Raw genomic sequence first — 88,786 nt, 5'->3', positions numbered from 1 at the left:
GGAGTTCTTGTCCCTGGGGGACAGGGCCGCGCACGCGGTGCAGGCATACGTTCTCATCGACAGAGGTAGTGCGTGCTTGGTTCTCGCTCCGCACTACGCACAGTCCATCGTGGTGTGCGCCGGGTGCACGAGACGGACGTCCCGCCCGCGCTTGCGGCCCATCTCGCACAGGGCACGCTTCGTCGCGGCGATGGACCCTGCACCAGGGCCCGCACGTCCTCGCCATCCCCGGCACCGGCAACCCGGACCACCTCGCGGAGAACGTCGCGGCGGGCGCGCTGCGCCTCACGGCGGACGAACTGACGCGACTGGACGCCCTCCACTTCCGCGCGGGCTGACCCGCCCGGGCCGCCGCCCCTGGGTCCATTTCCTGGACGGCGGCCCCCAGCCGCAGCTCCGGGTCCTGGGTTTCCTGGACGACCGCCTCCAGCCGCAGCCCCGGTCTCCCAGACGGCGGTCCACAGCCGTAGCCCCGGTCCCCGGTCTCCCGTACGGCGGCCCCCAGCCGTAGCCCCGGGCCCCTGTCTCTCGGGCGGCGGCCCCCGTACGAGCGGCCCTCCCATAATGGGTGCGGGGGCACAGCGGTACGAAGGCTCGACTGACTACTATCGTGTAGACGGTTGCCCGGGCCGCACACGAAGACGGGGTGAGGGACGTTCCATGACCGAGGTGAAGGACGAGCGCCGGCCGGCCGGTGAGCTCGAGGCGAGCGTCATGGCCGCACTGTGGGCCGCCGGCGCCCCGCAGACGCCCGGCCAGGTCCAGCTGCGCCTCGGCGCCGACCTGGCCCGTACGACGGTGACCACGATCCTCACCCGGCTGTACGACAAGGGCGTCGTCGAGCGGCACCGTCAGGGCCGCGGCTACGCCTACCTCCCGGTTCGGGACGTCCAGGACGCGCACGGCCTCACCGCCCGCCGGATGCACAGCGAACTGGACCGGGACAGCGACCGTGAGACGGTTCTCGCCCGCTTCGTCGCCCAGCTCAGCCCCGACGACGAACGGATCCTGCGGGACCTGCTCGAATCCGACGAACGATGACCGCACTCCTCCTGCTGCCCCTGCTGCTGCCGTTGGCCCTGCCGGCCCTGGCCCGCCGGGCCCTTGACCGGCTGGCCCCGGTCGCCGCGCTGTGGGCCGTCACCGCCTGTGCGGTCGTCCTCGCCGGCTGCTCGCTGGCCGCGCTCGGCTCGTTCGTGCTCATCGGGCTGCTCAAGGTCCCGCTCTTCGCCGCGCTCGGCGAGCTGATCCACCCGCTGCGCACCGCCTCGGACCTCGTCGTGCTGCCGGCCGCCGCGACCTCCGTGGGCGCGCTCGCCGTCTGCGGCTGGACCCTCGTGCGCTCGGTGCTGCACCAGACCCGTGCCTTCCGTGCGGCCCGTACGGAGGCCGGACGCGGTCCCTCGGCCGGCGACCTGTGCGTGGTGGACTCGCCCCGCCCGGACGCCTACGCGCTGCCCGGCCGCCCGCACCGCATCGTCGTCACCACCGCGATGCTGCGCAGCCTGGACGGTCCCGAGCGAGAGGCGCTGTTCGCGCACGAGCGGGCGCACAACGACGGTCACCACCACTACTTCCTCGCCGCCGCCGAGCTCGCCGCGCACTGCCATCCGGCGCTCCGCCCGGTCCGCGGGACCATACGCCTCGCCGCCGAGCGCGCCGCCGACGAGGCCGCCGCCGCCAGCGTCGGCGACCGGCGTCTGACCGCCCGCGCCATCGCCCGAGCGGCCCTCGCCGGACAGGCGGCCCGCTCCCAGCGCCCCGACTTCGCACCAGCCGCGACCACCGGCCCCGTCCCGCAGCGCGTCCAGGCACTGCTGGCCGCTCCGCTCGTGCCCCGGGCCGGCCGTGCGATCGCGGCGCTCCTCATCGCCTGCACGGCCGTCTCCTGCGCCGCCTCGGTCACCGGCCTGGCCGATGTCCACCACCGGGTGGAGGTCGCCCAGGGTGACGAGCGGCCCTGACCGAACCCCTCCGCTGACACCTGGACGAAGCCGCACGGCAACGCGCGTAGACCCGGACTGGCGCGCATGAGGTTTTACGTATAACCTCACGCGCTAACCACCACACCGGAAGGTTCCGATGCCACGCGTCGCCCTGGTCACCCTCGTCGTCGACGACTACGACGAGGCCATCCGCTTCTACACCGAGGCCCTCGGCTTCCGGCTCGCCGAGGACGCCCCGCGCCCCGACGGCTCCCGCTGGGTCGTCGTGGAGCCGGGCGGCCCCGGCCCTGGCACCGGACTGCTGCTGGCCCGCGCCAAGGACGAGGCCCAGCGGGCCCGCGTCGGCGACCAGACCGGCGGACGCGTCGGGTTCTTCCTGCACACCGACGACTTCGCCCGCGACCACGCCCGGATGACCGCGGCCGGCGTGACCTTCCTGGAGGAGCCGCGGCACGAGCCGTACGGCACCGTCGCCGTCTTCCAGGACCTGTACGGCAACCGCTGGGACCTGCTCCAGCCCGCCAATCACTGACAGCACCGCACCACCTGCCGAGGAAGCGAAACCCCATGACCGCGCGCATCGACACCGAGACCCTCCGCCGGCTGCCCAAGGCCGTGCTGCACGACCACCTCGACGGCGGACTGCGCCCCGCCACCGTCGTCGAACTCGCGGCGGAGATCGGTCACACCCTGCCCACCACCGACCCCGACGAGCTGGCCGCCTGGTACTTCGAGGCCGCCAACTCCGGCGACCTGGTCCGCTACATAGCCACCTTCGAGCACACCCTCGCCGTCATGCAGACCCGTGAGGGCCTGCTGCGCACCGCCGAGGAGTACGTGCTGGACCTCGCCGCCGACGGTGTCGTCTACGCCGAGGTGCGCTACGCCCCCGAGCTGAACACGCCGGGCGGGCTGACGATGCGCGAGGTCGTGGGGACCGTGCAGGAGGGGCTGGCCGCCGGTATGGCCAAGGCGGCCGCCGCCGGCACCCCCGTACGAGTCGGCACCCTGCTGTGCGGCATGCGGATGTTCGACCGGGTCCGCGAGGCCGCCGACCTGGCCGTGGCCTACCGCGACGCCGGTGTCGTCGGCTTCGACATCGCCGGCGCCGAGGACGGCTTCCCGCCCGCCGACCACCTGGAGGCCTTCGAGCACCTGCGCCGCGAGAGCGTGCCCTTCACCATCCACGCGGGCGAGGCGCACGGCCTGCCCAGCATCCACCAGGCCCTGCAGGTGTGCGGCGCCCAGCGCATCGGCCACGGCGTGCGCCTGACCGAGGACATCGTGGACGGCAAGCTCGGCCGGCTCGCCTCCTGGGTGCGCGACCGCCGGATCGCCCTGGAGATGTGCCCCACCTCCAACCTCCAGACCGGCTGCGCCACCTCGATCGCCGAGCACCCGATCACGGCCCTGAAGGACATCGGCTTCCGGGTCACCCTCAACACCGACAACCGTCTGGTGTCGGGGACGACGATGACCCGGGAGATGTCCCTGCTGGTCGAGGAGGCCGGCTGGACGGTCGAGGACCTGCGCACGGTCACGGTGAACGCCCTCAAGAGCGCCTTCCTCCCGTTCGACGAGCGGAAGGCGTTGATCGAGGACGTGGTCCTGCCGGGTTACGCGGCCGCGCTCTGAACGAGCCCCCTGAGGTAGGCGGCCTGTCCGATGTGCTGAAGGTCGTCGGACAGGACGCTCACCAGGCGGACGCCCAGGCTGACCGGGGGATCCCAGCGCTCGTCCACGATCCGTTCGAGGTCCTTGGCGGCGAGGCCGCGCAGGGCGCCGAGGGTCTGTTCGTGCACGGCGTCGTGGTACCCGGTGAGCAGGTCGGCGGACTCGACCCGCACCTTCGCGACCTTGGCCGGGCTGTGCCCGTACCCGGTGTCGTGGCGGGGCAGGTCGAGGCCGAAGCGCTTCTCCCAGCCCTGCGACAGCCACACCTGGTCGAGATCGAAGGCGTCGGCGATGTGGTCGTCCTGCACTCGGGTCAGATGCCAGACGAGCCAGGCGACGGAGTTGGCGTCGGGGGCCGGGCGGTGGTGCAGCGCGTCCGTTCCGAGGCCGTCGAGGGCGGCATGGACTTCTTCCTGGATGCGGCCGTAGCCGTCGATGAGGATGTCCTTTGCATGCATACCGTCCACCATCCCAAACAGCGCGCGCTCACGCGTCCGAAATCCTCCCGTGGAAACCGAGCGGCACCCGCCCGGGCAGGTGCACCCGTGCCACCGGTTCGCCGGTGAAGTCCTGGGCGGCCAGGATCACCAGGTCGGCGGCACCCTGGTCCGGGTCGTGGACGTACGCGACCTCGTCCGCCGGGCGGGCCGCCGCCAGGCCGGTGCCCAGGCCGGTGAGCGTGCCCGCCACCGCGAGTCCGGCCGTCCCGCGCAGCACGGTCCGCCGTGTGTGTTCCGCCATGACGTGTCCTCCTGACCGTCGTCGTCCTGGCCGACGGTCCCGAGTCTGCGGTGACGGGCGGCCGGAATCAGGAGGCCTGGGACCCCTCCTGGGGTGGTGCCAGGCCCCCCGTCTCACCGCCGGTCTCCAGGAGCGTGACGAGCGCCCGGGCGGCGGGACTGGTGGCACGGTCCGGCGGCAGCAGCGCCACGGTCTCGTACTCCGTCTCGCCCGTGCCCTTCAGCGGCAGCGCCGTGAGCGAGGGCCGCTTGTGCCGGAAGTGCCGGGGTACGACCGCGATCCCCAGGTTCTCGTCCACCAGGTCCAGCAGGGTGTGCACGTCGTTGACCTCCAGCGCGACCGTGCGCCGGACACCGGTCGCGGCGAACGCGGCGTCGGTGGTGCGGCGCGGGCCCCAGTCCGGGTGGAAGTCCACGAAGACCTCGCCGGCCAGGTCCTCCGGGGTCAGCACCGCGCCCGGCGAGGCCAGCCGGTGCCCGGGGTGGCACAGCACGGTCATCGGCTCGCTCGTCAGCGACACCGAACGCAGCTGGTCGCTGTCCGCCCGGGTGCGGTAGGCGAAGGCGAGGTCGAGCCGGCCGGCCGCCACCTCCTCGGCCAGCGCGCCCGAACCGGCCTGCCGCAGCCGGATCTCCACGTCCGGATGCCGGCCCCGGAACGCGGCCAGCAGCCGGGCCACATGCACCCCGGCGATGCACTGCTCGGTGCCCAGCGCCAGCGTGCCGCGCAGGACGCCCTGCACCGCCGCGACCGCCTCGTGCGCGGCACGGACCTGGGCCAGGATCCGGTCGGCCTCCACCAGCAGCGCCCGCCCCGCCTCGGTGAGCGTCACCCGCCTGGTGGTCCGCACGAACAGCGGCGCCCGCAGCTCCCGCTCCAGCGCCCGGATGGACGCCGACAACCCGGACTGGGACACCATCAGGCGATCGGCGGCCCGGGTGAAATGCTGGTCCTCGGCGACGGCGATGAAATGCTGGAGATGTCGCAGTTCCATGATTGAGAAGTCTAGCCGCTGAATTCCATCGGATTCTTCTGTTGGACCGCTGCCCACCGGGCGGGAAAGAGTGGAAGCGGTTCCAGGAGCCGCAGGCTCCCGGAACCGGGAACACCGTGTGCCAACCCCTCTGGAGTCGCGTTGTACACCGCACACCCCGACCGTTACGCCGATATGCCCTACCGGCGCACCGGACGCAGCGGACTGAAGCTCCCCGCGCTGTCCCTCGGCCTGTGGCACAACTTCGGCCCGGACCGTCCCGCCGAGAACCAGCGGGCCATTTTGCGCCGCGCCTTCGACCTGGGCGTCACGCACTTCGACCTCGCCAACAATTACGGCCCGCCGCCCGGCGCCGCCGAGTCTGCGCTCGGCGAGGCCTTGAAGGCCGACTTCGGGCCGTACCGCGACGAGCTGATCATCTCCACCAAGGCCGGCTACCTGATGTGGCCCGGCCCGTACGGCGAGTGGGGCTCGCGCAAGTACCTGCTGTCCTCGCTCGACCAGAGCCTGAAGCGCATGGGCCTGGACCACGTCGACATCTTCTACTCGCACCGCCCCGACCCGGAGACTCCGCTGGAGGAGACGATGGGCGCCCTGCACTCGGCCGTGCAGCAGGGCAAGGCGCTGTATGTCGGCGTCTCCAACTACTCGGCGGAGCAGACCCGGGAGGCCGCCCGCATCCTCGCCGACCTCGGCACCCCGCTGCTCATCCACCAGCCGCGCTACTCGATGCTCGACCGCCGGCCCGAGGACGAGGGCCTGCTGGACGCCTTGGACGAACTCCAGGCCGGTTCCATCGCCTACTCCCCGCTGGAGCAGGGCCTGCTCACCGGCCGCTACCTCGACGGCATCCCCGAGGACTCGCGGGCCGCGAGCGACAGCCCCTTCCTGAACTCGGACGCGGTAACCGAGGACCTCGTGGCCCGCCTGCGCTCCCTCGACGAGATCGCCAAGTCCCGCGGCCAGACCCTGGCCCAGCTGGCCCTGTCCTGGGTGCTGCGCGGCGGCCGGGTCACCTCGGCGCTGGTCGGCGCGAGCAGCCCGCAGCAGCTGGAGGACAGCGTCGGCACCATCCGCAACCTGGACTTCGACGCCGAGGAACTGGCGCGGATCGACGCGATCGTGCAGGGCTGAGCACCCCGGGCCGGTGGCCGCGGTCAGGAGGTGAGCCGTTCGCTCACCTCCCACAGCCGGGCCGCCACCTCCGGGTCGACGGCGTACGGCAGCACGCCGGGCTCTCCCGGTTCCGCCCTCCATACGGCCTCGCTCTCCGGGGCCACCAAGGGGCTGATGTCGCAGTTCTCGCAGTAGAGGCCGCCCAGCCCGTCGAGCCGCGGGCTGGTGGCGCACCACACGCTGGTCGCCGCTCCCTGCGCGACGGTCTTCAGCTGCCTGGCGGGGTCGCGCACCAGCCGGCCCTCCTCGTCGACGGCACCGGCCGCCCGGAGGGCCTCCTCGGGGAGGTGCTTGGCGAGACCGGTGTCCACGATCGTCCCCGGGTGCACGGAGAAGGCCCGCACCCCCTCCGCCCGGCCCCGCCGGTCCAGTTCCACGGCGAAGAGCGCGTTGGCGGTCTTCGACTGGCCGTAGGCGAGGAACGGCTCGTAGGGCCGGTGCTCGAAGTGCAGGTCGTCGAAGACCACGGGGGAGAAGCGGATGCCCCGCGAGGACACCGAGACCACGCGCGCCCCGCGGGCCGCCACCAGAGCGGGCCGGAGCCGGGTCACCAGCCGGAAGTGCCCCAGGTGGTTCGTGGCGAACTGCGCCTCGTAGCCGCGCGCGTCCCGCCGCAGCGGGGTCGCCATGATCCCGGCGCTGTTCACCAGGATGTGCAGCGGGCGCCCGGAGGCCAGGAACGTCTCCGCGAAGGCGTCGACCGAGGCCGGGTCGATCAGGTCCATGTCCTCGACCTCGACGCCCTCCACCTCCTTCAGCGCGGCGCGCGCCCGCTCCGGATCCCGGGCCGGTACGACGACCTCGGCGCCCGCCGCCCGCAGGACGCGGCTCGTCTCCAGGCCGATGCCCGAGTAGCCGCCGGTGACGATCGCGACCTTGCCGGTCAGGTCGACGCCCTCGATGACGTCCTCGGCGGTGGACGCCGGGCCGAAGCCGGAGCGCAGGGGCTGCTGTGCGGTGGTCATGTGGGTGTCTCCTCGGTGTGAGCCGTGAGACCACCGTAGATCCGTCGCTTCGAACGATGAATGCTTGAGAATGCGCACTATTTGCGTGATAGTTCGAGCATGTCCACGGATCCCCTCTCCGACGCCCTCGCCGTCGCGGACGCGCGCGGGGTGTTCTCCGGCGGCTTCACAGCCGACGGGCGCTGGGCGATCCGGCTGCGGGGGCGCGACAAGCTGAAGGTGAACGTCGTGGCGCGGGGCGGCTGTCTGCTCGTCGCCGAGGGCGGCGCCGACCCCGTCGCCCTGTCCGAGGGCGATGTCGTGGTCTCCGACGGGCGGCGATCGTACGTGCTGTGCAGCGAGCCCGGACTGGAGCCGGTCGAACCGGCTCAGGTCGCCGTGGATCCGCACACCAGCATGGCGGCGCTCGGCGGGGGAGAGGAGGTGGTGTGCGTCTCCGGGCACATCGACCTCAGCCGGGACAGCGGGGACCTGCTGCGCCGGGCCCTGCCCGAGCTGATCCACGTGCGCGCCACCGCGGCGGAGGCGCCGGTGCTGCGCTGGCTCACCGGACAGCTGATGCGGGAGATGGCCGACGGCCGGGCCGGTTCCTCCTTCTCCTCGGACCATCTCGCCCAGTTGATGTTCCTCCAAGTGCTGCGGGCGTGCCTGAGCGAGGCCGCGGGCCTGCCGGCCGGCTGGCTGCGGGCGCTGGCCGACGAGCGGCTGGCCCCCGCCCTGCGCCTGATGCACGCCGACCCGGCCCACCCCTGGCGGCTGGAGGAGCTGGCGCGCGCCGCCGCGATGTCCCGCACCACCTTCGCCGTGCGCTTCCGGGAGGCCGCGGGCGTGCCGCCGCTGACCTATCTGCAGAACTGGCGCATGAGCCTGGCCGCCCGTGCCCTCAGGCAGGACTCCGTGCCGGTGGCGGAACTGGCCCGCTCGGTCGGTTACAGCTCCGAGAGCGCCTTCAGCAACGCCTTCAAGCGCACCGTCGGCGTCGCACCCCGCCGCTACCGGGAGTCGGTCGTCAGCTGAGCCGTTCCGCCAGGCGTACGGTCACGGTGTCGCCCTCCCGCTTGCCGATCGCCTTCCGGATGTCGGCCTTCACGGGGAGCTTGTGCCGGCCGTCGCCCAGGGCCATGAACGAACTTCGAAACGGGATACCGTCGACCGTGCCGCGGACCTTGACCAGGCCGCGGGTGCCGAAGAACTCGGCCGAGCGCGGCCAGACCACATAGGTCCAGCCGCCGCTCTTCCGGCTCTTCTCCAGGACCGCGGTGAACTCCACGTCCACCGGATTGCTCGTCCGCATGATGTTTCTCCGTCCTGCTCCGCGCGCGGAGCTCTGCCGGGTCGTCGTTCACCGGGACAGACCGCCGCGCGCGGTGGAACTCATCGCGGCCAGGCGGTGTCAGGCACCGGCCGGCACCCGGTCCAGAAAGCCCAGCACCTGCCGGATCCGGCCCTCGTCGTCCAGCGTGACGACGTCGAACCCGGCCACCGGCGCCGAGCCGTCGGCCTGGTTCACCAGCTCCCAGCCGAAGCGCGCGGTGTCGTGGTGTCCGTCCACCGCACCGAGCGGGCGGAAGACGAAACCGGGGAACTGCTCGTGCGCCGCCGCGATCACGGCCATGACGGCCTCGTGACCGCGGACGTCGGCGAGCGGGTCGGTGTAGCCGCCGTCGGCGGTCCAGGCGGCGGCGACCGCCTTCTTCAGCGCCTCCGGCTCGGTGGCGTTCCAGGCCTCGAAGTAACGGGCGGCGGCGCTCGCGTAACGGTCGGTGTTCACGGACATGGTGATCAGCCTCCATCGAGGTCGTAACTGCTGATTAGTGCAGGTCAGAGCCGGATCCGGGGCTTCGCCGATCCGGTGTGACCACCATGCCGGAGCACCGAGGGGCGGGTCGATTACCTGCCTGGTAATGCCCCGGGTGCGAACGCGCCGGTGTGTTCCGGCCAGAACCGGCGGTGAATATGCCAAGAGACTGGCCGGAAAGTCGTGGTGACTGTGTTTCAGGAGTGGCGATACTCGAACATCAGGGGCACTTCACCGCACAGGAGCCGCACGGAGAGCGAGGCCGGGCCGGGCGAAACCAGTGAGGCGACGGGGGAGTGAGACGTGCACGACGAATTCCTGTGCCATGTCACGGCGTACGGCATGTGCGACGGCCGGCGCATCGGGGTACCGCTCGGCACCTATCGCGCGCCCACACTGGCCCTGGCCCTGTGGTGGCTGCGCGACCGTGCCTCCTGGATCGCCGAGCGCCTGGACCCGAGCCCGGAGGACCCCGCCTTCCCGGTGGGCGCGCTGGTGCCGGTCGCGGACCCGGTGCCCGACGTGCCCGCCCTGCTGCGCGCCTGGTGCGCCGACGACGTCCGGCAGGGGCTGGTGGCCGACGAGCTGGCCGGCGGACGGCTGGTGCGGATCGCCGCCAGCGACGACACCACCGAGTACGAACTGCTCGCCGAGTCCGTCGACGCGCTGCGCATGCAGCGCACCCTGCCGGCGCTCGTCGTGCCCGTGGCCTGACACGTGTCCGTCGCCGGTACCGCACCCCGATTCCAGGCGCACATGTGGACGAATCGGTAGAATTCTACCCATGGCGGAGCGGCCCATCGCCCCGACGGCGCCCGAACTCGTCCTGGAGACCGACACGGGCTCCACGGTCATGAGCCCGGACCACGACTACCACGTCGGACGCGACCCGTTGAGCGACATCGTCCTCGACGATGCCCGGGTCTCGTGGCACCACGCCGTGCTGCGCTGCGCTCACGACCGCTGGACCCTGACGGACCGGCACAGCACCAACGGCACCTACGCCGACGGCCGCCGGATCAGCGAGTGTGGCGTACGCCCCGGCAGCGTGATCCGCTTCGGCAATCCCACCGACGGTCCCCGCGCGGCCCTCGCCGCTGCCCCGCGGCCCGCCCCCGACCGTCCCTCCGCAGTGTCGCTTCCCCAGCTGACCGGCACCTTCCGCCGGCCCAGCAGTGTCCGCCCGCTGCCCGTGCGCTCGATCCGCATCGGCCGGGCCGCCGACAACGACCTGGTGGTGAACGACCTGGTCGTCTCCCGCCGCCACGCCGAACTGTGCGCCCACAGCGACGGCACGTACGAGATCGTCGACCTCGGCAGCCACAACCGCACCTACCTCAACGGCCGGCCCGTCACCCGTGCCCCCATGGGTCCCGGCGACATCGTCGGCATCGGCCACTCCGCGTTCTGCCTGGTCGGCGACGAACTCCAGGAGTACGTCGACACCGGCGAGATCTCCCTCGACGCCCAGGACCTCACCGTCGCCGTGGACGGCGGACGCAAGGTGCTCCTCGACCGCGTGTCCTTCCCGGTGGGCGAGAAGTGCCTGCTCGCGGTGGTCGGACCGAGCGGCGCCGGCAAATCGACGCTGCTGAACGCGCTGACCGGGCAGCGGCCCGCCGACCGCGGCACCGTCCTGTACGACGGCCGCGACCTCTACAGCGACTTCGCCGAACTGCGTCAGCGCATCGGACTGGTCCCGCAGGACGACATCCTGCACCCTCAGCTCACCGTGCGTGACGCCCTGATCTACGCCGCCGAACTGCGCTTCCCCGAGGACACCGCCGCGGCCGAGCGGCGGGCCCGGGTGGACGAGGTGATCCGGGAACTCGGCCTCGAACAGCGCGCCGACCAGCCCGTGCACAGCCTCTCCGGCGGCCAGCGCAAGCGGGTCAGCGTGGCCCTGGAGCTGCTCACCAAACCCTCGCTGCTCTTCCTGGACGAGCCGACCTCCGGCCTCGACCCCGGCATGGACCGGTCGGTGATGAACATGCTTCGCGGCCTCGCCGACGACGGCCGCACTGTCGTCGTGGTCACCCACAGCGTCCTCAGCCTCGGCGTCTGCGACCGCCTCCTGGTGCTCGCCCCCGGCGGCAAGGTGGCCTACTACGGGCCGCCGGGCGACGCCCTCGCCTTCTTCGGCTTCGAACAGTGGCCGGAGGCCTTCGAGGCCTTCGACCGTGACCCGGAGCGCGACTGGGCCCGGGAGTACCGTGAGTCGCCGTTCCACCGGCACTACGTCGCCGAGGCCACCACCCAGCCCCACCATCCGGGCCCGGCCCCCGTCTCCCCGGCACCGCCGCCCCGCCCACGCGGCTGGGGCGCCCAACTCGGCACCCTGGTCCGCCGTTACGCGGCCGTCCTCAGCTCCGACCGCACCTTCCTGCTCGTCATGATCGCCCTGCCGTTCGTCATGGGCGCCATGGCCCGCGCCCTGGCCGGCGGCCGGCTCGCCCGGGACACCGCGATGAACGCGCTGCTCATCCTGTGCGTCGGCGCCGTGCTCACCGGCGCCGCCAACGCGGTGCGCGAACTCGTCAAGGAACGCGTCGTCTACCAGCGCGAACGCGCCGTCGGCCTGCCCCGTTCGGCCTATCTGATGTCCAAGATCGTGGTGCTCGGCGCGATCAGCGTCGTCCAGGCCGTCGTCCTCACCCTGGTCGCCCTGCTCGGCGTAGACCTGAACACTCCCGGCGGCCGGGGCGTCCTGCTGCCGCCGCTCGTGGAGATCACCCTGGCCGCCGCCCTGCTCGCGTTCACCGCGATGATGCTCGGCCTGCTGGTCTCCGCGGTGGTGCGCAAAGAGGAGGTGACGATGCCGCTGCTGGTGCTGCTCGCCATCGTCCAGGTCGTCTTCTGCGGTGCCCTGCTCCCACTCAACGGTGTGCCGGGCCTGGAGCAGCTGTCCTGGCTCGTGCCCTCCCGCTGGGCGCTCGGCGCCATGGCCGGCACGGTCGGGCTGTCCCGGATCGTCCCGGGCAACCTGACCGCCGACCCTCTCTTCCGGCACTCGACGGGCGTCTGGCTGCTCGATATGGCCATGCTGGTGGTGCTCTCCGTCCTCTACGGGCTCATGGTCGCCCGGCTGCTGCGCCGGCACGAGCCCGCCGTGATGCGGAAGTAGGCGAGCGCGATGGCACACACGCGGAAGCAGGCGCCCCGATGAGCAGAGCGGCCAGTACCGGATTCCAGCCCACGCACGTCGTGCCGCGGCGCGGCATGCCCGCCTGGGAGTCCCCCGACCCGGCCCGGCCCACCGTGCCCCTCGACCCGCTGCTGCCGGTCGAGCTCGTGGAGCGGCGCGGCGACTGGGCGTACATCCGCTGTGCCAACGGATGGGGCGCCTGGGTCGACGGCCGCCGGCTCGTCGCCGTACCCGAGGACCCGCCCGCCGCCGACGGCCCGGCCGGTACCGCCGATCCGCGACCGCTCCTGACCCGTGCCGAACAGGCCCTGGCCGACTACCGGTCCGCGGTGGAGGAACTGGCCGCCGGCACCCTGGACGGCGAGGACTTCGAGGACCGTACCGGGGGCCTCAGGCTCGGTATCGTCGTCGACGGGGAGTCCATGTGGCTGTACGACCCGGAGGAGGGCCGCTGGGTGTACGGCGACGGACGGCGGCTGAGCACCTACGCCACCGACCGCGAGGTCACCGGCGAGGACGCCGCCGGGCACGCCCCGACCCGGCTCGTCGCGCCCGAGGGTGAGCGCTGATGGCGCGCGAGACCAGCCTGTTCTCCGGCCGGCCCTCGGAACTGATCGGCCGGCAGATCGCGAACTACCGCATCGAGAGCGAGATCGGGCGCGGTGGCATGGCCGTCGTCTACCGCGCCCGCGACCTGCGCCTGGACCGCACGATCGCCCTCAAGCTGCTCGCCCCCGAACTTGCCCGCAACGACACCTTCCGCAAGCGTTTCACCCATGAGTCCCAGGTGGCCGCGGCGATCGACCACCCGCACATCGTGCCGGTCTTCGAGGCCGGCGAGACCGACGGGGTGCTCTACATCGCCATGCGGCACGTCTCCGGCAGCGACCTGCGCCATGTCCTCGACCAGCGTGGACCGCTGCCGTTGGCCGATGCCGTGCGGATCGCCGCGCAGGTGGCGTCCGCCCTCGACGCCGCCCACGAGCACGGCCTGGTGCACCGGGATGTCAAACCGGGAAACATCCTGGTCGCCGAGGGCATCGACACCGACCACCCCGAGCACGTCTACCTCACCGACTTCGGGCTCACCAAGAAGTCGCTGTCCCTGACCGGCTTCACCAGCGTCGGCCAGTTCGTCGGCACCCTCGACTATGTGGCCCCCGAGCAGATCTCCGGCCGCCCGGTCGACGGCCGCTGCGACGTCTACGGCCTGGCCTGCGTCGTCTACGAGAGCCTCGCCGGCCGGCCCCCGTTCCTGCGCGACGACGACATGGCGCTGCTCTGGGCCCACCAGTACGACGAGCCGCCCCCGCCGAGCGAGGCCCGCACCGGCCTCGACCCCGCGGTGGATCCGGTCTTCGCCAAGGCCCTGGCCAAGAGCCCGGACGCCCGCTACGACACTTGCCTCGCCTTCGTCGCCGCCCTGCGCGCCACCATGGCGACCGGCGGGGGCCAGGCCGACGTCCGCCGGGCGCAGGAGCCCGACACGCGGACGGACCACACGGCGGCGGCCGAGCCTCCGAGTCCCCCGCACTGGGCGGACCCGGTGTACCGGGCGGACGAGACAGCGCGAAACCCCGCCTGAGACCACCCACCGTGCCGCCTCCGGCCGGAAGGAAGCCTTCGCTGATCCGGCCGTCGACCGGCCGGATCACCCGCCCGGACCGCCCACCTCGCCCCGCCGCCGCACCCGCCGGGCCAGCAGGCCGCCCAGGAACCCGGCGGCCAGTCCCCACAGCGCGCCCAGGCCCACCGCCTGCCACAGCTGGGGTCTGAGGAACAGTTCTCCGGACAGCCCGCCGCCCACGTCGCCGATGCCGAGCAGGGAGAGTCCGTAGTGCGCCGAGATGCGGCCCGTCAGGCAGATCATCAGGATCGTGAGCGCGAGCGCCACGGCCAGGTGAACGGCGTGCTGCCACAGGCGGATCCGGGCCGGTGAGCTCGCCGCCATCCGGAAGGCCACGGCCAGCAGCAGGATCGCGTCCACGGCCACCAGCCACCACCACCGGCCGTCGTAGTCGGTGAGCGAGCCGAGGTTCAGCGCGGAGACGTCCGGGGTGCGCAGGATCGCGTCCAGGACGTGCGGCACCGGCAGTCCGAACGGGCCGTCCACGCGGCCGTTCCAGGTCGCTCCCATGCCGATGGTGAGGGCCAGCCAGGCCAGATTCGGCAGACCGAGCAGGATCAGCGCGAAGGCCGCCGGGGCGTTCTCCCGGGTCGCCGCCGTGATCAGCGCGGCGACCAGGCCGATGACGACGTACGCGAGGAGCAGCACCACCATGGCGTGCGCCGCCGGGCGCACTGACTCCTGGAACCGCAGCAGCCGCCCCGGCAGCGGCGACCCGCGCGCGACCAGCAGCGCCAGCACCAGCACCCCGGCCAGCCACAGCAGGCCGAACAGCACCGTCAGCGGCACGTCCGTGCTGAAGCCGACCCGGGGGGCGGCGTCGAACAGGCCGGTCAGGTCGCTGAGGGTGCCGCTGCCCACGTCGACGGCGAAGGTCTGCCGGGCACCGAGGGCCAGGCCGATCAGCACGAGCAGCCACAGCACCGCGATCCGGGCGGCCCAGCCGGCCAGTTCTCCGGCCGAGGCGACCGCCCGGTGCCGCAACGGGCGCAGGAAGCCCGCGCCGATCGCCAGCGCGCCGGCCAGGGTCACCGACAGCGGGATCACGGTGACCCCGGCCCGGGTCTGCGCCAGCACGCCCGCGTTGCCGGAGAGTTCCACGCTGCCGCCGACCGCCGTCACCAGGGTCGCGGCCACCACCCGCGGGAACGCGCCGTCCGGCAGGTCACCCGCTCCGGCCGCCCACAGTCCCAGCGCCGCCACCAACACCATGACGGCCAGCCCGGTCAGCACCGTGACCACGGCCTGCGCCCAGCCGTGACGGGTGGTGGGCCGCTGGGAGACGGACGGAACGCTCACGGTTGACACGCTATGCAGCGGCCGGGCCCCCCGCCCGTCGGGTGGGCCGTTCGCGTCGGCTTGCGAGCCTCACCGTCCTGCGACACACAATGGGATCAACGTGCAGCCAAATGCACTCAACGGGACTTGACCGAGAAAAGCCGCGTATCGCACCGCGTATCGCGACGATCGCGACGGGAAGAAGTGCTCGTGAGCGCCGAACCTCCGTCCTCGGGCCGTCCGACCGGGCCGCCCTCCGGCCCGCTGTCGGGTTCCTCCCGGCCCCCGTCCGGGCCACCGCCCTCCCAACCGCCGGGTGGCGGCGCAGCCTGGGGACCTCACGGGCCGTGGTGGAAGTCCGTGCCGCGGGTGGCGGCCATCAGCGCCGCCGTCGTCGCCGCCGTAGTCCTCGCGGTGGTCTTCACCCGGCCGGGTGGCGGCTCCGCCAAGGGCGGCGAGGTCTTCCTGCAGTCCGCGAACAGCAGCGGCCAGGACCCGTTCACGGAATCCACCGCGAAGCAGAGTTCCGCCCCGCCCCCGCCCTCCGCCTCCGCCGTTCCCAGCGGCACGACCAGCGCGGTGCAGGGAGTCGACGGCGGAGCGCCCGGCCTGTACGGCGGCACCAGTCATACTCCCGCCTGCGACGTGGAGAAGCAGATCAGGTACCTCCAGGCCGACCAGGGCAAGGAGAAGGCCTTCGCCTCCGTGGCCGGCGTACAGCCCTCCGGTGTGCCCGTCTATCTGCGCTCGCTGACCCCGGTTCAGCTGCGCGTCGACACCCGGGTCACCAACCACGGCTACCGCAACGGGGCCGCCACCAGCTACCAGTCGGTCCTCCAGGCGGGTACCGCCGTGCTGGTGGACAACCACGGCGTCCCCCGCGTGCGCTGCGCCTGCGGCAACCCGCTGAACCCGCCGGTCGCCCAGAAGAGCACGCCGAAGCTGGTGGGCCCCCGCTGGCCGTCGTACCGGCCCTCGAACGTGGTCGTGGTGACGCCCGCGCCGACGGTCGTCAACGTCTTCGTGCTCTACGACAGCCACCACAAGGACTGGATCCACCGTCAGCGCGGTGACCAGTACGGCCGGCACGACGAGCACGCCACGCCGCCGAAGCTCCCGCACCCCTGGACCCCGTCCCGGCCTCCGTCCCCGACGTGCCCGCCCGGTTCGAAGCACTGCCCGTCCACACCGGGCAAGCCGAGCCCGTCGACGTCGTCCTCGTCGTCGTCCCCGTCAAATTCCTCCTCGTCCTCTTCGCCTTCCTCTTCCTCGTCCTCACCGTCGTCCTCGTCCCCGTCGTCGTCCGCTTCGTCCTCCGAGTCCTCACCGTCGGAATCGAAGTCGTCGGAATCGACGTCACCGTCCGAATCGAAGTCTTCGGAGTCGCAGACGTCGCAGTCGTCGGAGTCGAAGTCGACCGAGCCGTCCTCCGCCGAGCCGGCGTCGCCGTCCGCGGGCTCTCCATCGGCCCAGACCTCCAGCGAGAAGTCGTCTGAGCAGCACACGACCGGCTCCGCTCAGGTGTCCTCGGAGAGTTCCGCTCCGGGCCAGGCGACCCCGGGGACACCCGGCGAGTCGGGGGCGATCACGCCCACGCAGCAGGAGCCGCAGGGATCACCCTCGGAGTGAGCGGTCGCGGCGCCCGGCGGTGTGACCATCGCCACTGCGCGCGCCGGGCGAACGCCCAAGGGACTGCCGCGCCCGGTACGGGGTACGAGGACAGGTGCAGCAGGCGGCCGGCCGGGCCGGCTTTCCGAGAGAGACAGCATGACCAAGCACCTGGGCGAGGCAGTCATACCGACTGACTTCGACGTACCCGTGGAGCCACTGTGGCGCGCGGCCCACTACACCGGCGAACCCGGTTGCATCGCCGAGGCGCGCGCCTTCGCCTCCCGGTTTCTGGAGCAGCTGCGCACCGAGTGGTGCGCCGTCGCCGACCGCCGCGCCTACGGTGAGCTGCTCCTGGTGGTGACCGAACTCGTCACCAACGCCGACCGGCACAGCAACGGCCCGTACATCCTGGAACTGGAAGGCACCGACAGTGCCATCACGGTGTGCGTCTACGACAGCAGCACCGCCCTGCCCCGCAGATACCCCCGGGACCCCGAACGCGTCGGACGGCACGGTATGGAGATCGTGTACGCCCTGGCCTCGGAGGTCAGCGCGGAGCGCGTACCCGTGGGAAAGCGGGTACGCGTCCGCTTCGAACTGAACCGCTGAACCGGACCGGGGCGCCGTCTCAGACGCGGTCGAGTTCGCCGAGCATCCCCTCGCGCAGCCGGGTGATGATCCGCTTGATGAGCCGGGACACGTGCATCTGGGAGCAGCCGAGCCGTTCCCCGATCTGCGCCTGGGTGGCCTCCTCGACGAACCGCAGATGGATGATCTGCCGGTCCCGCTCGCTCAGCTCCGCCATCAGCGGGGCGAGCGCCTGGAAGTCCTCGACGAGCCGCAGCCCCTCCTCCTCCACGCCGATGAAGTCGGCGAGCACCGCCTCGCCGTCCTCCGGCCCGTCGCCGGTGAGCGCGGCGTCCAGGGACGCGGAGTTGTACCCGTTGGAGGCGAGCTGGGCCTCGACCACCTCGTGCTCGGAGATGTTCATCAGGGTCGCCAGCTCGGCCACCGTCGGGTCCCGGTCCAGCCGGCTGGACAGCTCCTCGCGCGCCTTGGCCAGCTCCACCCGCAGCTCCTGGAGCCGGCGCGGCACGTGGACCGCCCATGTGGTGTCCCGGAAGAACCGCTTGATCTCACCGACGATGTACGGGAGCGCGAAGGAGGTGAACTCCACCTCGCGGGCCAGCTCGAACCGGTCGATGGCCTTGATCAGGCCGATCATGCCGGTCTGGACGATGTCCTCCATGTCGTCGCCGCGGCCCCGGAACCGTCCGGCAGCGAACCGCACCAGCGACATGTTCATCTCAATGAGGGTGTTGCGCGCGTACTGGTACTCGTGCGTGCCCTCCTCCAGCTCGGTCAGCCGGCGGAAGAACTGCCGGGACAGCTCCCGTGCGTCACGGGGTGCGACGGACGCAGGGTCCGCGATGCCAGGCACTGATACCGCTACCTCGCCCGTCCTGCCCTGCGCGGTGCTCTCGGAGACCTCTGCTTCCGACCGGATCCCGGCGGTGTTCATTACCTCTCCCACGAAAGTCACGGTTCTGCGTCTGCCTCGACGGCCTCTATGTGTCTATTCGATGCAGTTTGTCTGCTTTACCCATAACCCGGTGCTTCATACCTAGCGGCGGTGGTGCTCACGGGGCGGGTACCCCCCGTCACGCCGCGCATGCACACGCGGATGCCGATCCGGGAATCGGCCGGCGCCCGTCCGGAAGGCCCGTTTTCCCTCAGGGCGCAATGCCGGGCCCTTGTCCCACGGCTTCCGGCTCCTAGGCTGACGGGGGTGAGCAACCAGGTGAGCGACGAAGCCCGAGTGATCCCCCTGCGACCGGCGCCGGCCCGCCCCGCGAAGCCCGGGGTCGAGCCCGCGGTGGACAAGGAGCCGCTGTGGCGCGATCTGGTCGGCGAGGTGCTGCGCCGTGAGCGGCGGGCACAGGAGCGCACCCTCAAGGACGTGGCCGACGAGGCGAGAATCTCGCTGCCCTACCTGTCCGAGATCGAGCGCGGCCGCAAAGAAGCCTCCTCGGAGGTCCTCGCGGCCGCGGCACACGCCCTCGGCCTGGGCCTCGGCGACCTGCTCTCACTGGCACACGGCGAGCTGACCGGGCGCACAGGCGCGCCGCGCCGGCCGGCCGCCGCGCCGCCCCGTCCCTACAACGGCCTCTGCCTGGCTTCCTGACCCGGCGGCCGGGTCACTTCTCGCGGAGCTGCCGGAAGAACACCCGGACGTCGTCGAGCAGCAGGTCCGGCTCCTCCAGGGCCGCGAAGTGGCCGCCCCGGTCGAACTCCGTCCAGCGCACGAGGTTCTCGGTCCGCTCCGCCTTGTGCCGCAACGGCATCTGGGGGTCGGCCGGGAACACGGCCAGCGCGGTCGGCGCCGTCGACGGCTCGGCCGGTTGCCACGCCCGGTCGCCGGTGGTGTGGGCCCGCTCGTAGTAGATACGGGCGGACGAACCGGCCGTACCGGTCAGCCAGTACAGCATCACGTTGGTCAGCAGCCGGTCCCTGTCCACCGCCTCCTCCGGCAGCTCCTCGCAGTCCGTCCACTCCCGGAACTTCTCGACGATCCAGGCGAGTTGACCGACGGGCGAGTCCGTCAGGGCGTAGCCGAGGGTGTGTGGACGGGTGGACTGCAGGCCCGCGTACCCGGCGCCGTCACGGATCCACGCGTCCCACCGGCGCCAGGACCGCAGGGTCCGCTCCCGCTCCTCGGGACCGAGGGCGGCCAGCTCCTCCTCGGTCGGCGCGGTGGCCGCCTGTGCGCCCGGCAGCAGATTGAGGTGGACGCCGATCACCCGCTCCGGATGCACGCGCCCCAGCTCGCGCGAGATCCCCGCGCCCCAGTCGCCGCCCTGCAGCCCGAACCGCTCGTAGCCGAGCCGCCGCATCAGTTCCGCCCAGGCGTCGGCCACCCGGCGTGCCTCCCAGCCCCGCTCGGTGGTGGGCCCGGACAGCCCGAAGCCGGGAATGCTCGGCACGACGACATGGAAGGCGTCCGCCGCGTCGCCGCCGTGTGCCACCGGGTCGGTGAGGGGACCGACCACATCCAGGAACTCCACGATGGAGCCCGGCCAGCCATGGGTGATCACCAGCGGCGTCGCCGTCGGCTCCGGGGAGCGGATGTGGGCGAAGTGGACCTGGGCTCCGTCGATGGTGGTGGTGAACTGCGGCCACCGGTTCAGCTCGGCCTCGGCGGCCCGCCAGTCGTACTCGTGCCGCCAGTACCGCACCAGCTCCCGCAGATACCCGGCCGGGACGCCGTACTCCCAGCCGGCCCCCGGCAGCTCGGCCGGCCAGCGGGTGCGGGCGAGCCGGTCGTACAGGTCGTCGAGGTCGCTCTGCGGTACCGACAGCCGGAAGGGCTCGATGGGTTCGGCAGGTGTGGAGGTCATGATCGGGATGCTAGGCGGGGGCGCCGTTCACCCGCCCGGATTATTCGCCGGCGCGACCGATGAGTTTCGCCGCGAGGGCCGGTCGACACTGGTGACCGCGTTCCCCCGCCAAGGAGGTACTCATGACCACCGACGGATTCTTCACCTGTCTCTGGTTCGACGGCCAGGCCGAGGAGGCCGCCGAGTTCTACGTGTCGGTCTTCAAGAACTCCAGCCTCGGCCGGGTCAGCCGCTACACCGACTCCGCTCCCGGTGAGACCGGCTCCGTGCTGACCGTCGAGTTCACGGCCAACGGCCAGAAGTTCGTCGCGCTCAACGGCGGCCCCCAGTTCAAGTTCAACGAAGCCATCTCCTTCCAGATCCTGTGCGCCGACCAGGCCGAGATCGACCACTACTGGGCCAAGCTCACCGAGAACGGCGGCGAGGGCGGCCCCTGCGGCTGGCTCAAGGACAGGTTCGGCGTCTCCTGGCAGGTCGTCTACGACCGGATGCCCGAGATCCTCCACGACCCCGACCCGGAGAAGGTCGACCGCACCATGAAGGCCATGATGGGCATGGGCAAACTGGACGTCGCCGCGCTGGACAAGGCGTACGCGGGGGAGTAGCGGCGGACTCCCGGGAGTCCGCGACCGTCACCCGGCCTCGGCGAGGACCTCGGTGATCACATGCCGGGAGTTCTCCACCAGGGCCGGGTTGGTGTCCCAGTAGTACGGCAGCTGGATCAGGGAGATCGACAGCGCCCAGCCCCGCCCCCGCGCCCACTCCGCGTCGTCGGCGCCGACGGCCTTGCGGAAGGTGTCCCGGACGGAGACGGGCAGCAGGTTCCAGGCCACGATCAGATCCACGGCCGGGTCACCCACCCCCGCACAGCCGAAGTCGAGGACCGCGCTCAGCCGGCCTTCGTCGACCAGCACGTTCCCGGGGGAGAGGTCCCCGTGGGCCCACACCGGCGGCCCCGCGTGCCCGGGGGCCCGCAGGGACTCCTCCCACAGAGTCGTGACCGCGCCGGAGTCGACCCGTGCGCCCAGCTCGGCGACGGCCGCCCGGGTGGGCTCGTCCCGGTCGCGCAGCGGGCCGCCCCGGTAACCGGGCGGTCCGTCCTGCGGGTCGATCCGGCGCAGCGCGCGCACGAACGCCGCCAGGTCCTCGGCGAGCCGTTCCGGCTCCCGCGCGGCGCCGGCCACCGGATTGCGTCCCCGAAGCCAGCGGTACACGGACCAGGGCCACGGATAGCCCTCGTCCGGCTCGCCGATGCCCACCGGCTCGGGCACGGCGACCGGCAGCAGCGGCCCGAGCCGGGGCAGCCAGCGCTGCTCCAGCTGCAGGTCCGGTACGGCGCCGGGCCGCCGGGGCAGCCGTACCAGCAGGTCGGTGCCCAGCCGGAACATGGCGTTCTCGGTCCCGGAGGACGGCAGCCGGCGTACCGGCAGCGCGGCCCACCGCGGGAACCGGCGGGCGATCAGGCGCTCGACCAGCGGGGCGTCGAGGTCGGCCTCGTCCGCGTGCATCCTCGGCGGAGTCTGGCTGTCGTGGGGGCTCATGGCGGCCCATCCCAGCGCCTCGGCGCCCTCGCTGTCGACGGAATTTCCTCCGGGGCCCGGACTCAGACCCGGTCGGCAGCGATCAGCAGGTACTGGAAGCTGCCGTTGCGGTAGGCGTCCAGGAAGGTGTCCTCGATGCCCGTGACCAGATGGTCGGCCTTGCTGCGCAGGTCCCAGTAGGGGACCGTCGCCTCGGTCAGGTCCTCGACGTGCACCGGCACCAGGCGGTTGCGGGCCATCGCCTTGAAGTACTCCGAGCGCGGGTGGATGTCGCAGATGTAGTGGGCGTTGATGAGTGACACCTCGCGCGAGGCCTGCCCGTAGGTGTCGTTGTAGCAGCCGGTGATCACCACATAGCGTCCGCCGCGGCGCAGCAGCCGGGCGTGCTCGGCGAACAGCAGGTCCAGCTCGACGTACATGGTGGACTCGTTGTTCCACGAGGCCGCGTAATCGCCGGTCTCGAAGCCGGTGTCGAGCATGTTGCGGTGGTGGTAGCGCACCTTGTCGTCGATGCCCCGGGCGCGGGCCTGCTCGTTCGCGAACTCGGCCTGCTTGGCGGAGATGGTGACCCCGTCGGCGTGGCAGCCGTACCGCAGATGCGCCACGACACTGCCGCCGCCCCGGCCACAGCCGGCGTCGAAGACCCGGTCGGCGGGGGCCAGCGGGCCGAGGTGCGCGGCGAGCAGCTCGGCCTGGGCGTGTTCCAGGCGGTGCAGTTCGGCGGTGACGCGTTCCCGGCGCCGGTGCGGGTCGGGCTCGTCGAGCACCGACCGGTCGGCCTCTCCGATGCCGTAGTGATGGTGGTACAGGTCGTCGATCTTGCCGAGTTCGAGGTTGACCGGGTTCTCCTCGGCGTTCCAGTAGTCCGCGACCCGGTTCTGGTAGACGGACTGGGTCGGGATCGCAACGGGCGTGGTCCGGGCGACGGGGGCGGTGGTCAAAGGTGGCTCCTCGCGCATGTGGCGGTGTTCGTCGTGCATGTGACGGTGTTTCGGGAGAGGGCGGTCACCAGTAGTCGGGCAGGTGGTAGCGGTGGCTGTTGGTGGCGTGCCACTCGTGGTTGCCGGACACCCAGGCGGCGAGCCCCCGGGCGTAGCGCTCCACCAGGGGCGAGGTGGCCGACAGCAGGGCCGATTCCTCCTCGAAGGCCGCCATGATCCGGTTGTGGATCTCGACGGACTTCAGATAGGCGGCCTTCAGCCCGCGCCGCTCGTTGGCGGCGACGACCTGCGGCAGGTTGAGATGGTCGGGGTCGCCGGCCAGTTCCTTGGTGAAGGAGTACAGGTCGTTGACGATCGTGGTGGCGTTGCAGGCGAGGGCCGTGATCCGCTGGATCTCGGGACGGGCGTAGATCTGCTCGGGCAGCTCGTAGCCGTCCACGGCGTCGACGATCGACAGACAGGGGCGGAAGTTGTTGAACTGCCGCATCACCAGGTACTCCCAGATCCGCGGCTTGTACCGCGTCTCCGCCCAGGCGGCCTCCGCGAGGTAGCCCAGGTGCAGCCGGGCGATGTCGTGCACGAACCGGTCGGTCTGGCTGGGCGTGGCGAAGCCGGCGAAGTCCTCCAGGGCGAAGTGGTACGACCGCAGCGGACCGTCGGCCCGCATGCCCTGGCGCCACTCCTCCTCCACCTCCGGGACGCCGTGGTAAGGATCGAGCGCCGACTGGGCCATGATCAGCCGGCCGCCGAGGCCACGACGTGCCCCGCCCCGGCCCTCGTCCTCCTCGCAGTAGCAGGAGTCGACGATGTTCTCGGCGAGCAGCAGTTTCCCGGCGGCCGTGAGGCGGTCCAGGTCCAGCGCGCCCGGATGCTGCAGGACGACGGCCCGGCCGAACTGGAAGCCGGAGAAGTCCCCCTTCCAGGCCTTCGGGAACAGATCCAGGCCACGCGCCCAGGTCTCCAGCCGGCGGTCCACCTCGGCGGCCTTGACCGGGTCGGCGGGCACGGCCGGCTGGTGGTGCAGTCCGGGAATGGCCCCGGTGCGGCGGGGTCTGCGCAGGCTCGCGGCGATGTCGGGCGGCCCCGGCAGGGTGTGGGAGGGGGCGGGCGAGCTCGTGGTCTGCTCGGACGTCATTCGGGGAACCGGCCGATCTGGACGTTCTCCAGGATCCCGGCCGCGTCCGGCACGAGGATCGCCATCGAGTAGTAGGCGGTCACGAGGTAGCTGATGATCGCGGCCGAGTCGATGCCCATGAACCGGACGTTCAGCCCCGGCTGGAACTCCTCCGGGATGCCGGTCTGGTAGAGGCCGATCACGCCCTGGTCGGCCTCGCCGGTGCGCAGCGCGATGATGCTCGTGGTGTGGTCGTCGCTGATCGGGATCTTGCCGCACGGGAAGATCGGCACCCCGCGCCAGGCCGGCACCTCGTGGCCGTCGACGCTCGCGGTGCCGGGCACCAGGCCGCGCCGGTTGCACTGCCGGAAGAACGCCGCGATCGCCTTGGGATGGGCGAGGAACACCTTGGTCTTGCGGCGCATCGACAGCAGCTCGTCCATGTCGTCCGGCACCGGCGGGCCGGCGAAGGTGCTGATCCGCTGGCCGTAGTCGACGTTGTGCAGCAGCCCGAACTCCCGGTTGTTGACCAGCTCCCACTCCTGGCGCTCGCGGATCTCCTCGACCGTGAGCCGGAGCTGCTGCTGGGTCTGGTCCATCGGGTGGTTGTAGAGGTCGGCGACCCGGGTGTGCACCCGCACCACGGTCTGGGTGAGGGACAACTCGTATTCGCGCGGGGCGAGTTCGTAGTCCACGAAGCCACCGGGCAGCGTGGGTTCGCCGACATGACCGGCCTGCACCGGCACCTCGGCCTCGCCCTTGCGGTTCATCGGCCGCTGCTGCCGCTCGACATGGGCCCGCAGGTGCTCGGCGAGGGACGGGACGCGCTCGGTGAACTCCCGCACGACGGCCCAGGGCAGCGCGAGCACCACCCCCGCCGTCTCCGCCCGCACCGAGGCCAGCCACAGCGGGTCGGACTGCCCGACCGCCTCGTCGCCCATCTGGTCGCCGTCGGTGACGACCCCGGTGATCTCCTCGTCGCCGTACTTGCCTGCGGTGTAGCGCGTGAACCGGCCGTGGACGACCAGATAGGCCTCCGTCACGGGCTGGCCGGCCTCGAACAGCACCTGCCCGGCGCGCACCTCCCGGGGCTGGAAGCGGCCGGCGATCTCCCGCAGCACCTCGCCGTCGGGGTAGCCGCGCAGGATCGGCAGCTCGGTCAGCGTCTCCGGGACGACCCGGATGTCGTCGGCGCCGTTCTGCTCGAAGTGCACCCGGCCGCGGCCCGTGCGCAGCGTCAGACGGCGGTTGACCCGGTAGGTGCCGCCCCTGACATCCACCCACGGCAGGGACTTCAGCAGCCATCGCGAGGTGATGGCCTGCATCTGCGGTTCGGACTTGGTGGTGGTGGTCAGCTGGCGTGCCGCCCGGGTGCTCAGGCTGGTGAGCTGCCCGTCGGCCGCGGGGTCGGGGGCGGGTTCGTCGACGGCGGAACCGGTGGCGGTGTCCGGTGTGGTCACATTCCCTCCAGCGGAGCTGCGTGCGAACGGGGACGGCCGGATCGCCGGGTGGTGAGCGTGGTGATCCTGCACCCGGGCCAAGCCAAACAGTCCTCCTGAGGTGCCCGATACAGCGCGAAGGGGGCTGATCATGACACTCGAGGGCGTAAACCTGCCGATCGGGGCACGACCGGCAAACGGTGTGATCGCCCGCCGGTGCACTGCGCCCCCGGCCGGCGTCTGCGCGCGCCCGGGTGGTGCCCCCCGAGGCACTCGGGAGAGGCCGTCGACCAGGGCTCAGGACAGGTCGGCGTACAGGACGGCCGCCCCGTCGAACCGTCCGGCCTTGAGGTCGCCGAGCGCCTGTGGGGCGCGGGACAGCGGATAGGCGTGCGTGGTCGCGCGGACGCCGTGCCGCGCGGCCAGGGCGAGGAACTCCCGGCCGTCGGCACGGGTGTTGGCGGTGACGCTGCGCAGCTCCTTCTCGTAGAACAGCTCGGTCGCGTAGTGCAGCGGTGGCACGTCGGTCAGGTGGATGCCGGCGAGGGCCAGCACGCCGCCCCGGTCGAGGGCGCGCAGCGCCACCGGGACCAGCTCGCCTGCCGGGGCGAACAGGATCGCCGCTTCCAGCGGCTCCGGGGGCGCCTCGTGCAGGTCCCGCGCGGAGGCCGCGCCCAGCTCCAGGGCCAGCCTGCGGGCGGCGGGCTCCCGGGTGATCACATGCACCGTGGCACCCTCGGCGAGCGCCACCTGCGCGCACAGATGGGCGCTGCCCCCGAACCCGTACAGGCCGAGGCGGCCGCCCTTGGGCAGTCCGGTCCGGCGCAGCGCACGGAACCCGATGATCCCCGCGCACAGCAGCGGCGCCGCCGCCACATCGTCCAGGGCGCCGGGCAGCCGGTAGGCGAACGCGGCCGGCACGGTCGTGTACTCGGCGTATCCGCCGTCGGCGTCCCAGCCCGTGTACTCCGAGTACGGGCACAGGTTCTCGGCGCCCCGCGCGCAGTACGCGCACACCCCGTCGGTGCGCCGCAGCCAGGCCACGCCGACCCGGTCGCCCGCCGCGAAGTCCCGCACCGCGGCCCCGGCCCCCACGACCTCGCCGACCACCTCGTGGCCGGGGGTGACCCCGGCCCGGTGCACCGGCAGATCGCCCTCGGCGACATGCAGATCGGTCCGGCACACCCCGCAGGCCCGCACCCGCACCAGCAGCTCGTCCGCCCCCGGAACCGGCACGGGCCGCTCCACCAGCCGCAGGGGATGCCCCTCGACCGGCCCCGGCAGCACCACCGACCACGCCCGCATCGTGCCCGTCGTCATCGCACCGTCGCCTCCACTTCCCATTGTCCGTGCGGGTCCCCGGTTCGGCGCGCGGGCCGACGGTGGGATGGCTAGCGTGAGCTTCGGGACGTAAGCCTCGAAGGCGGGGGACCATCCGTACGGGATCCAAGACCAGGAGGGCCGCGAGCATGGCCGTGCAACCCGAGGGAACGCCCTGTTGGGCCGATGCGATGTTCAGCGACGTCGAGGGAGCCAAACGGTTCTACGGCGACGTCCTCGGCTGGACCTTCGGCGAGTCGTCGTCGGAGTACGGCAACTACACGCAGGCCTACGCGGAGGGCAAGGCGGTGGCGGCCGTGGTCCCGCCCATGCCGGGCCAGGAGGGCCAGTCGCAGTGGTGCCTGTACTTCGCCTCGCCGGACGCCGCCGCCACCGCGGAGAAGATCCGGGACAACGGCGGCGAGGTGCTGATGGAGCCGATGCAGGTCGGGGACTTCGGCACGATGTGCCTGGCCCGTGAGCCCAGCGGGGCCGTCTTCGGGGTCTGGCAGGCCGGCACCCACGAGGGCTTCGAGGCGACCGCGACCCCGGGCGCCTACTGCTGGGCCGAGGTCTTCACCCGTGAGCCCGAGAAGGCCGACACCTTCCTCTCCGCCGTCTTCCCGTACCGGATGAAGGACATCGTGGACGACGCGGTGGACTTCCGGATGTTCGACGTCGGCGAGGACACCGTCCTCGGCCGGATGCGGATGACCGACGACTTCCCGCCCGAGGTGCCCTCGTACATCAACGTCTACTTCACCGTCGACGACTGCGACGAGGCCGTCTCCCGGGCCACCAAGCTCGGCGGCATCCTCCGCTTCGGGCCGATGAGCAGCCCCTTCGGCCGGTTCGCGGCACTCAGCGACCCGCAGGGCGCGAACTTCTCCGTGATCGACATCGCGACCACGGAGGGTGAGATGCCCAAGGTCAAGGAGGCCTGACCGGCGCGTGACGCCGTCCGCCGCGGCCGTGGCATGATCGTGCGTATGCATGAACGTGTGGTGGCCGCGTGCGACGGGGCTTCGAAGGGAAACCCCGGACCGGCCGGATGGGCATGGGTGGTCTCGGACGGCGACGAGCGGACCCCCGTCCGCTGGGAGGCGGGCCCGCTCGGCCGGGCCACCAACAACGTCGCGGAACTCACCGCCCTGGAGCGGCTGCTCACGGCCGTCGAGCCGCACGTGCCGCTGGAGATCCGCATGGACTCCCAGTACGCGATGAAGGCCGTCACCACCTGGCTCCCCGGCTGGAAGCGCAACGGCTGGAAGACGGCCGCCGGCAAGCCCGTCGCCAACCAGGAGCTGGTCGTCCGCATCGACGCGCTCCTGGACGGCCGCACGGTCGAGTTCCGCTACGTCCCGGCCCACCAGGTCGACGGCGACCCGCTGAACGACTTCGCCGACCGTGCCGCCAGCCAGGCCGCCTCCGTCCAGGAGGCGGCCGGCAGCGCGCTCGGCTCCCCGGAGCCGCCGCCCTCGCCCGACACCCCGAAGGCGGCCGCCCGGAAGGCGCCCCGCCGCACCGGCGGCGGCGCGGCGTCCTCCCGCACCATCAAGGCGAAGTTCCCCGGCCGCTGCATGTGCGGCCGCGCCTACGCGGCCGGCGAGTCCATCGCCAAGAACGCGCAGGGCTGGGGCCATCCGGAGTGCCGTACCGCCGAGGCCTGAGCACAGCGCGGTCCGTTCAGCTGTCGAAGGTGTAGTACTTCGTGTGGTCCAGCAGGTCCGCCGGGCGCACGTCGTTCCACGGCTTCATCGTCTCGTTCAGATCGACGACGTCCGGCGTGCCGCCGGCCGGCACGTACCCGGCGTCCGGATGCCGTCGCTGCCACTGGGCCCACAGTTTGTCGACGTAGGCGTGGTGCAGCCAGAACACCGGGTCGTTCGGGGAGACCCCGGTGGCCATCTGCCCGCCGACCCAGACATGGACCCGGTTGTGCAGATTGACCCCGCGCCATCCCTCCAGGTGGTTGCGGAAGCCGTCCGAGGCGCTGTTGTACGGTGCCGTGTCGTACGTCGCCATCGACAGCACCGACTCCACCTCCGCGCGGGTCGGCAGCTCGCGCACAGCCGTGCCGAGCGAGCGGCGCAGGAAGGTACGGCCGTCGACGCGTATGTTCATCGGCCAGTTGCCGGCCGCCGCGGCGAACGGCCCGTCCATCACCCGGCCGTCCGTGCTGCGCCCGGTGCCGCCGAGGAAGTCCGGTGCCCACAGCGCGGCACGCACCGTGCGGTCGGTGCTCCAGTCCCAGTACGGCAGCGCGACCGAGGAGTCCACCGACTGCAGCGCCTGCTCGAAGTCGAGCAGGAATCTGCGGTGCCAGGGCAGGAACGACGGTGAGCGGTGGCCGGTCCGCTCGCCGGTGTCGGTGTCCGACATGATGAACGCGTTGTGCGTGCGGACGAACTCGTCGTAGCGCCCGTTGCGCTTGAGTTCGAGGACGGCGGACACGAACCGCTTCTTCTCGTCGGCGGTCAGGGCGGCCTGGTTCTTGCGTACGGTCATGGTGCGTGATGCTCCGGAAGGTCCTTGCGAGGCGGTCAGTTGGCGGGGAAGGGGAGCAGCGGGGCGCCCTGCAGCTCGTCCACCGCGGCCCGGGCGGCGGCGCGCGGGGTGGGCACCGGGTCGTAGTGGCTGACGACGCTGATCCAGCTGCCGTCGGCGTTGCGCATCACATGCAGCTGCACGCTGTCGATCAACACCTCGTAACCGCCGCCGTGTTCATGGTGGTGACCGCCGGAACCCGTCATGGGCCTGCCCTGTATCCGGCGGCCCCGGTAGACCTCGTCGAAGGTCTCCGGCATCGGCATGGGGTGGCCGTGGCCGGCGGCCGAGGCGGCGGGTGCCACGCGCGTGGTCACGGTGGCCGTCGCGGCGAGGGCCGCCGTCGCGGTGAGCGCGCGGCGCCGGGTGATGTCGGGCATACGGGTCCTCCTGGAAGGTGTGCCGGTGGTGACGACGTATGCCTATCGGGGGCCCCGGGGCGGGAAGAAATTGCCCGGAACCGGTTGGCTGCGATCCGGACAATTGGTCACATGTCGTACAGAGTTGAATCAAGATGATCTTGCCGCGGCCGGGGGGTGGCGCGCCCCGGAACGGGGAATTCCTTGCTCCCCCGGCCCCGTTTCCGGCGATCCTTCTCGTCCGCCGTCCGTCCGAGTGGCCCGGCTCACCACGCCAGACTGACGCGATAGGGCGGGGTGGCCGCCCTGCTACCCTGCGGTACCGTTCGAACACATCGGGTGACTGTCAGGGGCGCGCACGTGAAGGTCGTCTGTGTCGGAGGCGGGCCCGGGGGTCTGTACCTCGCCATCCTGCTCAAGCGGCAGGACCCGTCCCATGACATCACCGTCCACGAGCGCAACCCCGAGGGCTCGACCTACGGCTGGGGCGTGACGTACTGGCGCGGCCTCCTCGACAAGCTCCAGGAGCACGACCCCGCCACGGCCCGGGCGATCGAGGAGGCATCCGTCCGCTGGAGCGACGGCGTCGCCCGCGTACCCGACCTGAGGACCCGTCACCACGGTCACGAGGGCTTCGGCATCGGCCGCCCCCGGCTGCTCGGACTGCTCGCCGAACGGGCCCGCGCCCTCGGCGTCCGGCTGGAGTTCGAGAGCGAGATCACCGAACCGCCGGCCGGCGCGGACCTCGTCGTCGCGGCCGACGGGGTGCACAGCGCCCTGCGCACCCGCCACGCGGCGGCCTTCGGCACCCGGATCACCTCGGGCCGCAACCACTACATCTGGCTCGGCACCGCCAAGGTCTTCGACGCCTTCACCTTCGCCTCCACCGAGACCGAGCACGGCTGGATCCGGGCCTACGGCTACGCCTGGAGCGGCGTGACGGGCACCTGTGTCGTCGAGTGCTCCCCGGAGACCTTCACCGGGCTCGGCCTGGACCGGGCGAACGAGGCGGACGGCCTCGCCCTGCTGGAGAGACTCTTCGCGGACGTCCTCGACGGCCACCCGCTCACCGGCCGCCCCGGCGCCGGCCGGGGCAACTTCCGCACCCTCACCAACCGCACCTGGCACCACGGCAACCTGGTGCTGCTCGGCGACGCCGCCGACACCACCCACTACTCCATCGGTGCCGGCACCACCCTCGCCCTGGAGGACGCCATGTGCCTCGCCCGCGCCCTGCATGAGCACACCGGCCAGACCGACGCCCTCGCCGCATACGAGCGCCGGCGCATGACCGAGCTGCTGTCGGTGCGGAGCACGGCCCGCTACAGCGCCCGGTGGTACGAGAACCTTCCGCGCCACATCCACCTCCCCCGCACTGGATGTTCGCCCTGCTCGGCCAGCGCCACTCGCCCCTGCTGCCGTACGTCCCGCCACAGCTGTACTACGGCCTCGGCAAGGCGGCCGGCCGGCCGCAGGCGCTGCACACCCAGGGGGGGCACGCGCCCTGCACGCCCGGTCCTCGGCCCACCGCGGCTAGCTCCCGCCCGTCCCCGCGGCCGGCGCACCCCGGCTTTTCCACCCACCACCCGAGGAGTCCCGTCCATGGCCGTACCCGTCTCGTTCGACCAGACGTCGACCGGCTACAGCCTGCAACGCGCCTACTGGCTGGCGCGCGCGGCCGACCTGGCCTACAAGGACCGTGCCGTCATCGAGGACCAGGCCGCCACGTGGGGCTTCGACCAGGTACGCCACCACGAGACCCGCTTCACCCCGCCCTTCCCGCTGCAGGACACCCAGGCGTACACCCTCGCCAGCGAGCGGATGATCGTCACCGCGTTCCGTGGCACCGAACCCACCCGGATCAAGGACTGGCTCACCGACGCCACCACCCCGCCGAGGCCCGGACCCGGCGGCAACGGATACGTCCACCACGGATTCGCCGAGGCCCTGGAGTCGGTCTACCCGGCCGTCCACCACACCCTCGCCGAACTGCGCACCGACGGCCAGACCGTGTACTTCACCGGGCACAGCCTGGGCGGCGCCCTCGCGATGCTGGCCGGCGCCCGGATGTATCTGGAGGACCCGCACCTGGCCGCGGACGGTGTGTACACCTACGGTCAGCCGCGCACCTGCGACCGGCTGCTCGCCGAGGCGTTCCACAAGGGATTCGGCGGCCGCATGTACCGCTTCGTCAACAACAACGACATCGTTCCCCAACTGCCGCCCGAGCCCGCCTTTACCCATGTCCGCGCCCTGCGGTACATCAACTCCCACGGCCGGCTGCACGAGACCATGCCGATGCTGTCGGCGCTCACCGACCGAGCGGCCGGACTGACCGCCGACGCCTTCGCGCCCGCCTCCGACGGCCTCCGCGACCACTTCATGCACAACTATCTGACGGCGCTGGAGAAGAACCTCGACTGAGTGCCCCGCGTCGGCGCGGGGCGCATTGGTGAATGGTCATTCACTCGCTAGGGTGAATGACCATTCACCGAGCAGTCGTGTCGCCCCCAGGAGCGCCGGATGGACCAGCCCGCCCCGATATCCGAGCCGCCCGGCCCGGCCGTGGCGCCCTCGCTGCGGGACCGGCTCACCATCCCGGTGCTGGCGTCGGGCGGCATCCTCATGGCGGTCATGCAGACCGTCGTCGTGCCGCTGCTGCCGGACCTGCCCCGGCTCACCGGCGCGTCCGCCGCGACCGTCTCCTGGACGGTCACCGCGACCCTGCTCTCCGGCGCCGTCCTCACCCCGGTGCTCGGCCGGGCCGGCGACATGTACGGCAAGCGGCGGGTGCTCACCGGTGCGCTCGCCCTGATGACCATCGGGTCGGTGCTGTGCGCGCTGACCTCCGACATCGGTGTGCTCATCGCCGCCCGCGCACTCCAGGGCGCCGCCGCCTCCGTCGTACCGCTGTCGATCAGCATCCTGCGCGATGAACTCCCGCCGGAGCGGCGGGGCTCGGCGGTGGCGCTGATGAGCTCCACCGTCGGCGTCGGCGCCGCGCTCGGGCTGCCGCTCGCCGCGCTGGTCGTCCAGTACGCCGACTGGCACACCATGTTCTGGCTGACCAGCGCCCTGGGCGCGGTGGGCGTCGGGGCGACCTGGCGGGTGGTCAAGAAGTCGCCGGTGCGCGAGCCCGGCCGGTTCGACGTGCTCGGCGCACTGGGGCTCGCCGCCGGGCTGGTGTGCCTGCTGCTGGGCGTTTCGCAGGGCGGCTCCTGGGGCTGGGGGAGCGAGGGGGTCCTCGGGCTGTTCCTCGGTGCCGCCGTCGTCATGGCCTTGTGGTGGTGGCAGCAGCTGCGCGCCGAACGGCCGCTGGTCGACCTGCGGTTGGTCAGCAGGCCGCGGGTCGGCCTGTCGCATGTGGCCGCTCTGCTGACCGGGTTCGCCTTCTACGCCAACTCGCTGGTCACCGCCCAGCTGGTGCAGGCGCCGAAGGCCGGCGGCTACGGCCTCGGCCTGTCGATCGTCGCCACCGGTCTGTGCCTGCTGCCCGGCGGCGTGACCATGCTGCTGTTCTCACCGGTGTCGGCCCGTATCTCGGCTGCCCGCGGCCCGCGGATCACCCTCGCGCTGGGCGCCGCCGTCATCGCCTGCGGCTACGCGGTCCGCATCGCCGACAGCCGCGACCTGTGGATGATCATCACCGGGGCCACGGTGGTGGCGACCGGGACCACGCTGGCCTACTCGGCGCTGCCGACACTCATCCTGCGGGCCGTTCCGGCCGGGCAGACCGCCTCCGCCAACGGCGTCAACGTCCTCATGCGCACCATCGGGCAGGCCACCTCCAGCGCTGCCGTCGCCGCCGTCCTCGTGCACCACAGCAGCCCGGTCGGCGACGTCCCGACACCCACGCTGCACGGCTATCTGCTCGCCTTCGCCATGGCGGGCGTCGTCGCCCTCGCCGCCTGCGCCGCCGCCCTGTCCATTCCCGGCGACGGCACCCCGGACGGCACCCGGCGTGCCGGGGACACCACCCGCGGCGCCCGCGACCAGGCCATGGAGGGAGCATAGGAGGCGTGAGCACGCCACCCGCACCGAGCCTGTCCGCCCGCCGCGACGCCGAGGCCACCAAGGCGGCCATCCTCAGAGCGGCCCGCCACCTCCTCGCCCGGCACGCGCCCGCCGACATCACGCTCAAGGCGGTCGCCGAACGCGCCGGTGTGAGCCCGCCGTTGATCGTGAAGTACTTCGGCAACAAGGATGCCCTGTTCGCCCGTGTGATGTCCTTCGACACCGACGCGGACGCCCTGCTGGACGCGCCGCTGCCCGACCTCGGGCGGCACATGGCCCGGCACGTCCTCGCCAGCCAGCGCGAGCGCGGCGCCGACCCGCTGCTGCGCATCGCCTTCGCCCCACTGCACGGCGACCACGGCGACATTCTGCGCGCCAACTTCCGCGCCCAGGTCACCGAACGCCTCGCCGCCCGGCTCACCGGCCCCGACCCGGGCCTGCGCGCCGAGCTCGCCGTCGCCGCACTCGTCGGCCTCGGCGTGATGTACGGCATCGCACGCGGCCCGCACCTGCGCGAGAGCGACATCGGCTCCATCGCCGACCGCTACGGACCGCTCGTACAGGCCCAGTTGACCCCCGGAACCTGACTCACTCGCCGGCCGGCGGGCCGGCCGCGATCAGCACCGGTACGGCGGCCGGCGCGGCGGCGCCGCGCAGCACACCACGCCGGGTGAGCGGGCCCGAACCGGCGCCCGCGGAAGGGAAGCTGTCCATCGAACGATCGATCACGCGGTCACGCCAGGGGCCGCTCTACGCTTTTCCGCGTTCCGTCGGCCCATCTCACCCATGTGGGTGAAACACGCGCAGCTCGCCCGCCGGAGCGGCTCGTTCCGCGTGCCCCGGTGCCGGATGACACACTGGCGCCATGGACGAACGCGTAATCGGCAGGTCGGGTCAGTGGGCATCGGTGATCGGTCTCGGCACGTGGCAGCTGGGCGCCGACTGGGGCGACGTGGACGACAAGGAGGCCCTGTCCGTCCTCGAGGCCGCGGCCGAGGCGGGGGTCACCTTCTTCGACACGGCCGACGTGTACGGCGACGGACGCAGCGAGGAGACCATCGCCTCCTTCCTGCGCGGCCGGCCCGATCTACATGTCCTGGTGGCGACCAAGATGGGCCGCCGGGTCGAGCAGGTCCCCGAGAACTACGTCCTGGACAACTTCCGTGCCTGGAACGACCGCTCCCGCCGCAACCTCGGCGTCGACCGCATCGACCTGGTCCAGCTGCACTGCCCGCCGACGCCCGTCTACTCCTGCGACGCGGTGTTCGACGCCCTGGACACCCTGGTCGAGGAGGAGCGCGTCGCGGCGTACGGGGCGAGCGTGGAGACCTGCGCCGAGGCGCTGACCGCGATCGCCCGGCCGCACGTGGCGAGCGTACAGATCATCCTCAACCCGTTCCGCATGAAGCCCCTGTACGAGGTGCTCCCCGCCGCCCGCGAGGCCGGCGTCGGCATCATCGCGCGCGTGCCCCTCGCCTCCGGCCTGCTGTCCGGCAAGTACACCAGGGACACGGTGTTCGCGGCCAACGACCACCGCACCTACAACCGGCACGGCGAGGCCTTCGACCAGGGCGAGACCTTCTCCGGCGTCGACTACGAGGCCGGTGTCGAGGCCGCCGCAGAGTTCGCCGCGCTCGCCCCCGAGGGCTACACCCCGGCCCAGCTGGCGCTGCGCTGGATCGCCGAGCAGGACGGCGTGACCACGGTGATCCCGGGCGCCCGCAACCCCGACCAGGCCCGCGCGAACGCGGCCGCCGCCAAGCTGCCGCCGCTGCCCGGGGAGACGTTCACCGCGATCCGTGAGCTGTACGAGCGGCGGATCAAGGACCAGGTCGAGCACCGCTGGTAGTCACCCTGTCACCCGTCGTTTGAACGAACGGCTGGGCGGTTACACGCAAGCGCATGAAGGAGGAAGGACCGCGCAGGGGGCGGGACGAGACCGAGGAGGAGCGGGCCGACCGGATGTGGGTCGAGCTCATCCAGGAGGTCCGCGTCGCCCAGACGGGCGTGCAGATCCTGTTCGGCTTCCTGCTGACCGTCGTCTTCCAGCCGAAGTACGCCACGCTGCCCCACGCCGACCAGGTCATCTACATCGTGACCGTCGTCCTGGGCGCCTGCGCGACCGGCGCCCTCATCGGCCCGGTGTCCCTGCACCGGCTGGTGTCGGGCCGCCGGATCAAGCCGCAGACGGTGCGGATCGCGGCCCGGATGACGTTCGTGGGCCTGATCCTGCTCCTGGCGACGATGGCGTGCGCCCTGCTGCTGATCCTCCGGGTGGCCACGCAGGGCGGCTATGTGCCGTATCTGCTGGCGGCCGTCGTCGTCTGGTACCTGGTCTGCTGGTACGGCCTGCCCCTGTGGGCCCGGCACCGGCACACGACCGCGCCGCGCACCGACCACCTCGGGCCGGGGCACTCCCCTCCAGCGCCCGGAGCTGACGGTCGTGGACACGGCTGAGCAGCAGCACGGACACCACGGCCCCGATCAGCGCGCAGAACATGTCCCACTGGGTGTCCCACACATCTCCCTGCGTGGCGAGGAACGCGTCCGCGCCGTGGCCGCCGATCTCCGCGGCCAGCCACTCCAGCAGTTCGAAGCAGGCGCTGAACGCCAGGCAGGCGGACACGGTGAGCGGCGCGAGCCAGCGGCTGCCGCGCAGCGGCGAGATGCGGCTGAGCAGCTCGCGCACCAGCACCGCCGGGACGAAGCCCTGCATCAGGTGCCCGAAGCGGTCGTACGGATTGCGCCGCAGACCGAGGGTGTCGCGCACCCAGTCGCCCGCCGGGACCCCGGCGTAGGTGTAGTGCCCGCCGACCGCGAGCACCAGCGCGTGCGCGGTCAGCAGCCCGTACAGCAGCCCCGTCAGCGGGAAGCGCCGCCGCAGCAGCACCGCGAGGGGCAGGCCCACCAGCGCCCACACGGTCTCCAGGAACCAGGTCGCGCGGTCGTGTACGTCCCACGCCGACAGGGCGAGGCCGGCGGCCGCCACGCCCGCGAACACCGCGGGCGGCACCCGGCGCGGTACGGGATGCGGAGCGGGATGCGCTGCGGTCACGGCGGGGCTCCTTGCCTCATGGCGTCGTAGGAGCCCCATCGTGTCCGCGCCGCACTCCGCGGGCATGAGTAAGGCCACTCAGCCCGCGGCGAGGATCTCGGCCACCAGCGCGTCGACCGGGACGCGTTCCTGGCCCGGCGGCACGATCCGGTGGGTCTGCCGCAGGAACGCGGCGACCGCCGGCGCCCAGGCGAACACCACCGCGTGCTGCCGGCCGCCGTCCGGGCGGACGTCGCCGAGGAACTCCATGCGCAGCTCGTGCCACGCACCGGTCGCGGCCGGCCGCAGCCGTACGTCGCCGACGCCGACGGGCCGCGCCAGACCCTCGGAGAGCATCTCGCGGTCCAGCCGCCAGCAGGCCAGCACCCTGCCGTCGTGGCCGAAGACTGCGGTGACGGCGAACGGGTCGTCGGCGTCGTAACTGAGATGGGCCAGCACGGGACACCGGCCGGTGCCTTCCGAACGAAGCTGTACCACCAGGGTGTTGTGCACGAACGCAGTCACGAGAGGGCCTCCGGCGACGAACGGCTCAGGGCCCTCTAGTACCCCCGTGAGGCCCGTGATGCTCACCCGTGCGAGGGATTCCCGCCGGCTCCGCGCAGCGCGGCCAGGCAGCCGCCGACGGCCTGCTGGAGTTCCTCCAGGCGCCGGACCATGTCGTCCTCGTAGAAGTCCTGGGCGTCGTCGAAGGTCAGCTCCTCGAACGCTGTTGTAGAACTTCGTCCGCCGCTCCTGGACGCGCAAGCAGGGGTCGGCCTCGACCGCCTCGGCGACGAGCGACTTCATGGTGCCGTAGGCCTCGGTGGCCCACTCGCCGGTGTCCTCGCCGCCCTCCAGCTCGTCGATCAGCGACAGATGGCGCTCGGCCTCCTCGCGCAGCTCGGCCGGGGCCTCGACGGTCTGCCCCGCCGCGGTCCTGATCTGCCCGGACTCGGCGATCTGCCGGACGTAGCCGATCCGGTCGGCGGCCCGGCTCTCGGTCGCGACGGCCTTCTTCAGGTCGTCGGTCCGTACGACGTCACGCGCCAGCTCCGCCTGCAGCTCGGGGTCCTCGCGCAGCCGGTCCAGCAGGGCGGCTCGGGCCGTGCGGGCGGTGGAGGGGTCGGCGAGGATCGCGGCCCGCAGGGCGGTCGGGTTCTCGGCGACCTCCAGCGCCTTGGTGGGGCGGATGCCCTCGGCCTCGGCGGCCTCCGCGATCGCGGTGCCGCGCTCGGAGGTCGCGCTGGTGCGGGAGACGTAGTAGCTCAGCCACACGTCCGCGTCCGGCAGCTCGACCTCTTGGCCGGGCTGCAGGGCCTCGAAGTGCGGTACGAGCCCGTCGTCGGCGGCCCGGTCCCAGGCCCCTGTAGTAGCGCATGACCCGCTCCGGGGAGCAGCCGGCCAGCTGAGCGAACTCCTTCGCGGACACCTTCGGCGTCTCACCCGCCGCCTGTCCGCCCGGCCGCACACTGCGGGCCACCATCAGCGCGAAGGCCCAGCTCCCGGTGCGCGCGTAGCCGCCGAACTCACGGGCGTCACGCGCCACCAGGTCGGACAGCGGCTGCGGGGCCGGGGCGGACGTCTCGGACGGGTCGATGACCAGGGTCACGGATGACTCTCCTGCAAGAATGCTCAAGGGACCGCACCCGGGAGCGGGCGCAGACAGGAAAGCCCATATGGACCCATTGGCCGTGTTTGGGCGGACCCGTCACGGCACCGTCTCCGCGCCTCGGCCGAAGGCCTCCCGCAGCGCGGGCAGCAGGGTCTTCGTCGACCAGTCCAGGTACGCCGCCTGCGCGTCGCCGCCGATCTGCACGAGCGCGATCTCCCCGAACCCGGCCTCGGCGTACGGCCATACGGCCTCGACGAAGGCGTCGGGGTCGTCCCCGCACGGGATCGAGGCGGCGACGTCGTCCTCGTCCACGAACCGGGTCGCGGACTCGAAGGAGTCGGGGTGCGGGAGTTCGGCGTTCACCTTCCAGCCGAGCCCGAACCAGCGGAACTGGGAGTGGGCGCGCTTGACCGCGGTGTCCCGGTCGGGGTCGTAGCACACCGGCAGCTGGCCGACCCGGGGTTTGCCGCTGCCGCCGTGCCGGTCGAAGGCCTCCAGCAGCCCCGGCTCCGGTTCGGTCGCGATCAGCAGGTCCGCGAGGTGCCCGGCGAGCTCGCAGGACTGGTCGCCGGAGACGGCGATGCCGATCGGCGGGGGCTGGTCCGGCAGATCCCACAGCCGGGCCGAGTCCACGTCGTAGTGCGGCCCGTGGTGGGTGACATGGCCGCCCTCGAACAGCGCCCGGTGATCCCCACGGCCTCCTCCAGCATCTCGTGACGCACGTCCACCGGAGGCCAGCCGCCGCCCACCACATGCTCGTTCAGGTTCTCGCCGGCGCCCAGCCCGAGCCGGAACCTGCCCTGGGACAGCAGCTGCACGGTCGCCGCCTTCTGCGCCACGATCGCCGGGTGGTAGCGCAGGATGGGGCAGGTCACATAGGTCATCAGTGGAATCCGCGAGGTGGCCTGGGCGGCGGCGCCCAGCACGCTCCACGCGTACGAGGAGTGGCCCTGCGAGCGCAGCCACGGAAAGTAGTGGTCGGAGATCACCGAGAAGTCGAACCCGGTCTCCTCGGCCCGGACGACGTGGTCCACGAGGTCCCGGGGCCCTGCCTGCTCGGCCATCATCGTGTATCCGATTTGCACCATACGTGGCGAGTCCCCGGGGTGGCGGCTGGAAAACGAACCACCGGCGCCGGTCAGTCCTCGGGCATCCGGAACGTCTGCAGGAACGTCCTCAGCGCCAGCCGGTTCGCGGCGTCGTCCCAGGTCACGGCCGGAGTCGTGAAGCGCAAAGAGAAGGCGTCGCCGCCGCCGGTCAGGAAGCCGCGCCCGAAGGTGTGCACCCGCGCGTCCCCCGTGCCGGCCAGCCACTCCAGGTCGGCGGCCCGGTGCCCCTGGTACGTGGTGGCCCGGACGTCGCCGACGCGGTGGTAGCCGGCCAGCCGCCGCAGACCGGGTTCGACGTCGTCCCGCCAGACCGCCACGGGATCCGGACCGACGTGCTCGCTGTGCGTGACGGCGAGGGTGGGGGAGGTGCCGTCCCGGCCGAGTGTGACGCGGTAGGCGCCGGTGACGCGGGAGGTGGTCAGCCGCTTCCAGCCGTCCGGCAGGGCGACGGAGAAGCCCTCCGGGGCGGTGTAGCGGTGGTAGCCGGCCGGCAGGGCGGGCGAGGTGCTCGGTGCCGGAGGCGGCAGGGAGGTCGCGGTGCCTCCGGTGCGGCCGCCGGCCGGGGTGGCCGAGGTGGTGGGGCGGGCCGGTGCCTGCGCGGTGCCGACGCCCGGCAGCTGGTGGGTCGTGGCCAGGACGGCGGCGGCCACGGTGACCACGGCCAGCGCGGTACCGGCCGCGAGGATCCCTCTGCTCCGCTCCCGCCCGGCGAGGCGGACACCGGCGCGCACACCGGCGTACGCGCCGCGCAGCCGGGGCACGGGGGCCGGCTCCCGGTCGGCGTCGGCGTCCTCGTCGAGGGTCCGGATCAGGGCCTCCCGGACCACCGGCCGGGTCAGCCGCTCCCGCGAGTTCTTCCGCAGCAGCCCCTGCACGGCCTGGGTGAGCGGGCCCGTGCGCAGCGGGGTGCGCAGTGGCAGCCGGTCCACGGCCTTCAGGGTGGCGTCGGGCCGGCCGCGGTCGCGGAACGGCGGCCGGCCCTCCGCCATCGTGTACAGCAGCGCACCCAGCGCCCACAGGTCGGCGGCCGGTCCGATGCGCTCGTCGCGGGCCTGCTCGGGCGAGGCGTACGACGGTGCCGTGAGCCGCGGCACCAGGGTCGCGCCGACCAGCCCGAACCCGGTGACGACGACGGGGCTGCTGTCCCGTACGAAGACCTGGCCGGGGCTCAGCTCGCCGTGGGTGATGCCCTCGTCGTGCGCGGCCTGCAGCACGTCGAGCAGTTCCACACCGATCCGGGCCGCCCGCGCGACGTTGAACGCGCCCTCGCGGTCGAGGAGTTCACAGAGAGGCGTGCCGTCGATCCACTCGGTGACCGTCCACAGGGTGCCGGCCTCCACCACGGCGTCGACGACCGTGGCGACCTGGCCGGGGCACAGCAGCCGCATGGTCTCGGAGGTCCGGACCACGCGGGCCGTGATCCGGCGCGCGGCGTCGTCGGCGGAGGGTTCCGGCAGGGTGGTCTGGGCCACCAGCCGCGGCTGCTCCGCCGCCACGTCCTCGGCGTACCACCACAGGCGGTTCGTCTCGCGGGCGAAGACCTCCAGAAGCCGGTACCGCCCGGCGACCAACTCGTGTGCGGAGACGTGCGCCTTGGTCATGGTCATCCCTCGCTGAAACCCCTGTTGCGTGTCTCACAGAGGTACGCGGGGCGTGCGGGGGTGCGTTCAAAGAATCCGCGAGTCCGGTGCCGTTCCTGCCTTTCATTCAATTCGTCGAAAGGGCTTGCGAGTTTGGGATGGCCGCACCCGGGGGGCCTTCGACCTGCGGGTAACCGAGGGTAAATTCCCGGGTGCGGCCCCGTGTCACAGCAGCCCGAACCGCTCGGCCCAGCCGGTCAGTTCCGGTGGTGTCGTATTGCCGCCGCACACCACGAGTCCGATCCGGGCGCCGCCACCGACGCGGGCCACGACCTGCCGGGCCGCCGGCAGCAGACAGCCCGCGGCCGGCTCGGCCCACACCTTCGCGTGGTCGGCGAGTTCCAGCGAGCCCCGCACCGCGTCCCGGTCCGGCACCACCAGCACCTCCTCGACCAGCGCCGACACATGGTCGTACGTCAGCTGGGACACGGAGGGCGCGCTGAGCGTGGTGACCAGGGACGACAGGGGCACCGGCACCGGTCCGCCCGCCTTCAGCGCGCCGGACATGGCCTCGGCGCCCTCGGTCTCCACACCCCAGACGCGGACCCCGGGACGCTGGGCGGCGAGGGCCGCGGCGACCCCGGCGATCAGCCCACCGCCGCCGATGCTGACCACGACGTCCGTCAGGTCACCTGCCGCGTCCTCGGCCAGCTCCAGCCCGACCGTGCCCTGTCCGGCGATCACCACCGGGTCGTCGAACGGGTGGACCAGGGTCAGCCCCTCGTCCCTGAGCCGCGTCACCAGCGCGAAGGCGCTGTCCATGCCGTCGGTCAGCCGTACCTGCGCGCCCGCCCGCCTGGCGAGCGCGACGGAACGCTCGGGTGCGGTGCGGGGCATGACCACGGTCGCCTTCACATCGAGGGCCGCGGCCATCACCGCGAGGGCGATCCCGTGGTTGCCGCCACTGACCGCGACCACACCCGCCGCCCGATCGGCCGCGCTCAGCGACAGCAGCTTCGCCGTCGCCCCGCGTGCCTTGAACGAGCCGGTCCGCTGGAGCAGTTCGAGCTTGGCGGTGACCGGGACGCCGAGCAGCTCGGTCAGGCCAGGACTCGGCACGGTCGGCGTCCGCACGACATGTCCGGCGATCCGCTCCGCCGCGGCTTCGATCTCCCTGATGCCGATCAAGGTGCTTCACCCTTCCGGCGCGGGGGTGGGGGCCGCGCCGTTCGCACCCTGGCCCGCGCGGACTGCCTGGGTCAACACGGTGTCACCGCGCGGTCGTACGGGATCACAGCTCGCGGTTCACCAGGTGATCGACGAACCGGAGGAGCTGCCCGGCGGCATCGGCGCCCAGCGGTGCCTCGGCGAGCAGCGCCCGGGCGGCGGCCGTGCGCGCACGGGCCTCGGCCAGCGCCGCCGTACGGCCGCCTGCCGCCTCGATCAGCGCGGCGGCCTCCGCCGCCCGTCCCGGTGCGTCGAGCAGCTCGGGCAACCCACGCGCCGCCGGGCAACCGAGTGCGGCCAGCACCGGATACGTCTTCTTGCGCTCCCGCAGATCGCCGCCCACGGGTTTGCCCGTGACGGCCGGGTCGCCCCAGATGCCCAGCACGTCGTCGACCAGCTGGAAGGCGACGCCGAGATGCCGTCCGGCCCGGTCCAGTGCGCCGGCCGTGGCCTCGCCCGCCCCGCCGAGCACGGCGCCCAGCGCGGCGGCACAGCCCAGCAACGCGCCGGTCTTGCCCTCCGCCATCGACCGGTACTCCTCGGGTGTGACCCGCTCCGGGCCGGTCCAGGGGCGGGTGGCGAACAGCAGGTCGTCGGCCTGCCCGCGCACCAGGTCGACGAGGGCCCCCGACAGCAGCCGTACGGTGCCGGCGCCCTGCGGCGCGGCCGCGAGGGTCTCCACCGCCAGCGCGAACAGGGCGTCCCCGGCGAGCACCGCCGGGCCCGTGCCGTACGCCTTCCACACGGCGGGGCGGCGGCGCCGGGTCGCGTCGCCGTCCATGATGTCGTCGTGCAGCAGCGAGAAGGCGTGCACCAGCTCCACGGCGACCGCGGCCGGGATGCCGGCCCGCCCGTCGGCGCCCGCCGCCTCGGCGCCGAGCACCGCCAGTGCCTGCCGTACGCCCTTGCCGCCCGGCGCGGGGGCGGGTGCCCCGCCGACCTCGCACCAGCCGAAGGAGTACCCGGCCATCTCGGCCACCCACGGATGCAGCCGCCCGACCGCCTCCCGCAGCGCCGGCTGCACCAACTGCCCGCAGTGAGCGAGAAGTTCGGGAACGGAAGACGAAGCTTGTACGGTGGTCACCGGGCGACCTCCGCATCGAGGGCGAACTCCTCCTGGGCCCGGGCCACCATCTCCCGGGCGTGCTTCAGTCCACTGCGCTCCAACGTCCTTGCCAGACTGGCGAGTTCGGCCGCCGTCTCGGACCGGTCCCGGCCGAGCCGCGCCAGCGACTTGGCCAGGCCCAGCCGGGCCAGCGCCTCGCCGCGCGGCTCGCTCATCGCGCGGAACTCCTCCAGCGTCAGCTCGTACAGATCCCGCGCCTCGGCGTAACGCCCGGCCCGGTACAGGACGTTGCCGCGCATCTTGTGGTTGTAGGCGAGCGCGCTGGAGAGGTTCATCGCCCGGCAGGAGGCCTCCGCCCGGGACAGCAGCTCCAGTGCCCGCTCGGTGTTCTTGTCGCGCACCGAGAGGATGTCGGCGAGTCCGCGCAGCGCCCAGGCGTGCCCGCGCCGGTCCTCCGCCCGCTCGGCTATGTCGGCCGCCTCCTCGAACAGTGCGAACGCCCGGTCGTGGTCGCCGGTGTTGCGATGCATCTGCGCGATGCCCTCCAGTGCCCACACCGTGTGCCGGGCCTCGCCGCGCCGGCGCGCCTCGGCCAGCAGCTGCTCGTGCAGCCGGCCGACCGCCGCGTAGTCGCCCTGGATCCGGCCGGTCTCCGCCAGGCCGGCCAGCGAGTAGCCGCGGACGACGATGTCGCCGCCGCGCTCGCCGAGTTCGGCCGCGAACCCCAGCAGCCGCCAGGCAAGCGGGAAGGCTCCGCGCTGCCGGGCGAGGGTGCCGCCGCTCCACAGCGCCCACGCCATCGCGGCCGTGTCGCCGGCCGCGCGGGCGGCGCGGTAACTCGCCTTCCAGGCGCGGTCCGCGTCCGCCGTGTGGCCGAGCCGCCGGTGCGCCTCGGCGACGGCGATCCCACAGCGGGCCGCCTCGGCGGGGCGCCCGGACCGCTCGGCCTCGCGCAGCTTCTCGGTGCCCTCCGCCAGCACATCGATCAGCGAGGAGTTCACGGACAGGGTGGTCAGGGCGCCCTGGTACTCCGGGGCGAAAGCCTTGCCGTACATGCGTGCCTTTCTATACACGACGTGTATACATCGCGTGTATAGGGTCTCGGAAAGACGTCCCGGCCGAGGGGACCGGGGCGTGTCGGTCTGTTGCCGATCAAGACGCGGGTACGACGACGGGGGTTGCCCGTGCGATGTGGATCACCCTGTGAAGGTTCAGTGCTGCTGGGCCGTCTGCGGGGTCAGCTCGCTCGGGCGCACCACGACGAAGCCCTCGCCCTGGAGCATCAGCTGCACGGCTTCGCCGGAACCGCCGCGCAGCATCGAGCCGATGGACTGGGAGCGGTGCAGCGAGGTCTGCAGATGTGCGGTCCAGCCGACCACCGCGTCCGTGTCGACGTACACCGGGGACTGCGCGGAGACCGGTATGACCAGCGGGTTGCCCTCGCAGGCCAGACCGAGGCGGCCCTGGCCGCTGAACACGCTGTTGAACAGGCCGCCGCCGGCGATGCCCGACCCCTTCACCGTCTTGATGTCGTACGACAGCGAGGCCTCGAAACACAGCACGTTGCGGCCGTTGACCGTGAACTGGTCGCCGGGCTCGACCTCGACGATGAAACAGTTCTGCGCCTCGTGCGCGAACCAGGCCTCGCCCTGCCCGCGCACCGCCATGAGGGGCAGTCCCTCACCGGTGACCGCACGCTTCAGCATGCCGCCGACGCCCTGGCCCTTGCGCTCGAACTTGAGGTTCCCGCGGTAGGCGACCATCGCGCCCTGGCGGGCGTACATCTCGCCGTTCACCGCGTACTTGATGCACTTGGCGTTCTCGACGGACATGCCCGGCTCCACGGCCGGCTGCACCACGTGCGTACTGGAAAAGAGATCACCCTTCATGCGGGGCATGGTGTCCCGGAGGATGTCGTTCCGCCAAGATCACGCAAGGTACCCGCTCAGCCACCGAACAGCTGGGTCCAGTACGTGCCCGCCCGGCCGCCGCCCGCGAAGCCGACGCCCAGGTGGCCGAACTCCCGCTTGAGGATGTTGGCGCGGTGCCCCGGACTGTTCATCCAGCCGTTCACGACCTCGGCGGGGGACCGCTGACCGCAGGCGATGTTCTCGCCGATCGTGCGCATCCGGGACCCCGCTGCCGCGGCCCGGTCCCAGGGCCCGGAGCCGTCGGGCGAGGTGTGGTCGTAGAAGTCACGGGCCACCATGTCCGCGCAGTGCGCCTGGGCGGCGATCGTGAGCAGTGGCTCCTGTGCCAGTGGGGGCAGGCCGGCCCGGCCGCGCTCGGCGTTCGTGAGCGCGAGGACCTCGGCGGCCGTGCGCGACAGCGCGTCCGGGGTGAGCGGAGCGGCCCACAGTGCGGTCCAGTACCGGTGGCCGGCGTCGGCGTGGGCCAGGGCGGCATGCCGGAAGGCCGGGTCGAGCAGGGTGCGCCGGGAACGCGCCGATTCCAGGCAGTACTCCACGAACTCCGCCGGGCTGCGCGGCCCGGAGACCAGGTGTTCGCCGACCGTGACATACGCGTATCCGGTGGCGCTGATCCGCTGGTGCACCGAAACGCCGTCCCGGCCCTCCCCGCCGAGCCGCCCGGCGTCCGCCATGGCCCGGGCATGGGACCGCGCGGCGGAGACGAGCCGCGGATCGAGGACGACCGGGGGAGAACCGGCTTGCGCTCGGGCCGAGTTGATCAGGTGGAGGAAGTCGCCGGCGCCGGGAGACTCCACGGGTGGGCTGGACGGCGGGCGTGGGCCGGTCGTGGCGGGCCGGGCGGATGCTGAGGACGGCGCGGTCGAGGTGAGCCGGACGGCCGGTGCAGGCGGGCCGGTGGTGGGTCGGCTGGACGGCGAACGTGGACCGGTCGTGGTCGGCGGGACGGGAGGGGCGGCAGCGGTGGGCCGGGGGGTGTGGCCGGGGGAAGTCGAGCGGGGCGGGGCCGTTGCGGTGCGGCCTTGGGGAGAGTGGGGCTGCGTGTGCCCGTTGTCGTCCGTGACCCGCACCCCGAAGTCCCGGGCGAGCCCGGCCAGCCCGTCCGCGTACCCCTGCCCGATCGCCCGCAGCCTCCAGCCGGTGCCCGGTCTGAGATACAGCTCGGCGAGCAGCAGCACCCTCTCCGGGCCGGGCCGGGGCGGGGCGAACCGGGCCACCGTACGCCCGGAGCCGTCCGTGACCTCGAGCCGGGGAGCGGGCAGCCGCCCGAGCGGTGTCCCTGGCTCGGCCGCGCTCACCACGACGGTGACCCGGCAGGCACCTCCGCGCAGCCGGGCCGGTTCGACGACCAGGGTGTCACCGCGCAGCCGTACGCCCGCTGCCCGAGGCTGGTTGTAGAACACGAAGTCGGCGTCGGATCCGACCTTGCCGTCCGCCCCGGTGACCAGCGCGGAAACGTCGAAGGCACCGGCCACCCGAAGCACCACCGCACCACCGGGCAGCGGTGCATTACCGCCAGGCGCCAATTCGCTCGTCACACAAGGGACAACGCCCCACACCTCCAAGAAGGTTCCGGTTGTCGAGGTGCGTGACCTGCCCCCACGACCCCGCATCCGGCAACGAGGAACAAGCCGCTACCTCTTGGCCGCCTTTCCCCCCTTCCCGCAGAACGCCGAATCCAAGGCCCCGCCCAAGGCATGCGACACCTTCTCGTTGTTGGAGGTGTCGGCCATGGCCGTAAGACTTCGCGACCCGTCCTTCGACGCGAAGGCATACGTGTAGTACCCCTGCACCACCCCCGTGTGCCCGTACACCGAGACCCCGCACGACAGATCACGCCGCCGCAGCCCCAGCCCGTACGACGTCGTGGTGTCGACCCGCGTGAAGTGTTCCATCTCCTCCAGCCGTGCCGAGGACAGCAGCTTGCCGCCGAGCAGTGCGCTGAAGAACGTGTCGAGATCCCGTGCACTGGAGATGATCGCCCCCGCGCTCTGCGCCCACGACGCCGTCTGCTCGGTGGCGTCGACCAGCGGGTCGCCCGCCTTGTCCGGGGTGAGGTATCCGCGGGCGTACCGGCCCGGGATCCCCGTCTCGGGATGCACGTAGAACGTGTCCCGCAGCTTCAGCGGCTTGAAGATGCGGTCCTGGTACTCGGTCCGCACCGAGTGCCCGGTGAGCCTCTCGATGAGCATGCCGGCCACCACGAAATTGGTGTTGGAGTAGTCGTAGGCGGCGCCGGGCTCGTTGGTGCGGGGCTTCTTCAGGGAGAGGGCGACCAGCTGACGGTAGGTGAAGACCTTGTTCCGCACCGCCTCGAAGCCGGACACGCTGTCGGCGAACAGGTCGTCGGTGTAGTCGTACAGGCCACTGCGATGACTCAGCAGCTGGCGGACCGTGATGCGGTCGTCCGGCAGCAGCTTGGGCAGATAGCGGTTGACCGGCGCGTCGAGCGCCAGCCGCTGCTCGTCGGCGAGCTGGAGCAGGACGACGGCCGAGAAGGTCTTGGTGACGCTGCCGACCCGGAACCGGTCCTCGGCGCTGATGGCCCGTCGCGTGCTCAGGTCGGCGATTCCGCGTGTCGCCTCGTACGTCCGGCCGTGGTCGTCGATGCGGGCCAGGGCGCCCGGCGCGCCCCGGTCCACCGCGGACCGCAGTACCGCGGAGAGGCCCGCGGTGTCGGGTGCCGGCAGCGCCGCCCGGGGCACCACCGCCGCCCGGACGTCCGGATCTCCCGTCGTGGCCCGCGCCGGGACCGCGAGGAGCGACAGCGCGACCGCTCCGAGGACCGCGCCCCGCCCCACCGTTGCCGAGACCATCCGCCACCCGCTTTCAGTGTTCCGAATCGATACGAGATGTGATGCGACATCGGTCACATTCCGGCCTCGGAACCTAGGGGATGGAGTCCACGTCTCCACAGCCGACACACAGTTGGTCAGGCAGCGATCACTCTGTGGCGCCCATTCGTAAAGGATTGCCATAGAAGTTCGCGAAATCGATCATTCCGCCTTTACGTGGACATGACTGATCCGTAAGGGTTACGCCTTGGGGCCCGACCAGCCCCCGTGACGCCGAACCGCGTCATGCGTCAAGGCGGTTGGTGATCCCGGCCGCCTGCGAACGAAGGAACCCTGATCCTTGCGTAGACCGCACATACGCAGCGTTGCCGTCGCCATCGCGGTGACGACCGCTGCCACGGGCCTGGCCGGGACGGCTTTCGCGGGTCCCTCCACGGGGGTGGAGCGGTCCTCGGCGTCCGCCACCATGAACGCCACCGCGGTGGTCGAGGCGGCGCGCACCGCGGCCCTCGCCCACGCGTCGGCGACCGGCGTCTCCCAGGGCGACGAACTGCACGCGCAGGACGTGATGCTCGACCCCGAGGGCGCCCGGCACGTCCGGTTCGTCCGCACGCACGACGGCATGCCCGTGCTCGGCGGCGACCTCATCGTCCACCTCGACCACAAGCTGGCCTACGCCGGCGTGACCCGCGCCGCCGGCCACGCCGTCGAGCCGGCCACCACCAAGGCGAAGCTGACCGCCGACCAGGCCGTCGCCAAGGCCGCCCAGGCCGCCAAGGGCGACGCGGGCACCGCCCGGCTCGTCGTCGACGCGCGCGGCGGCTCCTCCGCCCTCGCCTACCAGGTGACCGTGACCGACCAGAACGGCACCAACACCGTCGTCATCGACGCCGTCACCGGCAAGGTGCGCAGCAACACGCCGGACAGCGACGAGTTCCTGTCGCCGAAGCTGCTGGACAGCCTGCGCCGGCATCACGAGACGATCGACCCGGCCACCGGCATCGGCTCCGCCTCCCCCGAGGCCGGCCTGCTCGGCTCCGGCGTCTCCGGTGCCGCGGCCAGCTACCCGTCGGCCGCCAAGGGCACCGGCAAGACCCTCTTCGTGGGCACCGTCGGCCTGACCACCACGCAGACCTCGCGCGGCCACTACCAGCTCAAGGACCCGAGCCGGTACGGCACCGAGACGCGGGACGCCAAGGGCTCGTACACGGAGAAGTTCAGCGCGGGCACGAAGTTCACCAACACGACCAACGTGTGGGGCAACGGCACGACGAGCAGCCGTGCCAGCGCCGCGGCCGACGCGCAGTACGGCGTCACCGAGACCCTGGACTTCTACAAGAGCACCTTCGGCCGCAAGGGCATAGCCAACAACAGCAAGGCCGCCCAGGCGATGGTCCACTGGGGCAAGAAGGTCGCCAACGCCTTCTGGGACCCGACCTGCAACTGCATGCTGTACGGCGACGGCGACGGCCAGATGTTCAAGAAGCCGCTCGTCGTCCTCGACGTCACCGGCCACGAGCTGACCCACGGCGTGGTGGACGCGACCGCGAAGCTGGAGCCGACCTACGTCGACTCCGACGGCAACCAGTACGGTGAGCCGGGCGCGCTGAACGAGTCGCTCGCGGACATCTTCGGCTCCAACGTCGAGTTCTTCACGAAGAACTCGAAGGACGTCGGGGACTACCTCATCGGCGAGAAGCTGGGTCTGTCGCAGAAGTTCCTGCGCCGTCTCGACCACCCGTCGCTCGACAAGCTCGAGGGCACGATCGACTACTGGTCGCCGGACACGTACTACACCGAGGTGCACGCCGGTTCCGGTGTCTCCTCGCACGCCTACTACCTCCTCGCGGAGGGCAGCGGCAAGAAGACGATCAACGGCGTGAACTACAATTCGCCGACGTACCGGAACGCCACGGTCAAGGGCATCGGCCGCACCAAGGCCACCGCGATCTTCTACCGTGCGCTCACCCGCTACATGGTCTCCACGACCGACTTCCACGACGCGCGCGTCGCGACGCTGAAGGCGGCGGGGGACCTGTACGGCGCGAACAGCACCGAGTACAAGACGGTGGACCAGGCGTGGGCCGCGGTCAACGTCACCGCCGCCAACACGCCGGCCGCCCGTCACTGACGGAACGGCCGTACCACCGGATGCCCCGCCTCGCGCGGGGCATCCGCATGCCCGGGACCCGCGCGAACCGCCCATGGCCGTTCGAAGGACCCACGGCGAGACCGGGCGCGGCACCCTTGGTGTGAGCGCTGTCCGGCAACTACCGTACGGGGGTGGCAGATGCGGTCCGGGACGCCGACTGCCCCGCGACCGTCGGCGCCCGGCGAGAGCGGCGGTATCCGCCGGTGTTCAGCCCCAGGAGCGGCCGACGGGAGGAGTGGATGTCCCCGGACGACGTCGGCGCGAACGCCCGGCGCCCGCTGGGCCGGGTCCGGCTGGACAACGCCGACGAGGCCTGCCGGCCCGTCGCCTCGCCGACCGGAGCCGGGAACCCGCGGCGGGCCCGTCGCCGACCCGTACCGGCGGGACCGGAGACCCACCGAGGTGCGCATCCGCAGCGGTGGCGGGACCATGGCCTCCGTGGGATACGCAGGCACGTCCCGGACGGTCCGCGTGCGGCCCCGCGGGTCCGGCACGCTCCGGGACCTCGCGTGATGCCCGGCCGGTTCGGACGCGTCCGCCGCGTCGCCGCCGTCCTGCTCACGGCCGTCGTCTGCCAGTCCGCGCCGGGCCGGGCGACCGCTCTGCCCGTGTCCGCCGAGCAGGCGTCCGGGGTCGTCACCTGGGCGGCGAGCGCCGACCGCATGGGCGAGGGCACCGCCGGACAGGGCTACCGGATGATCGTGCACACCAGCGTCGGCGGCGACGATCCACGCGTCCGGCTGAGCAACGCCTTCGGCGACCGGCCGCTGACCGTGGACGGCGTCTACGCCGGAGTGCGCAGCCGGGGAGCCGCCGTGCGGCCGGGCAGCAACCGGCGGCTCACCTTCGGCGGCGACCGTACGGTCATCGTCCCGACGGGTGCCACCGCCTGGAGCGACCCGCTGCCCGGCCGGCTGCGCGCCGGCACCGATCTGGTCGTCAGCCTGCACACCCCGGCCGCGGCGGGACCGGCGACCGGTCACTGGCTGGCGATGCAGACCTCCTACACCGGACAGGGCGACCACATCGCCGAGGAGAGCGGCACCAACTGGACGCAGACCACCGGCTCCTGGTGGTACCTCGACGCCGTGTCGGTACGGCCGTCCCGCCGCGCCACCGGGGCCGTGGCCGCTCTCGGCGACTCCATCACCGACGGCTGGCACTCCACCCTGGACCTGGACCGCCGCTGGCCCGACTACCTGGCGCGACGCCTGACCACAGCCCACGCGGCCGTCCAAGGCGTCGCCGACGAAGGCATCTCGGGCAACCAGGTGCTCGCCGACGGCGCCGGGCAGAGCGCCCTGAACCGGCTGGACCGGGACGTGCTGTCCCTGCCCGGTGTGCGCACCGTCCTCCTCTTCGAGGGGGTGAACGACCTCAAGGCGCACACCGGCGTCACCGCGCAGGACCTGATCGCCGGGTACCGGAAGATCGCCGAGCGGGTGCACGCGGCGGGCAAGTGCGTGGTCGCCGCCACGATCGGCCCCTTCGAGGGCTGGCCCGAATGGGACCCGGCCGCCGAGACCGTACGCCGGAAAGTGAACCAATTCATCCGCGCCGGCGGGGAGTTCGACGCGGTCACCGACTTCGACCGCACCCTGCACAGCCCCCACCACGCCGCACGGCTGCTGCCGTTCCTCGACGGCGGTGACCACCTCCACCCCGACGACAAGGGGATGCGGGCGATCGCCGACGCCGTCGCCCTCGGCAGCCTCGGCTGCACCCGCTGACCGGGGGGTTCCGGCCGGCTCACCCCGCCCCGGTCGGCTCCGGCGCGATCAGCCCCCGGCGGTAGGCGATCGCCACCGCCTCCGTACGGCTCGCGGCGCCCAGCTTGGCCAGGATGTTGGAGACGTGCACGCTCGCCGTCTTGCCGCTGATGAACAGTTCCTCGCCGATCTGCCGGTTGCTGCGGCCCCGCGCGAGGAGCCGCAGCACGTCCTGCTCCCGCGCGGTCAGCGGCGCGGCACCGGCCGGGTCCGCCGCGGTGGCGGCGGTGAGACGGGCCCGGCGGGTCAGCGCGTCGATCCGCTCCAGCAGCGGTGCCGCACCCAGCGTGGCCGCCGTCGCCCGCGCCGCACGCGCCTGCTCCGCCGCCTCCGCGCGCCGCTCGACGGCCAGCATCGCCTCGGCGCAGCGCACCTGGCAGCGCGCCTGCTCGTACACATCGCCGCTCGCGAACGCGGCGACCGCCTTCTCCCAGGCCGCCGGATCCGGGCCGGAGATGGCCGTCGCCCACTCCGCCTCGGCGCGGGCCAGCCAGGCCTGGCCCTCCGGGCCCTGCGGACGGCCCTCCTCGTCCCGTGCGGCCGAGGCGCGCGCCTGCTCCACCAGCTCGGTCGCGGTGTCCGCCCAGCGGCGCAGCGCCGGTGCGTCCCCGGCACGCCGCACTTCCGCCGCCCGGTCGGCGACCGCCGTGAGACAGAGCGCGGCGAGCCGGACGGTGACGTCGGGCCGCCGCTCCGAGTCGTCGCCCAGCGCGGTGAGCGCCGCCCGCATCCGCTCCACGGCCGCCTCCGGGTCGCCCCGCAGCGCGGCGGCGTCGGTGAGGACGATCCCGGCAATCAGCGTGCCCATCCAGTTGAACGGCCCCTCCAGCAGGACCTCGGCCCGCTCGACGGCCCCGGCGTCGCCCCGCGCCGCCGCCACGTACAGCGCGGGCCCCGCCGCGAAGGCGCCCGTGGCCGGCAGGGCGGACGCGGCCTCGGCCGCCGCGCTCAGGCACTCGTCCCACCGGCCGAGCGTGTACAGCGCCAGCAGTTGGAGATACCGCATCCCCAGCGGATACGGCGAGGACAGCAGTCCGGTCCGGCGGGCCCGCTCCAGCGCCTCGGCCAGCACGGGCAGGCACGCCTGAAGATCGCCGGCTTCCAGGCGGCTGATCGCCTGGTTGAACAGCGCGCGCATCTCCACCGGACCGTGCCCGGCGGACCGCGCCAGCTCCCGGGCCCGCCGCAGCTTCTCCTGGCCCTCCGGGGAGCGCCGGCCGCCTCCTTCGAGATTGGCCAGGGAGATCAGCAGATCGGCCCGGGCGTCGGCCATGCCCAGTTCCTCCGCGACGCGCAGGGCGCGGTGGGCGATGCTCAGGGCCGTCTCGTCCGCGCCGAGGTGACGGGCCGCAACAGCATGGGTGGCCGCCGCCCACACCCAGGTCCGCGAGGGCGGCTCGGCGGGGATGAGCGCCAGCGCCTCACTGCTGTACCGGAAGGCGGCCTGCAGCCGGTCCACGCTGAGCAGGTTGCCGGCCAGGGTGTAGCGGACCCGGGCGGCGAGCGCGGAGTCGGCGTCCTCGCCGACCTCGGCGAGCGCGGCCCGCGTCAGGGAGACCGCCCGATGGGAGTCCCCGGCCTGCACAGCCGCGGCGGAGGCCCGCAGGGTCAGGGTGACGGGTGCGATCCCGTCGGCGCTCGGCCGTGCCTCGGCCGGCACCGACGACCACAGGTCCAGCGCCGTCTCCAGATGCCGCAGCTCCTCGGCCGGCGCACCCAGCCGCCGGGCGTGGTCGGCCGCCTCCAGACAGGCGGCGAGCGCCCCCGGCAGGTCGTGGCTCTCGCGCGCGTGGTGGGCGCGCTCGGCGGCGGTCTCCGGGGCGCGGCCGCGGGCGGCGAGCAGCCGGGCGTACGCCCCGTGCAGCCGGGACCGCTCGCCGGGCAGCAGATCGGCGTAGACCGCCTCACGGGTCAGGGCGTGCCGGAAGGCGTAGGTGTCGCCGTCCCCGGGAACGAGCAGCTGCCGTCCCACGGCCTCGCGCAGCGCCGCCTCCAGCGCCTCCTCGGGGAGCCCGGCCGCCTCGCGCAGCAGGTCGTGCTCCACCCGGCGCCCGGCCACGGCGGCGGTCCGCAGCACCTGCTGGGCGGTCTCCGTCAGCTGCTCGACCCGGATGAGCAGCAGGTCCGCGAGCCCGCTGGGCACGCCGCCGGCGTCCGCGCCGGCCGCTGCGAACAGCTCCTGCGCGTAGAACGCGTTGCCCTCCGCGCGGGCCACGATGCCCCGTACGACGGCCTCGGGCAGCGGCCGGTCCTCCAGGGCCCGCACCAGCCGCGCGACCTCCGGATCGGGCAGCGGCCGCAGCTCCAGCCGCTCCACGGCCGGCAGCCGGACCAGTTCGGCGAGCAGCGGGCGCAGGGGGTGGCGGCGGTGCAGATCGTCCGCCCGATAGGAGGCGAGGACCGCGAGGCGCCGCTCGGGGCCGCCGCCCGGCCGGTGCAGCACGCCCCGGCTGAGCAGGAAGCGCAGCAGGTCCCGGGAGGACTGGTCGGCCCAGTGCAGGTCCTCCAGGACCAGCAGCAGCGGTGCCACGGCGGCGAGTTCGGCCAGCAGCCCGGCGACGTCCTCGAACAGCCGCAGCCGTCCGTCCGGGCCGCCCGCCGGGTCCGTGCCGGCGCCCAGCAGCCGGTCCACCACCGGATGCGCGGCCAGCACGGACGCGAAGCGCTCGTCGGCCGCGAGCACGCCGAGGATCTCGGTGAACGGAAGATACGGCAGGCCCACGTCACCGAGGTCCACACAGTGCCCGGTGACCACGGTGCTCCCCGCCCGCGCCGCCCGCTCCGCGACCTCGTCCAGCAGCCGTGTCTTGCCGACCCCCGCGTCCCCGGCGACCAGCACCGCCCGCGCCGCCCCACCCCGGACACGCTCCAGCACGCCGAGGAGCCGGGCCAGTTCCCCGTCCCGCCCGATCAACGGCGGCGAGGAGAAGACGATCTGCGACACGCCCCCATCCTGACACGCCGAGCGCCCCGAAGGGGCGCGGGACTGTGCCGATGTGCGGCTCCGCCGCGCGGGCGCGACCAGCCACGACGCGCTCGCGGTCGCCGTCCGCGGAGAACCCACCGAGCCGGCCAGCGTTCAACCCCCCAGCGTCTCCGCCCAGTTCCTCGGCACCCGCCCGGCAGGGCCCGGCACAGGCTGTTCGGCGGGGTGACTGGCAGGCGGGGCCAGCTCAGGACCCGAGGCGTACAACTCGTCCGTCGCGTAGTCCCAGAACCACTCCTCACCCGGCTCGAAACTCTGGATCACCGGATGCCCCGTGGCGTGGTAGTGCGCGGTGGCGTGCTTCGCGGGGGAGTCGTCGCAGCACCCGATGTGCCCGCACTGCGCGCACCGGCGCAGATGGAACCACCAGCCGCCGGCCTCCTCGCACTCCACACAGCCGGTGCCGCTGGGCGGGACGCCCGGGTCGATCGCGTCGGCCTTGTCGCTGGTGCTCATACGGCTTCCTCCGCTTGGTCGATGGACGTGTCAGGCAGCTCGGCGGTGAGCGGCAGCAGCACCTGGAAGCGGGTGTCGCCGGGCACCGACTCCACGCGCAGGCTGCCGTGGTGCTTGTTGAGGACGATCCGCCGCGAGATGTCCAGGCCGAGCCCGGTGCCCTCGCCGACCGGCTTGGTGGTGAAGAACGGGTCGAAGATCCGGTCCTTGATCTCGGGCGGGACACCGGGCCCGGTGTCCCGGAACTCCACCAGCAGCCGCTCGTGGTCGAGCGCGGTCCGCACGGTCAACGTGCCCGTTCCGCCTGCGCTGTTGATGGCGGACACCGCGTTGTCGATCAGGTTGGTCCACACCTGGTTCAGCTCCGCGGGATAGGCGGGCACCGGCGGGAGCGTGCGGTCGTACTCCTTCACGACCTGGATACCGCCGCCGATCTTTCCGGACAGCATCAGCAGGGTGCTGTCGAGGAGCTCGTGCACGTCCACCGCGCGGTAGGGCGCCCGGTCCAGCTGCGAGTACTGCTTGGCCGCGTCGACGAGATGCGAGATCCGGGTGGTGGAGTCCTCGATCTCGTTCATCAACAGCTCGGTCTCGACGGTGTAGTTGAGCCAGGCGACCGCACCGGGCAGGATCTCCTCGTCCACGGCGGCCGCGACCTGGTCCAGCCAGTCGACGTCGAGCCCGGCCTGCACGAAGGTCGGCGCCAGCTGCCAGGCCTCGCCGATGTCGTGGTCCTCCAGCCAGTCGGTGAGCAGGTCCTCCCGGTCGGCGGCCTCCAGCGGACTGAGCACCGGCGCCTTGGCGACCCGTTCGGCGGTGCGCTCCTGGATCTCGACCAGGCTCGCCAACGCGTCACGGGAGAAGGGGCCTTCGGCGATCATGCCGAGCTTGCGCCGCATCTTCGCGACCCGTTCGCGGAGCGTGGCCGTCGCCCGTACAGCCGCCGCCGCGGGGTTGTTCAGCTCGTGCGTGAGCCCAGCCGACAGCGAGCCCAGCGCCAGCAGCCTCTCCTGCTGCCCGATCGCCGCCTGGGTGCGCTTCGACCCGAAGAACAGGCCCTCCAGCAGATGCACGGCCATCGGGAACCACTCGGTCATGACGTCCGCGAAGATGTCCGCCGGCAGTACGAAGAACCGCGACGGCTCCGTCACCCGCATCGAGTTGTTGTAGACCTGCCGCACCCGGTCGCCGATGTAGGCCTGCATCGCGCCCGCGTACACCCCGCGCTGCGAGGTGCGGCCGACCTCCACGTCGTCCCCGCCGACCCGGCGGGAGAGCACGACCGTGCCCTCGATCAACACGAAGAAGCAGGTGGCCTGGTCGCCCTCGGTGTACACTGGACCGGGCTCGAACAGCTCCACCCGCCCCTCGCAGCACAACCGGCCCAGCTGTTCGGGGCTCAGCTTCTCGAAGAGAAACAGCGAGCCGATCTCCTGGGGACTGCACGGCATGATCTGCCCGCTCATGACTGTTCCAGATACCGGTGGACGAGCATCACGGCCATGGCTCCCTCTCCGACGGCGGAGGCGACCCGCTTGGCGGACTCGGCACGGGCGTCGCCCGCCACGAACACGCCGGGGACGCTGGTCTCCAGGTGGTACGGCGGCCGGTCCAGCTCCCAGCCGGCCGGCGGTCGCCCGTCGGCCGTGAGGTCGGGCCCGGCCAGGATGAACCCGCGCTCGTCGCGCAGTACCGCGTCGCCGAGCCAGTCGGTCAGCGGGGCGGCCCCGATGAACACGAACATCCACTGCGCGTCGACCCGTTCGCTCTCCCCGGTCACGGTGTCACGCAGCGTCAGCTGCTCCAGGTGGTCCGTGCCGTGCGCCGCGTCCACCACGGTGTGCGGGCGCACCGAGATGTTCGGCGCCTCGTTGATCTGCTGGATCAGGTAGTGCGACATCGAGGCCGACAGATCGGGGCCGCGCACCAGCAAGGTCACCGACTTCGCGCCCCGGGACAGATACATCGCGGCCTGGCCCGCCGAGTTGGCGCCGCCGACGATGAAGATGTCCTGCCCCTGGCAGGAGGCGGCCTCCGTCAGCGCCGAACCGTAGAACACCCCGCAGCCGGTCAGATCCATGCAGCCGGCGGCCTCCAGCTGCCGGTACTGCACGCCGGTCGCGAGGATCACGCTGTGCGCGGCGATCGCCGAGCCGTCCGCGAACCGTACGACCCGGGCGGCGCCGTTGACCTCCAGTCCCGTCACCTCGCGGGCGGTCAGGATCTCCGCGCCGAACTTCGCCGCCTGCCGGCGCGCCCGGTCGGTGAGCTGGGCGCCGGAGACGCCGTCGGGGAAGCCCAGGTAGTTCTCGATCCGGGAGCTCTGCCCGGCCTGCCCGCCGGTCGCCGACCGCTCCACCAGCACGGTCCTGAGTCCCTCGGAGGCCCCGTACACGGCCGCGCCGAGACCGGCCGGCCCGCCGCCGATCACGATCAGGTCGTAGAAATCGGCCGTCGGCGTGGTCGCCAGCCCGACCCGCGCGGCCAGCTCCGGCGCCTCGGGCTCGACCAGCGCGGTGCCGTCCGGAGTGATCACCAGCGGCAGCCGCCGCCCGTCCTGCCCGGCGGCCGCCAGCAGCCGCTGTCCCTCCGGCTCCTCCACCGAGTACCAGCGGTACGGCACCTGGTTGCGGGCGAGGAACTCGCGCACGTCCGACGAGCGCGCCGACCAGCGGTGCCCGACGACCTTGGTGCTGGGCACGGGCCGGTAGGCGCTGGTGCGCCAGGCCTGCAGCAGATCGTCCAGGACCGGGTAGAGCTTCTCCTCCGGCGGGTCCCAGGGCTTGAGCAGATAGTGGTCCAGATCGACCACGTTGATCGCGTCGATCGCCGCGTTGGTGTCCGCGTACGCGGTCAGCAGCACCCGGCGCGCCCCCGGGTACACGTCCAGCGCCAGTTCCAGGAACTCGATGCCGTTCATCTGCGGCATGCGGTAGTCGGCCAGGATCACCGCCACCAGGTCGCCGCGCAGCTTCAGCTCGCGCAGGGCCTCGAGCGCGGACTCCCCCGACTCCGCGCGCACGATCCGGTACGACTCGCCGTAGCGCCGCCGCAGATCGCGGGCGACGGCACGGGAGACCCCCGGGTCGTCGTCCACGGTCAGGATGACGGTCCGCGCTGCGTCGGCGGCCTGTGCCATACCTCTCCCACCCCGAGCGTTGGTTCCGCGGGCCGGTGTCGTGGGGACCACCGCACCGGTTCGCAAGCCATCGTATGTTCGATCGGCCCGATTCGCCCTGGGATACGGCAGGCGGCGCGATCAGCCCGGGCGCCGCTCCCCGGGCACACAGAACTCGTTGCCCCCGGGATCGGCGAGCACCCCCCACGGCTGATCGCCCTGCCCGATCTCCGCGTGCCGGGCGCCGAGCGCGAGCAGGCGGGTCACCTCGGCCGTCGCCCGACGGCTCGTGGAGGAGATCGTCGTGCCCGTGCGCGACGGTGCCCGATAGTGGGCACCAGCACCACGACACACCAGCACCACGACAGCGGCGACGACGAGGAGACCCACGGATGACACGCCCGATCACGGCAGGGGTGGACGGCACTCAGGAGAGCCTGGCCGCGCTGGACTGGGCGGGCCGGGAGGCCGTACGCCGCGGGCTGCCCCTGCGCGTGGTGCACGCCTGGCGGTACGCCGAGTCGCTGGCCATCGCCGACCGGATCACCCAGCGGGGATGGGCGTCGGAAGGAGTGGCGGAGGCCGTGCGCGCCGTCTCCGAGCGGCATCCGGAGCTGGAGGTGAGCGTCGACGTGGTCGAGGGCGAGCCCGTGCACGCGCTGGCCCGTGCCGCGGCGGAGGCGGAGATGCTGGTGCTGGGCTCGCGCGGGCACGGGCCCGTGCTCGGGTTCCTGCTGGGCTCGGTCGGCCAGCAGGTGATCGCCGAGGCGGCCCGGCCGGTGGTCCTGGTGCGCGCCGGGGACCAGCCGGCGTCCGAGGCCGCCGGACGGGACGTCGTGGTCGGCCAGCACGGCGACCCCGAGGACAGCGCGGCCACGCTGCGGTTCGCGTTCGAGACGGCGGCGGCCCGCGGCGCGGCCGTCCGGGCCGTCCGGGCGTGGACCCTGCCGCCGGTCTTCGCCTACAGCCCCGGCTCGCTCAAGCTCCTGGACGACGCGGGCGGTCTCGAGCCCTACGAGCAGCAGGCGCTCACCGAGGCGCTGCGGCCCTGGCGGGAACGGTTCCCGGACGTGCGCGTGGCCGAGCACGTCGAGATGGGAAGCGCGGGCCAGGTGCTGCTGTCGCTGGCCGACCGGGCCCAGCTGATGGTCGTCGGGCGCCGGGCACACCGTACGGCCGTGGGCGCCCGGATCGGCTCGGTCGCGCACGGGATGCTGCACCACGCCGAGTGCCCGGTCGCGGTGGTCCCGCACGAGTGAGCTACTCGGCCTCGGTCGGCTCCAGGCCGGCCCGCGCCTTGGGCAGCACGTTGTCGATGTAGTCCTCGACGGCCGTGTCGAGGCCTATGTCGTGCTGGGCGCGCTCGGACAGGTACCAGCGGTGTTCCAGGAGTTCGTGGTAGATCTCGGCCGGGTCCATCGAGCCGCGCAGCCGGGGCGGTACGGCCCGCACGGTGGGCCGGAACACGTCCCGCACCCACCGGTGGGCCAGGACTTCCGGGCGGGCGGCAAGCGGATCGCCGGGCGCGTAGTCGTCCTGGGTGGCCATCCAGCTCTCCAGGTCGTTCAGCAGCCGCCGCGCCTGGTTCTCCTCCGCGTCCAGGCCGGTCAGCCGCAACAACTGCCGTTGGTGGTGGCCGGCGTCGACGACCTTCGGCACGAAGGTGACCGTGTCGCCGTTGGAGGAGTGCTCGATCTGCATCTCGGCCACGTCGAAACCGAGGTCGTTCAGCCGGCGGATCCGGCGTTCGATGTAGTGGTACTTGCCCGCCGGGTACACCGAGGTGCGGGTCAGCTCCTGCCACAGGCCCTGGTACCGGGTGCAGATCTCGTGCCCGAACTCCACCGGGTCGACGGACGGGTGCAGCGCACCGGACGCCTCCAGGTCCAGCAGTTCGCCGCTGATGTTCACCCGGGCCAGGTCCAGGTCGTACTCCCGCTGGCCCGGGCTCAGTCGCGGGTGCAGATCGCCGGTCTCGGCGTCGACCAGATACGCGGCGTAGGCGCCCGCGTCCCGCCGGAAGAGGGTGTTGGACAGCGAGCAGTCGCCCCAGGCGAACCCGGCCAGGTGCAGCCGGACCAGCAGCACGGCGAGGGCGTCCATCAGCCGGTGCATTGTCGCCGGGCGCATGGTCGTCTCGAACATCGACCGGTACGGCATCGAGCCGCGCAGATGCCGGGTGATCAGGACCGGCTCCAATGGGGCGCCCGAGCGGTCGGTGCGGCCGGTGACCACGGCGAGCGGGTCGACGGCGGGGATGCCGAGCCGGTCCAGGTCGCGCAGCAGCCCGTACTCGCGCAGCGCGGGCCGCTCGGCCAGCTCCTTGACGGCGATCACCTCGTCGCCGGCGTGCGCGTACCGCACCACGTGCCGGGAGATGCCCCTCGGGAGCGGCACGAGGTACTCCTCGGGCCACTCCGCCAGGGGCACGTCCCAGGGCAGGGCGAGCAGGAGCGCGGGATGCTCCGGGTTCGTGGCGCTGATCTGCAAGGCCATGGCACGAACCCTAAGGCCCCGCCCGCGTGTTCTAGGAGGCCCGGTCCCGTGCCTGCTCGGCCGCCGCGCGCACGGGACCCCGGTGGACCGGCCCGTGACCGGGCAGCAGGGTGTCGCCGTCCAACGCGCCGATCGTCTCCAGGGAGGCCAGGACACCGGCCCGCTCGTGGTGGAAGAAGTCGAGCAGTATCTGCGGTCCCTCGACCCGCGAGGTCGCGTGGCCGCTGACCAGGGCGTCGCCGGAGATGACGATGCCCGCCTCGGGGAGGTGGTAGACGCAGTGACCGCCGGTGTGGCCCGGGGTGTGCACGGGCACAGGGCGGCCGGGCAGGTCCAGGGGGCCCTCGCCCGGGAACGGCTCGGGAGCGGTGACGGGGTTGTGGTCGGTGCCGCCGACGCGGATCACATGGGCCGCCCAGGGCAGGACGCCCGGCCGCCAGGCGTTGCGCACCACGTCGCCGATGGAGGCCTGCTGCAGGAACTCCCGCCGGGCGTGCGGTACTTCGGCCGGGTGCAGATAGACCGGCGTGCCGTGGATGGCGCGCAGATACTCGGCCGAGCCCAGATGGTCGTTGTGCGCGTGGGTGATCAGCACGGCGGCGACCGCCTCCGGGGAACTGCCCACCTCGGCGAGGGATTCGAGGACTCCCTGGCGGTCTCCCGGATAGCCGGTGTCCACCAGGGTGACGGCGTCCCCGTCCTTCAGGATGACCCAGTTGACGTGGTTGCCGTGCACCAGATAGGTGCCGTCGGCGACTTGGTGTACCTCTGCCCGCATGATCTCCCCGAACCCTGTGACCGACCGTCCGGGACAGCCAACCAGATGTGCCGGCGCTCGCGCACCGGTGGGTCGCGTCACTGCACGCCGTGCGGCCGGAACTGGATGCTGATGCGCGGCCCCGAGGCCCGGGCCGTCTTCGGTACGCAGTGCTCCCAGGTCCGCTGACAGGAGCCGCCCATCACGATCAGGTCGCCGTGGCCGAGCGGCCGCCGCAGCGTCGTACCGCCTCCGCCCGCCGGACGCAGCAGCAGGTCCCGGGGCGCGCCGACGGAGAGGATCGCGACCATGGTGTCCTCGCGGGCACCTCGCCCGATCCGGTCCCCGTGCCAGGCCACGCTGTCCCGGCCGTCGCGGTAGAAGCACAGCCCTGCGGTCGTGAAGGGCTCGCCCAGCTCCTCGGCGTAGTGCTGGGACAAAGCGTCACGGGCCTCGTCCAGCACCGGGTGGGGGAGCGGGGCGTGCGCCTTGTAGAAGGCCAGCAGGCGCGGCACGGTCACCACGTTGTCGTACATCTTGCGGCGCTCCGCCCGCCACGGCACGTCCGCCACCAGCTCCTCGAACAGCGCGTCGGCCCCGCTCAGCCAGCCCGGCAGGACGTCGATCCAGGCGCCGGCGCCCAGCTCGGTCCGGCGCAGCCCGTCGAGGGGCCCGAGCCGCAGCTCGTCGGTCTGGTCGAAGAGGGAGCCCTGGAGGTGCGTGGACATGGATCCAGCGTACCCCTTAATCGAAAATGCGTTCCCCTCCGATCGGGTCTTTCGATACAACGATGTATCGGATACATTTCTGTATCGAACAGGGAGGGTCGAATGGAGGACACACCCAAGCGCGTCACCCGGCGCCGGGTCCACACCCGCGCCAGGCTGCTTCAGGCCGCGTTCGAGGTGTTCGCGGCCAAGGGGTTCGGGCGGGTCTCCATCGAGGAGGTCTGCGAGGCAGCGGGCTTCAGCCGCGGCGCCTTCTACTCGAACTTCGCCACGCTGGACGAGCTGTTCTTCGCGCTCTACCGGGAGCGCGCCGACCTCATCGCCTCCCAGGTGACCGAGGCGCTCACCCAGGACGGGCCCGGACTGGACGTGCCGACGGCCGTGGACCGGGTCACCGAGGTGCTGCTGCTCGACGTGGACTGGCTGCTGGTCAAGACCGACTTCCTGGTGCACGCCGCCCGCGACCCCGAGATCGCCCGGGCCCTCCTCGACCACCGCGCCCGGCTCCGCGAGGCGGTCGCCGACCGGCTCTTCCGGGCCCGCGGCCACACCGAACTGCCCGCCGTGCTCGGTGACGTGGACGGCGCCGCGCACGCGGTCGTCGCCGCGTACGACGGCGTCACCGTCCAGCTCCTGCTGGACAAGGACGTCGAGGCCGCCCGGGCCTGGCTCAAACAGCTGGTCACCGCCCTGCTCACGGACGGCAGCCGCACCCCCGCACCACCCCGCACGACCCCCGCATGAGGACCGTCAGGAAGGACACAGTCACGATGGACGCGGACGTCATCGTCGTCGGAGCGGGCCTCGCCGGCCTGGTCGCGGCGCACGAGCTCACCAGCCGGGGCCGCCGGGTGGCCCTGGTCGACCAGGAGAACGCGAACAACCTCGGCGGACAGGCGTTCTGGTCCTTCGGCGGGCTCTTCCTCGTCGGCTCCCCGGAGCAGCGCCGCCTCGGCATCAAGGACTCCTTCGACCTCGCCTGGAGCGACTGGCAGGGCAGCGCGCGGTTCGACCGGCACGACGACGAGGACTCCTGGGCGGTGCGCTGGGCCCGCGCCTACGTCGAGTTCGCGGCCGGCGAGAAGCGGTCCTGGCTCAAGGGGCACGGCATCGAGCTGCTGCCGACCGTCGGCTGGGCCGAGCGCGGCGACCTCAGGGCCGGCGGGCACGGCAACTCGGTGCCCCGCTTCCACATCGCCTGGGGCACCGGCACCGGCGTGGTCGAGCCGTTCGTGAACCACGCGCGCCAGGCCGCCCGGGACGGACTGCTGACCTTCCACCACCGCCACCGGGTCGACGAGCTGGTCATCGAGGACGGCACCGCGCGTGGGGTGCGCGGCACGGTGCTCGCCGAGGACCGCTCGGCGCGCGGGGTCGCCTCCAACCGCGACCGCGTCGGCGACTTCGAACTCACCGCCCAGGCGGTCGTCGTCACCACCGGCGGCATCGGCGCCGACCACGACATCGTCCGTCGTCACTGGCCCGCCCGGCTCGGCACCCCGCCGGCCGAGATGGTCACCGGCGTCCCCGCCTACGTCGACGGCCGGATGCTCGACATCAGCGCCGAGGCCGGCGTCCGGCTGGTCAACCGGGACCGCATGTGGCACTACACCGAGGGCCTGCGGAACTGGGACCCGATCTGGCCCGGCCACGGCATCCGTATCCTGCCCGGCCCGTCGTCCGTCTGGCTCGACGCCCTCGGCCGCCGGCTGCCGGACCCCTGCCTGCCGGGCTACGACACCCTCAACACCCTCAAGTACCTGCGCACCACCGAGGACATCGCCGGATACGACCACTCCTGGTTCATCCTCACCCGGAAGATCATCGAGAAGGAGTTCGCGCTCTCCGGCTCCGAGCAGAATCCGGACATCACCGCCAAGGACCGCAAGGCCGTGCTGCGCGACCGGCTGCTCGGCAAGGGCGCGCCCGCACCGGTGCAGGCCTTCCTCGACAAGGGCGCGGACTTCGTGACCGCGGGCAACCTGGGGCAACTGGTCGGGAAGATGAACGCCCTGACCGACAAGCCACTGCTGGACGCGGCCGAGGTACGCCGCCAGATCGAGGCCCGCGACCTGCAGATAGCCAACCCCTACAGCAAGGACTCCCAGGTCCAGGGCATCCGCAACGCCCGCCGCTACATCGGTGACCGGCTCGGCCGGGTCGCCACCCCGCACCGCCTCCTCGACCCCGCCGCGGGCCCGCTCATCGGCGTCCGGCTGCATGTGCTGACCCGTAAGACCCTCGGCGGCATCCAGACCGACCTCGACTCCCGCGCCCTGTCCGCCGACGGCACGCCGATCGAGGGGCTGTACGCGGCGGGCGAGGTGGCCGGCTTCGGCGGCGGCGGTGTGCACGGCTACAACGCGCTGGAGGGCACCTTCCTCGGCGGCTGCCTGTTCTCCGGCCGGGCCGCGGGCCGGCACGCGGCCACGCAAACGGGCTGACCTCAGCCCTTCAGCAGCTCCAGCAGGACCTGCGCGTGGCTCTGCTCCGGTGTCTTGGACGCGGTCAGCAGGGTCACGCGCTTGGTGCGGGCCGCCTTGCGCAGGCCGTCGAGGAGTTCGGCGGCCTCCGGAGCATCGAGCTCCGCCTCGTAGCGGCCCCTGAACTTCTCGTACGAGCCGCCCCCGTGGTACCACTTGCGCAGTTCGGTGGACGGCGTGAGCGCCTTCGGCCACTCGTCCACATGGGCCGCGTCCTTGGCGAGGCCGCGCGGCCACAGGCGGTCGACGAGGACGCGCAGGCCGTCGTCGGCTTCGGGCGGGTCGTAGATCCTGCGCACACGCACGCTCACGGTCGGGCCCCTCTCGGGTCGCGGACGGTCCCGCGAGCGTACTGCGGCGGCCCCCGGCCACCCTGTCGCGACGCGGGGCGAGGTGTCCTGAACAAGGCGGAAACCGTGTCCGGAACATGACGGAAACCGGGCCCTCGCCACCCCTAGTCTGTATCACCCGGCACTTCCTCCAGGAGCCGCATGTGACGCCACCCAGCAGACAGCCCCTCCGACGCCGTACCGCGGTCCTCGCCACCGTCCCCGTCGCCCTCGCGGCACTCGTCGGCGCCACCGGAGCCACGGTGCCGGGCAGGGCCGGCGCCTCCGGCGCGGGCGACCCCTACTTCCCGCTCAGCGGCAACGGTGGCTACCACGTCCGGCACTACGACCTGACGCTCCGGTACGACACCTCCGCCCGGCACCTCGATGGCCGGGCCGTCCTCGCCGCCCGCGCCACCGAGAACCTCAGCCGCTTCGACCTAGACCTGAAGGGCCTGAAGGTCACCGGCGTCACCGTCGACGGCGCGCCCGCGGCGTTCCGGCGCGACGGCCAGGAACTCGTCGTCACCCCACGCCAGATTCTGTGCGCGGGCCGGGACTTCCGGGTCACCGTCACCTACGACGGCCACCCGAAGCCGGTCACCGACCCCGACGGCAGCGCGGACGGCTGGATACCCACCGACGACGGCGCCTTCGTCGCCGGCGAGCCCCAGGGCGCGATGACCTGGTTCCCGGCGAACAGCCACCCCAAGGACACGTCGTCGTACGACATCACCGTCACCGTCCCCCAGGGGCGCACGGCCGTCTCCAACGGCGTGCTGCTCGGCCGACGCACCGAGCACGGCCGTACGACCTTCCACTGGCGCGAGACCCAGCCGATGGCCGCCTACCTGGCCACGGTCACCATCGGAAAGTTCGACGTCGAGCAGTACACCACCCACGACGGCATCCACGTGTACAACGCCGTCGACCCGCGCGAGGCGAGCGCGGCCGCACCGGTGCTGAAGAAGCTGCCGTCCGTCCTGAGTTGGGAGAGCAAGCTGTTCGGGCCGTACCCGTTCCGCTCCGCCGGGTCGATCGTCGACCACGCGGACGTCGGCTACGCCCTGGAGACCCAGACCCGGCCGCTCTACGACTCCGCACCCGACATCGGCACCCTCGTCCACGAGAACGCCCACCAGTGGTTCGGCGACTCCGTCTCCCTGACCGCCTGGAAGGACATCTGGCTCAACGAGGGCTTCGCCACCTACGCCGAGTGGCTGTACACCGAGCAGCACGGCGGCGACAGCGCCCAGAAGACCTTCGACGCCCTCTACGCCCGCCCGGCCCGCGACCACCTGTGGGCCTTTCCGCCCGGCGACCCGGGCAGCGGCAGGAACATCTTCGACACGCCCGTCTACGCCCGCGGCGCCATGACCCTGCACGAACTGCGCAAGGCCGTGGGCGACCGGGACTTCTTCCGGATCCTGCGTGCCTGGACGGCCGGACACCGCGGCGGCCACGGTACGACGGCACAGTTCAAGGGGCTGGCCGAGCGCATCTCGGGCAAGCGGCTGGACGGGCTGTTCCACACCTGGCTGTTCACCAAAGGCAAGCCGAACAGCGCCTGAACCCTGACCGGTTCCAAACATGTGTCGGCCAGGGTCGACACCATGATCCATCGCAGAACCGCCGTCGCTCTCCTCGCCTCCCCGCTGCTGCTCACCGGCTGCGGCGGCGGAGCCGAGGCGACCGAGCGCCGGACTCCCCCCACCCGCCCGGCACCCACCGCCACGCCCACCCCCGCGCTCCAGGCGGAGCAGGCACACCAGGGCATACCGGGCCTCGGTCCCGCGAGGTCGGCGGCGATACCCGAGCGCTGCGAGCAGGCAGTCGTCGTCACCGGGCGCGGGAAGGACTCCCCGCTCTGCACGGTCGCCCTGCACCAGCGCACCGCCGCCGGCTGGCAGACGGGCGCCCGCTGGCCCGGCCACAACGCCCGTCGCGGCTGGAGCGCCCACCACGTACTGGACGACCTGCGCTCCCCGCTCGGCGTCTACACCCTCTCCGACGCCGGCGGCCTGCTCCCGGATCCCGGCAGCAGGCTGCCGTACCACCGGTCCGGCGGTTTCCACTCGCCCGGCACCGGCTTCGAGGGCGAACCGCTGGAGGGCTGCTTCGACTACGTCATCGCGATCGACTACAACCGCCGGCCCGGCACCTCCCCGCTGGACTGGACCCGGCCGCTCGGCCCGAAGCGCGGCGGCGGAGTCTGGCTGCACGTCGACCACGGCGGGCCCACCCACGGCTGCGTCAGCGTCGCCAAGTGCCATATGAAGGAACTGCTGCGCACCCTCGACCCGGAACGGCACCCGGTCGTCGTCATGGGCTTCGCCGACTGGCTCGCCGTCTGAACCGCCTAGGATCCGAACCCGTGTGCGCACATGTACTGGTCGCCGAGGACGACGAGAAACAGGCCGAACTGATCCGCCGCTCCCTGCTGGCCGAGGGACACACCGCAACCGTCGTGCACGACGGCGCCGCCGCGCTGGACGCCGCCCGCAGCCTCGGACCCGACCTCGTCGTCCTGGACCTGATGCTCCCGGTCGTCGACGGCTTCGGCGTGTGCCGGGCGCTGCGCGGCGGCGCGGACCCGGAGATACCGGTGGTCATGCTCACCGCCCGCTCCGCCGAGGACGACCTGCTGCTCGGTCTCGAACTGGGCGCCGACGACTACATGACCAAGCCGTACAGCCCGCGCGAGCTGATGGCCCGCATCCGCACGGTGCTCAGGCGCAGCGGGCGCGGCGTCGGCACCCGGGACGACGACCCGGTCGTACGGGCAGCCGGGATCAGCGTCGATCCCGTACGGCACGAGGTGCGCTGCGGCGGTGCGACCGTGGACTGCACGCCCGCCGAGTTCCAGATCCTGCTGGCCATGGCCGCGGAGCCGGAACGGGTGTTCACCCGGCGGCAGTTGCTGCAGTGCACCCGCGGCTTCGACCGGGCCTCCACCGAGCGGGCCGTCGACGTCCACATCATGAACCTGCGCCGCAAGATCGAGACCGATCCGCGCCGGCCGGTACGGCTGGTAACCGTGTTCGGCGTCGGCTACAAGCTGAGCGGCACCCGGCCGTGAGGCGGCGGCAGCCCCGAGCGGGGTGGGGGGCTTCCGTGAGGCGGCGGCAGCCCCGAGCGGGGTGGGGGGCTTCCGTGAGATGCGGGCGGGCGCGAGCGGGGTGGGGGGCTTCCGCGAGCTGCCCGCGGCTTCGGGACGGGCGGAGGCGTCCGTGAGGCGTCGATCGCTCCGAGTCCGGCCGGGCATGCCCGGGCAGCGCGGGCAGGGCGGCGCCGGCCCGCAGGCGCCCATGCGGCGGCGGATCCCGCTGCGCAAGCGGCTTCTCGTCCGGCTGCTGTCCGTCTCCGCCCTGATCGCGGTCTGTTCGGTGGCCGCCACCGCCTGGCTCGCGGTGACCACCACCACCAGCGCCCTGAAGGAGGAGCAGGGCCAGGACCTCGCGGCCGACAACAGCATCCTGGCCCGGCTCAGCGGATACGCCGCCACCCACTCCGACTGGACGGACGTCCGCCGCACCGTCCGGCAGCTGGCCGCCGAGACAGGACGCCGGATCGCCCTCACCACCGCCGACCGCACCCTCGTCGCCGACTCCGCGCCCCGCGGCACCCCGATGCCGCCCCGGCCCGCCGCCACCGTCGACCCGCTGCGCACCGACACCTACAGCGAGACCGGCGCCCAGCTCAGCGGCATCGACCCGCGCGTGGTCGGCCCCTACCGGCTCCCGGCGAAGGAACGAGCGCAACTGGAGGCGCTGGCCGCCAAACGCAGGCAGTGCTACGAGCACTACGGCCTCCAGCCCGGCACCGTCCACACGGCGAGCGGGCGGCCCGTCGTCACCCTGCCCGACGGCACCGACCCGGCCGGCTACGGCGCGGAGATGTGCGAGGACGGACGGCTCAACGCGCCCACGACGACGGAACGCAAGGCCCTGGCCGACCTCACCGACCTCGCCCGGCCCTGCCTGAAACAGGCCGGACTTGATTTCGGCGGGCAGCTCTTCCTCACCTTCGACCCCAGCGGCAAGGACCCCTTCGGCGGCGGCTACCTCGTCGCCAAGTACGCCAGAGTGGGCAAGGAGGCGACGGCGCGGGCCGCCCAGCACTGCATCCTGACCGCCCGACGCACCCAACTGGAGCCCTACGTGGCCCCGGTGGCCGACCTGTTCCTCGGCATCGGCGACCAGAACACCTCCCGCTTCGACATGTCCCCGGCCAACAAGGCCAAGGTGATCGGCGCGGCCGGACTGGTCCTCGCCGTCACCGTCGCCGTGACCGCCCTCGTCGCCATCCGGCTGGTACGGCCGCTGCGCGCGCTGACCGAGGCCGCCCAGCAGCCGCCCGAACTGCACGTACGGGTCCCGGTGACCACCCGGGACGAGACCGGCATCCTCGCCGAGGCCTTCAACGACCTGACCGAGCGCCGCGCACGCCTGGAGGCGCAGCGCAAGGCGATGGTCAGCGACATCGCACACGAGCTGCGCAGCCCGCTCACCAACATCCGCGGCTGGCTGGAGGTCGTCCGCGACGGAGTCGTCGAGCCCGACCCGCCCCTGCTGGACTCGCTGCACGAGGAGGCGCTCGTCCTCCAGCGGATCATCGACGACCTGCAGGACCTCTCCGCCGCCGACGCCGGCACCCTGCGGCTGCACCGCGAGCCGCTGCGGGCCGGTGATCTGCTGGACCAGGTGGCCGCCGCCCACCGGGTCGCCGCCGACGCCGCCGGGGTCGCCCTGCGCACCGAGACCGGCGCCGGCGCCTGGCTCGACGCCGACCCGGTGCGGATGCGGCAGGCCCTCGGGAACCTGGTCTCCAACGCGCTGCGGCACACCCCGGCCGACGGCACGGTCACGCTCGCCGCCCGCCGGGACGGCGCCGACGTCGTGCTGACCGTCACCGACACCGGCTCGGGCATCGCGCCCGAGGACCTGCCGCACGTCTTCGACCGGTTCTGGCGTGCCGAGAAGTCCCGCAGCCGCCGCACCGGCGGCAGCGGCCTGGGCCTGCCGATCGTGCGCCACCTGCTCGCCGCCCACAACGGCACGGCCGAGGCCGCGAGCGAGCCCGGCCAGGGCTCCGTCTTCACCCTGCGGCTGCCCGCGGCCGGCCCACCCGCGGACCCCACCTGACCGCCTCCGGTTCCCCGTGCGCACCAGGGGTACTCCGCTCGCGCGGCGCAGTCGAGGGAGGCCAGGCCATGAGCGCACCGGAGAACCTGCCGGTCGTGTCCACGCTCGCGGAGGTGGCCCGCCTGGTGGACGAGCAGCAGGGCCTGTACGTCCGCTGGTCCCTGGTGCCCGGCACCGACCTCGCCGAGGTCTCCAGCACCGACGACCTCACCGGCGTCCCCATGCCCGGGCTGTCCGCCAGTTCGCTCGACATCGAGAGCTGGTGGGATGACCGCTCGGGGGAGCTGTGGGTGGCCCGCCGCCTCTACGACTACACGCACCTGCCGCACGGCAAGGGGCCACAAGGGGCCCGGTGTCCGTCCCTGGGTCCTGCGGCGCCGGGAGGCCGCCCGGGGCCCCGACAACGAGCCCCTCGTGACCGATGCTGAGCCGTTGTGCTGGATCGCGGACGAGGTGATCGACGCGGCGAAGGCCGAGGTGGCGCGGCAGGAACGGGCGTGGGGGACGCTGCGCCGCGGTGGCCGCTGAGGTCCGGACCGCGGGTGCCCGGGTCAGCCGGAGCTTGGCCGGGAGCGGGCGCGGCGGTGCAGTGCCCGGCGCTCCAGCTCGGTCGTCCCGCCCCAGACGCCGATGCCCTGTCCCGTCTCCAGCGCCCAGTCCAGGCACTCCTCCCGGACGGCGCACCGGCCGCAGACCGCCTTGGCGCGCTGGGTCTGCACATGCGCCGGACCGGTGGTGCCGATGGGGAAGAACAGGTCGGGGTCCTCGTGACGGCACGCGGCGTGGTCGCGCCAGTTCTCCATGGAAGTCTCCCGGATCCGATCGAAATCGTCGGTGTCTGTCGAATGCGTACTGCGTGCTTGCGGGTTCGGGTGACCGGTCGCGGCGGCGTGAAACGGCGTGTGCGACAAGGGATCGCGCGGCGACGGCGATTCGGCCACGGGTGCGCGTACGGCCCGGGGCGAGCCGTACGCGTTCAACGGGCCGGGAACGGTGCGGACGGGCCACCGGGCCGTGGGCACCCGTGCCCGACCGGGCACCGGGGGCGCGGAGTTGAGGGCGACCGGGACCGCCGTCCGCCGCGCCACCGCCCGACCACCGTACTGCGCGGGGCCCTTGCGCCGGTGCGAAACGGATAATCCGAAACGGATAATCCGAAACGGATAAAGCATAAACGGATGAAACGTGACGGGGCCGTCAGTGGCGCAGTGCCTCGGCCGCCGTCGCCGTCACCGCCTCGGCCAGTGCGGCCAGCGCGGGGGAGTCCAGCTTCCACTGCTGCCGGTACAGCGTGACGTCCATCCACTCCTCGGGCGCGAGGAGCACCAGCCGTTCGGCGCCGGCCTCTCCCTGATCGTCGCCATCGGCGCCCAGAACGCCTTCGTCCTGCGGCAGGGGGTGCGCCGGGACGCGGTGCTCGCCGTGGTGGGCATCTGCGCCCTGTCCGACGCGGTGCTCATCGCGGTCGGCGTCGGCGGGGTCGGGGCGGTCGTGGTGGCGTGGCCGGGCGCGGTCCGGGCGGTCGGGATCGTGGGCGGCCTCTTCCTGCTCGGCTACGGCGTCCTCGCGTCCCGCCCGGTGCTCAGGCCGGGTACGGCCGGGCTGAGCACCGAGGGGGAGGCCGCGGGCTCCCGGCGCCGCGCGGTGCTCACCTGTCTGGCGATGACCTGGCTGAACCCGCACGTCTACCTGGACACCGTGTTCCTGCTCGGCTCCCTCGCCGCCGACCGGGGCGCGCTGCGCTGGACCTTCGGGCTCGGTGCCGCGCTCGCCAGCGTGTGCTGGTTCGCCGCGCTCGCCTTCGGTGCCCGGCTGCTCGGACCGCTTCCTGGCCCGCCCGGCGGCGTGGCGGGTGCTGGACGGTCTGGTCGCAGTCACCATGCTGGTGCTGGGGGTCACGCTCGTGGCCGGATCCTGAGGCCGGATCCTGAGGCCGGGTCCTGGGCAAAACCCGTTCGATGTGCACTGGGTCCGCTGAGATAGTTAGGCTCTCGAATCGAAAAGATGTAGCGAGCAACCTCTATCGGCAACAGGACATCCGTGGACACGACCGAGAGCAGCACCACCGAACCCGACGCCGCGACGGACGCGGCGGCTCCGCCCCGGCGCGGCTGGCGCCGCTGGGCGATGGACACCCGTCCGCTGAGCATCCCGGCCTACCGGCGCCTGTGGACGTCGACCATCGTCACCGCCGTCGGCAGCCAGCTCACCGCCGTCGCCGTGCCCAAGCAGATCTACGACGTCACGCACTCCTCGGCGTGGGTCGGCTATGCGAGCCTGGCCGGTCTGGTGCCCATGGTGGCGTTCGCGCTGTGGGGCGGCGCGGTCGCCGACACCGTGGACCGCCGCAAGCTGCTGCTGGTCACCAACACCGGCATCGCGGTCACCTCGCTGCTGTTCTGGGCACAGGCCGTCACCGGGATGAACTCCGTCGCCGTCCTCATGGTGCTGCTCGCGTGCCAGCAGGCGTTCTTCGGCCTCAACGCCCCGGCCCGCAACGCCTCCATCGCCCGGCTGGTCCCCGCCGGGCAGCTGCCCGCCGCCAACGCGCTCGGTTCCACGGTCATGCAGACCGGCCTGGTCGCCGGCCCCCTGCTCGCCGGTGTGCTGATCCCGGTCATCGGGCTGCCCGCGCTGTACCTCATCGACGCCGTGGCGCTGTGCGTGACCGTGTGGGCCGTCTTCCGGCTGCCCGCGCTGCCACCGCTCGGCGAGGCCGCCGTCCGCCGGGCCGGGGTGCGCGAGATTGCCGCCGGGTTCCGGTACATCTCCCGGCACAAGGTGCTGCTGCTGTCCTTCCTCGCCGACATCGTCGCCATGGTCCTCGGCATGCCACGCGCCCTGTTCCCGCAGCTCGCGGCGCAGACGTACCACTCCTACGGCGAGGGGCTCGCGCTCGGTGTGCTGTTCGCCGGCATCCCGGTCGGCGCGGTGCTCGGCGGTCTGTTCTCCGGGGTGTTCTCGCGGGCCCGCCGGCACGGCTGGATGGTCATCGGGGCGGTCGTCGGCTGGGGCGTGGCCATCGCCGGGTTCGGGCTGAGCCGCGATCTCTGGGTGGCCCTGGCCTTCCTCGCCGCGGCCGGTGTCGCCGACATGGTCTCGATGGTGTTCCGCGGCGCGATCCTGCTGTCGGCCGCGACCGACGAGATGCGCGGCCGGATGCAGGGCGTGTTCACGGTGGTCGTCGCGGGCGGGCCGCGCCTGGCCGACGTGCTGCACGGCACGGCCGGCTCGGCCTTCGGCCCGCGCGCCGCGGTGGCGGGCGGCGGCGCGCTGGTCGTCGTGGTGATGCTGGCCCTGGCCGCCGTGGTACCGGCGCTGCGCCGCTACCGGATCTGAGTCACACCAGACCGCCGCGCCCCTTGGTCGTGTACTGGTCCATCAGCTTGCCCCGGGTCGTCTCCAGGCGGTGGGCGAGGATCTCGGCCACCGTCCGCACCAGCGAGAGCCCGAGCAGCGGGTCCTCCACGCACAGCGCGAGCACCGATGGCCCGTCGAACTCGTAGGCGCGTACGTCGGTGAAGGCCACGGCGCCGAAATCCCACTGGTACGGCGGGAACAGCCAGGACCAGCCGAGCATGTCGCCCGCGCCGAGCGTGGCCACGGTGACCCGCTGCCGGGAGGTGACCTGCTGGTCCAGGTGGACCGCGCCGGAACGGATCACCCAGAACCGGTCGGCCGTGCCGCCCGCCTCGAAGATGCGGGTGTCCTCCGGGAACGAGACCTCCTTGGCCAGTTCCATAAGGCGCTCGCGCTGCGCCTGGGGCAGGGCGGTCAGCAGTTTTATCGCTTTGGTCATGGCGCGGGGCTCCTCGCCGAGGGTCCGGGGGTGCTTTCCCTAAGCCCATTTCAGCCGCTGCCGCCCCTACGGGCACCTTGAAGGACGCGGATTTCCCCGACACGTGGGTCCGCAGCCGCTTCCGGGCAGCAAGAAGCCCTGGCTGGACGGGGGAAGCCAGCCAGGGCCGTCTGCGGTGACGCCGTGGAGGGAGGAAGGACGGTTCCGGTCACCTCCGGCATCACGTATGTATGAACGATAAACCATCCGGCGGTTGTTGTACCAATCGGTAGCGGGTCAGGTGACCTGTTTCACGCCCTCCGTCCCGACCGGCCTCCCGCCCGGACAGACGATCTCCTCCAGCACTCGCGCCACCGCCTCGAACGTCCACGCCCGGGCCGTCGCCTCCTGTGCGCCGTCCGGATCCGTCGCCGTCAGGTTCTGTGCGCGTTCCCGCCAGGCCCGCTCCTCCGCGGCCGCGTGTTCCCGGCCGCGCTGGATGCGCCGCAGCAATTCGTCCGCGTCCACGACATCGGTCATACCCGTCTGGTACCCGCGAAGCCGCGGTGATGGACACGGAAGCCGACGGTGTTTGACGGCTCCGCATGAGGTGAGGCGAAAAGGAGGAACCTGGCAGCCCGGGCATGGCTCAGGGAGGAAGGGATGCGCGACAAGCACCGCACCAGCTGCTCGGCGACGCTGCGGGAACCGCGCCGCCAGCCGTGCCGGCCTGCCGAAGCCCGCAGAACCGTGGAGCGCGTGGTGACCGAACGGTGCCGGGCCCGCGCCATGCCCTGCGGCGAAGCGGCCATGGAGGACGCCCTGCTGGTCACCTCGGAGCTCACCACCAACGCCATCCTGCACGGCGGCGGCATCACCGGTTTCGACGTCGACGTGGACTCCGGGGGCGTACGGGTGTCGGTGAGCGACAACAGCGACGAGCTGCCGGTGGCCGCCGCACCCGTCGACGACTGCGGCCACGTCCGGCTCGGCGGCCGGGGCTGGCCCATCGTCTGCCGCCTGTCCCGGGACATCCGGGTGGTGCAGCTGCCCTGCGGGGGCAAGCGCATCACGGCCGTCGTACCGCTGCACTGAAGCCGTGCGGAAGTTCCGCCCCTGGGGTGTTTGCTCCCCGTAGCGAGGGGCAGGCGGAATCTCGTGCTTCGGACCGGAGGCGCGCGCCCAGCAGGAACCGTACGACTGCCCGGGTCCCCCTCTCGGCGGGACCGGGCGACCGACCCGCGGCGAACCCTGACACCACCGTTCGGGCCCGGCCCGGGAAGCCCCTTCCGCCGTGTGCCCTGAAACCACGTTCAGGAGCGATTCCGCATGCTGACCGACATGTCGACAACTTGTCCCGGCACGCACACCACGGACTCGGCCGCCGCCGCACCCGCGCGGCGGCCCCATGACGACGCCCCCGACACCGCGGCGCTGTTCACCCGGCTGGCGGAGCTGGACGACGGCCCCGAGCGGGACGCCGCACGCGACGAACTCGTCGCGGCATGGCTGCCCATGGCCCACCGGATCGCCGGCCGCTTCCGCGACCGGGGCGAGTCCGTCGAGGACCTGCGGCAGGTGGCGGCCCTCGGGCTGGTCAAGGCCATCGACCGGTTCGACCCCTCCCGCGGAGCCTTCGAGAGCTACGCCGTGCCGACCATCACCGGCGAGGTCAAGCGCCACTTCCGGGACCGGATGTGGGCCCTGAGGGTGCCGCGCCGGGTGCAGGAACTGCGCAACCGGGTGCGTGTGGCCCGGCGCGAGCTCGCCCAGCACCCCGGCAGCCCCGAACCCACCCTCGCCGCCCTGGCCGCCCACACCGGACTCACCGAGGAGGAGGTCGGCGCGGGCCTGGAGGCCCTGGAGAGCTTCAGCACCCTGTCCCTGGACGCCGAACTGTCCACCGGCGACGACGGCTACAGCCTCGCCGACACCCTCGGGGCGACGGACACCTCCTACGACGTCGTGGTCGACCGCGAGGCCGCCAAGGAGGGGCTGCGCCGGCTGCCCGAGCGGGAACGGGCCATCCTCTACATGCGGTTTTTCGAGGACATGACGCAGAGCCGCATCGCCGACCGGCTGGGCATCTCCCAGATGCACGTCTCCCGGCTGATCAGCCGCAGCTGCGCCCGCGTCCGCGACGAGGCCATGGGCCGGCGCGCGTGCGGGACGGACCCGGCATGAGCGCACGGCCGACGGACCGTCACTTCTTCGGCCGTTCCGCGCCGGTGGTGAGGCCCAGCGGCCGGGCCAGGCCCGAGACCGCCTCGTCCAGCCGCTGCAGATGGCGCAGCACCCGGTCGGTGACCCGGCCGTAGCGCGGGGTGCGCAGAGATCCCGGCTCCAGCATCGAGGCGATGCTGGGGCCGGTCTCGATCACCGCCGTGGCACGCGGGTCGGCGACATGCGCGGCGATCGCCTCGATGTTGTGCACGATCCGCGCGCCCGCCCCGCGCAGCCGGGGATCCGCGGCGATCGACGGGTGCGTCGGCAGCAGCTCGGCCGTGGCCGCGAGCGAGCGCCCGTGGTAGGCGCAGGTCTCCAGCAGCGCCACCACGTACCGGGCGGTGTCCCGGCGTGAGCGCAGCGGGGTGATCGGATGGGTCAACGGCTGGGTGGCCGCGCGCAGATCGGCCAGCGCCTGGTCCAGATCGCGCGCCTGCTCCACCAGATCGGCACCCGCCCCGCCGCTCAACTGGTCGACGGCGGCCCGGGTGACCTCGGCGAGCCGGTCCAGGACCGTGACGAGGAGTTCGTTGGTACGGCGGTTGGTGTGGATCGGCAGCACCACCGCCGCCGCGATCACCCCGCAGGCCGCGCCGAGCGCCGTCTCCTCCACCCGCAGCACCAGCACCGCCATGCTGTAGGTGTTCAGCAGCGTGTACAGCAGCCCCAGCATCGCCGTGACGAAGAACGACATCAGCGTGTACGACAGGGGCGCGGTGTAGAACATCGCGAAGATGAACACCAGCACCAGGCCGAACGCCGTCCAGGTGTGGTGCCCGACCAGACCGGCGAGCACGATACCGGCCACCACGCCGAGGACCGTGCCCACCAGCCGGCGGTAGCCCTTCACCAGGATCTCGCCGGTCGAGGCGGTGTTGATGAACACGATCCAGCAGGTCAGCACCGCCCAGTACCAGCGCTGACCGGACAGCAGTTCGCCGCCCGCGATGGCCAGCATGGAGCCGACGCCCACCTGGACCGCGGCCCGTGTCGTGGGCCGCTTCAGACCGCTCGGCCCCGGCTCCTCCGCCTCGGCCTCCTCGCCCGCCTCGATCGCGGCGTCCTCCGCGTCCAGCTCCTCGCGCGAGCGGGTCGTCGCCGGGGTGTCGTCGGACTCGTCCTGCGGCCCGTCCAGCGCGACCCGCAGACCCAGCGCGGCCCGGGCCGCCTCGCCGAGCCCACGGAAGACGTCCTGCACGGCCGGCGAGGCCTTGGGCAGGTTCTCCTCCTCGCGGTAGCCCAGCAGCCGGTTGCGCATCTGGGCGAGCGCGGTGCCCCGGGCCTCGCCGACCGGCCGCAGCATCAGCAGCCGCAGGGCCTGCAGATCCCGGCGCAGCGCCGCCGTGGCCTCGTCCCGCACCGGCAGCTCCCCGCCGGAGGGCAGCGCGGCGCCCGGCAGATGCAGGGTGAGGGTGTCGGTCCGTTCGGCGCTGCGCGCGGTGAGCAGCAGCAGTCCGAGCCGCTCGGAGGCGATCTCGGCGTCCGCGATCCGGCGCTGCAGCAGCCGGGCCACCGCCGCGTCGGAGGTGCCGTCCTCCAGCCGCCCCTGGATCAGCAGCGCCGTCTCGTGCAGCCGCGCGGTGGCGGTGCGCAGATCGTCCAGGACCTTGTCCACCTCGTCCGGCCCGGCGTCCAGCAACTCGGTCTGGACGGCGATCAGCTGCGCGAGCCGGGCGCGGAACGCCCGCCGCAGCCGGTCCAGGGTGCCCGACGGGGTCTGCGGCAGCAGCACGAAGCGCGCGGCGGCACCGCATGCGAAGGCCACGCAGATGACCCCGTACAGCGCGGGCAGCGCCGCGGTGGTCGCGCGCACGAACAGGGAGAGGAAGTAGATCTGAAAGCCGATCAGACCGAGCGCCGTACCCCGGTCGCCGAACCGGCGGCTGTAGACGGCACAGAAGATGAGGACGACGAAGAACAGGTCCCCGACAACCACCCGTTGGTTCAGCAGCGCGCCCAGCGACACCGACGCCAGTGCCACCGGCAGGCCGAGCGCGAGCGTCACCGCCTGCGCCGAGCGCTGCTTCTCCCGGATGGCGAAGGTCGACACCATCGCCGCCATGGCACCGGCGACCAGTTGCGGCACCGGCACCCGCAGGACGGCCAGGACGGCGAGGGCGAGCGCGATCGCGATGACCGTGCGCAGTCCGGCGGTGAGCCGCAGCAGCCCGGGATCGTACGCCGCGAGCCGGTCCCACATCCGTACCCGCCCCGACCGTCCCGCTGTGCTCACGCCGCCGCGCTCTCTCCCGTGCCAGAAATCGATCTCCGACCCAGCATCGCACGACCGCCCGCGGCTACCTGCCCTCGGCCAGGGTCGCCGCCACCAGGGCGTTGGCGTGGCCGTGCCCGAGACCGTGCTCGGACTTGAGCCAGCCGACCAGTTCCATGTGCTTGGTCAGCGGCGAGGAACGGATCAGCTCCTGCCACTCGGCGATCGGGCGGCCGTACTCCTTCTCGATCGAGGGAAAGTAGCTCGCCGGGCCCTTGACGGTGTTCTCGGCCATGGTCGGTGTGTCCCATCCGTGTGACGTTCGCTGATCACCGGGTAGGACCGCCGATCCGCGGCGAAGTGATCGGCGGCCCCGGTGATCCACGTCACATCAGGTGCTCCGGGCGCCCTAACTCTCCACCCGGGCCCGTACCTGTTCCGGTGTCAGATACGCGTCGGTGAACTCGAAGTCCTTCAGCCGGGCCGCCTTGCGGGCCTGGAAGCCGGTGCGGACGAAATCGTCGCCGGCGACCGCGTTCAGCAGCCAGTTGGTCATCACCCGGGCCTTGGCGACGTTGGTGCGCAGCGCCGACCAATGGTAGCCGCGGGCCACCGCCTGGGCCGGCAGCCCGCGCAGCTCGACGCCGAGCGGCTTGGACACCGCGTCCTTGCCGCCGAGGTCGACGACCAGACCCAGGTCGTGGTGCACGTACGGCGTCAGCGGCTGTCCCCGCAGGGTCGCGATGACGTTGTCGGCGACCTTCTTGCCCTGGCGCATGGCGTGCTGCGCGGTGGGCGGGCAGACCGCGCCCGGCTCGCCCTTGGCCTCGTCGGGCACGGCGGCCGCGTCCCCGAGCGCGAACACGCCGTCGTGCCCCGGGAGGCACATCTCGGCGGTCACCGCCAGCCGGCCGCGGACCGTCTCCGCGCCGAGCGTGGCGATCAGCGGGCTGGCGACCACGCCGGCCGTCCAGATCAGCGTGTGCGTCGGCACCACCCGGCCGTCGGTGAAGGTGACCTCCTCCGCGCCGGCCTTGTCGATCGACACGCCCAGCGACACCTCGATGCCGCGCCGCCCCAGGATCTCCTGCGCGCTGCGTCCGAGCTTCTCGCCCAGCTCGGGCATCAGCTTGGGCGCGATGTCGATCAGATGCCACTTGATCAGGCCGGGATCCAGACGCGGGTAGCGCTGTACGGCGGCGTGCGTCAGCCGTTGCAGACAGGCGGCGGTCTCGGTGCCGGCGTATCCGCCGCCGACCACCACGAACTGCAGCCGCGCGGCCCGCTCCGCCGGGTCGTCGCTGGCGTCCGCGAGGTCGAGCTGCGAGATGACGTGGTCGCGGATGTAGGCGGCCTCGGCCAGGGTCTTCATCCCGAAGGCGTGCTCGGTCAGCCCCGGGATGTCGAAGGTGCGGGTCACGCTGCCCGGTGCCAGCACGATGTAGTCGTAGGGCTCGTTGACGGTCTTGTCCGTGATGGTGCGGACGACGCACACCTTGGACCTCAGGTCCACACCGATCGCGCCGCCCGGGATGATCCGGGTGCGGTACTTCTTGCTGCGGCGCAGGCTCAGGGCGATCGACTGCGGCGTCAGCACACCGGAGGCGACCTGGGGCAGCAGGGGCAGATACAGCTGGTAGGAGTACGGCGTCACCAGGGTGACGTCGGCCTCGGCGGGAGCGAGTTTCCGCTCCAGGCGGCGCACGCACGCAACTCCGGCGAAGCCTGCGCCGACCACCAGGATCCTGGGTCGTGTCACGGTGTTCATCCCTTTCTCCGGCTCCGGGCGTTCCGACTGACGCTGTTCGCTTGCCCCGGATCGGCGCGCACCACCTTTGATCCCACCGTGCCCCGAGCCGTTCCGCCAGCCAGGTGCGGCAGGCAGCCGAACGTGTGGGCACCAGCATGCCCCCGCCCGGGTATGGAGTAACCGGCTGTCGCACAGATACACGTCGTACACACGCCGCGGTCACCACGGCAGGAACACGTGGATGTCCTTGCCCTCGTCGTCGACGACGACGCTGACCTGCGTGCACAGCGTGTGCACCAGGTGCCAGCCGATGCCGCCGCCGCCCGTGCGCGGGTGGAAGGGCCGCGGTTCCGGCTTGGTGGTGTTCGTGTCGTGCATCGTCACGTGCACGCCGTCGAAGGTGCGGCGCATCCGCAGACCGAACGGCCCCGGCGCGTACTGGATCACGTTCGCGGCCAGCTCCGTCACGACCAGCAGTATGTCGTCCCAGTACTCGGGCGCGGCGGGCGGCGCCTCGGTGGCGAGCGCGCAGAGGAAGTCCTCCGCGGCGAGCCGGGCCTCCGTGACGTTGCGCAGTTCACCGGCGAAGGAGAAGGTGCGCTCGTACCCGTCCTCCGAGGGCGGTGTGTCGTCCCCACGTGGCTGCGTCGCCATCTCGCAATCCCCAGTCCTTGGCGGTCGGGGGGCGTGACGGGGCCCTCCGGCCAGGACGGCTGTCGGTGCTGATCTCATTCTGTGCTGCGAGTTCCCGCAGCACGGCGGGATATCCGTCCGCCCCGGCTCGTGCCCCCTGCGGATGCGCCCACCCGGTGGAGGACGTCAGCGGAAGACGTCGTCCGGCTCGTCCCAGTCCGCCGGCTCCTGCGCGAGACGCGTCGCCCGGGACCGCGCCTGGTACATCGCGTCGATCTCGGCGGCGTAGTGCCGCACGATGACGTCCCGGCGCAGCTTCATCGACGGGGTGAGCAGTCCGTTGTCCGGGGCGAACGGCTCCGGGAGCACACGGTAGACCCGGATGGACTCCGCGCGGGAGACGGCGCTGTTGGCGGAGGCGACGGCCCGCGCGATCTCCTCCCGCAGCGCGTTCTCCTCACGGCTCTCCCGGCCCGGACTGTCGCCCTGGAGCGCCAGGGAGCCCCGCCAGTGCGCGAGGAAGTCCGGGTCCAGGGTGATCAGGGCGCCGACACAGGGCCGGTCGTCGCCGATCACGACCGCCTGGTGGACCAGCGGATGCATGCGCAGCCGCTGCTCCAGGGGGGCCGGGGCGACACTCTTGCCGCCGCTGGTGACGATGACGTCCTTCTTGCGCCCGGTGATCGTCAGATACCCCTCGGAGTCCAGCCGCCCGATGTCCCCGGTGGCCAGCCAGCCGCCGCGCAGCGCGGCCCGTGTCGCCGGCTCGTCGCCGACATAGCCCTGGAACACCGACGGGCCGCGCACCAGGATCTCCCCGTCGTCGGCCACCCGGACCTCGGTGCCCGGCAGCGGCCGGCCGACCGTACCGGACTTCTCCCGGCCGAGCGGCTGCATGGTGATCCCGCCGGAGGCCTCGGTGAGGCCGTACCCGTCGTGGATGTACACCCCGATGCCCTCGTAGAACAGGTTCAGTTCTCGGTTGAGCGAGGAACCGCCGGAGCTGCCGCGCACCACGCGTCCGCCGAGCGCCGCGCGCAGCCTGCGGTACACCGTCCGCTCGTACAGGGCGTGTTGCAGCCTCAGCTCGAACCCGGGCCCAGGCCCGGTGCCCAGCCGGTGGCGCTCCCGCGCCTGGGCGAAGTCCCGGGCGGTCTGCGCGGCCCGCTCGAACAGCGCACCCCGGCCCGCCTGTTCGGCCGCCTGCAGGAACTTCTTGTAGAGCTTCTCGAACACCGACGGCACGCCGTACAGATACGTCGGCCGGAACGTGGTCAGAGCCGAGGCCAGCGACGCCTCGGTCAGCTCCGGCTCGTGCGCCATCAGGGCGCCGCCGCGCACACACACCAGCATGATCATCATGCCGTACACATGGGAGAACGGCAGAAACGCCAGCACGGACGGCTGCTCGCCGGGCGGAGCCGCGGTGTGCCTCCAGCCGGCCAGGTACGTGTCGCAGGGATAGGCGAGGCCCCGGTGGCTGAGCGCGCAGCCCTGGGGACGGCCGGAGGTGCCGGAGGTGTAGACGACCGCCGCGGTGGCGTCCGGCAGCACGATCCGGCGCAGCGACTCCACCGTGGTGTACGGCACGATGGCGCCCCGCTCGACGAGTGCCGGCAGCGCGCCCGTGTCCAGCTGCCAGACGTGGCGCAGCCGCGGCAGCCCGGCGCACACCGTGCCGACGGTCATGACGCCCTGCTCGTCCTCCACGACCACGGCCACACAGCCGGCGTCCCGCAGGATCCACTCGACCTGGTCCCGTGAGGAGGCCGGATGGATCGGCACGACCTCGGCGCCCACGGCCCACAGCGCATGGCTGAACACCGTCCACTCGTAGCGGGTGCGGGACATCAGGGCCACCCGGTGGCCGGGGGAGATCCCGGCGGCGATCAGCCCCTTGGCCAGGTCGACCACCTCGTCGCGCAGCTCGACGGCCGTCACCTGCCGCCACACGGTGGCGGCGGAGTCCACACGATGGGCGAGCACCGGCAGGGTGGGACTGCGCTCCGCGGTGTCGAAGACGCTGTCGGCCAGGCCGCCGCTGAGCGGCGGGGCAACGGTGGGAGCGAGGGCGACGTCGCGCATGCGCTGCTCCTGGATGTACAGAGGGTCACACCGCCGATCGGCTCGGTGTCGGCGGTGCTCGAATGTAGCCCAGCGGACCGCGTTCGGTGCCGGGAACGGGGAAGTCGTGATCGACTGATGATGCGGGCGTGTCCCGGGGACTCGGCAGACATGAGTCATGTGAACCCCGAACCCGAGCGGACCGCCGGGCTGGAGCCCGGCGGCTCGGTTCCGCCCGGCGAGACCCCGCCCGCCGAGAGCAGCCTGCCCGGGGCCGGGCCCCGCGAGACGCACAACCCGCCCCGGGGCTGGGCCAAGGCTCCGCTGACGCTGATCCTCGTCATCGTCGCCCTGGTCGCGCTGTTCTTCCTGGTGTACGCCCTGGTGCTGATCGTCTGACCGCGGGCGATCAGCCCTGGGTACGCCGGACGCACTCGGCGACGACGTCCCGCAGGTCGCCGCCGTGCTCCAGCAGCCGACGCTGCTCGCGCGCCCCGTTGCCGCGCCGCAACAGCTCCGTGATGCCCCGCTCGGCGCGCTCGGCGTCGCCGACGGCGGTGAGCGCGTCCCCGGTGTGGGTGAGCAGCGACCGCAGCACCTGTGAGGCGGGCTCGGGCCGCATGGTCGCCGGGTCGAGCAGGTTCTCCTCCAGGCCGAACCGGGCGGCCTGCCAGTCGGCGAGCCGCAGCAGGCTCACGGTGTGGTCGGGCGCCGGCCGGCCCGCCTGCCAGTCCCGTGCGGCCGTCTCCACGAGCCCGCGGGTCAGCGTCGCGATCAGCACGGCGGTGTCCGCACCGAGGCACACGTCCGCCACCCGGACCTCCACCGTCGGATAGCGGGCGGACAGCCGCGCGTCGAAGTAGACCATCCTGCTGTCCAGCAGGGCACCGGTGGCCACCATGTCCGCCACTCGCCGGTGATACCGCTCGGCCGACTCGAACGGCTCGGTCGGCCCGGCCGACGGCCAGCGGTTCCACACCCGGCTGCGGTAGCTGGCGTAGCTCGTGTCCCGTCCCTGCCAGAACGGCGAGTTCGCACTGATCGCACGGAGCACCGGGAGCCATGCGCGGATCCGGTCCAGGACGGCGATGCCCTCCTCGTCGGACTCCACGCACACATGCACATGGCAGCCGCACACCAGCTGCTCCCAGGTCGGTATCCCGTAGTGCTCGGCGAGCCACTGGTAGCGCGCGTTCACGCTGAGGGAGGGGCTGACCGGCAGGGGAGAGGTGGCCAGCGCCGCGACCGCGCAGCCGAGCTCCCCGGCGTGCCGCGCCGCCTCCTTGCGGCAGCGCACGATCTCCTCGCCGAGGTCCGCCATCTTCGCCTGCGGATGCGTGGCGAACTCCAGCATCTGCCGGAACAGCTCCTTCTCGAAGACGTTCTGCCCCGGATCGTCATGGGCGACCCGGGCGAGGACGGCCGCCGCCAGCGCCTTCGGTTCGCCGCTGTCGGGGTCGACCAGAAGGAGCTCCTCCTCCACTCCCACGGTGCGCACCTGGTGCCACCCTTCCGTGTCCATGCCACGACGGGCAGTCGAGGCTCCGTACGACCCCCGACTGCCCCTGGGCGGGCCGCCGACACCTGGTTTTCAGTGCTCCGGCGCCAGCCAGACCGTCGCGAGCGGCGGCAGCGTGAGCTTCAGGAACCCGTCCTCGGGCTTCATCAGTTCCTCGTCGCCGACCCCGCTGCCGCCGTATCGGACGTCGTCGGTGTTCAGCTCCTCCTGCCAGGCGGGGATCTCGTCGGGGACCCACAGCCGGTAGTCGTGCCGGACGACCGGGGAGAAGTTCGACACCGCGAGCAGCGGGGAGCCGTCGGCGGAGAAGCGCAGGAACGCGAAGACGTTGTCGTCCGCCGCGTCGCACAGCACCCACCGGAACCCGCCCGGGTCGGAATCCCGCTGCCACAGCGCAGGCGTCGCCCGGTACACGGTGTTCAGGTCCCGCACCAGATCCCGCACGCCCCGGTGGTCCCCGGCCGAGTGGTAGTCGTCGCCGAGCAGCCACCACTCGGGGCCGTGCGCCTCGGACCATTCGGCTCCCTGGGCGAACTCCTGCCCCATGAACAACAGCTGTTTGCCCGGATGGGCCCACATGAAGCCCAGATAGGCGCGGTGGGTGGCCCGCCGCTGCCACCAGTCGCCCGGCATCTTCGACACCAGCGCCTGCTTGCCGTGCACCACCTCGTCGTGGGAGATCGGCAGGACGTAGTTCTCGCTGTAGGCGTACACCATCGAGAAGGTCATCTCGTTGTGGTGGTACTTGCGGTGCACCGGCTCCTTCTGGATGTACTGCAGCGAGTCGTGCATCCAGCCCATGTTCCACTTCAGTCCGAAGCCGAGCCCACCGCTGTCCGTCGGCCGGGTCACCCCGTCCCAGGCGGTGGACTCCTCGGCGATGGTCACCACGCCCGGGCAGCGCCGGTACACGGTGGCGTTCACCTCCTGCAGGAAGGCCACCGCGTCCAGGTCCTCCCGCCCGCCGAACACGTTCGGCTCCCACTGGCCGGAGTCCCGCGAGTAGTCGAGGTAGAGCATCGAGGCGACGGCGTCCACCCGCAGCCCGTCGATGTGGAACTCCTGACACCAGTACACCGCGTTGGCGACGAGGAAGTTTCGCACCTCGGTGCGGCCGAAGTCGAACTCGTACGTCCCCCAGTCCGGGTGCTCGGCGCGCGTCGCGTTCCCGGGCTCGTACAGCGGATCCCCGTCGAACCGGGCCAGCGCCCAGTCGTCCTTGGGGAAGTGCGCCGGCACCCAGTCCATGATCACACCGATGCCGGCCCGATGCAGCGCGTCCACCAGGTACCTGAAGTCGTCCGGGGAGCCGAGGCGGGGCGTCGGAGCATAGTAGGAGGTGACCTGGTAGCCCCAGGAGCCGCTGAACGGATGCCCGGCGACCGGCATCAGCTCGACATGCGTGAAGCCCATCTCCTTGACGTACGCGGGCAGTTCGCCAGCCAGTTGACGGTACGTCAGTCCTGGTCGCCATGACGGCAGATGGACCTCGTACACCGAGAACGGCGCCTGGTGCACGGGCCTGTCATCCCGGTGTGCCATCCACTCCGCGTCGCCCCACTCGTGCCGCGAGACCGCGACGACCGACGCGGTGTCCGGCGGCGTCTCCGTGCACCGCGCCATCGGGTCGGCCTTGAGGAAGCGATGGCCGTAGCGCGAGGTGATCTCGAACTTGTATCGGGCGCCCTCGCCGATCCCGGGCAGGAACAGCTCCCACACACCGGACGCGCCGAGCGAGCGCATCGGGTACTGCGTGCCGTCCCAGTACGTGAAGTCCCCGGCCACCCGCAGCCCCTGGGCGTTGGGCGCCCACACGGTGAAGCGGGTGCCGGTCACGCCCTGGTGCGTCATCGGCTCCGCACCGAGCGCCTGCCACAGCTGCTCGTGCCGGCCCTCCCGGATCAGATGCAGGTCCAGCTCGCCCAGGGCGGGCAGGAAGCGGTACGGGTCGTGCACTTCCTGCTCGGCGTCGTCGTAGGTCACCAGCAGGGTGTACGGCGGGATCTCCGGGTACGGCAGGACGGCCGCGAAGAGACCGTCGCCCTCCGAGCGAAGGGGGCTGCCCATTCCGTCGACCACCACGTGCACCGTGCGCGCGTTCGGGCGCAGTGCCCGGAACAGGGTGCCGCCCGGCACCGGGTGGGCGCCGAGCAGGGCATGCGGATCGTGGTGGGTGCCGCCGAGCAGCCGGCCGCGATCGGCCGCGTCGAGGGGCAGGGCCTGGGCCGGCGCGGGACCGGCGGCCTCGGGGAGCGAGGTGTCGCGCAGAGCCATGACGTCATCCTCCCCACACGGCGAGCCGCTTGATCGCCGCCATCGGTACCGGCAGCCAGTCGGGCCGGTGTCTTGCCTCGTACAGCACCTCGTAGACCGCCCTGTCCGTCTCGTGCGCGCGCAGCAGCGCGTGCTTCTTGCGTGGATCCCAGCCGGCACGGGCCGCGTAGCCCGCGCAGAACGCCTCCCGGCAGCGGCGCGCCCATTCGGGTCGCCAGGGGCGGCGCTGCCGGGCCGCGTAGTCGAAGGAGCGCAGCATCCCCGCCACGTCCCGCACCGGGGACTGCGGAACACACCGCTCGGCGAGCGGCCGGGACGGCTCCCCCTCGAAGTCGATGACGAACCAGTCGCGGCCGGCCTGCAGCACCTGCCCGAGGTGCAGATCGCCGTGGATGCGCTGGGCGGGCGGCCCGGAGTCGCAGGTGGCGAGCGCCCCGAACGCGGCGCGCAGCCCGGGCACGAAGGGCAGCAGCCCCGGAACGGCGTGCGCGGCCGCGTCCAGCCGAGCGCACATCGCCGCGGCCGTACGGCCGTTCTCGCCCGGCCCGGCCGGTGGGAACGCCTCGGCCAGCGCGAGGTGCACCTCGGCCATGGCCCGGCCCAGTTCCCGGGCCTCGGCGGTGAAGTCGCCGCCGGCGGCGAGCGCGCGCAGCGCCAGCGTCCAGCCGTCGGTCGCGTCGGGCAGGAACGGCTGCAGCACGCCCAGCGTGGCCGGCTGCGGCGCGGTCGTACCGAACCAGGCCACCGGTGCCGGCACCCGGGTGCACCCCTGTGCGGCCAGCGCGGCCGTCACCTCCAGGTCCGGGTTGACGCCCGGCTGGATCCGGCGGAAGACCTTCAGGATGTACGCGTCGCCGTACACGATCGAGGAGTTGGACTGCTCGGCGTCCAGCATGCGCGGCGGAAGACCGCCGGGCAGGTGGGCGGCCGGGTCGGCCTCGAACCGCAGCGGGCCGGCCGCGCCGGGCTGCCGCAGCCGCTCCAGCAGCAGGTTCGCCGAGCGCGGGTCGTGCAGCGCGTCGTAGACCGCGAGCCCGGCGAACGGGCCCTGCTCGGCCCGCCCGATGTACGCCCGCTCCAGTCGTGGGGCGAGGTGTTCGCGCAGCCCGAGCAGCAGCTGGTAGCAGTCACCGGGCGGGGGAGTGCCGCCCGGCGTGGGCACCGGCGCGTGCGAGGCGTGCACCAGCAGATGCAGACATCCCGGGAACAGCTCGGTCACGCAGAGCACTGTCAGATCGGTGACGGGCCGGTCCTTGCCCGCGAACCAGCGTTGCTGCGGCAGCCACTGGCGCAGCAGCCCGCCCAACGAGACCAGGGGCCCGTCGAGGCCGACGGCCGTTCTCGGTCGGACAGTGATGGTCTTCGGCATGGTGACGCGTCCTTTCCTCGGCGCCGTTCGTTCAGCGACGGCGGCCGATGCGGGATGCGACTCGGGTGAGCCGGAACCAGTAGAAGCCATGGCCTTGCAGGGTCAGCAGGTAGGGAAGTTCACCGATGGCGGGGAATCGCACCCCGCCGATCAGCTCGACCGGGTGCCGGCCGTCGTAGACCCGCAGGTCGAGCTCGGTGGGCTGGGCGAAGCGGGAGAAGTTGTGGACGCACAGCACCAGGTCGTCGCCGTACTCGCGCAGGAACGCCAGGACCGCCGGGTTGGAGGACTGCAGTTCGGTGAAGGAGCCGAGACCGAAGGCAGGGTTCTGCTTGCGGATCTCGATCATGCGGCGGGTCCAGTGCAGCAGCGACGAGGGCGAGGACATCGACGCCTCGACGTTGGTGACCTGGTAGCCGTAGACCGGGTCCATGATCGTCGGCAGGTACAGGCGTCCCGGATCGGACGTCGAGAAGCCGGCGTTGCGGTCGGGGGTCCACTGCATGGGGGTGCGTACGGCGTCGCGGTCGCCGAGCCAGATGTTGTCGCCCATGCCGATCTCGT

The 88,786-nt window shown here is 72.4% G+C and carries 77 protein-coding genes and 12 pseudogenes; 38 read left to right on the top strand and 51 right to left on the bottom strand.

Annotated features, from left to right (window positions below; genetic code table 11):
- Positions 1-195, bottom strand: a pseudogene (locus AB0M27_RS27210) (zinc ribbon domain-containing protein); the annotation flags it as partial.
- Here AB0M27_RS27210 and AB0M27_RS27205 point away from each other — a divergent pair.
- The 5 genes and pseudogenes from AB0M27_RS27205 to AB0M27_RS27185 form a co-directional block, all read left to right on the top strand.
- Positions 192-338, top strand: a pseudogene (locus AB0M27_RS27205) (aldo/keto reductase); the annotation flags it as partial. The pseudogenes AB0M27_RS27210 and AB0M27_RS27205 overlap by 4 nt on opposite strands.
- Positions 339-660: 322 nt before the next feature.
- Positions 661-1,041 (top strand): BlaI/MecI/CopY family transcriptional regulator, encoded by a 381-nt coding sequence (locus AB0M27_RS27200; protein ID WP_365724983.1) that lies wholly within the window; start codon positions 661-663, stop codon positions 1,039-1,041.
- Positions 1,038-1,964: a M48 family metalloprotease gene (locus AB0M27_RS27195; protein ID WP_365724981.1), complete on the top strand. Its 927-nt coding sequence runs from the start codon at positions 1,038-1,040 to the stop codon at positions 1,962-1,964. The genes AB0M27_RS27200 and AB0M27_RS27195 overlap by 4 nt, the downstream gene beginning before the upstream one ends.
- Before the next feature lie 118 nt (positions 1,965-2,082).
- Complete coding sequence (locus AB0M27_RS27190) at positions 2,083-2,478, top strand: VOC family protein (RefSeq protein WP_365724979.1); 396 nt, start codon at positions 2,083-2,085, stop codon at positions 2,476-2,478.
- A 35-nt stretch (positions 2,479-2,513) separates the two neighbouring features.
- Positions 2,514-3,581: an adenosine deaminase gene (locus AB0M27_RS27185; protein WP_365724976.1), complete on the top strand. Its 1,068-nt coding sequence runs from the start codon at positions 2,514-2,516 to the stop codon at positions 3,579-3,581.
- On the opposite strand, the gene AB0M27_RS27180 is transcribed toward AB0M27_RS27185, so the two are convergent.
- From AB0M27_RS27180 to AB0M27_RS27170, 3 genes and pseudogenes are all read right to left on the bottom strand, one after another.
- Positions 3,563-4,078: a DUF664 domain-containing protein gene (locus AB0M27_RS27180; RefSeq protein ID WP_365724974.1), complete on the bottom strand. Its 516-nt coding sequence runs from the start codon at positions 4,076-4,078 to the stop codon at positions 3,563-3,565. The genes AB0M27_RS27185 and AB0M27_RS27180 overlap by 19 nt on opposite strands.
- Before the next feature lie 28 nt (positions 4,079-4,106).
- Positions 4,107-4,250, bottom strand: a pseudogene (locus AB0M27_RS27175) (carotenoid oxygenase family protein); the annotation flags it as partial.
- Between the two features lie 178 nt (positions 4,251-4,428).
- Positions 4,429-5,355, bottom strand: a complete 927-nt coding sequence (locus tag AB0M27_RS27170; RefSeq protein WP_365724972.1) for a LysR substrate-binding domain-containing protein — start codon at positions 5,353-5,355, stop codon at positions 4,429-4,431.
- A gap of 141 nt (positions 5,356-5,496) precedes the next feature.
- Here AB0M27_RS27170 and mgrA point away from each other — a divergent pair, with 141 nt between their 5' ends.
- Positions 5,497-6,489, top strand: coding sequence for an L-glyceraldehyde 3-phosphate reductase (mgrA, locus tag AB0M27_RS27165; protein WP_365724971.1), 993 nt, complete (start codon positions 5,497-5,499; stop codon positions 6,487-6,489).
- Positions 6,490-6,512: 23 nt separating this feature from the next.
- On the opposite strand, the gene AB0M27_RS27160 is transcribed toward mgrA, so the two are convergent.
- On the bottom strand, positions 6,513-7,496 hold the full coding sequence (locus tag AB0M27_RS27160; protein ID WP_365724969.1) for an oxidoreductase: 984 nt from the start codon (positions 7,494-7,496) through the stop codon (positions 6,513-6,515).
- A 99-nt stretch (positions 7,497-7,595) separates the two neighbouring features.
- Here AB0M27_RS27160 and AB0M27_RS27155 point away from each other — a divergent pair, with 99 nt between their 5' ends.
- Entirely contained in the window at positions 7,596-8,513 is a 918-nt protein-coding gene (locus tag AB0M27_RS27155; protein ID WP_365724968.1) for an AraC family transcriptional regulator, read from the top strand.
- Here the strand turns inward: AB0M27_RS27155 and AB0M27_RS27150 are convergent.
- A complete protein-coding gene (locus AB0M27_RS27150) occupies positions 8,506-8,790 on the bottom strand; it encodes a DUF1905 domain-containing protein (protein WP_365724966.1) in 285 nt (94 codons plus the stop codon). The two genes, AB0M27_RS27155 and AB0M27_RS27150, sit on opposite strands and share 8 nt — an antisense overlap.
- Positions 8,791-8,889: 99 nt before the next feature.
- Positions 8,890-9,273, bottom strand: coding sequence for a nuclear transport factor 2 family protein (locus AB0M27_RS27145; protein ID WP_365724965.1), 384 nt, complete (start codon positions 9,271-9,273; stop codon positions 8,890-8,892).
- 324 nt (positions 9,274-9,597) lie between these two features.
- On the opposite strand from AB0M27_RS27145, the gene AB0M27_RS27140 reads away from it, so the two are divergent.
- The 4 genes from AB0M27_RS27140 (at position 9,598) to AB0M27_RS27125 (ending at position 14,024) form a co-directional block, all read left to right on the top strand.
- Positions 9,598-10,008 (top strand): hypothetical protein, encoded by a 411-nt coding sequence (locus AB0M27_RS27140; protein ID WP_365724963.1) that lies wholly within the window; start codon positions 9,598-9,600, stop codon positions 10,006-10,008.
- Positions 10,009-10,078: 70 nt separating this feature from the next.
- A complete protein-coding gene (locus AB0M27_RS27135) occupies positions 10,079-12,418 on the top strand; it encodes an FHA domain-containing protein (RefSeq protein ID WP_365724961.1) in 2,340 nt (779 codons plus the stop codon).
- 38 nt (positions 12,419-12,456) lie between these two features.
- Positions 12,457-13,008, top strand: a complete 552-nt coding sequence (locus AB0M27_RS27130) for a hypothetical protein (protein WP_365724959.1) — start codon at positions 12,457-12,459, stop codon at positions 13,006-13,008.
- A complete protein-coding gene (locus AB0M27_RS27125; RefSeq protein ID WP_365724958.1) occupies positions 13,008-14,024 on the top strand; it encodes a serine/threonine-protein kinase in 1,017 nt (338 codons plus the stop codon). Before AB0M27_RS27130 ends, AB0M27_RS27125 begins: the two co-directional genes overlap by 1 nt.
- 66 nt (positions 14,025-14,090) lie before the next feature.
- Here AB0M27_RS27125 and AB0M27_RS27120 read toward each other — a convergent pair whose 3' ends face one another.
- Positions 14,091-15,365 (bottom strand): streptophobe family protein, encoded by a 1,275-nt coding sequence (locus tag AB0M27_RS27120; protein ID WP_365724956.1) that lies wholly within the window; start codon positions 15,363-15,365, stop codon positions 14,091-14,093.
- A gap of 189 nt (positions 15,366-15,554) precedes the next feature.
- Here AB0M27_RS27120 and AB0M27_RS27115 point away from each other — a divergent pair.
- Together AB0M27_RS27115 and AB0M27_RS27110 are read left to right on the top strand one after the other, a co-directional pair.
- Positions 15,555-16,664: pseudogene (locus AB0M27_RS27115) on the top strand (DUF6777 domain-containing protein); the annotation flags it as partial.
- A 447-nt stretch (positions 16,665-17,111) separates the two neighbouring features.
- Entirely contained in the window at positions 17,112-17,564 is a 453-nt protein-coding gene (locus tag AB0M27_RS27110) for an ATP-binding protein (protein ID WP_365724954.1), read from the top strand.
- Positions 17,565-17,583: 19 nt separating this feature from the next.
- Here AB0M27_RS27110 and AB0M27_RS27105 read toward each other — a convergent pair whose 3' ends face one another.
- The gene (locus tag AB0M27_RS27105) at positions 17,584-18,477 is read right to left on the bottom strand and encodes an RNA polymerase sigma factor SigF (protein ID WP_365725002.1); all 894 of its coding nucleotides are present in this window, start codon (positions 18,475-18,477) and stop codon (positions 17,584-17,586) included.
- Between the two features lie 267 nt (positions 18,478-18,744).
- On the opposite strand from AB0M27_RS27105, the gene AB0M27_RS27100 reads away from it, so the two are divergent.
- Positions 18,745-19,140 carry a helix-turn-helix transcriptional regulator gene (locus tag AB0M27_RS27100; protein ID WP_365724952.1) on the top strand — a complete coding sequence of 132 codons (396 nt, stop codon included), beginning with the start codon at positions 18,745-18,747 and terminating at the stop codon, positions 19,138-19,140.
- Between the two features lie 13 nt (positions 19,141-19,153).
- On the opposite strand, the gene AB0M27_RS27095 is transcribed toward AB0M27_RS27100, so the two are convergent.
- A complete protein-coding gene (locus tag AB0M27_RS27095; RefSeq protein WP_365724950.1) occupies positions 19,154-20,353 on the bottom strand; it encodes an epoxide hydrolase family protein in 1,200 nt (399 codons plus the stop codon).
- 122 nt (positions 20,354-20,475) lie between these two features.
- Here AB0M27_RS27095 and AB0M27_RS27090 point away from each other — a divergent pair, with 122 nt between their 5' ends.
- Complete coding sequence (locus AB0M27_RS27090) at positions 20,476-20,958, top strand: VOC family protein (RefSeq protein WP_365724948.1); 483 nt, start codon at positions 20,476-20,478, stop codon at positions 20,956-20,958.
- A 27-nt stretch (positions 20,959-20,985) separates the two neighbouring features.
- Here the strand turns inward: AB0M27_RS27090 and AB0M27_RS27085 are convergent, their stop codons facing one another.
- The 5 genes from AB0M27_RS27085 to AB0M27_RS27065 form a co-directional block, all read right to left on the bottom strand.
- Positions 20,986-21,894: an aminoglycoside phosphotransferase family protein gene (locus AB0M27_RS27085; RefSeq protein ID WP_365724946.1), complete on the bottom strand. Its 909-nt coding sequence runs from the start codon at positions 21,892-21,894 to the stop codon at positions 20,986-20,988.
- Positions 21,895-21,956: 62 nt separating this feature from the next.
- Positions 21,957-22,853 (bottom strand): geranyl diphosphate 2-C-methyltransferase, encoded by an 897-nt coding sequence (locus AB0M27_RS27080; RefSeq protein WP_365725000.1) that lies wholly within the window; start codon positions 22,851-22,853, stop codon positions 21,957-21,959.
- 46 nt (positions 22,854-22,899) lie between these two features.
- A complete protein-coding gene (locus tag AB0M27_RS27075; RefSeq protein ID WP_365724944.1) occupies positions 22,900-23,970 on the bottom strand; it encodes a family 2 encapsulin nanocompartment cargo protein terpene cyclase in 1,071 nt (356 codons plus the stop codon).
- Positions 23,967-25,409 carry a family 2B encapsulin nanocompartment shell protein gene (locus AB0M27_RS27070; RefSeq protein ID WP_365724941.1) on the bottom strand — a complete coding sequence of 481 codons (1,443 nt, stop codon included), beginning with the start codon at positions 25,407-25,409 and terminating at the stop codon, positions 23,967-23,969. Before AB0M27_RS27070 ends, AB0M27_RS27075 begins: the two co-directional genes overlap by 4 nt.
- Positions 25,410-25,685: 276 nt before the next feature.
- Positions 25,686-26,693 carry a zinc-binding alcohol dehydrogenase family protein gene (locus AB0M27_RS27065; protein WP_365724998.1) on the bottom strand — a complete coding sequence of 336 codons (1,008 nt, stop codon included), beginning with the start codon at positions 26,691-26,693 and terminating at the stop codon, positions 25,686-25,688.
- Between the two features lie 164 nt (positions 26,694-26,857).
- Here AB0M27_RS27065 and AB0M27_RS27060 point away from each other — a divergent pair, with 164 nt between their 5' ends.
- Positions 26,858-27,652 carry a VOC family protein gene (locus AB0M27_RS27060; RefSeq protein WP_365724940.1) on the top strand — a complete coding sequence of 265 codons (795 nt, stop codon included), beginning with the start codon at positions 26,858-26,860 and terminating at the stop codon, positions 27,650-27,652.
- A 33-nt stretch (positions 27,653-27,685) separates the two neighbouring features.
- Positions 27,686-28,378 carry a ribonuclease H gene (locus tag AB0M27_RS27055; RefSeq protein WP_365724939.1) on the top strand — a complete coding sequence of 231 codons (693 nt, stop codon included), beginning with the start codon at positions 27,686-27,688 and terminating at the stop codon, positions 28,376-28,378.
- Between the two features lie 16 nt (positions 28,379-28,394).
- Here AB0M27_RS27055 and AB0M27_RS27050 read toward each other — a convergent pair whose 3' ends face one another.
- Positions 28,395-29,216, bottom strand: a complete 822-nt coding sequence (locus tag AB0M27_RS27050; RefSeq protein WP_365724938.1) for a tyrosinase family protein — start codon at positions 29,214-29,216, stop codon at positions 28,395-28,397.
- A gap of 35 nt (positions 29,217-29,251) precedes the next feature.
- Entirely contained in the window at positions 29,252-29,635 is a 384-nt protein-coding gene (locus AB0M27_RS27045) for a tyrosinase cofactor (RefSeq protein ID WP_365724936.1), read from the bottom strand.
- 339 nt (positions 29,636-29,974) lie between these two features.
- Between AB0M27_RS27045 and AB0M27_RS27040 the strand changes: the two are divergent.
- From AB0M27_RS27040 to AB0M27_RS27025, 4 genes and pseudogenes are all read left to right on the top strand, one after another.
- Positions 29,975-31,095 (top strand): annotated as a pseudogene (locus AB0M27_RS27040) (FAD-dependent monooxygenase); the annotation flags it as partial.
- 121 nt (positions 31,096-31,216) lie between these two features.
- Entirely contained in the window at positions 31,217-32,038 is an 822-nt protein-coding gene (locus AB0M27_RS27035; protein ID WP_365724934.1) for a lipase family protein, read from the top strand.
- A gap of 99 nt (positions 32,039-32,137) precedes the next feature.
- Entirely contained in the window at positions 32,138-33,628 is a 1,491-nt protein-coding gene (locus tag AB0M27_RS27030) for an MFS transporter (protein ID WP_365724932.1), read from the top strand.
- Positions 33,625-34,215, top strand: coding sequence for a TetR family transcriptional regulator (locus AB0M27_RS27025; RefSeq protein ID WP_365724996.1), 591 nt, complete (start codon positions 33,625-33,627; stop codon positions 34,213-34,215). Before AB0M27_RS27030 ends, AB0M27_RS27025 begins: the two co-directional genes overlap by 4 nt.
- 1 nt (position 34,216) lies before the next feature.
- Here AB0M27_RS27025 and AB0M27_RS27020 read toward each other — a convergent pair whose 3' ends face one another.
- Complete coding sequence (locus AB0M27_RS27020; RefSeq protein WP_365724931.1) at positions 34,217-34,357, bottom strand: hypothetical protein; 141 nt, start codon at positions 34,355-34,357, stop codon at positions 34,217-34,219.
- Positions 34,358-34,493: 136 nt separating this feature from the next.
- On the opposite strand from AB0M27_RS27020, the gene AB0M27_RS27015 reads away from it, so the two are divergent.
- Both AB0M27_RS27015 and AB0M27_RS27010 read left to right on the top strand, forming a co-directional pair.
- Positions 34,494-35,477: an aldo/keto reductase gene (locus AB0M27_RS27015; protein ID WP_365724929.1), complete on the top strand. Its 984-nt coding sequence runs from the start codon at positions 34,494-34,496 to the stop codon at positions 35,475-35,477.
- Between the two features lie 53 nt (positions 35,478-35,530).
- Positions 35,531-36,085: a DUF6328 family protein gene (locus AB0M27_RS27010; protein ID WP_365724927.1), complete on the top strand. Its 555-nt coding sequence runs from the start codon at positions 35,531-35,533 to the stop codon at positions 36,083-36,085.
- Here AB0M27_RS27010 and AB0M27_RS27005 read toward each other — a convergent pair.
- The 11 genes and pseudogenes from AB0M27_RS27005 to AB0M27_RS26955 form a co-directional block, all read right to left on the bottom strand.
- Positions 36,060-36,641: pseudogene (locus AB0M27_RS27005) on the bottom strand (DUF2238 domain-containing protein); the annotation flags it as partial. The gene AB0M27_RS27010 and the pseudogene AB0M27_RS27005 sit on opposite strands and share 26 nt — an antisense overlap.
- Before the next feature lie 120 nt (positions 36,642-36,761).
- Positions 36,762-37,187 carry an SsgA family sporulation/cell division regulator gene (locus tag AB0M27_RS27000; RefSeq protein WP_365724925.1) on the bottom strand — a complete coding sequence of 142 codons (426 nt, stop codon included), beginning with the start codon at positions 37,185-37,187 and terminating at the stop codon, positions 36,762-36,764.
- A gap of 62 nt (positions 37,188-37,249) precedes the next feature.
- A pseudogene (locus tag AB0M27_RS26995) lies at positions 37,250-38,271 on the bottom strand (hypothetical protein).
- A 99-nt stretch (positions 38,272-38,370) separates the two neighbouring features.
- Positions 38,371-39,362: pseudogene (locus tag AB0M27_RS26990) on the bottom strand (LLM class F420-dependent oxidoreductase).
- Positions 39,363-39,412: 50 nt separating this feature from the next.
- Positions 39,413-40,990, bottom strand: coding sequence for a serine/threonine-protein kinase (locus tag AB0M27_RS26985; protein WP_365724923.1), 1,578 nt, complete (start codon positions 40,988-40,990; stop codon positions 39,413-39,415).
- Between the two features lie 198 nt (positions 40,991-41,188).
- A complete protein-coding gene (locus AB0M27_RS26980) occupies positions 41,189-42,151 on the bottom strand; it encodes a threonine/serine dehydratase (protein WP_365724921.1) in 963 nt (320 codons plus the stop codon).
- A gap of 103 nt (positions 42,152-42,254) precedes the next feature.
- Entirely contained in the window at positions 42,255-43,274 is a 1,020-nt protein-coding gene (locus tag AB0M27_RS26975) for a polyprenyl synthetase family protein (protein ID WP_365724919.1), read from the bottom strand.
- The gene (locus AB0M27_RS26970; protein ID WP_365724917.1) at positions 43,271-44,311 is read right to left on the bottom strand and encodes a tetratricopeptide repeat protein; all 1,041 of its coding nucleotides are present in this window, start codon (positions 44,309-44,311) and stop codon (positions 43,271-43,273) included. Before AB0M27_RS26970 ends, AB0M27_RS26975 begins: the two co-directional genes overlap by 4 nt.
- A 156-nt stretch (positions 44,312-44,467) precedes the next feature.
- Complete coding sequence (locus AB0M27_RS26965; protein ID WP_365724915.1) at positions 44,468-45,145, bottom strand: AIM24 family protein; 678 nt, start codon at positions 45,143-45,145, stop codon at positions 44,468-44,470.
- Between the two features lie 56 nt (positions 45,146-45,201).
- Positions 45,202-46,659, bottom strand: a complete 1,458-nt coding sequence (locus AB0M27_RS26960; RefSeq protein WP_365724913.1) for a CAP domain-containing protein — start codon at positions 46,657-46,659, stop codon at positions 45,202-45,204.
- A 159-nt stretch (positions 46,660-46,818) separates the two neighbouring features.
- Positions 46,819-48,000 (bottom strand): serine hydrolase domain-containing protein, encoded by a 1,182-nt coding sequence (locus tag AB0M27_RS26955; RefSeq protein ID WP_365724911.1) that lies wholly within the window; start codon positions 47,998-48,000, stop codon positions 46,819-46,821.
- Between the two features lie 319 nt (positions 48,001-48,319).
- On the opposite strand from AB0M27_RS26955, the gene AB0M27_RS26950 reads away from it, so the two are divergent.
- Positions 48,320-50,110: a M4 family metallopeptidase gene (locus tag AB0M27_RS26950; RefSeq protein WP_365724909.1), complete on the top strand. Its 1,791-nt coding sequence runs from the start codon at positions 48,320-48,322 to the stop codon at positions 50,108-50,110.
- 533 nt (positions 50,111-50,643) lie between these two features.
- Positions 50,644-51,861 carry an SGNH/GDSL hydrolase family protein gene (locus AB0M27_RS26945; protein ID WP_365724994.1) on the top strand — a complete coding sequence of 406 codons (1,218 nt, stop codon included), beginning with the start codon at positions 50,644-50,646 and terminating at the stop codon, positions 51,859-51,861.
- 19 nt (positions 51,862-51,880) lie between these two features.
- Here the strand turns inward: AB0M27_RS26945 and AB0M27_RS26940 are convergent, their stop codons facing one another.
- The 5 genes and pseudogenes from AB0M27_RS26940 to AB0M27_RS26920 all read right to left on the bottom strand — a co-directional run.
- On the bottom strand, positions 51,881-54,844 hold the full coding sequence (locus tag AB0M27_RS26940; protein WP_365724907.1) for an AAA family ATPase: 2,964 nt from the start codon (positions 54,842-54,844) through the stop codon (positions 51,881-51,883).
- A gap of 135 nt (positions 54,845-54,979) precedes the next feature.
- Positions 54,980-55,342 carry a UBP-type zinc finger domain-containing protein gene (locus tag AB0M27_RS26935; protein ID WP_365724905.1) on the bottom strand — a complete coding sequence of 121 codons (363 nt, stop codon included), beginning with the start codon at positions 55,340-55,342 and terminating at the stop codon, positions 54,980-54,982.
- Positions 55,339-56,808, bottom strand: coding sequence for an ATP-binding protein (locus AB0M27_RS26930; protein WP_365724903.1), 1,470 nt, complete (start codon positions 56,806-56,808; stop codon positions 55,339-55,341). The genes AB0M27_RS26935 and AB0M27_RS26930 overlap by 4 nt, the downstream gene beginning before the upstream one ends.
- Positions 56,805-58,481, bottom strand: a complete 1,677-nt coding sequence (locus AB0M27_RS26925; RefSeq protein WP_365724900.1) for an FAD-dependent oxidoreductase — start codon at positions 58,479-58,481, stop codon at positions 56,805-56,807. The genes AB0M27_RS26930 and AB0M27_RS26925 overlap by 4 nt, the downstream gene beginning before the upstream one ends.
- Positions 58,482-58,601: 120 nt before the next feature.
- Positions 58,602-58,733 (bottom strand): annotated as a pseudogene (locus AB0M27_RS26920) (VOC family protein); the annotation flags it as partial.
- 119 nt (positions 58,734-58,852) lie between these two features.
- Here AB0M27_RS26920 and AB0M27_RS26915 point away from each other — a divergent pair.
- Positions 58,853-59,719: a universal stress protein gene (locus AB0M27_RS26915; protein ID WP_365724898.1), complete on the top strand. Its 867-nt coding sequence runs from the start codon at positions 58,853-58,855 to the stop codon at positions 59,717-59,719.
- Position 59,720: 1 nt separating this feature from the next.
- Here AB0M27_RS26915 and AB0M27_RS26910 read toward each other — a convergent pair whose 3' ends face one another.
- The 3 genes from AB0M27_RS26910 to AB0M27_RS26900 all read right to left on the bottom strand — a co-directional run bounded on the left by AB0M27_RS26910 (position 59,721) and on the right by AB0M27_RS26900 (position 62,441).
- Positions 59,721-60,956, bottom strand: a complete 1,236-nt coding sequence (locus AB0M27_RS26910; protein ID WP_365724896.1) for a DUF4032 domain-containing protein — start codon at positions 60,954-60,956, stop codon at positions 59,721-59,723.
- Positions 60,957-60,987: 31 nt separating this feature from the next.
- Positions 60,988-61,734: an MBL fold metallo-hydrolase gene (locus AB0M27_RS26905; RefSeq protein ID WP_365724894.1), complete on the bottom strand. Its 747-nt coding sequence runs from the start codon at positions 61,732-61,734 to the stop codon at positions 60,988-60,990.
- Positions 61,735-61,811: 77 nt separating this feature from the next.
- A complete protein-coding gene (locus AB0M27_RS26900; RefSeq protein ID WP_365724892.1) occupies positions 61,812-62,441 on the bottom strand; it encodes an alpha-ketoglutarate-dependent dioxygenase AlkB in 630 nt (209 codons plus the stop codon).
- Between the two features lie 102 nt (positions 62,442-62,543).
- Here AB0M27_RS26900 and AB0M27_RS26895 point away from each other — a divergent pair, with 102 nt between their 5' ends.
- The gene (locus tag AB0M27_RS26895; protein WP_365724890.1) at positions 62,544-63,185 is read left to right on the top strand and encodes a TetR/AcrR family transcriptional regulator; all 642 of its coding nucleotides are present in this window, start codon (positions 62,544-62,546) and stop codon (positions 63,183-63,185) included.
- 26 nt (positions 63,186-63,211) lie between these two features.
- Positions 63,212-64,885, top strand: coding sequence for an FAD-binding dehydrogenase (locus tag AB0M27_RS26890; RefSeq protein ID WP_365724992.1), 1,674 nt, complete (start codon positions 63,212-63,214; stop codon positions 64,883-64,885).
- 2 nt (positions 64,886-64,887) lie between these two features.
- Here AB0M27_RS26890 and AB0M27_RS26885 read toward each other — a convergent pair whose 3' ends face one another.
- Positions 64,888-65,235, bottom strand: coding sequence for a DUF488 family protein (locus tag AB0M27_RS26885; protein WP_365724888.1), 348 nt, complete (start codon positions 65,233-65,235; stop codon positions 64,888-64,890).
- Between the two features lie 182 nt (positions 65,236-65,417).
- Here AB0M27_RS26885 and AB0M27_RS26880 point away from each other — a divergent pair, with 182 nt between their 5' ends.
- From AB0M27_RS26880 to AB0M27_RS26860, 5 genes and pseudogenes are all read left to right on the top strand, one after another.
- Positions 65,418-66,824 (top strand): M1 family metallopeptidase, encoded by a 1,407-nt coding sequence (locus tag AB0M27_RS26880; RefSeq protein WP_365724886.1) that lies wholly within the window; start codon positions 65,418-65,420, stop codon positions 66,822-66,824.
- 42 nt (positions 66,825-66,866) lie between these two features.
- Positions 66,867-67,607 (top strand): L,D-transpeptidase family protein, encoded by a 741-nt coding sequence (locus tag AB0M27_RS26875; protein ID WP_365724884.1) that lies wholly within the window; start codon positions 66,867-66,869, stop codon positions 67,605-67,607.
- 20 nt (positions 67,608-67,627) lie between these two features.
- Positions 67,628-68,332, top strand: coding sequence for a response regulator transcription factor (locus tag AB0M27_RS26870; RefSeq protein ID WP_365724879.1), 705 nt, complete (start codon positions 67,628-67,630; stop codon positions 68,330-68,332).
- Positions 68,333-68,561: 229 nt separating this feature from the next.
- Entirely contained in the window at positions 68,562-70,397 is a 1,836-nt protein-coding gene (locus AB0M27_RS26865) for an ATP-binding protein (RefSeq protein WP_365724989.1), read from the top strand.
- A 68-nt stretch (positions 70,398-70,465) separates the two neighbouring features.
- Positions 70,466-70,925: pseudogene (locus tag AB0M27_RS26860) on the top strand (DUF6098 family protein).
- Positions 70,926-70,948: 23 nt separating this feature from the next.
- Here AB0M27_RS26860 and AB0M27_RS26855 read toward each other — a convergent pair.
- Positions 70,949-71,200 carry a WhiB family transcriptional regulator gene (locus AB0M27_RS26855; RefSeq protein WP_365724877.1) on the bottom strand — a complete coding sequence of 84 codons (252 nt, stop codon included), beginning with the start codon at positions 71,198-71,200 and terminating at the stop codon, positions 70,949-70,951.
- A 394-nt stretch (positions 71,201-71,594) separates the two neighbouring features.
- Positions 71,595-71,729: pseudogene (locus AB0M27_RS26850) on the bottom strand (ArgP/LysG family DNA-binding transcriptional regulator); the annotation flags it as partial.
- Here AB0M27_RS26850 and AB0M27_RS26845 point away from each other — a divergent pair.
- Together AB0M27_RS26845 and AB0M27_RS26840 are read left to right on the top strand one after the other, a co-directional pair.
- Positions 71,676-72,315, top strand: a pseudogene (locus tag AB0M27_RS26845) (LysE/ArgO family amino acid transporter). The pseudogenes AB0M27_RS26850 and AB0M27_RS26845 sit on opposite strands and share 54 nt — an antisense overlap.
- Positions 72,316-72,437: 122 nt before the next feature.
- Positions 72,438-73,736: an MFS transporter gene (locus AB0M27_RS26840; protein WP_365724875.1), complete on the top strand. Its 1,299-nt coding sequence runs from the start codon at positions 72,438-72,440 to the stop codon at positions 73,734-73,736.
- 1 nt (position 73,737) lies between these two features.
- Here AB0M27_RS26840 and AB0M27_RS26835 read toward each other — a convergent pair whose 3' ends face one another.
- Both AB0M27_RS26835 and AB0M27_RS26830 read right to left on the bottom strand, forming a co-directional pair.
- Complete coding sequence (locus AB0M27_RS26835) at positions 73,738-74,196, bottom strand: cyclic nucleotide-binding domain-containing protein (protein WP_365724872.1); 459 nt, start codon at positions 74,194-74,196, stop codon at positions 73,738-73,740.
- Positions 74,197-74,472: 276 nt separating this feature from the next.
- Positions 74,473-74,715 carry a hypothetical protein gene (locus AB0M27_RS26830; RefSeq protein WP_365724870.1) on the bottom strand — a complete coding sequence of 81 codons (243 nt, stop codon included), beginning with the start codon at positions 74,713-74,715 and terminating at the stop codon, positions 74,473-74,475.
- A gap of 123 nt (positions 74,716-74,838) precedes the next feature.
- On the opposite strand from AB0M27_RS26830, the gene AB0M27_RS26825 reads away from it, so the two are divergent.
- Positions 74,839-75,270, top strand: coding sequence for an ATP-binding protein (locus tag AB0M27_RS26825; RefSeq protein ID WP_365724868.1), 432 nt, complete (start codon positions 74,839-74,841; stop codon positions 75,268-75,270).
- Positions 75,271-75,504: 234 nt separating this feature from the next.
- Positions 75,505-76,359 carry a SigB/SigF/SigG family RNA polymerase sigma factor gene (locus AB0M27_RS26820; protein ID WP_365724866.1) on the top strand — a complete coding sequence of 285 codons (855 nt, stop codon included), beginning with the start codon at positions 75,505-75,507 and terminating at the stop codon, positions 76,357-76,359.
- A 19-nt stretch (positions 76,360-76,378) separates the two neighbouring features.
- On the opposite strand, the gene AB0M27_RS26815 is transcribed toward AB0M27_RS26820, so the two are convergent.
- The 5 genes from AB0M27_RS26815 to AB0M27_RS26795 all read right to left on the bottom strand — a co-directional run bounded on the left by AB0M27_RS26815 (position 76,379) and on the right by AB0M27_RS26795 (position 83,081).
- On the bottom strand, positions 76,379-78,601 hold the full coding sequence (locus AB0M27_RS26815; protein WP_365724987.1) for an FUSC family protein: 2,223 nt from the start codon (positions 78,599-78,601) through the stop codon (positions 76,379-76,381).
- A gap of 97 nt (positions 78,602-78,698) precedes the next feature.
- Complete coding sequence (locus AB0M27_RS26810) at positions 78,699-78,908, bottom strand: DUF4287 domain-containing protein (RefSeq protein ID WP_365724864.1); 210 nt, start codon at positions 78,906-78,908, stop codon at positions 78,699-78,701.
- Between the two features lie 114 nt (positions 78,909-79,022).
- A complete protein-coding gene (locus AB0M27_RS26805) occupies positions 79,023-80,381 on the bottom strand; it encodes an NAD(P)/FAD-dependent oxidoreductase (protein WP_365724862.1) in 1,359 nt (452 codons plus the stop codon).
- Positions 80,382-80,582: 201 nt separating this feature from the next.
- On the bottom strand, positions 80,583-81,017 hold the full coding sequence (locus AB0M27_RS26800) for an ATP-binding protein (RefSeq protein WP_365724859.1): 435 nt from the start codon (positions 81,015-81,017) through the stop codon (positions 80,583-80,585).
- A 165-nt stretch (positions 81,018-81,182) separates the two neighbouring features.
- Positions 81,183-83,081 carry an AMP-dependent synthetase/ligase gene (locus AB0M27_RS26795; protein WP_365724858.1) on the bottom strand — a complete coding sequence of 633 codons (1,899 nt, stop codon included), beginning with the start codon at positions 83,079-83,081 and terminating at the stop codon, positions 81,183-81,185.
- A 150-nt stretch (positions 83,082-83,231) separates the two neighbouring features.
- On the opposite strand from AB0M27_RS26795, the gene AB0M27_RS26790 reads away from it, so the two are divergent.
- Positions 83,232-83,459 carry a DUF6480 family protein gene (locus tag AB0M27_RS26790; protein WP_365724856.1) on the top strand — a complete coding sequence of 76 codons (228 nt, stop codon included), beginning with the start codon at positions 83,232-83,234 and terminating at the stop codon, positions 83,457-83,459.
- Positions 83,460-83,469: 10 nt separating this feature from the next.
- Here the strand turns inward: AB0M27_RS26790 and AB0M27_RS26785 are convergent, their stop codons facing one another.
- The 4 genes from AB0M27_RS26785 to AB0M27_RS26770 form a co-directional block, all read right to left on the bottom strand.
- On the bottom strand, positions 83,470-84,558 hold the full coding sequence (locus tag AB0M27_RS26785) for a glutamate--cysteine ligase (RefSeq protein ID WP_365724985.1): 1,089 nt from the start codon (positions 84,556-84,558) through the stop codon (positions 83,470-83,472).
- A gap of 93 nt (positions 84,559-84,651) precedes the next feature.
- Positions 84,652-86,853: a 1,4-alpha-glucan branching enzyme gene (gene glgB, locus AB0M27_RS26780; RefSeq protein ID WP_365724854.1), complete on the bottom strand. Its 2,202-nt coding sequence runs from the start codon at positions 86,851-86,853 to the stop codon at positions 84,652-84,654.
- 4 nt (positions 86,854-86,857) lie between these two features.
- On the bottom strand, positions 86,858-88,222 hold the full coding sequence (locus tag AB0M27_RS26775; RefSeq protein ID WP_365724852.1) for a maltokinase: 1,365 nt from the start codon (positions 88,220-88,222) through the stop codon (positions 86,858-86,860).
- A gap of 31 nt (positions 88,223-88,253) precedes the next feature.
- Positions 88,254-88,786, bottom strand: a 533-nt coding sequence (locus AB0M27_RS26770; protein ID WP_365724850.1) for an alpha-glucosidase C-terminal domain-containing protein, incomplete at its 5' end; no start/stop codon positions are given.

Source organism: Streptomyces sp. NPDC052107, from assembly GCF_040680215.1.
GTDB lineage: Bacteria > Actinomycetota > Actinomycetes > Streptomycetales > Streptomycetaceae > Streptomyces.
Note: the sequence above shows the minus strand (reverse complement) of the source record. Positions and strands in the feature narration are given on the sequence as shown.

What these genes read in the sequence shown, in the direction of transcription:
- AB0M27_RS27090 (WP_365724948.1), top strand. Translation starts at nt 20,476, where the DNA reads ATGACCACCGACGGATTCTTCACCTGTCTCTGGTTCGACGGCCAGGCC.
- AB0M27_RS26815 (WP_365724987.1), bottom strand. Translation starts at nt 78,601, where the DNA reads ATGTGGGACCGGCTCGCGGCGTACGATCCCGGGCTGCTGCGGCTCACC.
- AB0M27_RS27135 (WP_365724961.1), top strand. Translation starts at nt 10,079, where the DNA reads ATGGCGGAGCGGCCCATCGCCCCGACGGCGCCCGAACTCGTCCTGGAG.
- AB0M27_RS26945 (WP_365724994.1), top strand. Translation starts at nt 50,644, where the DNA reads ATGCCCGGCCGGTTCGGACGCGTCCGCCGCGTCGCCGCCGTCCTGCTC.
- AB0M27_RS27080 (WP_365725000.1), bottom strand. Translation starts at nt 22,853, where the DNA reads ATGCGCGAGGAGCCACCTTTGACCACCGCCCCCGTCGCCCGGACCACG.
- AB0M27_RS26985 (WP_365724923.1), bottom strand. Translation starts at nt 40,990, where the DNA reads ATGACCATGACCAAGGCGCACGTCTCCGCACACGAGTTGGTCGCCGGG.
- AB0M27_RS27030 (WP_365724932.1), top strand. Translation starts at nt 32,138, where the DNA reads ATGGACCAGCCCGCCCCGATATCCGAGCCGCCCGGCCCGGCCGTGGCG.
- AB0M27_RS27185 (WP_365724976.1), top strand. Translation starts at nt 2,514, where the DNA reads ATGACCGCGCGCATCGACACCGAGACCCTCCGCCGGCTGCCCAAGGCC.
- AB0M27_RS27160 (WP_365724969.1), bottom strand. Translation starts at nt 7,496, where the DNA reads ATGACCACCGCACAGCAGCCCCTGCGCTCCGGCTTCGGCCCGGCGTCC.
- AB0M27_RS27050 (WP_365724938.1), bottom strand. Translation starts at nt 29,216, where the DNA reads ATGACCGTACGCAAGAACCAGGCCGCCCTGACCGCCGACGAGAAGAAG.
- AB0M27_RS26800 (WP_365724859.1), bottom strand. Translation starts at nt 81,017, where the DNA reads ATGGCGACGCAGCCACGTGGGGACGACACACCGCCCTCGGAGGACGGG.
- AB0M27_RS27170 (WP_365724972.1), bottom strand. Translation starts at nt 5,355, where the DNA reads ATGGAACTGCGACATCTCCAGCATTTCATCGCCGTCGCCGAGGACCAG.
- AB0M27_RS26875 (WP_365724884.1), top strand. Translation starts at nt 66,867, where the DNA reads ATGATCCATCGCAGAACCGCCGTCGCTCTCCTCGCCTCCCCGCTGCTG.
- AB0M27_RS27200 (WP_365724983.1), top strand. Translation starts at nt 661, where the DNA reads ATGACCGAGGTGAAGGACGAGCGCCGGCCGGCCGGTGAGCTCGAGGCG.
- AB0M27_RS26930 (WP_365724903.1), bottom strand. Translation starts at nt 56,808, where the DNA reads ATGAGCGGGCAGATCATGCCGTGCAGTCCCCAGGAGATCGGCTCGCTG.
- AB0M27_RS27130 (WP_365724959.1), top strand. Translation starts at nt 12,457, where the DNA reads ATGAGCAGAGCGGCCAGTACCGGATTCCAGCCCACGCACGTCGTGCCG.
- AB0M27_RS26855 (WP_365724877.1), bottom strand. Translation starts at nt 71,200, where the DNA reads ATGGAGAACTGGCGCGACCACGCCGCGTGCCGTCACGAGGACCCCGAC.
- AB0M27_RS26895 (WP_365724890.1), top strand. Translation starts at nt 62,544, where the DNA reads ATGGAGGACACACCCAAGCGCGTCACCCGGCGCCGGGTCCACACCCGC.
- AB0M27_RS27180 (WP_365724974.1), bottom strand. Translation starts at nt 4,078, where the DNA reads ATGCATGCAAAGGACATCCTCATCGACGGCTACGGCCGCATCCAGGAA.
- AB0M27_RS27035 (WP_365724934.1), top strand. Translation starts at nt 31,217, where the DNA reads ATGGCCGTACCCGTCTCGTTCGACCAGACGTCGACCGGCTACAGCCTG.
- AB0M27_RS26865 (WP_365724989.1), top strand. Translation starts at nt 68,562, where the DNA reads ATGCGGCGGCGGATCCCGCTGCGCAAGCGGCTTCTCGTCCGGCTGCTG.
- AB0M27_RS27125 (WP_365724958.1), top strand. Translation starts at nt 13,008, where the DNA reads ATGGCGCGCGAGACCAGCCTGTTCTCCGGCCGGCCCTCGGAACTGATC.
- AB0M27_RS27155 (WP_365724968.1), top strand. Translation starts at nt 7,596, where the DNA reads ATGTCCACGGATCCCCTCTCCGACGCCCTCGCCGTCGCGGACGCGCGC.
- AB0M27_RS27065 (WP_365724998.1), bottom strand. Translation starts at nt 26,693, where the DNA reads ATGCGGGCGTGGTCGGTGGTGCTGCCGGGGCCGGTCGAGGGGCATCCC.
- AB0M27_RS27085 (WP_365724946.1), bottom strand. Translation starts at nt 21,894, where the DNA reads ATGAGCCCCCACGACAGCCAGACTCCGCCGAGGATGCACGCGGACGAG.
- glgB (WP_365724854.1), bottom strand. Translation starts at nt 86,853, where the DNA reads ATGGCTCTGCGCGACACCTCGCTCCCCGAGGCCGCCGGTCCCGCGCCG.
- AB0M27_RS27045 (WP_365724936.1), bottom strand. Translation starts at nt 29,635, where the DNA reads ATGCCCGACATCACCCGGCGCCGCGCGCTCACCGCGACGGCGGCCCTC.
- AB0M27_RS26775 (WP_365724852.1), bottom strand. Translation starts at nt 88,222, where the DNA reads ATGCCGAAGACCATCACTGTCCGACCGAGAACGGCCGTCGGCCTCGAC.
- AB0M27_RS27055 (WP_365724939.1), top strand. Translation starts at nt 27,686, where the DNA reads ATGATCGTGCGTATGCATGAACGTGTGGTGGCCGCGTGCGACGGGGCT.
- AB0M27_RS26790 (WP_365724856.1), top strand. Translation starts at nt 83,232, where the DNA reads ATGAGTCATGTGAACCCCGAACCCGAGCGGACCGCCGGGCTGGAGCCC.
- AB0M27_RS26900 (WP_365724892.1), bottom strand. Translation starts at nt 62,441, where the DNA reads ATGTCCACGCACCTCCAGGGCTCCCTCTTCGACCAGACCGACGAGCTG.
- AB0M27_RS27095 (WP_365724950.1), bottom strand. Translation starts at nt 20,353, where the DNA reads ATGACCTCCACACCTGCCGAACCCATCGAGCCCTTCCGGCTGTCGGTA.
- AB0M27_RS26915 (WP_365724898.1), top strand. Translation starts at nt 58,853, where the DNA reads ATGACACGCCCGATCACGGCAGGGGTGGACGGCACTCAGGAGAGCCTG.
- AB0M27_RS26905 (WP_365724894.1), bottom strand. Translation starts at nt 61,734, where the DNA reads ATGCGGGCAGAGGTACACCAAGTCGCCGACGGCACCTATCTGGTGCAC.
- AB0M27_RS27110 (WP_365724954.1), top strand. Translation starts at nt 17,112, where the DNA reads ATGACCAAGCACCTGGGCGAGGCAGTCATACCGACTGACTTCGACGTA.
- AB0M27_RS26910 (WP_365724896.1), bottom strand. Translation starts at nt 60,956, where the DNA reads ATGGCCTTGCAGATCAGCGCCACGAACCCGGAGCATCCCGCGCTCCTG.
- AB0M27_RS26955 (WP_365724911.1), bottom strand. Translation starts at nt 48,000, where the DNA reads ATGGTCTCGGCAACGGTGGGGCGGGGCGCGGTCCTCGGAGCGGTCGCG.
- AB0M27_RS27010 (WP_365724927.1), top strand. Translation starts at nt 35,531, where the DNA reads ATGAAGGAGGAAGGACCGCGCAGGGGGCGGGACGAGACCGAGGAGGAG.
- AB0M27_RS27105 (WP_365725002.1), bottom strand. Translation starts at nt 18,477, where the DNA reads ATGAACACCGCCGGGATCCGGTCGGAAGCAGAGGTCTCCGAGAGCACC.
- AB0M27_RS26935 (WP_365724905.1), bottom strand. Translation starts at nt 55,342, where the DNA reads ATGAGCACCAGCGACAAGGCCGACGCGATCGACCCGGGCGTCCCGCCC.
- AB0M27_RS26805 (WP_365724862.1), bottom strand. Translation starts at nt 80,381, where the DNA reads ATGAACACCGTGACACGACCCAGGATCCTGGTGGTCGGCGCAGGCTTC.
- AB0M27_RS27150 (WP_365724966.1), bottom strand. Translation starts at nt 8,790, where the DNA reads ATGCGGACGAGCAATCCGGTGGACGTGGAGTTCACCGCGGTCCTGGAG.
- AB0M27_RS27015 (WP_365724929.1), top strand. Translation starts at nt 34,494, where the DNA reads ATGGACGAACGCGTAATCGGCAGGTCGGGTCAGTGGGCATCGGTGATC.
- AB0M27_RS26965 (WP_365724915.1), bottom strand. Translation starts at nt 45,145, where the DNA reads ATGAAGGGTGATCTCTTTTCCAGTACGCACGTGGTGCAGCCGGCCGTG.
- AB0M27_RS26795 (WP_365724858.1), bottom strand. Translation starts at nt 83,081, where the DNA reads ATGCGCGACGTCGCCCTCGCTCCCACCGTTGCCCCGCCGCTCAGCGGC.
- AB0M27_RS26825 (WP_365724868.1), top strand. Translation starts at nt 74,839, where the DNA reads ATGCGCGACAAGCACCGCACCAGCTGCTCGGCGACGCTGCGGGAACCG.
- AB0M27_RS26890 (WP_365724992.1), top strand. Translation starts at nt 63,212, where the DNA reads ATGGACGCGGACGTCATCGTCGTCGGAGCGGGCCTCGCCGGCCTGGTC.
- AB0M27_RS26925 (WP_365724900.1), bottom strand. Translation starts at nt 58,481, where the DNA reads ATGGCACAGGCCGCCGACGCAGCGCGGACCGTCATCCTGACCGTGGAC.
- AB0M27_RS26835 (WP_365724872.1), bottom strand. Translation starts at nt 74,196, where the DNA reads ATGACCAAAGCGATAAAACTGCTGACCGCCCTGCCCCAGGCGCAGCGC.
- AB0M27_RS27060 (WP_365724940.1), top strand. Translation starts at nt 26,858, where the DNA reads ATGGCCGTGCAACCCGAGGGAACGCCCTGTTGGGCCGATGCGATGTTC.
- AB0M27_RS27190 (WP_365724979.1), top strand. Translation starts at nt 2,083, where the DNA reads ATGCCACGCGTCGCCCTGGTCACCCTCGTCGTCGACGACTACGACGAG.
- AB0M27_RS26970 (WP_365724917.1), bottom strand. Translation starts at nt 44,311, where the DNA reads ATGTACGGCAAGGCTTTCGCCCCGGAGTACCAGGGCGCCCTGACCACC.
- AB0M27_RS26810 (WP_365724864.1), bottom strand. Translation starts at nt 78,908, where the DNA reads ATGGCCGAGAACACCGTCAAGGGCCCGGCGAGCTACTTTCCCTCGATC.
- AB0M27_RS26820 (WP_365724866.1), top strand. Translation starts at nt 75,505, where the DNA reads ATGCTGACCGACATGTCGACAACTTGTCCCGGCACGCACACCACGGAC.
- AB0M27_RS27145 (WP_365724965.1), bottom strand. Translation starts at nt 9,273, where the DNA reads ATGTCCGTGAACACCGACCGTTACGCGAGCGCCGCCGCCCGTTACTTC.
- AB0M27_RS27195 (WP_365724981.1), top strand. Translation starts at nt 1,038, where the DNA reads ATGACCGCACTCCTCCTGCTGCCCCTGCTGCTGCCGTTGGCCCTGCCG.
- AB0M27_RS27075 (WP_365724944.1), bottom strand. Translation starts at nt 23,970, where the DNA reads ATGACGTCCGAGCAGACCACGAGCTCGCCCGCCCCCTCCCACACCCTG.
- AB0M27_RS26830 (WP_365724870.1), bottom strand. Translation starts at nt 74,715, where the DNA reads ATGACCGATGTCGTGGACGCGGACGAATTGCTGCGGCGCATCCAGCGC.